This is a genomic window from Sulfitobacter aestuariivivens (assembly GCF_014763045.1).
Classification (GTDB): domain Bacteria; phylum Pseudomonadota; class Alphaproteobacteria; order Rhodobacterales; family Rhodobacteraceae; genus Sulfitobacter; species Sulfitobacter aestuariivivens.
The window spans coordinates 1015667-1128674 of record NZ_JACTAG010000002.1; the positions used below are offsets into that span (position 1 = coordinate 1015667).

General features: G+C 57.5%; 111 protein-coding genes (2 of these 111 cut by a window edge). 72 read left to right on the forward strand and 39 right to left on the reverse strand.

The annotated features are described in order from the left end of the window. Together H9Q16_RS14740 and H9Q16_RS14745 are read left to right on the forward strand one after the other, a co-directional pair. Positions 1–390: the end of a sulfatase family protein gene (locus H9Q16_RS14740; RefSeq protein WP_191076181.1), read on the forward strand. Its footprint begins 1074 nt before the window's first position; only the last 390 of its 1464 coding nucleotides appear in the window; its start codon lies off the left edge, out of view; its stop codon occupies positions 388–390. 48 nt (positions 391–438) lie between these two features. Continuing rightward, positions 439–2151: a phospholipase D-like domain-containing protein gene (locus tag H9Q16_RS14745; RefSeq protein WP_191076182.1), complete on the forward strand. Its 1713-nt coding sequence runs from the start codon at positions 439–441 to the stop codon at positions 2149–2151. A 12-nt stretch (positions 2152–2163) separates the two neighbouring features. Here H9Q16_RS14745 and H9Q16_RS14750 read toward each other — a convergent pair whose 3' ends face one another. Both H9Q16_RS14750 and H9Q16_RS14755 read right to left on the reverse strand, forming a co-directional pair. Beyond that, positions 2164–3678 (reverse strand): heme biosynthesis protein HemY, encoded by a 1515-nt coding sequence (locus tag H9Q16_RS14750; RefSeq protein WP_191076183.1) that lies wholly within the window; start codon positions 3676–3678, stop codon positions 2164–2166. 11 nt (positions 3679–3689) lie between these two features. Continuing rightward, positions 3690–4634, reverse strand: a complete 945-nt coding sequence (locus H9Q16_RS14755) for a COG4223 family protein (RefSeq protein ID WP_191076184.1) — start codon at positions 4632–4634, stop codon at positions 3690–3692. Between H9Q16_RS14755 and H9Q16_RS14760 the strand changes: the two genes are divergently transcribed. Beyond that, positions 4633–5109: a hypothetical protein gene (locus tag H9Q16_RS14760; protein WP_191076185.1), complete on the forward strand. Its 477-nt coding sequence runs from the start codon at positions 4633–4635 to the stop codon at positions 5107–5109. The two genes, H9Q16_RS14755 and H9Q16_RS14760, sit on opposite strands and share 2 nt — an antisense overlap. A 32-nt stretch (positions 5110–5141) precedes the next feature. Here H9Q16_RS14760 and H9Q16_RS14765 read toward each other — a convergent pair whose 3' ends face one another. Next, entirely contained in the window at positions 5142–5846 is a 705-nt protein-coding gene (locus H9Q16_RS14765) for a uroporphyrinogen-III synthase (protein WP_191076186.1), read from the reverse strand. An 87-nt stretch (positions 5847–5933) separates the two neighbouring features. Between H9Q16_RS14765 and tsaD the strand changes: the two genes are divergently transcribed. Genes tsaD through H9Q16_RS14785 form a run of 4 tightly spaced genes read left to right on the forward strand, consistent with a single transcriptional unit; the run spans position 5934 to position 8844 of the window. Continuing rightward, positions 5934–7022: a tRNA (adenosine(37)-N6)-threonylcarbamoyltransferase complex transferase subunit TsaD gene (gene tsaD / locus H9Q16_RS14770; RefSeq protein ID WP_191076187.1), complete on the forward strand. Its 1089-nt coding sequence runs from the start codon at positions 5934–5936 to the stop codon at positions 7020–7022. Continuing rightward, the gene (locus H9Q16_RS14775) at positions 7019–7972 is read left to right on the forward strand and encodes an NAD(P)H-dependent glycerol-3-phosphate dehydrogenase (RefSeq protein ID WP_191076188.1); all 954 of its coding nucleotides are present in this window, start codon (positions 7019–7021) and stop codon (positions 7970–7972) included. The genes tsaD and H9Q16_RS14775 overlap by 4 nt, the downstream gene beginning before the upstream one ends. Next, positions 7973–8392, forward strand: coding sequence for an EVE domain-containing protein (locus H9Q16_RS14780; RefSeq protein ID WP_191076189.1), 420 nt, complete (start codon positions 7973–7975; stop codon positions 8390–8392). Between the two features lie 59 nt (positions 8393–8451). Beyond that, positions 8452–8844, forward strand: a complete 393-nt coding sequence (locus tag H9Q16_RS14785; RefSeq protein WP_191076190.1) for a DUF1761 domain-containing protein — start codon at positions 8452–8454, stop codon at positions 8842–8844. Positions 8845–9073: 229 nt separating this feature from the next. On the opposite strand, the gene H9Q16_RS14790 is transcribed toward H9Q16_RS14785, so the two are convergent. From H9Q16_RS14790 to ahcY, 3 genes are all read right to left on the reverse strand, one after another. Next, the gene (locus tag H9Q16_RS14790; protein ID WP_191076815.1) at positions 9074–9415 is read right to left on the reverse strand and encodes a DUF2853 family protein; all 342 of its coding nucleotides are present in this window, start codon (positions 9413–9415) and stop codon (positions 9074–9076) included. Positions 9416–9535: 120 nt separating this feature from the next. Then, positions 9536–10270: an extensin-like domain-containing protein gene (locus H9Q16_RS14795; RefSeq protein ID WP_191076191.1), complete on the reverse strand. Its 735-nt coding sequence runs from the start codon at positions 10268–10270 to the stop codon at positions 9536–9538. A gap of 23 nt (positions 10271–10293) precedes the next feature. Then, positions 10294–11682 carry an adenosylhomocysteinase gene (gene ahcY / locus H9Q16_RS14800; RefSeq protein ID WP_191076192.1) on the reverse strand — a complete coding sequence of 463 codons (1389 nt, stop codon included), beginning with the start codon at positions 11680–11682 and terminating at the stop codon, positions 10294–10296. A gap of 180 nt (positions 11683–11862) precedes the next feature. Between ahcY and H9Q16_RS14805 the strand changes: the two genes are divergently transcribed. Together H9Q16_RS14805 and H9Q16_RS14810 are read left to right on the forward strand one after the other, a co-directional pair. Next, the gene (locus tag H9Q16_RS14805) at positions 11863–12471 is read left to right on the forward strand and encodes an HD domain-containing protein (RefSeq protein WP_191076193.1); all 609 of its coding nucleotides are present in this window, start codon (positions 11863–11865) and stop codon (positions 12469–12471) included. Beyond that, positions 12468–12953, forward strand: a complete 486-nt coding sequence (locus H9Q16_RS14810) for a GNAT family N-acetyltransferase (RefSeq protein WP_191076194.1) — start codon at positions 12468–12470, stop codon at positions 12951–12953. Before H9Q16_RS14805 ends, H9Q16_RS14810 begins: the two co-directional genes overlap by 4 nt. Before the next feature lie 144 nt (positions 12954–13097). Here the strand turns inward: H9Q16_RS14810 and H9Q16_RS14815 are convergent, their stop codons facing one another. The 3 genes from H9Q16_RS14815 to H9Q16_RS14825 form a co-directional block, all read right to left on the reverse strand. Next, positions 13098–14336 carry a hypothetical protein gene (locus H9Q16_RS14815; RefSeq protein WP_191076195.1) on the reverse strand — a complete coding sequence of 413 codons (1239 nt, stop codon included), beginning with the start codon at positions 14334–14336 and terminating at the stop codon, positions 13098–13100. A 267-nt stretch (positions 14337–14603) separates the two neighbouring features. Beyond that, on the reverse strand, positions 14604–15152 hold the full coding sequence (locus H9Q16_RS14820) for an ActR/PrrA/RegA family redox response regulator transcription factor (RefSeq protein WP_191076196.1): 549 nt from the start codon (positions 15150–15152) through the stop codon (positions 14604–14606). A 71-nt stretch (positions 15153–15223) separates the two neighbouring features. Beyond that, entirely contained in the window at positions 15224–15838 is a 615-nt protein-coding gene (locus H9Q16_RS14825) for an SCO family protein (protein WP_191076197.1), read from the reverse strand. A 100-nt stretch (positions 15839–15938) separates the two neighbouring features. On the opposite strand from H9Q16_RS14825, the gene regB reads away from it, so the two are divergent. The 12 genes from regB (at position 15939) to H9Q16_RS14885 (ending at position 32351) form a co-directional block, all read left to right on the forward strand. Further along, the gene (gene regB, locus H9Q16_RS14830; RefSeq protein ID WP_191076198.1) at positions 15939–17324 is read left to right on the forward strand and encodes a sensor histidine kinase RegB; all 1386 of its coding nucleotides are present in this window, start codon (positions 15939–15941) and stop codon (positions 17322–17324) included. A gap of 100 nt (positions 17325–17424) precedes the next feature. Further along, on the forward strand, positions 17425–18891 hold the full coding sequence (locus H9Q16_RS14835) for a PAS-domain containing protein (RefSeq protein ID WP_343067864.1): 1467 nt from the start codon (positions 17425–17427) through the stop codon (positions 18889–18891). Positions 18892–18930: 39 nt separating this feature from the next. Next, positions 18931–19404: a tRNA (adenosine(37)-N6)-threonylcarbamoyltransferase complex ATPase subunit type 1 TsaE gene (gene tsaE, locus H9Q16_RS14840; RefSeq protein ID WP_191076199.1), complete on the forward strand. Its 474-nt coding sequence runs from the start codon at positions 18931–18933 to the stop codon at positions 19402–19404. After that, positions 19401–20411, forward strand: coding sequence for an aminoglycoside phosphotransferase family protein (locus H9Q16_RS14845; protein ID WP_191076200.1), 1011 nt, complete (start codon positions 19401–19403; stop codon positions 20409–20411). Before tsaE ends, H9Q16_RS14845 begins: the two co-directional genes overlap by 4 nt. After that, positions 20387–21079 carry a nucleotidyltransferase family protein gene (locus tag H9Q16_RS14850; RefSeq protein WP_191076201.1) on the forward strand — a complete coding sequence of 231 codons (693 nt, stop codon included), beginning with the start codon at positions 20387–20389 and terminating at the stop codon, positions 21077–21079. Before H9Q16_RS14845 ends, H9Q16_RS14850 begins: the two co-directional genes overlap by 25 nt. Continuing rightward, positions 21072–24029, forward strand: coding sequence for a double-strand break repair protein AddB (gene addB / locus H9Q16_RS14855; RefSeq protein ID WP_191076202.1), 2958 nt, complete (start codon positions 21072–21074; stop codon positions 24027–24029). The genes H9Q16_RS14850 and addB overlap by 8 nt, the downstream gene beginning before the upstream one ends. Further along, on the forward strand, positions 24026–27406 hold the full coding sequence (addA, locus tag H9Q16_RS14860; RefSeq protein WP_191076203.1) for a double-strand break repair helicase AddA: 3381 nt from the start codon (positions 24026–24028) through the stop codon (positions 27404–27406). Before addB ends, addA begins: the two co-directional genes overlap by 4 nt. Positions 27407–27440: 34 nt before the next feature. After that, a complete protein-coding gene (trxA, locus tag H9Q16_RS14865) occupies positions 27441–27761 on the forward strand; it encodes a thioredoxin (RefSeq protein ID WP_191076204.1) in 321 nt (106 codons plus the stop codon). A gap of 131 nt (positions 27762–27892) precedes the next feature. Next, positions 27893–28450: an ATP-dependent protease subunit HslV gene (gene hslV, locus H9Q16_RS14870; protein WP_191076205.1), complete on the forward strand. Its 558-nt coding sequence runs from the start codon at positions 27893–27895 to the stop codon at positions 28448–28450. Then, positions 28447–29532 carry a hypothetical protein gene (locus tag H9Q16_RS14875; RefSeq protein WP_191076206.1) on the forward strand — a complete coding sequence of 362 codons (1086 nt, stop codon included), beginning with the start codon at positions 28447–28449 and terminating at the stop codon, positions 29530–29532. Before hslV ends, H9Q16_RS14875 begins: the two co-directional genes overlap by 4 nt. Before the next feature lie 123 nt (positions 29533–29655). Then, positions 29656–30963 (forward strand): ATP-dependent protease ATPase subunit HslU, encoded by a 1308-nt coding sequence (gene hslU, locus H9Q16_RS14880; RefSeq protein ID WP_191076207.1) that lies wholly within the window; start codon positions 29656–29658, stop codon positions 30961–30963. A 170-nt stretch (positions 30964–31133) separates the two neighbouring features. Next, the gene (locus H9Q16_RS14885; protein ID WP_191076208.1) at positions 31134–32351 is read left to right on the forward strand and encodes an MFS transporter; all 1218 of its coding nucleotides are present in this window, start codon (positions 31134–31136) and stop codon (positions 32349–32351) included. Here H9Q16_RS14885 and H9Q16_RS14890 read toward each other — a convergent pair. Genes H9Q16_RS14890 through H9Q16_RS14900 form a run of 3 tightly spaced genes read right to left on the reverse strand, consistent with a single transcriptional unit; the run spans position 32348 to position 34634 of the window. Further along, positions 32348–32941: a Smr/MutS family protein gene (locus H9Q16_RS14890; protein WP_191076209.1), complete on the reverse strand. Its 594-nt coding sequence runs from the start codon at positions 32939–32941 to the stop codon at positions 32348–32350. The two genes, H9Q16_RS14885 and H9Q16_RS14890, sit on opposite strands and share 4 nt — an antisense overlap. Further along, positions 32938–33933, reverse strand: a complete 996-nt coding sequence (gene mltA / locus H9Q16_RS14895) for a murein transglycosylase A (RefSeq protein ID WP_191076817.1) — start codon at positions 33931–33933, stop codon at positions 32938–32940. Before mltA ends, H9Q16_RS14890 begins: the two co-directional genes overlap by 4 nt. Before the next feature lie 41 nt (positions 33934–33974). Then, positions 33975–34634, reverse strand: a complete 660-nt coding sequence (locus H9Q16_RS14900) for a Tim44/TimA family putative adaptor protein (RefSeq protein ID WP_191076210.1) — start codon at positions 34632–34634, stop codon at positions 33975–33977. A gap of 104 nt (positions 34635–34738) precedes the next feature. On the opposite strand from H9Q16_RS14900, the gene H9Q16_RS14905 reads away from it, so the two are divergent. Together H9Q16_RS14905 and secB are read left to right on the forward strand one after the other, a co-directional pair. Continuing rightward, positions 34739–35227: an FxsA family protein gene (locus tag H9Q16_RS14905; RefSeq protein WP_191076211.1), complete on the forward strand. Its 489-nt coding sequence runs from the start codon at positions 34739–34741 to the stop codon at positions 35225–35227. A 60-nt stretch (positions 35228–35287) separates the two neighbouring features. Further along, a complete protein-coding gene (gene secB, locus H9Q16_RS14910; RefSeq protein WP_191076212.1) occupies positions 35288–35770 on the forward strand; it encodes a protein-export chaperone SecB in 483 nt (160 codons plus the stop codon). On the opposite strand, the gene dnaQ is transcribed toward secB, so the two are convergent. From dnaQ to H9Q16_RS14930, 4 genes are read right to left on the reverse strand one after another with little or no spacing between them, the layout of a single operon-like run. Further along, positions 35767–36453 carry a DNA polymerase III subunit epsilon gene (gene dnaQ, locus H9Q16_RS14915; RefSeq protein ID WP_191076213.1) on the reverse strand — a complete coding sequence of 229 codons (687 nt, stop codon included), beginning with the start codon at positions 36451–36453 and terminating at the stop codon, positions 35767–35769. The two genes, secB and dnaQ, sit on opposite strands and share 4 nt — an antisense overlap. Next, positions 36446–37036: a dephospho-CoA kinase gene (gene coaE, locus H9Q16_RS14920; RefSeq protein ID WP_191076214.1), complete on the reverse strand. Its 591-nt coding sequence runs from the start codon at positions 37034–37036 to the stop codon at positions 36446–36448. The genes dnaQ and coaE overlap by 8 nt, the downstream gene beginning before the upstream one ends. After that, positions 37036–37869, reverse strand: coding sequence for a shikimate dehydrogenase (locus H9Q16_RS14925; protein ID WP_191076215.1), 834 nt, complete (start codon positions 37867–37869; stop codon positions 37036–37038). Before H9Q16_RS14925 ends, coaE begins: the two co-directional genes overlap by 1 nt. Further along, positions 37866–38465, reverse strand: coding sequence for a Maf family protein (locus H9Q16_RS14930; protein ID WP_191076216.1), 600 nt, complete (start codon positions 38463–38465; stop codon positions 37866–37868). The genes H9Q16_RS14925 and H9Q16_RS14930 overlap by 4 nt, the downstream gene beginning before the upstream one ends. Before the next feature lie 404 nt (positions 38466–38869). Here H9Q16_RS14930 and H9Q16_RS14935 point away from each other — a divergent pair, with 404 nt between their 5' ends. The 7 genes from H9Q16_RS14935 (at position 38870) to H9Q16_RS14965 (ending at position 46217) form a co-directional block, all read left to right on the forward strand. After that, positions 38870–39319 (forward strand): CopD family protein, encoded by a 450-nt coding sequence (locus tag H9Q16_RS14935; RefSeq protein ID WP_191076217.1) that lies wholly within the window; start codon positions 38870–38872, stop codon positions 39317–39319. A 125-nt stretch (positions 39320–39444) separates the two neighbouring features. Then, positions 39445–40716: a transcription termination factor Rho gene (rho, locus tag H9Q16_RS14940; RefSeq protein ID WP_191076218.1), complete on the forward strand. Its 1272-nt coding sequence runs from the start codon at positions 39445–39447 to the stop codon at positions 40714–40716. Positions 40717–40747: 31 nt separating this feature from the next. Next, positions 40748–42034: a tRNA uridine-5-carboxymethylaminomethyl(34) synthesis GTPase MnmE gene (gene mnmE, locus H9Q16_RS14945; protein ID WP_191076219.1), complete on the forward strand. Its 1287-nt coding sequence runs from the start codon at positions 40748–40750 to the stop codon at positions 42032–42034. 5 nt (positions 42035–42039) lie between these two features. Further along, positions 42040–43911, forward strand: a complete 1872-nt coding sequence (gene mnmG / locus H9Q16_RS14950; RefSeq protein WP_191076220.1) for a tRNA uridine-5-carboxymethylaminomethyl(34) synthesis enzyme MnmG — start codon at positions 42040–42042, stop codon at positions 43909–43911. After that, a complete protein-coding gene (rsmG, locus tag H9Q16_RS14955; protein WP_191076221.1) occupies positions 43908–44516 on the forward strand; it encodes a 16S rRNA (guanine(527)-N(7))-methyltransferase RsmG in 609 nt (202 codons plus the stop codon). The genes mnmG and rsmG overlap by 4 nt, the downstream gene beginning before the upstream one ends. Continuing rightward, complete coding sequence (locus tag H9Q16_RS14960; protein WP_191076222.1) at positions 44509–45315, forward strand: AAA family ATPase; 807 nt, start codon at positions 44509–44511, stop codon at positions 45313–45315. Before rsmG ends, H9Q16_RS14960 begins: the two co-directional genes overlap by 8 nt. A 2-nt stretch (positions 45316–45317) precedes the next feature. Continuing rightward, positions 45318–46217: a ParB/RepB/Spo0J family partition protein gene (locus H9Q16_RS14965; protein WP_191076223.1), complete on the forward strand. Its 900-nt coding sequence runs from the start codon at positions 45318–45320 to the stop codon at positions 46215–46217. On the opposite strand, the gene hemW is transcribed toward H9Q16_RS14965, so the two are convergent. Genes hemW through rph form a run of 3 tightly spaced genes read right to left on the reverse strand, consistent with a single transcriptional unit; the run spans position 46200 to position 48671 of the window. Continuing rightward, complete coding sequence (hemW, locus tag H9Q16_RS14970; RefSeq protein WP_191076224.1) at positions 46200–47360, reverse strand: radical SAM family heme chaperone HemW; 1161 nt, start codon at positions 47358–47360, stop codon at positions 46200–46202. The two genes, H9Q16_RS14965 and hemW, sit on opposite strands and share 18 nt — an antisense overlap. Then, positions 47353–47964, reverse strand: coding sequence for an RdgB/HAM1 family non-canonical purine NTP pyrophosphatase (rdgB, locus tag H9Q16_RS14975; RefSeq protein ID WP_191076225.1), 612 nt, complete (start codon positions 47962–47964; stop codon positions 47353–47355). Before rdgB ends, hemW begins: the two co-directional genes overlap by 8 nt. After that, the gene (gene rph / locus H9Q16_RS14980) at positions 47961–48671 is read right to left on the reverse strand and encodes a ribonuclease PH (protein ID WP_191076226.1); all 711 of its coding nucleotides are present in this window, start codon (positions 48669–48671) and stop codon (positions 47961–47963) included. Before rph ends, rdgB begins: the two co-directional genes overlap by 4 nt. A gap of 113 nt (positions 48672–48784) precedes the next feature. Between rph and hrcA the strand changes: the two genes are divergently transcribed. After that, entirely contained in the window at positions 48785–49855 is a 1071-nt protein-coding gene (hrcA, locus tag H9Q16_RS14985; protein ID WP_191076227.1) for a heat-inducible transcriptional repressor HrcA, read from the forward strand. Positions 49856–49858: 3 nt separating this feature from the next. Then, complete coding sequence (locus H9Q16_RS14990) at positions 49859–50422, forward strand: nucleotide exchange factor GrpE (RefSeq protein WP_191076228.1); 564 nt, start codon at positions 49859–49861, stop codon at positions 50420–50422. A 51-nt stretch (positions 50423–50473) separates the two neighbouring features. On the opposite strand, the gene mutS is transcribed toward H9Q16_RS14990, so the two are convergent. Continuing rightward, positions 50474–53095 (reverse strand): DNA mismatch repair protein MutS, encoded by a 2622-nt coding sequence (gene mutS, locus H9Q16_RS14995; protein WP_191076818.1) that lies wholly within the window; start codon positions 53093–53095, stop codon positions 50474–50476. A gap of 147 nt (positions 53096–53242) precedes the next feature. Here mutS and H9Q16_RS15000 point away from each other — a divergent pair, with 147 nt between their 5' ends. Together H9Q16_RS15000 and H9Q16_RS15005 are read left to right on the forward strand one after the other, a co-directional pair. Further along, entirely contained in the window at positions 53243–55501 is a 2259-nt protein-coding gene (locus tag H9Q16_RS15000; RefSeq protein WP_191076229.1) for a phosphate acyltransferase, read from the forward strand. After that, positions 55498–56370, forward strand: coding sequence for a ribokinase (locus H9Q16_RS15005; protein ID WP_191076230.1), 873 nt, complete (start codon positions 55498–55500; stop codon positions 56368–56370). The genes H9Q16_RS15000 and H9Q16_RS15005 overlap by 4 nt, the downstream gene beginning before the upstream one ends. On the opposite strand, the gene msrA is transcribed toward H9Q16_RS15005, so the two are convergent. After that, on the reverse strand, positions 56367–57029 hold the full coding sequence (gene msrA / locus H9Q16_RS15010) for a peptide-methionine (S)-S-oxide reductase MsrA (protein WP_191076231.1): 663 nt from the start codon (positions 57027–57029) through the stop codon (positions 56367–56369). The two genes, H9Q16_RS15005 and msrA, sit on opposite strands and share 4 nt — an antisense overlap. 144 nt (positions 57030–57173) lie before the next feature. Here msrA and H9Q16_RS15015 point away from each other — a divergent pair, with 144 nt between their 5' ends. After that, a complete protein-coding gene (locus tag H9Q16_RS15015) occupies positions 57174–57872 on the forward strand; it encodes a sulfotransferase-like domain-containing protein (protein WP_191076232.1) in 699 nt (232 codons plus the stop codon). On the opposite strand, the gene H9Q16_RS15020 is transcribed toward H9Q16_RS15015, so the two are convergent. Next, the gene (locus tag H9Q16_RS15020; RefSeq protein WP_191076233.1) at positions 57873–59141 is read right to left on the reverse strand and encodes an argininosuccinate synthase; all 1269 of its coding nucleotides are present in this window, start codon (positions 59139–59141) and stop codon (positions 57873–57875) included. A 14-nt stretch (positions 59142–59155) separates the two neighbouring features. Between H9Q16_RS15020 and H9Q16_RS15025 the strand changes: the two genes are divergently transcribed. From H9Q16_RS15025 to H9Q16_RS15035, 3 genes are read left to right on the forward strand one after another with little or no spacing between them, the layout of a single operon-like run. Beyond that, a complete protein-coding gene (locus H9Q16_RS15025; RefSeq protein ID WP_191076234.1) occupies positions 59156–60019 on the forward strand; it encodes a hypothetical protein in 864 nt (287 codons plus the stop codon). Between the two features lie 11 nt (positions 60020–60030). Further along, positions 60031–61260 carry a threonine ammonia-lyase IlvA gene (ilvA, locus tag H9Q16_RS15030; protein WP_191076235.1) on the forward strand — a complete coding sequence of 410 codons (1230 nt, stop codon included), beginning with the start codon at positions 60031–60033 and terminating at the stop codon, positions 61258–61260. A 10-nt stretch (positions 61261–61270) separates the two neighbouring features. Then, entirely contained in the window at positions 61271–62083 is an 813-nt protein-coding gene (locus H9Q16_RS15035) for an SDR family oxidoreductase (RefSeq protein ID WP_191076236.1), read from the forward strand. A gap of 10 nt (positions 62084–62093) precedes the next feature. Here the strand turns inward: H9Q16_RS15035 and H9Q16_RS15040 are convergent, their stop codons facing one another. Further along, positions 62094–62426, reverse strand: coding sequence for an Hpt domain-containing protein (locus tag H9Q16_RS15040; RefSeq protein ID WP_191076237.1), 333 nt, complete (start codon positions 62424–62426; stop codon positions 62094–62096). Positions 62427–62572: 146 nt separating this feature from the next. Between H9Q16_RS15040 and H9Q16_RS15045 the strand changes: the two genes are divergently transcribed. Beyond that, entirely contained in the window at positions 62573–63856 is a 1284-nt protein-coding gene (locus H9Q16_RS15045; protein WP_191076238.1) for a PP2C family protein-serine/threonine phosphatase, read from the forward strand. On the opposite strand, the gene H9Q16_RS15050 is transcribed toward H9Q16_RS15045, so the two are convergent. After that, positions 63829–64281, reverse strand: a complete 453-nt coding sequence (locus H9Q16_RS15050) for an NUDIX domain-containing protein (RefSeq protein ID WP_191076239.1) — start codon at positions 64279–64281, stop codon at positions 63829–63831. The two genes, H9Q16_RS15045 and H9Q16_RS15050, sit on opposite strands and share 28 nt — an antisense overlap. Before the next feature lie 77 nt (positions 64282–64358). On the opposite strand from H9Q16_RS15050, the gene hslO reads away from it, so the two are divergent. The 7 genes from hslO to H9Q16_RS15085 all read left to right on the forward strand — a co-directional run bounded on the left by hslO (position 64359) and on the right by H9Q16_RS15085 (position 72799). Beyond that, the gene (hslO, locus tag H9Q16_RS15055; protein ID WP_191076240.1) at positions 64359–65345 is read left to right on the forward strand and encodes an Hsp33 family molecular chaperone HslO; all 987 of its coding nucleotides are present in this window, start codon (positions 64359–64361) and stop codon (positions 65343–65345) included. After that, complete coding sequence (locus H9Q16_RS15060; protein WP_191076241.1) at positions 65335–65934, forward strand: CoA pyrophosphatase; 600 nt, start codon at positions 65335–65337, stop codon at positions 65932–65934. Before hslO ends, H9Q16_RS15060 begins: the two co-directional genes overlap by 11 nt. Further along, positions 65910–67088: a CCA tRNA nucleotidyltransferase gene (locus tag H9Q16_RS15065; RefSeq protein WP_191076242.1), complete on the forward strand. Its 1179-nt coding sequence runs from the start codon at positions 65910–65912 to the stop codon at positions 67086–67088. The genes H9Q16_RS15060 and H9Q16_RS15065 overlap by 25 nt, the downstream gene beginning before the upstream one ends. 170 nt (positions 67089–67258) lie before the next feature. Then, positions 67259–69097 carry an ABC transporter ATP-binding protein gene (locus H9Q16_RS15070; protein WP_191076243.1) on the forward strand — a complete coding sequence of 613 codons (1839 nt, stop codon included), beginning with the start codon at positions 67259–67261 and terminating at the stop codon, positions 69095–69097. Continuing rightward, a complete protein-coding gene (locus H9Q16_RS15075; RefSeq protein WP_191076244.1) occupies positions 69094–70926 on the forward strand; it encodes an ATP-binding cassette domain-containing protein in 1833 nt (610 codons plus the stop codon). The genes H9Q16_RS15070 and H9Q16_RS15075 overlap by 4 nt, the downstream gene beginning before the upstream one ends. 10 nt (positions 70927–70936) lie before the next feature. Further along, the gene (locus tag H9Q16_RS15080) at positions 70937–72157 is read left to right on the forward strand and encodes a class I SAM-dependent RNA methyltransferase (protein ID WP_191076245.1); all 1221 of its coding nucleotides are present in this window, start codon (positions 70937–70939) and stop codon (positions 72155–72157) included. 144 nt (positions 72158–72301) lie between these two features. After that, positions 72302–72799, forward strand: coding sequence for a L,D-transpeptidase family protein (locus tag H9Q16_RS15085; protein WP_191076246.1), 498 nt, complete (start codon positions 72302–72304; stop codon positions 72797–72799). A gap of 24 nt (positions 72800–72823) precedes the next feature. Here the strand turns inward: H9Q16_RS15085 and dalA are convergent, their stop codons facing one another. Next, complete coding sequence (gene dalA, locus H9Q16_RS15090) at positions 72824–73324, reverse strand: divisome-associated lipoprotein DalA (RefSeq protein ID WP_191076247.1); 501 nt, start codon at positions 73322–73324, stop codon at positions 72824–72826. Positions 73325–73489: 165 nt separating this feature from the next. Here dalA and H9Q16_RS15095 point away from each other — a divergent pair, with 165 nt between their 5' ends. Further along, entirely contained in the window at positions 73490–74101 is a 612-nt protein-coding gene (locus tag H9Q16_RS15095; RefSeq protein ID WP_191076248.1) for a L,D-transpeptidase, read from the forward strand. 140 nt (positions 74102–74241) lie between these two features. Then, positions 74242–74424 (forward strand): hypothetical protein, encoded by a 183-nt coding sequence (locus H9Q16_RS15100; protein WP_191076249.1) that lies wholly within the window; start codon positions 74242–74244, stop codon positions 74422–74424. A gap of 96 nt (positions 74425–74520) precedes the next feature. Here the strand turns inward: H9Q16_RS15100 and hemH are convergent, their stop codons facing one another. Next, complete coding sequence (hemH, locus tag H9Q16_RS15105; RefSeq protein ID WP_191076250.1) at positions 74521–75567, reverse strand: ferrochelatase; 1047 nt, start codon at positions 75565–75567, stop codon at positions 74521–74523. Between the two features lie 53 nt (positions 75568–75620). Further along, positions 75621–76439, reverse strand: coding sequence for a methyltransferase domain-containing protein (locus tag H9Q16_RS15110; protein WP_191076251.1), 819 nt, complete (start codon positions 76437–76439; stop codon positions 75621–75623). A 14-nt stretch (positions 76440–76453) separates the two neighbouring features. On the opposite strand from H9Q16_RS15110, the gene H9Q16_RS15115 reads away from it, so the two are divergent. From H9Q16_RS15115 to H9Q16_RS15130, 4 genes are read left to right on the forward strand one after another with little or no spacing between them, the layout of a single operon-like run. After that, positions 76454–77185, forward strand: a complete 732-nt coding sequence (locus tag H9Q16_RS15115; protein ID WP_191076252.1) for a double zinc ribbon domain-containing protein — start codon at positions 76454–76456, stop codon at positions 77183–77185. A 38-nt stretch (positions 77186–77223) separates the two neighbouring features. Further along, on the forward strand, positions 77224–77481 hold the full coding sequence (gene grxC, locus H9Q16_RS15120; RefSeq protein ID WP_191076253.1) for a glutaredoxin 3: 258 nt from the start codon (positions 77224–77226) through the stop codon (positions 77479–77481). After that, the gene (locus tag H9Q16_RS15125) at positions 77481–78311 is read left to right on the forward strand and encodes a carbon-nitrogen hydrolase family protein (RefSeq protein WP_191076254.1); all 831 of its coding nucleotides are present in this window, start codon (positions 77481–77483) and stop codon (positions 78309–78311) included. The genes grxC and H9Q16_RS15125 overlap by 1 nt, the downstream gene beginning before the upstream one ends. An 11-nt stretch (positions 78312–78322) precedes the next feature. Further along, positions 78323–78763, forward strand: coding sequence for a MarR family winged helix-turn-helix transcriptional regulator (locus H9Q16_RS15130; RefSeq protein WP_191076255.1), 441 nt, complete (start codon positions 78323–78325; stop codon positions 78761–78763). Here H9Q16_RS15130 and idi read toward each other — a convergent pair. The 3 genes from idi to ubiG all read right to left on the reverse strand — a co-directional run bounded on the left by idi (position 78760) and on the right by ubiG (position 81086). Beyond that, a complete protein-coding gene (gene idi, locus H9Q16_RS15135) occupies positions 78760–79269 on the reverse strand; it encodes an isopentenyl-diphosphate Delta-isomerase (RefSeq protein ID WP_191076256.1) in 510 nt (169 codons plus the stop codon). The two genes, H9Q16_RS15130 and idi, sit on opposite strands and share 4 nt — an antisense overlap. Positions 79270–79300: 31 nt before the next feature. Further along, a complete protein-coding gene (gene hemC, locus H9Q16_RS15140) occupies positions 79301–80245 on the reverse strand; it encodes a hydroxymethylbilane synthase (protein ID WP_191076257.1) in 945 nt (314 codons plus the stop codon). 73 nt (positions 80246–80318) lie between these two features. After that, positions 80319–81086: a bifunctional 2-polyprenyl-6-hydroxyphenol methylase/3-demethylubiquinol 3-O-methyltransferase UbiG gene (gene ubiG, locus H9Q16_RS15145; protein WP_191076258.1), complete on the reverse strand. Its 768-nt coding sequence runs from the start codon at positions 81084–81086 to the stop codon at positions 80319–80321. Positions 81087–81134: 48 nt separating this feature from the next. Here ubiG and pip point away from each other — a divergent pair, with 48 nt between their 5' ends. The 6 genes from pip to infB all read left to right on the forward strand — a co-directional run bounded on the left by pip (position 81135) and on the right by infB (position 88413). Beyond that, positions 81135–82106: a prolyl aminopeptidase gene (pip, locus tag H9Q16_RS15150; RefSeq protein WP_191076259.1), complete on the forward strand. Its 972-nt coding sequence runs from the start codon at positions 81135–81137 to the stop codon at positions 82104–82106. Beyond that, on the forward strand, positions 82103–82951 hold the full coding sequence (locus H9Q16_RS15155) for an ABC transporter substrate-binding protein (RefSeq protein WP_191076260.1): 849 nt from the start codon (positions 82103–82105) through the stop codon (positions 82949–82951). Before pip ends, H9Q16_RS15155 begins: the two co-directional genes overlap by 4 nt. A 138-nt stretch (positions 82952–83089) precedes the next feature. Continuing rightward, positions 83090–83665 carry a ribosome maturation factor RimP gene (rimP, locus tag H9Q16_RS15160; RefSeq protein WP_191076819.1) on the forward strand — a complete coding sequence of 192 codons (576 nt, stop codon included), beginning with the start codon at positions 83090–83092 and terminating at the stop codon, positions 83663–83665. A 1-nt stretch (position 83666) separates the two neighbouring features. Beyond that, the gene (nusA, locus tag H9Q16_RS15165; RefSeq protein WP_191076261.1) at positions 83667–85289 is read left to right on the forward strand and encodes a transcription termination factor NusA; all 1623 of its coding nucleotides are present in this window, start codon (positions 83667–83669) and stop codon (positions 85287–85289) included. Between the two features lie 22 nt (positions 85290–85311). Next, a complete protein-coding gene (locus tag H9Q16_RS15170) occupies positions 85312–85932 on the forward strand; it encodes an RNA-binding protein (protein WP_191076262.1) in 621 nt (206 codons plus the stop codon). 9 nt (positions 85933–85941) lie between these two features. Continuing rightward, positions 85942–88413, forward strand: a complete 2472-nt coding sequence (gene infB / locus H9Q16_RS15175; protein ID WP_191076263.1) for a translation initiation factor IF-2 — start codon at positions 85942–85944, stop codon at positions 88411–88413. Between the two features lie 62 nt (positions 88414–88475). Here the strand turns inward: infB and H9Q16_RS20785 are convergent, their stop codons facing one another. From H9Q16_RS20785 to H9Q16_RS15190, 4 genes are all read right to left on the reverse strand, one after another. After that, positions 88476–88610 carry a hypothetical protein gene (locus tag H9Q16_RS20785; protein WP_281403142.1) on the reverse strand — a complete coding sequence of 45 codons (135 nt, stop codon included), beginning with the start codon at positions 88608–88610 and terminating at the stop codon, positions 88476–88478. Positions 88611–88672: 62 nt separating this feature from the next. Beyond that, positions 88673–89071 carry an 8-oxo-dGTP diphosphatase MutT gene (mutT, locus tag H9Q16_RS15180; protein WP_191076264.1) on the reverse strand — a complete coding sequence of 133 codons (399 nt, stop codon included), beginning with the start codon at positions 89069–89071 and terminating at the stop codon, positions 88673–88675. Further along, positions 89068–90294, reverse strand: a complete 1227-nt coding sequence (argJ, locus tag H9Q16_RS15185) for a bifunctional glutamate N-acetyltransferase/amino-acid acetyltransferase ArgJ (protein ID WP_191076265.1) — start codon at positions 90292–90294, stop codon at positions 89068–89070. Before argJ ends, mutT begins: the two co-directional genes overlap by 4 nt. A gap of 3 nt (positions 90295–90297) precedes the next feature. After that, the gene (locus H9Q16_RS15190) at positions 90298–91146 is read right to left on the reverse strand and encodes a peptidylprolyl isomerase (RefSeq protein WP_191076266.1); all 849 of its coding nucleotides are present in this window, start codon (positions 91144–91146) and stop codon (positions 90298–90300) included. A gap of 176 nt (positions 91147–91322) precedes the next feature. Here H9Q16_RS15190 and secA point away from each other — a divergent pair, with 176 nt between their 5' ends. From secA to H9Q16_RS15205, 3 genes are all read left to right on the forward strand, one after another. Beyond that, positions 91323–94022, forward strand: coding sequence for a preprotein translocase subunit SecA (gene secA, locus H9Q16_RS15195; RefSeq protein WP_191076267.1), 2700 nt, complete (start codon positions 91323–91325; stop codon positions 94020–94022). Positions 94023–94127: 105 nt separating this feature from the next. Then, complete coding sequence (locus tag H9Q16_RS15200; protein WP_191076268.1) at positions 94128–95111, forward strand: hypothetical protein; 984 nt, start codon at positions 94128–94130, stop codon at positions 95109–95111. 18 nt (positions 95112–95129) lie between these two features. Beyond that, positions 95130–96689 (forward strand): phosphate ABC transporter substrate-binding/OmpA family protein, encoded by a 1560-nt coding sequence (locus H9Q16_RS15205; protein WP_191076269.1) that lies wholly within the window; start codon positions 95130–95132, stop codon positions 96687–96689. A gap of 48 nt (positions 96690–96737) precedes the next feature. On the opposite strand, the gene radC is transcribed toward H9Q16_RS15205, so the two are convergent. Next, entirely contained in the window at positions 96738–97487 is a 750-nt protein-coding gene (gene radC / locus H9Q16_RS15210; RefSeq protein ID WP_191076270.1) for a RadC family protein, read from the reverse strand. Positions 97488–97559: 72 nt separating this feature from the next. Here radC and H9Q16_RS15215 point away from each other — a divergent pair, with 72 nt between their 5' ends. Then, entirely contained in the window at positions 97560–98039 is a 480-nt protein-coding gene (locus H9Q16_RS15215) for a protein tyrosine phosphatase family protein (protein WP_191076271.1), read from the forward strand. A gap of 42 nt (positions 98040–98081) precedes the next feature. Here the strand turns inward: H9Q16_RS15215 and dnaJ are convergent, their stop codons facing one another. Next, on the reverse strand, positions 98082–99233 hold the full coding sequence (dnaJ, locus tag H9Q16_RS15220) for a molecular chaperone DnaJ (RefSeq protein WP_191076272.1): 1152 nt from the start codon (positions 99231–99233) through the stop codon (positions 98082–98084). An 81-nt stretch (positions 99234–99314) separates the two neighbouring features. Next, positions 99315–101231: a molecular chaperone DnaK gene (gene dnaK, locus H9Q16_RS15225; protein WP_191076273.1), complete on the reverse strand. Its 1917-nt coding sequence runs from the start codon at positions 101229–101231 to the stop codon at positions 99315–99317. 211 nt (positions 101232–101442) lie between these two features. On the opposite strand from dnaK, the gene H9Q16_RS15230 reads away from it, so the two are divergent. Further along, positions 101443–102045, forward strand: coding sequence for an alpha-ketoglutarate-dependent dioxygenase AlkB family protein (locus H9Q16_RS15230; RefSeq protein ID WP_191076274.1), 603 nt, complete (start codon positions 101443–101445; stop codon positions 102043–102045). 56 nt (positions 102046–102101) lie between these two features. On the opposite strand, the gene H9Q16_RS15235 is transcribed toward H9Q16_RS15230, so the two are convergent. Next, on the reverse strand, positions 102102–102731 hold the full coding sequence (locus tag H9Q16_RS15235) for an SH3 domain-containing protein (protein ID WP_191076275.1): 630 nt from the start codon (positions 102729–102731) through the stop codon (positions 102102–102104). Then, positions 102728–103552: an ABC transporter permease gene (locus H9Q16_RS15240; protein WP_191076276.1), complete on the reverse strand. Its 825-nt coding sequence runs from the start codon at positions 103550–103552 to the stop codon at positions 102728–102730. Before H9Q16_RS15240 ends, H9Q16_RS15235 begins: the two co-directional genes overlap by 4 nt. 110 nt (positions 103553–103662) lie before the next feature. On the opposite strand from H9Q16_RS15240, the gene cysQ reads away from it, so the two are divergent. The 9 genes from cysQ to H9Q16_RS15285 form a co-directional block, all read left to right on the forward strand. Further along, positions 103663–104460 (forward strand): 3'(2'),5'-bisphosphate nucleotidase CysQ, encoded by a 798-nt coding sequence (gene cysQ / locus H9Q16_RS15245; protein ID WP_191076277.1) that lies wholly within the window; start codon positions 103663–103665, stop codon positions 104458–104460. Further along, complete coding sequence (locus tag H9Q16_RS15250; protein ID WP_191076278.1) at positions 104460–105260, forward strand: 3-deoxy-manno-octulosonate cytidylyltransferase; 801 nt, start codon at positions 104460–104462, stop codon at positions 105258–105260. Before cysQ ends, H9Q16_RS15250 begins: the two co-directional genes overlap by 1 nt. After that, the gene (locus tag H9Q16_RS15255) at positions 105257–106492 is read left to right on the forward strand and encodes a glycosyltransferase family 2 protein (protein ID WP_191076279.1); all 1236 of its coding nucleotides are present in this window, start codon (positions 105257–105259) and stop codon (positions 106490–106492) included. The genes H9Q16_RS15250 and H9Q16_RS15255 overlap by 4 nt, the downstream gene beginning before the upstream one ends. A gap of 125 nt (positions 106493–106617) precedes the next feature. Continuing rightward, positions 106618–107511 carry a UTP--glucose-1-phosphate uridylyltransferase GalU gene (galU, locus tag H9Q16_RS15260; RefSeq protein WP_191076280.1) on the forward strand — a complete coding sequence of 298 codons (894 nt, stop codon included), beginning with the start codon at positions 106618–106620 and terminating at the stop codon, positions 107509–107511. A gap of 20 nt (positions 107512–107531) precedes the next feature. After that, complete coding sequence (gene galE, locus H9Q16_RS15265) at positions 107532–108515, forward strand: UDP-glucose 4-epimerase GalE (protein WP_191076281.1); 984 nt, start codon at positions 107532–107534, stop codon at positions 108513–108515. Further along, positions 108475–109713, forward strand: a complete 1239-nt coding sequence (locus H9Q16_RS15270) for a glycosyltransferase family 4 protein (protein ID WP_246455766.1) — start codon at positions 108475–108477, stop codon at positions 109711–109713. The genes galE and H9Q16_RS15270 overlap by 41 nt, the downstream gene beginning before the upstream one ends. A gap of 46 nt (positions 109714–109759) precedes the next feature. Next, a complete protein-coding gene (locus H9Q16_RS15275; protein ID WP_191076282.1) occupies positions 109760–110770 on the forward strand; it encodes a glycosyltransferase family 2 protein in 1011 nt (336 codons plus the stop codon). Further along, a complete protein-coding gene (locus H9Q16_RS15280) occupies positions 110767–112467 on the forward strand; it encodes a beta-1,6-N-acetylglucosaminyltransferase (protein WP_246455767.1) in 1701 nt (566 codons plus the stop codon). The genes H9Q16_RS15275 and H9Q16_RS15280 overlap by 4 nt, the downstream gene beginning before the upstream one ends. Before the next feature lie 3 nt (positions 112468–112470). Then, a protein-coding gene (locus H9Q16_RS15285) for a nodulation protein NodH (protein ID WP_191076283.1) crosses the window boundary here: on the forward strand, positions 112471–113008 show its 5' portion. It continues 890 nt past the right edge of the window; the window shows 538 of its 1428 coding nt (coding positions 1–538); the start codon lies at positions 112471–112473; the stop codon falls past the right edge of the window.

The window sequence follows — 113008 nt, forward strand, 5'->3', positions numbered from 1 at the left end:
GTAAAGGGCGCCGCCTTGCCGCCGTCCCATGTCGATGAGGTTTTTGCCGAGCAAGAGGAAACGCGGGTGCTCCGCACCGGCGACTGGGCGTTCTTCAAAAGGTTCCGTACGGACAGATCCGCAGATTTGCCAGACGCGCTCTATCATGTGCGAAACGATCCGTCAGAGACGCAAAACCTCGCCAATAACCCCGACTACGCTGCGGTCACCCAAGAGTTATCAAACCGAATTGATGCGTACTTTACCCGCCATGCCCGACCCGAAGCTGACCTTTGGCGCGGCGGCAGGCCCAAACAGAACTCGACAGTTGCCCACTTCTGGCGCGATGTCTGGGGTCCGGATTGGGCGCCTGTTTATGCCTATGACCAGGGACATTTGACTCAAGTCTAACATCTTCTGCTAGTTTGGTTTCATGGTATTCTAGCAAAGGTTATTCCAATGTTCCCATATCACCCTGTTGTTCGTGCGCGATCCGGCCCCTATTTTGGTGCAGCTTTGGTCGGCACCTATTCCACCATCATCGGCTGGGACGTCGACGACGACACCCTGCGAGACGGCTTGCGCGGATTTGCCATCAGGCGCACGGAATGGGACGTGGCCACCCAAGATGTGATCGAAGTGCGGTGGCTTGAAGGCTACAAACGGTTCGAAGTAACCGACACGGGCACAACAGCCGATGTGACCTCGCTGACTGCGCCATTTCAAAGATTTCGCTGGAATGATTACACCCTTAGCCCGGACCGCGCCTACCGTTTCGAAGTCTTCCCGATGCGCGGTGATCCGGCTGCCATGACTCGCACCGAGGCACCGCTGGTTTTCGAATTCGAACCAACCGACGAAGACGACGGCGACCTTGGCGTTTATGTCAACCGTGGTGTGTCTGCCGCCAAAGCATATTACCGGCGTTTCGGCGATACGGCTCCGGACGACGTTGCGCCGGCGGGCGCTGCCTATACCTGGCTCTCCAGAGGATTGCGTGAATCCCTGGTCGACTTCATTGCCAGCGCGCAGTCCGGCGATACCCTGCATTTTGCGGTTTACGAGTTTTTCGATCTGGAAATTGCCCAACTTATAAAAGCCGCGCATGACCGCGGCGTGATCGTTCAACTCGTCCATGACGCAAAGAAAGGAAAGCATTCAACAGATGAAAGCCGACACATCGTGCATGAGGCGCATCTGCAAGACCAGGTCATCGAACGCACCACGGTGAACATCAGTCACAACAAATTGGGCATACATTTACGAAACGGCACACCCATCAAGGCCTGGGCCGGGTCGGCAAACCTGTCCGAGAACGGCTTTAACTTTCAGACCAACATCGCAATTGTCGTCCGAGACCCGGAAGCGGTGGCCCACTACGAGGCATACTTCCAAAACCTGACAGGCAATCCCACAAAGGCAAAGAGCAAGGACTTCAACACGGCGCTGATGGAAAAGACTGTCGTCAACACACCGCGGTTTGCCACAAGAACCTTTTTCTCACCAATCAGAACGGAAGATATTCTTCAAACCGCGATTGATCTGATCAATGGCGCGCAAAGCATGCTGCTGATCTCAGCCCCGTTCGGGGTAGATAAGGACATGGCTGATGCCATCCGAAACAAGGCTGGTGCAGTTGTGCTTTATGGGTTGGTAAATGCAACGGCGCAGTCAAAGGTTGCTGATCTGCGTAAAGGACCGACCCGCATCTTCCCGCCCCGCAAGCTGACCATCCACCGAAACGAACGGTGGGATGCCAAGGCGTTTGGGGCCCACAAAATCCACGCCAAGACGATTGTGATCGACCCCTATGGCGATAACCCCAAAGTGTTTACCGGATCAGCAAATTTTTCCCGGGCATCCTGTGTAGATAATGATGAAAACGCGCTGCTGGTGGAAGGGAACAATCGGCTTGCCGCGATCTTTGCGACGGAATTCATGCGCATGTTTGATCATTACAAGTCGCGTTTCTACATCTCGGAAACAGAAAAGGAGAACAAGGAAATCCGCAAGCAGAACAGAATTAGGGTAAGCGCGGGTCAGGAACCTTTGGCCGAAATATCGATCCCCATTCACCTGGACGCGTCCAACAGATGGAGCCGCACAGCCTTTAGCGCGACCGCAAACAGTCACAAGTTTGCAGATCGACTAGCCTTTGCCGGGCGAAAATAGCCCGGCTCGCGCCTACTTCGTTTGCTCGACGTTGTCTTTGGGCTTTTCAGCAGCGTCATCCCCGGCCGCGTCATCGTCGACCAGTTCCGCATCCTCAATCTCGTCGGGAGTGATTACCGGTTCGACCCCATCTGCGCCCGAGTTGTCCTCAATTGCGCCGACAATCAAAGGCAGCATCTGAACACCGCCGGGCATGGCAACCTCTGAATCAGGTGGCGTTTTCCACGCCAACGTATCGAGGCCCTTGCAATTGGTGCAGATCGGTTGCCATTCAGCGTGGATGTGCTGACAGTTATCACAGATCCACTGTGGACCCCGCGAAACGGTCAGCGCCCGCGCCAACCAGCCCTTGACCACCGTGTCAGATGCGCCCTCACCACGCTCAATCGCCGCCATCAGCGTGACGGCGCGCGCGGTTGGGTCTGTCTCAACCAAGTCACCCAAAGCGCGACGGGCTTCTGGAAAATCCTCATTGGCGATATGCAGTTCTGCCAACAGCATCTTCGTTTCGGCGTGATCCGGCTGCTGTTTGGTAAGCGCGCGGAAACGCTTGATCCGCTCTGCTGGCTTCTCATCGGGTGCAATCGCGGCAAAGGCGGCGGCAAGGTCAGGATGGGGATGAACGCCCCAGGTCTTCTGCAAAACTCTGGCGGCGTAACGTGGCTTTTCCTGTTCAATGTAACCGTGCGCTGCCATGACCGATGCCGGGATCAGATCAGGCGATAGCCGATTGGCTTCAATCGCGGCCTCCCGAGCCTCAATAGAGTTCCCATCTGCAATGATTTCCTTGGCCTCTGACAAAGCCAGAACCGCATCACGTCGCCGATGGACGTCGCGCGGCAACTGGCCGTTCTTCAACTTGGCGCTCAGGGTTTGCCGTGCGCCAGACCAGTCCTCTTTTTCTGCCTGAAGCTGCAACAACACATCACCGGTTTCAGCATGTTTGGGTTTGATCGCAAATGCCTTCTCGGCCAGCTTGAGCGCAGTTTCCGTGTCACCGTCCGCCAGCTTTTGCTTCATGATGCCACGCACCCCGACAAAGCGGGTCTGTTCATGCTCCACCAGCTTGCGATAGGTTTCTTCAGCCTTGCGTCGGTCGCCTGCCAGTTCGGCAGCCTGGGCTGTCAAAAGATTGGTCAGCGCAGGCTTGTTCAGGTATTTGTCCGCCTTCTGCGCCTTGGCCAGTGCCACCCGCCCCTCTCCGCTTGCCAATGCCATCAACCCTTCGGACAGCGCGTCAAACCCTTTGCGTTCCCGGTTCCGGTCAAAATAACGCGACAATGCGGTTTCATCACCGTTCAGGAACTTCCACGTGGCAATCAAAAGCGACAAAAGCTTGAGGAAAATCCAGACAGCAATCACCAAAAGGATTACCGCAATGACAGATTGCAATGGACCGAAACTGTATTCAGTGCCCATCACCTGCAGCTGAATGCCGCCTTCGCTTTCCAACAGGAACCCCGCGCCCCAGGCCAGCGCGGCGATAATGCCGACAAACAAAACAATCTTGATCAGTGACCACAACATGAGCGTGTTCCTTAGTTGGCCGTCAGGCTTTGTGACAGGTCCTTGGTTGCGGTCACGGCGGCGTGCCGTGTCTGCGCATCTGCCAGCCAGTTCTGCATTGCGTCTTTTGCGGCGGGTGTCAGAGCCTCGAGTTCCTCAAGCGCTTGCGCCAATTGACCATCCCGCACCGCAGCTTCGGCGCGCGACAGGACCGCATCGGGATCGTCCCCGTCTCGTGGTGCCACGGAGCGCGCACCCAACTGACGGCGCAGGAAACTGCCAACCCCAGCCTCTTCGCCATCTTCACCGCTGGCGCGCGCGGCGGTCAGCGATATGCGCGCATCATCTGGGAATCGCGCCTGCAGACTGTTGAGGGTCGCAACCCCACTATCGGCCACGGCGGTCAGCGCGTCGGGTACATCATCCATTCCATTCTCGGTCAGGGTGGCAACAGCATCCGAAAAAGGCTGGCCTGCATTGATCGCCGTCGTGATATCGGTAAGCGCGCCTTGCAACGTTGCCATACGCGCCGCGTCTGCAGTTGCTTCTTCAACGCTCAGCGCATTGTCCAAAAGGCCTTCGATCTCGGCGCGTTGTTCTTCAACCGACGCCTGCAATTTCGCAAGTTCGCGTTCATAGGCTGCCACTGCCGCTTCAGAACCGCCGCCAGAGATGGGCTGTTTTTCCACAGCCGTCAGTCGGGCGTCGATATCTTCAAGCTGAGTCGTCAGTGTCTCTGCTGTTGTCGAAAGCGCCTCGACCACGGACATATCAAGCTCAAGCACATTCTTTTCCAGCGCGACGAGACTTTCCTCGCGGGATTTGATCCAGGCATCCTGCGCTGCGATCTGTTCTTGTTGCGCCGCAAGGGCGCGGCGAAGGTCTTCGGTCTGCGGCTTGGTGCCGAACGTGTCCAGTTCTGCGGCAAGGAAACCCAGAACTGCGGCAATCACGCCGCCAATAACAAGCGGCCACATGACGCTGTTTTTCTGTGGCGGGGCTGGTCGTGCGAATTCGGCGACGCGCACAGGTTCAGCGCTCGCTGGCGGGGGGGGCGCATCCTTTGAACCCTCGGTCTCTTTCGGGGCCACTGTCGTGGTCGTGGATGCCGGCTTTTTCGTGTCACCTGCCGGTTTCTCGGCAGCGTCAGCTTTGGTGGCTGTGGTTGTGTCGCTGGTCTTTGCAGCTGTTGCAGTTGCGGACGACGCTGCGGCACCAGTCTTGGGGCTGCCAGACTTGGTAGCTCTCGCTTTGGTGCGCGGCGTACCCTTTGCTGCAGACTTGGCCGCGTCCACCTTTACATCTGGTTTGTCAGCGCTGTCTTTTTGCGCTGTCGCATCCTTTGAGGCACCCGAAGCCTCAGACGTGGTCGATGTACTGTTTTTTGCGACTGGTTTTTTCGCTTTCGCCACAACGTATGCCTTTCCGATTCTGGCGCTACAGCCAGCATGATCGATCAACCTTACCCGGCCCGCGCGGACCTCTCAAGGTAACCTGATGCTGCGCACAAGGTTTTCAACGCCTTTGACCATTTCATCCGCAGTCGGTGCCATAGCGATATCTACCGTGCCGTAGGTCGCAGCGTTCAGCATATCGGCAATCGCCTTGCTCATCGCCAGAACACGAGCGGCCTTGGCAGAATCAATCTGGTTATTGAAATGTGCCGCTGTGCGCGGTGAAAAAAGCGGCACGATCACGGGTGATCTTCCTTTAAGCGCTGAAACAGCATCAGCTGACAGCGGCAACATTTCCTGATCGTAAAGCGTGATCACATCCACATCTGTCCCAATGGCGCTAAGCCGCTCGGCTATGTCGCCGCGCCGGTGTCGCCCCGCAAGGTGCACAAGGGACAGGGTAGGGCGCGATTCAGAAAGGCGATCAACCAGTCCATCAGCGTTTTGCGCGGCCAGGCGCACATCCCACCCTTTTTCGTCTGCCCGCTTTGCTGTGCCCGTCCCCACACAAAACGCCGGCCGCCCGGCACCATCAGGACCCAGACGCACGCCGTGACTCGATGTGAATATGGCACCCTGGTCGGCCTGTATCTGAGCTTCAGTGCCGAGCGAAACAATCTTGATCAGGGGCGCATGGATCACGTCGACGCCTTGCATGACATCTGAGTGCAGCCGGGCAACAAACCGGTCTGCCGACGGGCGCGGGCGTGTCATCAATAGCGTGAGGCGGGCCATCAAGTTCCTGATCATGAGGTGCGCACATTGTTTGCGGCATGTGTCGGTGTTACCTGCGGGGGGCACCCCTTGCAACGGAAAGCCCAGATGCCCCCCGCACGAACGATCCTTGGACTGGAAAGCAGCTGCGACGATACCGCCGCAGCCATCGTGCGCGTGACTGACACGGACGCGACAATCCTGTCATCCGTGGTGGCCGGTCAAACGGACCTGCACGCTTCCTATGGCGGCGTTGTGCCCGAAATTGCCGCACGTGCGCATGCGGAAAAGCTGGATATTTGTGTAGAACAGGCTCTAACCCAGGCCAAATTGCCCCTTCGTGCGGTGGATGCCATTGCTGTAACCTCGGGCCCCGGATTGATCGGTGGCGTCGTATCCGGGGTTATGTGTGCAAAGGGATTGGCCGCCGCAACGGGCAAACCACTTTATGGGGTCAATCACTTGGCGGGCCATGCATTGACACCGCGACTGACAGATCAGACCCCTTATCCCTACCTGATGCTTTTGGTATCGGGCGGGCATTGCCAGTTTCTGCTGGTGTCCGGGCCAGATAGCTTTTCCCGGCTCGGGGGTACAATTGACGACGCCCCCGGGGAAGCTTTCGACAAGATCGCCCGCCTGATCGGCCTGCCACAGCCCGGCGGCCCCGCCATCGAAACCGCCGCATTAAAAGGTGATACGACGCGATTTGCCTTCCCAAGGCCACTGCTGGACCGACCCGGGTGCGACATGTCCTTTTCCGGTCTGAAGACGGCCGTTCTGCGCACACGTGACGCTTTGATTTCGACGCAACAAGGATTGACACGTCAGGATCAATCGGACCTTGCAGCAGGGTTTCAAGCGGCAGTGGTCGACGTGCTGATTGAAAAAACCCGCAGAGCGTTTGCAGCCTATCCAATAGCGCCGAACAGGACACTCTGCGTCGCCGGTGGCGTTGCGGCAAACATGGCTATTCGCGCCGGATTAGAGACTATTGCAAAACAGAATGAGGGAACTTTCGTCGCCCCTCCATTAGCACTTTGCACCGACAACGCTGCGATGATCGCCTATGCTGCAGCAGAGCAGATGCAGAAACGGGACCCTGACGATATGACCCTCTCGGCCCGCCCGCGATGGCCGCTGGACACCAATCAGCCAGCCATGCTTGGGAGCGGCAAAAAGGGGGCCAAGGCGTGACCGTTGCAGTATTGGGCGCCGGGGCCTTTGGCACTGCGCTGGCCATTTCGCTTGCACAAAATTGTCCCGTCACACTCTGGGCGCGCGACCTGGGTGATATGGCGCGCAGTCGCGAAAATGCGAAGCGTCTGCCGGGGTTTGGATTCCCGGACACCCTTTCAGTGACAGCCGATATGAGCATAGCCTCGCGTGCTGACATTCTGTTGCTGTCCGTCCCAATGCAAAAACTACGCGCGCTTTTACAAGACAACGCACTCCTGCTGGCCGACAAACGGCTGGTGGCCTGCTGCAAGGGAATTGAACTGTCGACCGGGCTTGGGCCTGTGACGGTCATCCAGGAATGCGTGCCGTCTGCAACAGCTGCAGTGCTGACAGGCCCCAGCTTTGCTGCCGATATTGCACGCGGTCTACCGACCGCTTTGACCTTGGCGTGCAAAAACGATGCCGCGGGCGAAAAGTTGCAACAGCTGCTAACCACCCCCAACCTGCGCCTTTATCGCACAACCGACACCATCGGCGCCGAACTGGGCGGGGCCTTGAAAAATGTTATCGCTATTGCCTGCGGCACCGCGATGGGGGCCGGTCTTGGTGAAAGCGCGCGCGCCGCCCTGATGACGCGGGGCTACGCTGAAATGCAGCGACTTGCGGCGCATCTGGGGGCAAAGCCCGGGACGCTCTCAGGCTTGTCCGGGTTTGGTGATCTGACGCTGACCTGCACGTCGACCCAGTCCCGCAACTACCAACTCGGGCTGTCTCTTGGAAAAGAGACAGCTTTTGATCCCGACACCACAGTCGAAGGGGCCGCGACGGCAATTGCAGTGCAAGATGTCGCACAACGGGCTGGGTTGGACATGCCCATTACAGCCGCTGTCGCAGGTTTGCTGGAAAAGCGCCTCGATGTACAAACAGCGATGAACGCTTTGCTAACCCGACCGCTCAAGGAGGAATGAATGGCGTATTGGCTTCTTAAATCGGAACCCAGCACCTGGAGCTGGGATGATCAGGTTGCCAAAGGAGACGCCGGTGAAGAATGGGACGGCGTGCGCAACTATCAGGCGCGCAACTTCATGAGAGAGATGAAGCTGGGCGACAAAGGCTTTTTCTATCACTCGCAAAAGGAAAAGGCCGTGGTCGGCATTGTCGAGGTTGTGGCAGAGGCCCATCCCGACAGCACGACCGATGATGATCGATGGGAATGTGTCGACATCAAAGCAGTGCGCCCCTTCAAAGAACCCGTCACGTTGGATGACATCAAGGCAGATGAACGCCTGTCAGATATGGTGCTTGTCAGAAATTCGCGTCTCTCTGTGCAGCCGGTCAGCCGGGATGAATGGAAGATCGTGTGCAACATGGGCGGCACGAAACCGTAGATCACCGGCGAATTTCAGCCCATACTGCGCCCATGATCCCATGAACACGGAGGGACGAAATGGGTTTTCTAGCAGTTATCGTCGCGGCAGCGGCAGGTTTTGCAGTCGGGGCCGTTTGGTACGGAGTCTTTGCCAAACCATGGATGGAAGATACGGGCATTAAGGTCGGGCCAGATGGCAAACCCGCCAATACCTCACCTTTGCCCTATGTGATGGCCGCACTTGCAATGATCATCGTGGCCGGAATGATGCGTCACACATTCGCCCTTTCTGGCATTGATTCCGTTGGAAAGGGCCTGATTTCAGGATTGGGCATCGGGCTGTTCTTCATCAGCCCCTGGATCATGATCAATAACGGTTACGGAGATCGGCCTTTTCGGCTGACCATGATTGACGGCGGTTATGCGACAGTCGGCTGCGCCGTGATCGGATTGGTACTGGCGCTTTTCTAGAACGACGTCAGCATACGAAAAAGGGTTCTGGCACCGGTGCCAGAACCCTCCTCACCCCGTGTGTTCCCATCGTCCCACACACGTATCAATATCGTTCTGACCATTCTGACCGTGCGAATTTTATAGCGTTTTCCGTCGCTTACCGCAACGTTGGACTATCTCAAAGACCTTCTAAAAATGAAACGCCCACTTAACCAAGTGGGCGTTTTTTCGGGAACCTTTTCCAGTTTTAGCCGTACACGGATTCCTTACCGAAGTGTTTGGTCAGCATGTAATAGATAACCGCCCGGTATTTATTGCGCTCGGAACGTCCATAGGTTTCGATCGCTTTCTGAATGCCGCCCATCAAATGCTCATCGTCCGGCAGGCCAAGCTTCTTGATCAGAAAGTTGTTTTTGACGGTTTCCAGCTCGCTCGTGTCGCCACCCGCAACGGTCTGCGCATCGGCATTGTAGATCGCAGGTCCGCAGCCAATCGTGACCTTGGTCAGCAGGTCCATGTCCGGTTCCATGCCGCATTTGTTGCGCAGGTCATCCGCATATTTCTGAATCCACTCGTCGCGCTTACCCATGTTGGTCATCTCCCACCGTTGAAATTATTCAGCCGTTGTTGGCTTGTCCGGAGACTAAAGGCGTTTTTTGTAATGCAAAAGGAATTTTTCCCGGCGAAATTCCCCCTCAGTTGACAGCCGTCAACGGCAAAGTCCAAAGCCGGTATGTTGAAGATGAAAATGATCGGCGTGCAACGCATTATACTCTGGTCCCAGCGTGACACGAAACCAGACACAAGCTGCATCTCGTACATCACGCAGGAAAGCTGCACGGGCGGATTCGCCAACCCAATCATTTAGTAACGTGACGCGCCCACCGCCCTCCAGAATAAAGCCCCTGATATCAATCGCGTTTGCGGTCGCATGGGTGCTCATGCGGGTTGATCCGCCGCTGGTGGTTCGCATCTGGCGACAACTATAGCTTGAGGCATGGATAATCTGCACAACAGGCGAACCAAGATGGGTCTTAGCGGCTGGCTGAACCCCATGGTGCGCCCACATCGCAGTGCGCAGGGCTGTCTGGCACCGTGTTCTGACAGCGTTCATTTTTGCCTGCCCGACTTGGGTCAGTTCGACCTGTGGGCGGATCGAACACACCGCACTTTCCTTGAAATCAGGAAGTACTCTGGCGTCAGCACCGGTAGCAAGTGCCGCGATGCAACGTTGTGGGTCTGACAGCGCGCGCTCAAGTTTCCAGCGCGTCAGCAGGTTCTCCGGGTCCATCACATTAAGCGGCATCACCGGATTGAACGCGCGAGGCAAGGGTGTGTTCGGGGATGACAGCAAAAACCATCCACCGCACCCCAACCCAATCAGCACCACAAAAAACGCCGCCCAGCGCAATGCGGGGCGGCGTCTTCCTGATTTATCTGCCATCGCGAAAAGCCAGCGACGTCAGATCAATACCGGTAGTGCTCTGGCTTGAATGGGCCCTCAGGCTTTACACCGATATAGGCTGCCTGCTCGGGATCAAGCGTCGAGAGCTTCACACCGATCCGGTCAAGGTGCAGACGCGCGACCTTTTCATCCAGATGCTTGGGCAGGATATAAACGTCGTTCTTGTAGGCGTCGGTGTTGTTCCAAAGCTCCATCTGCGCCAGTACCTGATTGGTGAAAGAGGCAGACATCACGAAAGACGGGTGACCGGTGGCATTACCAAGGTTCAGCAGACGCCCCTCGGACAGCAGGATCAGACGATTGCCATTCGGCATCTCGATCATATCCACCTGTTCCTTGATGTTGGTCCACTTGTGGTTCTTCAGTGCAGCGACCTGAATCTCGTTGTCGAAGTGGCCGATGTTGCCGACGATGGCCATGTCCTTCATCTCGCGCATGTGCTCGATGCGGATCACGTCCTTGTTGCCGGTGGTCGTGATGAAGATATCGGCGGTGTCGACAACGTCTTCAAGACGTACAACTTCAAACCCGTCCATTGCGGCCTGCAGGGCGCAAATGGGGTCGATCTCTGTCACTTTGACACGGGCACCGGCACCACGCAGTGACGCGGCAGAGCCTTTGCCAACGTCGCCGTACCCCATAACGACGGCAACTTTACCGGCCATCATCGTGTCCGTCGCACGGCGAATGCCGTCAACCAGCGATTCCTTGCAGCCGTATTTGTTGTCGAACTTGGATTTGGTCACCGAGTCGTTCACGTTGATCGCAGGGAACGGCAGCTGGCCATTGCGCTGCAGTTCATACAGACGGTGAACGCCGGTGGTAGTTTCTTCGGAAACACCCTTGATCGCATCGCGTGTCTTGGTGAACCAGCCGGGGCTTTCTTTCATCCGCTTGGCGATCTGCTTTTTGATCACCTCTTCCTCTTCGGAGGTGGGAACGGGAATGATGTCTTCGCCCGCCTCGGCGCGTGCACCCAGCAGAACGTACAGGGTCGCGTCGCCACCGTCGTCGAGGATCATGTTGCAGCCTTCTGGGAACATGAAGGATTTATCAAGATAATCCCAATGCTCTTCCAGCGTCTGACCCTTGATGGCAAAGACCGGCACGCCAGCTTCGGCAATGGCTGCCGCCGCGTGATCCTGCGTGGAAAAGATGTTGCACGACGCCCAGCGCACGTCCGCACCTAGGTCGACCAGTGTTTCGATCAGCACAGCCGTCTGGATCGTCATGTGCAAAGAGCCAACAATGCGCGCGCCCTTCAGTGGCTTTTCGGTCCCGTACTCTTCACGCAGGGACATCAGGCCCGGCATTTCGGTTTCGGCAATATTCAGTTCCTTACGGCCATATGCCGCCAGGTTAATGTCTTTGACTGTATAGTCGTTGGCCATTTTCATATCCGTTGTTGCAAGATTTGCGCTGCGCGTATCACGACGAACGTCGCGCTACAATGCGTCAGCAGGCGATGTTTTCCCGGCAGATCACAAAGGCAGACATCAGCGCATGCCACAGCTATTAAGGCACAATATCTGCCTTGCGGTTCTTCACAAAGCGCGCATAGGTTGCCCCGCATGGCAGCAACCCGCTCATCACAACCCCGCGCTTGGCAGCGCATGCTTTCTGGGCGACGTCTGGATCTGCTGGATCCAACCCCAGTAGACATTGAAATCGAGGATATCGCACATGGCCTCGCTTTTGTTGCGCGCTGGAATGGTCAAACGAAGGGCGATTACGCCTATTCTGTCGCCGAGCATTCCCTTTTGGTAGAAACGCTTTTTGATCGGATAGACCCCAAAGCCGCCCCAAAATGGCGGCTGGCCGCCTTGCTGCATGACGCCCCTGAGTATGTAATCGGTGACATGATCTCTCCTGTCAAAGCCGCCGTCGGCCCGGATTACGGCGCCCTGGATGATCGGCTGACGGCTGCCATCCACATCCGCTTTGGCCTGCCTGCGATGATCCCCTCCAAGATCAAGAAACAGATCAAGAAAGCGGATAAGATCAGCGCCTGGATGGAAGCCACCCAGATAGCGGGGTTTTCTGAACGAGAGGCTAGCAAGTTTTTTGGCAAACCAGATCCCGCGCTGATCGCCGATTTGACCATTGTCCTGCGTCCGCCCACGGACACACGCGCTGCGTTCACCCTACGTCATGGCGAACTGCTCGCAGCCTGCACATGATCATCGTCAGGCAACCCATGCCCATCGACACGCCCGAAATGGCGAGCCTTTTGAACGACATCATCAAAGAGGGCGGCACAACTGCCCGCACCAATCCGGTGACCGCCAAAGATATGACCACAGAGATTGCCCGAAAGAGCGATCTCAGCGTTTGGCATGTCGCGTTCGATGCCCGTGGCGCTTTAGTGGGCTTCCAATCGGTTACGCCAGAGGACTATCTGCCGCCCGATGCCGTCGATATCTCAACATTCGTGCGGGTTGGAAGAACAGGGCTCGGTATTGGGTCGGCGTTGTTTGAAGCGACCCGCAAGGCCGCCAAAGCGTTGGGATACAGCTGGATCAACGCCAATATCCGCGCCGACAATGAAGGCGGGTTGATCTACTATCAAAGCCGCGGTTTTGAGGACTACGATGTGATCCGTGGGTACAAGATGGAAAATGGTCAGATCGTGGACAAGCGTCTGAAGCGGTTTGACCTCTAGATCGTGCGCTGAACGGGCGATTGGCCTTGCGGCGCGAAGTAGCCCCCCGTCGGTCACCCGAACGTGCCACGACACTCAGCAGTTGAAATGCCAAGGCCTGAACCGCCACGCCAAGCGGGACGGTTCCCTTTCAGTCACAGCGCGCTAGTCACCGCTTGCATCCCGCTTGAATATCGACTTCAGGCGGTCGAATGTTCCGGGCACTTCTTCTTCAAGAACCTCCTCGACCGCGGTCTGAGCCTCGTCTTCGTCGACACCGCCCTTGACGACGCCCGACAGGATCTTTTGCCAGAATGCGTCAAGATTTCCTTCCCTCAGCTCCTTCATACCTTCGGAATCAAGCTCAAAACGATATCGGAAATCAGCATCGCCGCCAAACTTTTCTAGATACTTGCCGAGACTTGCAGCCAGAACCCGTTCGGCGGCCCCTGCCTCTTTGGGTGCAGACGTCCGCATGTCTTTGGTCGCGATCCGCCAATCCATATCGATATAATCCTCGGACAGGCTCCATCTGTCAGAAACCGCAACGGTGATCCGCCCGTCGTCGACCCAGGTCAAAGGTGCCTTGGGCAGAAGTCTCTTGAGTTGTGACGCATCGACATTTTCAAACGCCCAGCGCGTCTCACGACCGTTTTCAGTGATTACGCGGGTCTCTACGATCAGGGATTGTCCTGCAATCCTGGCATTCATCGTCGAACGGAACAGCAAGTCGAATACCGCCAATCCGCTGCGGAACGGTGCCACCTGTGCACTTTCAATCTCAACCGGATATGCGACTTCCCCACGGGGCGTAATCTGCAGCTCTACATTCTTGACCGCAAACATGTCGGCCCGGAACGGGCGGCGCTGTTTCGGCAGACCCTTCTTTTCTTCGCTGGGCAAAGGCGGGGTTATCGCTCCGCTCATTCCGTTCACCTGACCCAAGGTCAGTGTGGGTGTCCCGCCAAGCAAACTTATCAGCGACACATCCGCTTCGGCCCGATCAATACGCAAATCAAAGGCGAGCCCGGTTTCGTGTTCCCGCGTAAGCGCCAACCCTTCAAGCACAACATATCCGCCCAGCAAGGACCCGGAGGCCTGAGCATAATCCACCGACATCCCTGCTTTCTCGCTGGCCAAATCCATTGCGTAACGCAGGATCGGCTGGAAGAGCACATAGGAGGCAGTGATGCCGAGTACCCCCACCAGCGCACATGCGCCCGCAATCCAATGAACAATCTTGCGGGAGATCAGTGGTTTGCGCAAAACCGATGGCCGGTCCGCTTCCTTGGCCTCTTGCTTTCGCCGGTTCTCGACATACCCCGCAAACACGCCACCAAATAGTAAAAGAACGGCCTCAAATGTCACGCCGATTAGGGCACCAATCACACCGATAACGGGCATTAAGCAGGCAAGAATAATCTTTGCGAAAATAACAACCAGTGCTTCCATAAGCCCGCTTTTCCAATAGCTTACTGCCCGAGCATCCTTAAAGCGCCAGCGCTCCCTAAAATCTTAGCAGACGTACCCAAACGCGCAACGGACACAGGATTGGTGCACAACGCGATGTCGGCACTCGGCCTTTTCCTAGGGTCAGGACCCTAGCGAATAAAGATCAACAGAACTTAATGGAGGGTCCACCAGCGACCCGGGACACCAAGCAGTAATACCCTACCGCGGAGACCGCTTTGCCAGAATGCGCTGCAAAGTGCGGCGGTGCATGTTGAGACGACGTGCAGTCTCGCTCACGTTTCGGTCGCACAACTCATAGACCCGCTGGATATGTTCCCACCGCACGCGGTCTGCGCTCATCGGGTTTTCAGGCGGCGGCGGCAGGTCACCGGCATTGGCCAGCAGCGCCTGAATGATGTCATTGGCATCGGCAGGCTTGGACAGATAATCTGTCGCACCGATCTTTACGGCCGCAACAGCGGTGGCAATCGCGCCATATCCAGTCAGCACAACGATGCGCGCATCCCCGCGCCGCTCGCGCAACACTTCGACGACATCCAGCCCATTGCCATCCTCAAGCCGCAGGTCAATCACCGCATAGGCCGGTGGTCGCGCGGTTGCGATCGCTTTGCCTGCCACGACGGTACCTGCGGTCTCAACCGCAAAGCCACGTTTCTCCATTGCTTTGGCCAGACGACGCAGAAAAGGCTCGTCATCATCGACCAAAAGCAAGCTGGTGTCGGATCCAAGATCATATTCATCGTGCATGGTGCGACGCCTCTGCGCGGGGTTCATCTGTGACTAGACAATATGTTGCGCGACACAAATGCGTCAAACGGTCATACAGCATCCACAAAGCAGCCAACTTTGTCGGCAAGGTCCTCTGGCGGCAATTCACGCCGGAAAAACTCAACGAAACCGTGTTCTGGCATCACCAGATAGCTAAAAGTCGAATGATCGACCAGATATTCACCATCCACCGGGTCATGAGCCTTGTAGTACGTGCGATACGCCTGGCTTGCCGCCTTGACCTGAGCCGCTGACCCGGTCAGGCCAATCATGCGCGGGTGCATCACTTCTGCAAACTCCCCCACCACTTCCGGCGTATCACGCGCGGGATCCACTGTGATGAAAACAGGCGTCACAATCTTGCCGCGGGTTTCAAGAATTTCGATTGCTTGCGCATTGCGGTCCACATCCAGTGGGCAAACGTCCGGGCAATAGGTATAGCCAAAGTAGATCAGCGTGGGCTCCGTGATGACCTCTTTGTCGGTCACCGTATCCCCCCTGCCATTGATCAACTCGAATGGGCCGCCCAGGTCACCGGCAACACTTGAGGCGCGGCACTGCGCGAATTGATCATCCGGTGCGGCCCCCCCCAGTGTCAGCCAGCCAATTACCCCCAGAAATATGACAACAACAGCCGAGGCAGCGATTGCGAGTGTTCTGGTCATGATCCTTCTCCTGCGCCAATTGGTAACCTTGATCGCGCCGTGGCGCAGACCTAGGGTATTGGCTGGCTGATGCAACACTGAAAAACCCAAAGGTGCGGTCATGACGCAGGCGACAATACGGCCCTTCGGCGGACGCACGCGTGCGAACTGGATCCGGCTGCGCACCATGATCCTGCTGCGCTGGGTGGCGTTGATCGGCCAGTTGACCGCCATCACAGTAGCCCCGCTGGTTTATGGACTGCAGCTTGAGCTTGGTCTGTGTTATGTGGCAATCGGTGCCTCAGTGATCGCCAACCTGGCCGCGACTTTCCTCTTTCCTGAAAACAAGCGTCTGACGGAAAAAGAGAATCTTGCGATGGTCATGTTTGACCTTTTGCAGCTCGGTTTTCTCCTCTACCTGACGGGCGGGCTGCATAATCCCTTTGCAATCCTGTTGTTGGGACCGGTGACAATTTCGGCCACCGCGCTCAGCCTGCGCTCAACCATTGTGATATGTGGGGTCGCGATTGTCTTGATTTCGGCACTCGCCAATTTTCATCTGCCCCTGATAACACAATCTGGTGAAGTGCTGCGTATCCCGCAGCTTTTTGTTTTTGGCCACTGGATCGCTTTGATGATCGCGGTGGTGTTCACCAGCGCCTATTCGCGCCGCGTAACGACCGAAGTGCATTCGATGTCCGATGCCCTCGCCGCCACCCAGCTTGCCTTGGCACGCGAACAAAAACTCACCGATCTGGGTGGTGTGGTCGCAGCCGCCGCGCATGAGCTGGGCACACCACTGGCAACAATCAAACTGGCGAGTTCCGAACTGCTGAACGATCTCAAAGACTCCCCCGACCTGGCCGAGGATGCGGCGCTGATCCGCGATCAGGCTGACAGATGCCGCGATATCCTGCGCGACATGGGCCGTACCGGAAAAGCAGATCTGCACATCCGCAGCGCCCCTTTGCAGGCCATCATCGAAGAATCCGCCGAACCGCATATTGAGCGGGGAAAAGACGTGCAGTTCATTTTGGGCACTAACGATAGCCCGGCTAGACTTCAGCCGGATATCTGGCGCCAACCCGAAATTATCCATGGGCTGCGCAATCTGATTCAGAATGCCGTGGATTTTGCCCAGGATACCGTCTGGATCGAAAGCCGATGGAGCGATGAAGACGTATCCATACGGGTAATCGACGACGGCCCCGGCTTTCCGCCACACCTTTTGGGCCGCATTGGTGATCCTTTCATGCGCCCCAGCAATCGTCCGCGCGCTTCGTCCCAACGTCCAGCGTATGAGGGCATGGGTCTTGGGCTCTTCATTGCCAAGACACTGCTCGAGCGGACGGGCGCTTCGCTGCAGTTTGCCAACGGGCCGGAACGTGCAGGCGACACAGGCAAGACCGGGGCAATCGTGCAGGTGACATGGCCGCGGGCAAAGGTGGATGTCGTGGACACCGGCAGCCGCGCGCCTCTCGGGGAAAACCGACCGGTTATCGGGTAACCGTGCACCCATCCAGATGTATGGATCAGAAATTAACCTGCAATTAACCAAAATGAAAAAAAACTGCACTCTGAGCGATCGGACAAGGGTGCCGCCCACAGTGAATTGGCCTGAAATCTTCATCATCGGAATTGCCGTTTGTCTGACAGCCATGATTGTGTATTCGTTTTTGAATGCCGGTGCCCCGCAGGGTGTCACACTCCCGCCCTCGGATCAGGTCTCACTCCTGTTTCACGACGGCATTCTGCAGCACTCCAGCCAATCCGCATCTGCCCTGATCCCCCAAGATCACGAGGTACATTATTGGGCCGACCTGCGCGCCACGCTACTGCCCCGGTTTCCTGAATTCCCAGATTTGCCCGACGCCTGCGAAACCGGCACGCTTGAAGTCCGTGCTGTCGATGACATCGGGCCGCGTCAGGCGCAGATTGAATGGCAGCGCAACCTTTGCTGGGTAACTCTGACGGACGAGGCACCCAAGACCGCGCCTTCTGAGCGGGCCGAACTTGATGCGCTTAGATTTGCGGCGGAAACATCACCTCATCCAACCTGGATTGAAGATGCGTCAAACCAACTGATCTGGTGCAATCAAGCATATCGCGGGATTGCGGATCGCCTAAGCCACCCGCCTTCCTTCAGCGCAGCCGACGCCGGAAAGACCCAGCGCTTTGTTCTCTCCGGGACCTCACAGGACTGGTACCGTGTCGACAGCATCAACGCGGACGCCAGATCAATCCATCACGCCCAGTGTATCAACGCACTGGTCGCGGCCGAAGAAGCCCAGCGCAATTTTGTGCAAACACTGACCAAGACCTTTGCGCATCTGTCCACCGGGTTGGCGATCTTTGACCGAAACGGGCAGTTGGCGCTTTTCAATCCGGCCTTGGTGGATCTTACCGGCCTTCGCGTCGAGTTTCTGTCGGCGAAACCGACCATGCTGTCTTTCTTTGACCAGTTGCGAGAAAACCGCCATATGCCCGAACCCAAGAACTATCGCACGTGGCGCGACGAGATTTCCGAGGTCATCGCAGCCGCCACTGACGGTCGGTACCATGAAACATGGTCCCTTGAATCAGGGCAGACATTCTCGGTCTCTGGTCGGCCACACCCGGATGGCGCAACCGCTTTTTTAATTGAGGATATCAGCGCCGAAGTCACTGTCACCCGCAATTTCCGTGCCGAACTGGAACAAGCGCATAGCCTGATCGACGGCATGGAAGATGCGATGGCCGTATTTTCATCCTCTGGTGTTCTTTCCCTCAGCAACAGCGCGTATCGACGCCTGTGGCAAGTGGATCCGGACGCGACTTTCGTCGATATGACCATCAGCGATTGTATCAAATACTGGCGATCGAATGATCCGGGACGTGAGTGGCAGCGCATCGAAGCCTTCGTGCTTGACCATACCAATGCACCACCCTTCGCCTTCACCTTCTCAAGCTCCGGCAAATACCCCTGCCAATGCAATGTGGCTTCGTTGACGTCAGGCAGCACGCTTGTCCGGTTTTCTGTGCCTGCCTCGAATACTCCGCAGACCGGGAAAGAGGGCGCACGCAGCGACCGTTAGACCTTGCAGCCCGCAGTAGGGAAAGTAAGCATAGGGGTCATGTCGCACCCCGCCCTGACCATTCACCTGCAAGACGCCGAAGCGACCGATCAAATCGCGCGGGCACTCGGTCAGCGCCTGCAGGTCGGCGACGTTGTCCTGTTGCAAGGTCCGGTCGGCGCGGGGAAATCCCATTTTGCGCGCAGCCTGATAAGATCCTTGCTGAAAGAACCCGAAGACGTCCCCTCCCCCACATTCACGCTGGTTCAGACATACGAAACGGTATCTGGCGCGATCTGGCATGCAGATCTCTATCGCTTGAGTGATATTCAAGAAGTAGAAGAGCTTGGTCTGGTTGACGCGTTCGAAACAGCCATCTGCCTGATCGAATGGCCGGACCGTCTGGGCACGTTGACCCCTGAATCCGCGCTGCGTATCGATCTGGTAAATACGGATGATCCAGACGAAAGGGTTCTTAGCGCCGAATGGTCGGACAAAAAGTGGGAAGAACGGCTTGAAGGATGGTCAGCATGACCGACCGCCCGGCAAGACTGCAGGCTTTCATCGCGCAAAGTGGCTGGTCCGACAGCACCCGAACCCTGGTTGCAGGCGACGCATCAAACCGGCGATATGATCGATTGCAAAAGCCAGACGGGTCTTCGGCAATCCTGATGGATGCGCCACCGGATAAAGGTGAGAACACCCAAACCTTTGTTCGTGTTGCTCAGTACCTGACATCAATCGGTCTGAGCGCACCAAAAATTTACCATGAAGACCCGGTAAAGGGTTTTCTATTGATCGAAGATCTCGGGACTGATCGTTTTGCCGAACGGATCGCCGACAACCCATCTCAGGAACACCCGCTTTATACCGCCGCGATTGATGCCCTCATCACGCTGCAAAGGGCGGAGCCCATATCGCTAGAAATTTGCGGCGCAGCTTGGCTGGCAGATGCAGTGATGTTGGCATTCGATTGGTATGCCGACAGCGCAGATGCCAAGACCAAAGATACCTTTTACAAAGCCTTTTGTTCGCTCGCCCGCACGTTGGAGGATGACCGCACTGTCGTCATCTTGCGGGACTTTCATGCAGAGAACCTGCTTTGGCTTCCGGCGCGCGAAGAAGCCGCACGTGTGGGCCTTCTCGATTTTCAGGATGCGCTGCTGGGCCACCCGGCCTATGATCTTGTTTCCATTCTTCAGGACGCGCGGCGCGACGTAAGTCCCGAAACCGAAGCTGCGATGATCACCTGCTATCTTGACCAGACCGGGCTTCACCCCGACCGGTTTCGCGCTGCCTACGCGTTGCTTGGCTTTCAGCGAAACTTGCGCATCCTTGGTATCTTCGCGCGCCTTTGCCTGCGCGATGGCAAGGCGCGTTATGTTGCAATGATCCCGCGGGTGCATGGCTATGTCATGCGAAACCTGGAGCATCCAAAATTGTCCGAGCTGCGCAGTATCTTGAGCCCCCACTTACCTGCGCCGACCGAAGCTTTTCTTGATGGAATGAGACGCCGATGTCCCGATCAAACCGCGCCCTGATGATGTTCGCGGCCGGGTTCGGCACGCGCATGAAACATCTCACGACGGACCGCCCGAAACCGCTGATCCCGGTTGCTGGTAGGCCGCTGGTAGATCACGCATTGGCACTGGCGCTGGATATGGGCTGCGCCCCGATTGTGGCAAACCTGCATTACAAACCAGATCCCCTGCGAACCCATCTTGAGCAGCAAGGTGTCAAAACGGTCACCGAAAAGCCGGATATTCTGGAGACAGGAGGCGGCCTGCGCAACGCACTCTCGCATCTCGGCACCCAGCCCGTCTTTACCATGAATACAGACGCGATCTGGTCCGGGCCGAACCCGCTTAAGCTGTTAGACGCTGCCTGGAATCCAGACGTAATGGACGCGCTTTTGATCCTTCTGCCGCCAGGGCAAGCTTTGGGTCACACTGGAAAAGGCGACTTTGCGGCTGACACTCAGGGGCAGTTAACTCGGGGGGGCAAGATGATCTATGGCGGCGTGCAGATCATCAAGACTGATGGATTGTTCGGCATTCAGGATACCAAGTTTTCGCTCAACCTGCTGTGGGATCAGATGCTTCAAAAGGGTCGACTTTATGGCCTGTCCTATCCCGGCAAGTGGTGCGACGTAGGCAATCCTGAGGGGATTACACTGGCGGAAAATCTGGTGGCGATGCCGGATGTTTGAACCGTCTGATCATCCGCGTGTATTCGGACTGGCACCGGGCGTGGATTTCCCTGCCGCATTGGTCGCGGGCCTGCGTGACAAATTGCAAGGTCACCCGCCAGATGCCATGGCCCGCGTTGATCTGATTGTGAACACCCGCCGTATGCAGCGCCGTCTACGCGAGATTTTTGATGCAGGCCCTGCCGGGTTCCTGCCACGTATCCGTTTGTTGACGGAACTGGATGGGCTGGTGAAAGAGGTGAACGTGCCGCCTGCTGTTTCCCCCCTGCGTCGGCGGCTTGAGTTGGTGCAACTTGTCTCAATGCTACTGGAGGCTGACCCAAGTCTTGCGCCACGCACCTCTCTTTATGCACTCGCCGACAGCCTTGCGGCCCTTTTGGATGAAATGCAGGGCGAAGGCGTCGAGGCCCAAGCGATCAAAGCGCTGGATGTCACTGATCAATCCGGTCATTGGGAGCGCGCCAAGAAGTTCCTGACAATCGCGCAGGATTATCTTGACCAATCATCCACACAGCTGGACAGCGAAACACGGCAACGCAAGCTGATTACGACCATCACCGGCCATTGGCAGAGGAACCCCCCGAAAAACCCGGTCATCCTGGCCGGTTCGACCGGATCTCGCGGCACCACAATGATGCTGATGCAGGCGATCGCGACTTTGCCGCAAGGGGCGGTTGTTCTGCCTGGCTTCGATTGGCACATGTCCAGTGCGATCTGGCAGGATCTGGATCCACAGAACCTGCCGCAGGATCACCCGCAGTATCGCTTTTTTCACCTGATGCAGGCCCTGTCGTTGCCAGCCAGCAAAGTGGAAAACTGGGCACGCGCAGAACCTCCCTCAGCTGACCGAAACGCGTTGATTTCTCTTTCGCTGCGCCCTGCTCCTGTGACCCATGCGTGGCTTAAAGAGGGGCCTCACCTTGGCAATCTGCCAGAAGCGACCCAAGACGTGACCCTTGTCGAGGCGCCGACCCCTCGCATTGAGGCGCTGTGCATCGCGATGCGGCTGCGAAAAGCCGCAGAAGAAGGCCAGACTGCGGCACTGATCACTCCGGACCGCATGCTGACACGGCAGGTAACCTCGGCCCTTGACCGATGGAATATCCTGCCAGATGACAGCGCCGGGATGCCTTTGCAATTGTCACCGCCTGGGCGGTTCTTGCGCCATGTGGCAGGTCTGATGCGGCGCAAACTAGATGCCGAGGCATTGTTGACCTTGCTGAAACACCCCCTGACCCATAGCGGGGCCGATCGTAATCTTCACCAATTGCACACCCAACAGCTGGAAATGGCCATCCGCGACACAGGCCTGCCCTATCCTGACAAGGTGGGCCTCATCCGGACCGGACAAAAAGCCGCGAAACGAATGGAACAACCGCAGCTGTTTTTAACTTGGCTCGATTGGGTTGCTGACGTTTTCACGGACAATGACATCGCTTCAGAGCACCCACTTGCCGATCTGGTTTCAACACATCTGACCCTCGCCAACGCCATCGCGGGCGGGCAAGGCACGGATGCAGAGAACGAACTGTGGAAAATGAATGCCGGTGAAAAAGCGCAAAGCGTGATGGACAATCTCGCGACACACGCCCCCGCAGGCGGCGCCATGGCTGCTGCCGATTACGCCGATCTGATCGGCGCGCTGCTCTCGGGTGAAGAGGTGCGCGACCGCGATGCACCGCATCCAAATGTGATGATCTGGGGCACATTAGAAGCACGGGTGCAAGGTGCCGATCTGGTGATCCTTGGCGGGTTGAATGACGGCACATGGCCCGAAGCCCCCCCGCCCGATCCATGGCTGAACAGAAAGATGCGAAAAGATGCAGGTCTCTTGCTGCCCGAACGGCGCATCGGTCTTTCGGCGCATGATTATCAGCAGGCCATCTCCGCTCGCGAGGTCTGGGTCACCCGCGCCATCCGCTCTGACGAGGCGGAAACCGTACCGTCACGCTGGATCAACCGGCTGAGCAACCTGATGAATGGACTGCCGGAAAATGGTGGGTCGGAAGCTTGGGCGCAAATGCGGGCACGTGGCACCTGGTGGCTGGATCAGGCCCGCGCACTTGAGGCTGTGACCCGCACGCCCCCTGCCCCGCGACCTTCGCCCAGGCCGCCGATTGCGGCCCGCCCACGCAAGCTGTCGGTCACGGCAATCAGCCAGCTGATTCGAGACCCCTATGCGATCTATGCAAAGAACACGCTGCGCCTGCGTCCGATGAACGATTTGGTTCAGTCACCCGATGCACAACTGCGGGGCATTGTGCTGCACCAAATCATGGAAAGATTCGTGAAAGCCGCAACAGATGACCAGACACTTTTGACGGCCGAGCACCTCATGGCAACAGCCCAAGATGTACTGGAAACCGCGATCCCCTGGCCTGCCGCCCGTATGATGTGGTTGGCGCGCATTGGGCGTGTTGCGGATTGGTTCGTGACACGCGAAGCAGCGCGGCAAACGTACGCCTCTCCCGTAGCAGCTGAAAAATCGGCGCACGGTATGCATGAATTCACCGACATCGGTTTTACCTTGCACGGCTATGCAGACCGTATTGATCTGACAGAAGACGGTGATGCGCTGATCTATGACTACAAGACAGGCAATCCGCCCACCAAGAAACAGCAGAAACTATTCGACAAACAGCTGCTGATCGAAGCGGCAATGGTCGAGAACGGTGCCTTTGCCGAGGTTGGCGTGGCCCATGTGGCACAGGCGATCTTTATCGGATTGGGTGCCAAGCCAGTCGAAATCCCGGCTCCATTGGATGAGGAATCGCCGGCCGAAGTGCTCAAGGGTCTGCACAGGCTGATCAGTGCGTATTTGAAGCCCGACCAAGGCTTCACGGCGCGACGCTTTGCCCTCTCTGACGTCTTTGGCGGCGACTACGATCAGCTTGCGCGGTTCGGTGAATGGGACGGCACGATGGATCCGGTGCCGGAGGATCTGAAATGAGCGCACGCATGGATGACGCAACGCGCGCGCAAGTAGACGCTGCCCAGCCAGAAGTTTCGACCTGGCTGACGGCCAACGCGGGCTCGGGCAAAACCCGTGTGCTGACTGATCGGGTCGCCCGGCTGTTGCTGGCGCAGGTCGATCCACAGCAGATCTTGTGTTTGACCTATACCAAGGCGGCCGCCTCAGAGATGCAGAACCGCCTGTTCAAGCGGTTGGGCGAATGGGCGATGCTCGGCGATGACGCCCTGCGGTTGGCGCTGACCGAATTGGGAATTGGGACGACCTTTGAGCCAAGCGAACTGCGCTGGGCACGCACACTTTTTTCCCGCGCGATCGAAACCCCCGGCGGGCTGAAGATCCAGACAATCCATTCCTTTTGCGCCGCGATCCTGCGCCGCTTTCCGTTAGAGGCCGGGGTCAATCCTCAGTTCACAGAAATCGAGGATCGCGCCGCTGATCTGCTTCGTGCAGATATCGTCGATGAAATGGCGGAAAGCGACGAGGCACCGCTCGTCGCAGCCTTGGCTGCGCGCTATACCGGAGAGGATTTTTCGTCTCTAACAAGGATAATTGTGAACAAAAGAGACGGGTTTGGCAGGGATGTTTCATCTGCAGATGTCCTCTCTCTTTTTGGTATAAACGCCGATTTGACCTCTCAAAGCCTGGAACAGTCGGTCTTTGACGGCACTGAAATGCCCCTCATTAAAGAACTGGTGCCCGCCCTGCTTGCCAAAGGCGGCAACGATGGCAAGGCCGGCGTGGCATTGCAGGACATCACCGAGTTATCCGTGAACACGCTTCCTTTGCTAGAGCGCGTCTTCCTGACCGGGGAAAAGGCAAATTCGCCCTTCTCTGCCAAGATCGGCAGTTTCCCAACCAAAGCAACCCAGGCCACGCTTGCCCACCTGATGCCTGCGATAGATGCTTTCATGCTGCGGGTCGAAAGCGCGCGTGACGCTCGGTTGGCCTTGTTGGCGACGGAAAGGACATTGGTTCTGCATGAATTCGCGCGCGCCTTTCTTGCGCGTTACGAGGCAGCCAAACAGCAGCGCGGATGGCTTGATTTTGACGATCTGATCCTGCGCACCCGCGCGTTACTAAGCGATGAAAAGGTCGCGGCGTGGGTGCTTTACCGCATCGACGGCGGCATCGATCACATTTTGGTCGACGAAGCTCAGGATACCTCCCCACACCAATGGGATATCATCGAAAAGCTGACAGATGAGTTCTACAGCGGTCAGGGCGCGCGTCCGGATGTGGATCGGACGATCTTTGTCGTCGGCGACAAGAAACAGTCGATCTATTCGTTTCAGGGCGCCGATCCGGAAGGGCTCAATGACAAAGGTCAAAGCTTTGAGCGGAAAATCAGAGAGGCGGGAAAGGTTTTTCAGCACCGCAGTCTTGAGTACTCCTTTCGGTCCTCATCGGCGATATTGCGGCTGGTTGATCAGGTGTTTGACCCACGCGTCCAGCACGATCTGGACAAAGAAACACAGCATTTCGCCTTCAAGTCAGACCTGCCCGGACGGGTCGACCTTTGGCCGTTGATCGAAAAAACAGACGAAGAGGAAGAGCGCGACTGGACAGACCCCGTAGACAGGCGCAGTGCGCAGCATCATTCGGTCATTTTGGCCGAAAAAATTGCTGCGCGCATCAAAGAGCTCGTGACGGGTGAACATTACATTCCCACTGACACTAAATCGCCCAACATTTTCGAAAAGCGCCGTATTAGAGCCGGAGATTTCCTGATCCTTGTCCAAAGTCGCGGGGCCCTATTCAGCGAAATCATTCGCGCCTGCAAAGCCGCTGAACTGCCCATTGCGGGCGCGGACCGATTAAAGGTCGGCGCAGAACTTGCGGTCAAAGATCTGGCCGCGCTGCTGTCATTTCTTGCAACACCTGATGACAGCCTTTCATTGGCCTCTGCGTTAAGGTCACCGCTTTTCGGCTGGTCCGAACAGGACCTTTTTTCGCTGGCCCATGACCGCGCCCAGGATCACCTCTGGCAGGCATTGCGCATTCAGGGCGAAACACATCCCGATACGATCAATATGCTGCGAGATCTGCGTGGGCAGGTGGATTTTCTGCGTCCCTTTGACCTGATTGAGCGGATTTTGAACCGACATAACGGTCGAACCAACCTGCTGGCCAGACTTGGCCCAGAAGCAGAAGACGGTCTCAATGCCATGTTGGCGCAGGCGCTTGCATATGAACGCACAGAAGTTCCCAGTTTGACAGGGTTCCTGCAGTGGATGCAGACCGATGAATTGGAGATCAAACGCCAGATCGATAACTCATCTGACCAGATCAGGGTGATGTCCGTTCATGGCGCAAAGGGCCTTGAGGCGCCCATTGTCATTCTGCCTGACACCGTCGCCCGGACGATCAGCATCAAGGACGAGTTGATCGACGTGGGTAATAGTCCTATCTGGAAATCGCCCAGCGCTGACATGCCTGACCGCATGCGCAAACGTGTCGATGAACTGCGCAGTGCACAACGGCGCGAACGCATGCGGCTCCTTTACGTTGCGATGACACGTGCCGAGAAGTGGTTGATCGTTGCCGCCGCAGGTAAGTTGGCGAACGATAACTCCGACTGGTACAGTATGATCGCCAACGCCATGGGGCATATCAACGCCAACGCAATAGGTCAGAGTGACATATTGCGATACGAGGAGGGAGATTGGGATCGTCCGCCTCAGGCTGGTTCCATTCAAGAACCTGCAGAAAAGACTTTTTTAGAGCCTGTTTTTAGCGCCCCTGTCGACCCTCCGGGCCCGCAACTCGGCACGCTCTCTCCCTCAGATCTTGGTGGCGCGAAAGCCTTGGCCGGTGAGCTTGGCAAGGATCAGGACACAGCTTTGCATTTCGGGTCACTTGTCCATCTGCTGCTTGAGAAGCTTGCCGATCTGAGCCCCGACCAGCGAGAACACACCGCAGCGGACTTGGCAAATCCAGATGAAAGCCCCGGCTTCGCCCACGCATTGAAAGAGGCAAAATCAGTTTTGGATGCTCCTGCGCTGCAATCGATCTTTGATGCAGGTGCACTTGCCGAAGTGCCTGTTACAGCCTCGATTGGCGGCCAACGCCTGCATGGAACAATCGACAGATTGCTGGCTGGGGAAAAGAAGATCATCGCGGTGGATTACAAAACAAACCGGATGGTGCCCAAAATGCCGGAAACCTGCCCAGAAGGTATTTTGCGCCAGATGGGTGCCTATGCCCATATGCTTGCCCAGATCTATCCAACCCATGAAATTGAAACCGCCATCCTGTGGACCGCGACACAGGATCTGATGGTATTGCCCCACGATATCGTGACAGCTGCGCTTTGGCGTTCACCACATCTTGACGGGACGGACCGGCATTCATAGGTTCAAATCTCAATCAGCCTTGCAGGAGAGCACCATGGCCACGGTCGCAGTCACCGACGATACATTCGACGCCGAAGTCAAGAATTCCGAAATCCCCGTCGTGGTGGATTTCTGGGCAGAATGGTGCGGCCCCTGCAAGCAGATTGGACCAGCATTGGAAGAAATCTCCGGTGAGATGGAAGGCAAGGTCAAGGTCGTGAAGGTCGATGTGGATGCGAACCCCAATTCTCCCGCTGCTATGGGCGTGCGCGGCATCCCGGCGCTGTTCCTGTTCAAGGATGGCCAGGTGGTATCCAACATGATGGGCGCCAAACCCAAGGCGGCTCTAATCGACTGGATCAACGATTCAATCTGACTCAAGATGCATGGCTTCATTCAAAGGCGTCCTCTGTGGGCGCCTTTTTTCATGAAGACCCGCAGTTGCCTGCGCCCTTGTGTATAGCACACGCAGGGCCATATAGAACCGCAAGCAAGATGGAGACGCCCATGACACATCAGGATTTCCCCGGCTGGCACGGTACCACCATCATTGGCGTCAAAAAGGGTGGCAAGGTCGTTATCGCGGGTGACGGGCAAGTCAGTCTTGGTCAGACCGTCATCAAGGGCACCGCACGGAAGGTCCGCAAACTTAGCCCTGGCGGTTTTGACGTTATTGCAGGGTTCGCCGGCTCCACGGCCGACGCATTCACGCTTCTTGAGCGGTTGGAAACCAAGTTGGAAGCAACACCCGGGCAACTGGCCCGCGCCTCGGTCGAATTGGCCAAGGACTGGCGCACCGACAAATATCTGCAAAAGTTGGAAGCAATGCTGATCGTGACCGATGGCCGCGACCTTTTGGTGATCACCGGGGCAGGGGACGTGCTGGAACCCGAAAACGACGTGGCAGCGATAGGATCGGGCGGTAACTATGCGCTGGCCGCAGCACGCGGTATGATGGACAGCGACCGTGACGCAGAGGCCGTAGCACGCGACGCCATGCAGATCGCGGCAGATATCTGTGTCTATACCAACGGAAATCTGACGGTAGAAACCATATCTGAATGAGCCTCGACCTCGACGATATCCGCGCGGCCGTCACGGCAGGCACCATCACTGAGGCACAAGCCGCCGGCGTCGTCGCACTGGCAGACGCCCGCGCCAAAGGGCGCGCGGTCATCGGCGATATGGACGAACCATTTGAGCTTTTCCATGGCTTCAACGAGGTGTTCATCGTGTTGGGTCTGGGCGTGCTCTTTGCCGGTTGGACCGGAATCCTTGCCTTTGTCCTGACACTGCAAATGAAGGCGCTTGCTTTTGCAGTCCTTGGGTTCGTTGGAATGGCTGCAGTTGCTCTGCTGGCGCGATACTTTACATTGAAGCGCCGGATGAACGGCCCCTCAAGTGCGCTGGCCGCGATATTTGCATTTTGCTCGGCGCAGATAGGGTTTGGTATTGGGCTGGGGCTTTCGGGCGAGGTGTTCCTGACCTCCGGCCTCGCTGCGGCCAGTGGTTCTTTGGGAATGCTCATTTACTGGATCGCATTCCGGGTGCCCTTTGCACTGGCGGTTGTTGCCTTGGGTGCACTCGGGTCCAGTTTTTGCTTCATCGCGTGGTCTGGCGATATCCTGAGCTCACCACGTGAGTTCTTCTTGCTCAGTTCCAGCGGCCTTTATGGGTGGGCCACCATTGGTGTTGGAATACTGGCGTTGATCACAGCCATGTATTTTGATCTGTCAGATCCGCATCGGGTCACCCGTCGTGCTACGAATGCCTTCTGGCTTCACATCGTGGCAGCGCCCACCATCGTGAACACAATCGCCGCTTCGCTTGTGTTTAATGTCAACTGGTTCTCGCTGTCCTTGCTGGTTTTGTTCATGGTTCTGCTGACTCTGTTTGCAATTGTGATTGACCGACGGTCTTTCCTGATCGCCGCCAGCGGATACATCGCCGCCCTATGCTACTCCATTGCGCCGGGCGTATTCTTTGTCGGATCTTTCGTGCTTGGATCTTGCCTGATCTTGTTGGGTGCCCAATGGGAAGTCATCCGCGGCGGCCTGATGCATCGTCTCCCGGACTTCCGCGGTAAGGATCGGCTACCGCCATGGCGCGCCGCTGAAAACCTTTGGCAGACAACAGCGAATGGCTGAGATTAGGCCAAAACGGAAAATGTATGTTTCACTACCGCGCAAAGACGGATCGGCATCGAACACTTCAGCCCCTTCAAATTCGCCATCAACATGCGTATCTGCCCCTCATGAAAAGGGACCAACATGACTGACCTGACCCCCCGCGAAATCGTCTCTGAACTGGATCGGTTCATCATCGGCCAAAAGGACGCCAAACGCGCGGTGGCGGTCGCCTTGCGCAATCGCTGGCGGCGCAAGCAGTTGTCTGACGATCTGCGGGACGAGGTTTACCCCAAGAACATACTGATGATCGGCCCCACCGGCGTCGGCAAGACCGAGATCAGCCGCCGTCTGGCCAAATTGGCACGCGCGCCATTTCTCAAGGTCGAAGCGACCAAATTTACCGAAGTGGGCTATGTCGGCCGCGATGTTGAACAGATCATCCGCGATCTGGTGGACGCTGCCATTGTCATGACACGCGAGCACATGCGCGAAGACGTGAAAGCCTCAGCCCACAACGCCGCCGAAGAGCGTGTGATCGACGCCATCGCCGGCACCGACGCCCGCGAAGGCACCCGCGATATGTTCCGCAAAAAGCTGAAAAGCGGCGAACTGGACAATACAATGATCGACCTTGAGGTGACCGATTCCACAAACCCCTTCCAGATGATGGATATTCCCGGCCAGCCCGGCAGCGGGGCGGGGATGATGAACCTGGGCGACATCTTCGGTAAGGCAATGGGTGGTCGCACCACCAAGAAACGACTGTCGGTCGCCGACAGCTACGAAATCCTGATCGGGGAAGAAGCGGACAAACTGCTGGATGACGAGACTGTCACCAAGGCCGCCATCGAAACGGTCGAACAGAACGGGATCGTCTTTCTGGATGAGATCGACAAGGTCTGCGCGCGCTCGGACGCACGCGGTGGCGACGTCAGCCGGGAAGGGGTCCAGCGCGACCTGTTGCCGCTGATCGAAGGGACAACGGTCAGCACCAAACACGGTCCGGTCAAAACCGACCATGTGCTCTTCATAGCATCCGGTGCCTTCCACATCGCCAAACCGTCTGACCTGCTGCCAGAGCTGCAGGGGCGTCTACCGATCCGGGTTGAACTGCGCGCCCTGACCGAAGAAGACTTCGTGCGTATCCTGACCGAAACGGATAACGCATTGACCCTGCAATACACCGCGCTGATGGGCACCGAAGAGGTCAAAGTCAGCTTTACCGAAGACGGAATTGCCGCCTTGGCCAAGATCGCCGCGGATGTGAACCAGTCGGTTGAAAATATCGGTGCGCGCAGGCTCTACACCGTGATGGAGCGGGTCTTTGAAGAGCTTTCATTCACCGCTCCGGACCGTGGCGGCGAAGAGATCGAGGTCAACGCCGCATTTGTCGACACCAATCTAGGCGAACTGAGCAGATCCACCGATCTAAGCCGGTACGTCCTCTAACGACCGCCACGCACACATCAAACTTCCTTTCTCTGGCCGGAATATTCCTCGGGAGTATGAGGGTCCGAGGACCTTCATCCGCCAAGCCCCGTCTTGGCGGCACCACGCGCGAAAAACGCACCATCGTTTGGGGGGTTTCCACGCCCGAACCCCCATGACACCAATACCCTATGGGATATGTGACGTTCATCAAAGCCAACTGGCTTTTCCTGCTGGCTGGTTTTCTGCTTACCTTTACGTCGTCTTACGGGCAGACCTATTTCATTTCGCTCTTCGCGGGTGCGATCAAGGCAGACTTTGATCTTACAGACGGCCAATGGGGGGGTATCTACACAATCGGTACCACTCTCTCTGCCATCGCCATGGTCTGGGCTGGGGTGCTCACAGATAATTTCCGTGTCCGCGTGGTCGCCCTTGGGGTCATGCTGGCTTTGGCGGCGGCCTGCGTCGCAATGTCACTGGTTCAAAGCTGGGTCCTCCTGATTGTCGTGATATTTGCACTTCGGCTTACGGGGCAGGGGATGATGTCGCAATTGGGTGTTGTCGCGATGGTCCGCTGGTTTGAAGCGACCCGTGGCAAGGCGCTTTCCCTGGCCTCGATGGGGTTTGCAACCGGGCAGGCAATACTGCCAATCATCTTTGTCGCGCTCTTTGCCATCGCGCCCTGGCGCAGCTTGTGGATACTCGCGGCAGTCCTCGTCTTGCTGACCATTCCGTTTCTCCTTTTGCTGCTACGACAGGAACGCACTCCGCAAAGCATGGCGGACGAGGCACAGGTTGCCGGTATGGACGGGCAGCACTGGACACGCCGCGCAGCACTGCGCACAGGCTTCTTTTTCCTGATGATCCCGATGGTGGTCGGGCCATCGGCTTGGGGCACTGCGCTCTTTTTTCAGCAAGTACATCTGACCGAAGTCAAAGGCTGGGCACTGGTCAGTTACGTGGCGCTGATGCCGGTCTATACCGTGTCATCGGTGCTTGCGACTTTTGCCTCTGGCTGGGCGATTGATCGTTTCGGTGTCAGCCGGATCATCCCGTTCCAGATGCTACCGTTTGCGGCATCCTTTGCGGTGCTGGCCTACGCTGACACCCTCTTTATGGCTGGCGTTGGGCTTGTCATCTTTGGCGTGGGGCAGGGGTTGCAATCTACTGGTTCCAGCGCGCTGTGGCCGGAATACTTCGGCACCCGGCACATTGGTGCAATCAAGGCAGTTGCGGCAGCGCTGATGGTTTTCGGATCCGCGATTGGCCCCGGCATCACCGGTTGGCTGATTGATCTTGGCATCACGTTTCCCGAACAAATGCTGCCGATCGCTGTCTATTACCTGCTCGCGGCTACACTTGCGACGATAGCGGTTCTGCGAAACCAGCCCCGGCTTGGCCGCTAACGCTGTCTGCGCAGATAGACGTAATAGGCGCCACCACCGCCGTGGCTCACGTGGGCCTGACTGACTTGCAGTACCACCTGAGATAAAGGTGCCATCGACAACCACTGCGGCACCTGATGGCGCAGTACCCCGTGCCTAACCGGGATCGGCCCACCATCATCGCGCATCTTGCCTTTGCCGGTGATGACCAGCACCAGACGTTTGCCAGACTTATGCGCGGACAAGATGAAACGCGTGAGTGCGGGATGCGCGCGGTCCAGCGTCATGCCATGCAAATCAATCCGACCTTCTGGCACCAATTTCCCCCGCTTGAGTTTGGTGAACGCTTTTTTATCCATCTGCACCGGCGCGGCGCCGACCTGATCTGTGATGGACGGCACAAGGCTATGCGGTTTGGCCTTGGGACTACCAAGCGGTTTGCCAACAAGAACCGACTTCATCTTTTTCAGGGCAGGGGCCGTTGGCGGGGCAACCTCCACATCAGGAGTGAACAGGGATTTGAGATCAAGCTTTTCCGTCCGATCTGCAACCTTGCGCCATAGTGCCAGGTCATCATCGCTCAACCGGTTGCCGGACTTTCCCCGTTTCATATCGCACTTTCGGGCAACAACGCATAGGCGCGCTGGATCGGCATCAATACCACCATCCGCCCGGGATCGCGCAGCTTACCGGCTGCACGGCCTGCCGCATCACCGGTGCCAAAGAACACATCAGCCCGCTGTGCCCCTTTGATGGCAGATCCGGTATCCTGCGCAATCATCAGCTTTCGCAGCGGGTTTTCCCCGTCCTTCTCGACCCAAACGGGCGAGCCGAGCTTCACAAATGACGGATCCACCGCAACGGTCCGCATCGGTGTCACCGACCGGTTCATCGCACCCAGCGGGCCCTTATCTGCAGGTACCTTGCTGACCTCTCGAAAAAAGACATACGAGGGATTGTGAAACAGCAACTCGCGCCCTTCAGCCGGATTGCGTCGCACCCAGTTCTTGATCACCTCTGCGCTGACCTGATGGGCGTCATAGACACCCCGCCTGACCAATTCGACACCAATGGACCGATAGGGATGCCCGTTTGCACCGCGATACCCAACGCGTATGGACGCACCATTGGGCAGACGAATGCGTCCTGACCCCTGTATCTGCAAAAAGAACAATTCGACCGGATCATCCACATAGGCAATCTCAAGCCCGCGGCCTGACATGACATCGCTTTCCAGAATCTCGCGGCGTGTCAGCCACGGATTGCTTTCAAGGGCCTCGGGCGGCAGCTTGTAGACCGGATAGCGATATCGGGCTGATGGATAAAGATCACCCTCAAGCTCGGGCTCGAAATACCCAGTAAAAAGCGCATCGTTTTCGTCCTCAATAAGGACCGGGCGGAAAAACAGCTCGAAGAATTGCTTTGGTTCCGGGTCGGTTGAGGCATAGCTGCAGACCGCACGCCAGTCAGGATCTTTCATATCCCGGCAGGTGTTCAGGAAAACCGAAAGCGCTTTGCCATGATTGTCGTTATCCCAGCCGTCAAGCTGATCAAACGACAACACCTGAAAGGACACATCGTTGGCTTGCGCGGGCCCGGTCATCCAGACCGACCCCGCGACAGCCATAGCCCCAAGTGCATGACTTAACCGTCTGTGGAAACCAGCAGCCAATTTGGATCATCCGAACCCATGATACGGGCAAAGACCCAGGTATCTTTCTGCTTTTTGATATCCGTCGTGCTGCCCTCGATGATGTCACCGCCCTTGTCACGGACAGCTGACGTCAATTCAGAGACGAAGCGCATCGTCATTTCCGCCTCGTTGGTTTCACGGTCCAGCGTCGCATCGACAAGCTCAAGCTCCCGCACACCAATAAAATTCGCCTCGATTGTCAGACCCTGATCTTCGCGCGCAGCCACGCCATCGACAAAGCTTTCGTAGATTTCTTCGGACAGAAACGGCTGAATTTCAGCCAGATCGCCCTTTTCGTACCCCATTACGATCATCTCGTATGCACCTCGCGCACCGCCCAGAAAATCGCTCACGTTGAAAGAGGGCTCAAGCCGTTTCATTTCGGCCAGCGCTTTCGCCGCTTCGCTGTCTTCAGGCACATGATCGGTGATGTCCAGATCAGGACCACCCTCAATCACTTCAAGCGCAGGACCGGTGCGGCGCGCGGGGCCGGGTTCAATAACCGGTGGCTTTTCAAACCCTTCGCGGGTTCCAAGTACATTCTTCAGGCGAAGGATCAGGAATACGGCAATACCGGCCAGCACCAGAAGCTGTATCATCGGTGAGTTCATCGAAACCTCATAAGGCAAAACATGGAAACATGTGTGTTGAGGCCTTATGTAGGTGCTGACACGGGCCGAGTCCACTCTGCCCCTCATCATAAGGACGTCAGCCTATGTGGCTATTGATCGCATTCATCGCTGTACCGTTGATCGAGATCACGCTGTTCATCCAGATCGGCGGTGCGATCGGTCTCGGCTGGACGCTGGCGATTGTCATATTAACCGCCATTTTGGGCACTGTTCTGGTCAGATCGCAGGGTGCTGCGGCCTTGGGGCAGCTGCAATCATCGTTCAACGAATTGCGCGATCCGACAGAGCCGCTGGTGCATGGCGCGATGATCCTTTTTTCCGGCGCATTGTTGCTGACACCCGGTTTTTTCACCGATGCGGTCGGTTTTGCACTATTGGTCCCGCAAATCAGACAGGCGGTTTACCAGGCGATCCGCGCACGGGTGAAGGTGCAGGGCTTCAACACGACGGGACATCGACAGCACCCTCATCAACCTCCCAATGCCAATGGGGATGTCATTGATGGGGAGTTTCATGAAATTTCTGATGAAGACCGCGTAAACAAGGGCCCATCTGGCTGGACAAAGCATTGAGGGCCATCAGCCAACCTGCTAAGCCCGCGTGGATTTGATTTTCTGACAGGGAGCCAAGCAATGGCCGACGAACAACCCGCCCAAGTGCAACCGCCTTCGATGCGCGTGCTGGGGCAGTACATCCGCGATATGTCTTTTGAGAACATCATGGCCCAGCAAGGTGCGCCTTCCGATGTGCAACCAGACGTACAGGTGCAGGTGAACCTGGACGCCAAAAAGCGGCAGGGTGATCACCAGTACGAAACATCCATCACTCTCAAGGTCACGTCCAAGAACAAGGGCGATGACAAGATGCTGTTCCTGCTAGAGCTGGACTATGTCGGCATTTTCAACATCGAAAATGTACCGGATGACCAACTGCATCCCTTCCTGATGATCGAATGCCCGCGCATGATCTTCCCGTTCCTGCGCCGGATCGTCAGCGACGTGACCCGCGACGGTGGTTTCCCACCGCTTAACCTTGAAAACATTGATTTCCTGTCGATGTACCGCAACGAAGTTGCCAAACGCGCGCAGGAAAATCCGCCAAAGGCAGACGCCTAAGTCTTAAGCCACAACGGATCGTCGCCCAGCTTGCCGATAAACTCGGCATGGGCGGCGGCCTCTTTCTGTGTCAGGCGGGCAGGCAGGGGCGTTGGACGCGCCGGTGGGGTCCACTCCTGAGATGACTCACCGGAAGTGACCTGCGCCTGTTGCGACAGGGCAAAGTCAGGCTGACGGCCCCCGATTAGTTCCAGATAAACCTCGGCCAGAATTTCGCTATCCAGTAACGCGCCGTGCAGGGTGCGTGACGAATTGTCGATGCCAAATCGCCGGCACAAGGCGTCCAAAGACGCAGGCGATCCGGGAAATCGGCGCCGAGCGATAGCAAGCGTATCAATCGCCTGTTCCCAGGGTATTTGCGGCAGTTTCATCCACTTCAATTCAGCGTTCAAAAACTTGATATCAAATGCGGCATTGTGAATGACCAGCTTAGCGTCCCCGATGAAGTCGAGAAACGCGCGCCCTACCTGTGCAAACTTGGGCTTGTCGCGCAAGAAATCATCACCAAGCCCATGCACCTGAAATGCCTCATCAGGCATGGCGCGTTCTGGGTTGATGTATTGATGGTATGTCTGGCCTGTCGGCACATGGCCGACCAGTTCGACCGCGCCGATTTCAACAATCCGATCGCCCGTTTCCGGGTCAAATCCTGTGGTTTCTGTATCCAATACGATCTCACGCATCGCGCAGCTTTTCCCTGATATCCGCAACGACACTCTGCACCTGCGCGCGGGCATGCTCAACCGTGTCGGTGGTGATAACATAGTCCGATTTGGCGGCCTTTTCTTCGGCAGGCATTTGTTTTGCCCGGATCGTTTCGAATTGGGCCAATGTCATCGTGCCTCGCTCCATTACCCGTGTTTGCTGCACATCAGGGGGAACAATGACACAGGCAACCGCATCCATTTTGGCGTCCCCGCCAGTTTCAAACAGCAAGGGGATATCCAACACTGCGATATCAGACTGCGCGGTCTTCAGAAACGCAGCGCGATCTTCACCAACCAGCGGATGCACGATCGCCTCTATCCTTTTCAAAGCGTCAGGGTCTTTTTCAATGATGGTCTTCAAGGCTGTACGAGACACCGCTCCATCGCGGACAGCGCTAGGAAAGACGTCTTTCATCGCCTCTGCCGCCTTGCCACCCTTGTCATAAAGCCGGTGAACCGCCGCATCCGCATCCCAGACGGCACATCCTTCGTCGGCAAACATCAACGCAGTGGTTGATTTGCCCATACCGATGGATCCAGTGAGGCCAAGAAGGAACATCAGCGCAACGCAGCCGCACGGGTGGCGCGATCAACAACAGGGCGCTGCCCGAACCAACGTTCAAATCCGGGCACAGCCTGATGCAGCAACATGCCAAGACCATCAACGGTGACACAGCCAAGCTGCTCTGCCGTCTCAAGCAGACGGGTCTTGAGCGGGGCATAGACCAGATCTGTCACCACAGTTCCGGGCCGTAACCCGTCCAGTGGCACCCGCATTTCACCTTTGCCGATCATTCCAAGTGATGTGGTATTCACCAGAAGTTTCGCATCATCCATCATGTTTCCGGCCTGTACCCAATCAAAGATGCGCAGCCGGCTTCCAAAATCCGACTTCAAATTCTCTGCGCGCACTCGGGTTCGATTAGAGATCATGATTTCCGGTACGCCCGCATCCAATAGTGCGGTGATAACAGCACGCGCTGACCCTCCCGCGCCCAGTACAGCAGCCGGTCCCGATCTTGGTTTCCAGCCGGGCGCGCCAGTCTTGAGGTTTTCCAGAAAACCGTACCCGTCAGTGTTATCGGCATGAATTTTACCGTCCGGCCGGAATATCAACGTATTGGCTGCCCCGATCAAAATCGCGCGGTCCGTGACAAGATCCGCAAGCTCCATGACCGCCACTTTATGGGGGATCGTCACGTTGAGACCCACAAAGCCCATTTTTGGAAGCGCTCTGAGCACCTCTGCTAGATCATCCCGCGACACGTCCATCGGGATGTAATGCCCCGCAATGCCATAGGTCGACAGCCAGTGCCCGTGCACCTGAGGGGATTTGGAGTGCGCAATGGGGGATCCAATGACACCAGCCAAGGGAATTTTGGGCAAACTCATGTGGGCAGATCTCCCCGCAGGTTGAGATAGTTCAGCAGTTCCAGAAGCGGCATACCCAGAACATGAAAGTAATCCCCCTGGATAGAGGAAAAAAGCCGCACCCCTTCTTCTTCCAGCTTATAACACCCAACCGCGTGTCTGATACCGTCCCAATTCCGATCAACGTAATCAGAGATGTAATCATCACTGACCTCCCGCATCCGGAGCCGCACCTGACCTACGTGACGCCAAATCGGCGTGCCATCCTCGCATATGACAGCCGCGGAAAGCAGGCTGTGACGATCCCCCCGCAACTTGGTGAGCTGTGCAACTGCGTCCTGCCGTGATTCCGGTTTGGACAAAAGCGCGCCGCGATGGTCCAAGACCTGATCGCACCCCAAAACCAAGCTGCCGGGATGTTTCTCACTCACCTTGCGCGCCTTGAGTTCGGCAAGCGTATCCGCAATGTCCCGTGGCGGGGCGTTTTCCGCGTGCAGGGCGTGTTTGACCATTTCTTCATCTACGCGGGGCAGGATGATCTCATGTGGGACACAGGCCTGCTCCAACATTTTTTTTCTGATCTGGGAACCAGAGGCAAGGATCAAGCGTTTTGACATGTTGAAAAGCCTGTGTGCAAACGTGAGGGTTTCTTAAGGGTTTGTTCTGCAAAATGCAGGCTCGGGGTACAAGGCCTTGCCGCTTGACAGCCTGCGGGCGGTTTTTCAGCGATTCCATCACACGCGGATAAGAATAACTCTGTAGCGTGGATACGCTTTGTTATACGAAGACAGTCCAAGAGTTATACAGAGTCTTCAGCGCTTAATTCAATGTTATCTATTTGATAAAACTAAATAAAAAATGGTTAAATGAAAGTTGTCAGATCTCTGTTGGTATCCCTTTCAGACTGTGGAGAAGTGGTGGAACAACGCCATAATCCACAGATTTCACCGTCCCTACTAACAACATCATCTTTCTTCTTTATTTATTTATTATAAGAAGAGCCCAGAGATCGGAGCAGGACATGTCTGACCTTCTGGCACTCGCTTACCCTTGGACCAAGTCCTTGCATATCATTTCGGTCATCTCATGGATGGCCGCCTTGTTCTATCTTCCCAGATTGATGGTGCACCATACTGAGAAAGTCGGTGTCACCGGTGAGACGCACGAACTTTTTGCGATGATGGAGTTCAAACTGGCGCGGGTGATCATGCGCCCGGCGATGCACGCGACCTGGATCTTTGGGCTTGTCTTGGTTTTCACACCCGGGATCGTGGACTGGTCGATGATATGGCCTTGGACCAAAGGGATTTGCGTCATTGCAATGACGGTTTTTCACACTTGGCTGATGATCCGCATGAAGGCATTTCAACGTGGCGAGAATCAATTCTCTGGACGCCAGTACCGCATCGCAAACGAAGTACCGACGGTTTTGATGATCATCATCGTCATCTCCGTAGTCGTGAAATTCTGAGTGATTGACTCAAAACGCGCGCTTACCTATATCTGCGCCACCGCCCCGTCCGGGGATGGCGCAGTCCTGTATATCACCAAAGAACGTCAGCCCGTGAAAACGCATGGCTGCAAAAGGCATTTCCTATGACCGCAGAAACACTGAACCTGGCCGATCTTAAGGCACAAACGCCGAAAAACCTTCTGGCGATGGCCGAAGAACTTGAGATCGAAAACGCCTCGACCATGCGTAAGGGAGAGATGATGTTCCAGATTCTCCGCGAACGTGCGGACGAAGGCTGGGAGATCTCCGGCGATGGTGTGCTTGAAGTGCTGCAGGACGGTTTCGGCTTTCTGCGCTCTCCCGAGGCGAACTACCTGCCGGGCCCCGATGACATCTACGTGTCGCCGGATATGATCCGCCGCCATTCCCTGCGGACCGGCGATACAATTGAAGGTTTGATCAAGGCACCTGACGACACAGAGCGGTACTTTGCCCTGACGGATGTCACAAAGATCAATTTTGAAGAACCTGAAAAGGCCCGCCATAAAGTCGCGTTTGAGAACCTCACGCCACTTTATCCGGACGAACGCCTGAACATGGAGGTTCAGGATCCGACCATCAAGGACAAGACAGCTCGCGTGATTGATCTTGTCTCACCGATCGGGAAGGGCCAGCGATCGCTGATCACCGCGCCGCCGCGTACCGGTAAAACCGTTATCCTGCAGAACATTGCCAACTCGATCGAGCAGAACCACCCTGAATGCTATCTGATCGTTCTGCTGATCGATGAACGTCCCGAAGAAGTTACCGACATGCAGCGATCCGTGAAGGGCGAGGTTATCTCTTCGACCTTCGATGAACCCGCAACCCGTCACGTGGCCGTATCCGAGATGGTGATCGAAAAAGCCAAGCGGCTTGTGGAACACAAGCGCGACGTTGTTATCCTGCTGGACTCTATCACGCGCCTCGGCCGCGCCTTCAACACTGTTGTGCCGTCCTCGGGCAAGGTTCTGACGGGTGGTGTGGACGCAAATGCACTGCAACGACCCAAGCGTTTCTTTGGTGCCGCGCGTAACATTGAGGAAGGGGGTTCGCTGACGATCATCGCGACGGCCCTGATCGACACAGGAAGCCGGATGGACGAGGTGATCTTTGAAGAATTCAAAGGCACAGGCAACTCTGAAATCATCCTGGATCGTAAGATTGCGGACAAGCGGGTGTTTCCCGCCATCGACATCCTCAAATCTGGCACACGTAAAGAGGACTTGTTGATCGACAAAGTCGATCTGCAGAAAACCTTTGTCCTGCGCCGTATCTTGAACCCGATGGGGACGACCGATGCGATTGAATTCCTCTTGGGCAAGCTTAAGCAGACCAAGTCGAATGCGGACTTCTTTGACTCTATGAACACCTAAGTTATTTAATAATAACAATGGGTTAGAAGTGATGGACACGATTTTTGCCCAAGCAACGGCCCCAGGGCGCGCGGGGGTGTCCGTGGTGCGGATATCTGGGCCGACGGTCAGGGAAATTCTGGTGCAAATTGCGGGGTCTGCACCGAAACCAAGACATGCTAGCCTGCGTGAAATCTGTGACAGCAACGGTGAACTGATCGACAGAAGCCTGGTTCTCTTTTTCGAAGGGCCACACAGCTTTACCGGAGAGGATGTTGCCGAACTACATCTTCACGGAAGCATCGCCGTTGTTCAGTCTGTGCTGGACTTGTTGGGGACCTTCGGAGGTACGCGGCTTGCAGAGGCCGGGGAATTCACGCGCAGAGCGTTGGAAAACGACAAAATTGACCTGACACAGGCTGAGGGCCTGGCAGATCTGATCGAGGCGGAAACAGGTGCGCAGCGCAAACAGGCGCTCAAAGTAGTCTCCGGCAAGTTCAAAGAACGGGTCGAACGGTGGCGGGCACAGTTGATCCGCGCTGCCAGCCTGGTTGAAGCGACGATTGACTTCGCGGACGAAGATATTCCGATTGATGTCACTGATGAGGTTGATGCGCTCTTGAGGTCAGTTTTGGCGGATCTCAAGCTTGAAATTGACGGAACGCTCATTGCCGAGCGAGTGAAAACAGGGTTTGAGGTTGCCATTGTGGGCGCGCCGAACGTTGGCAAATCCACGTTACTGAACGCACTTGCGGGGCGGGATGCTGCGATTACCTCTTCGACGGCAGGCACCACACGCGATATCGTCGAGGTGCGTATGAACCTTTCGGGCCTTCCCGTGACGTTCTTGGATACCGCAGGTCTTCGGGATACAGCCGACGAAGTCGAGCAGTTAGGCATCAAGCGGGCGATCTCCCGAGCAGAGAGCGCAGATATGCGTGTTTTTCTGACGGATGGGTCCGACCATCTGAGTGTTCGGCATCTGGACGATGATATTATCATCAAACCGAAGGCCGATTTGATGCCGGACGATAAGAACGCCGTTTCAGGCCTTACCGGTCAAGGTATCGATGCGCTGGTGGGACGCATTAAGGATGTGCTATCTGCACGGGTTGCGACAATTGGATTGGCTACACATCAACGGCACCGGGTTGCAATGAAATCGGCGGTGTCTTACTTGGACGCCGCAAGGCAGGTCTTGTCGGATGGCCCAGACCTCTATGATATTGCGGCGGCTGAGTTGGGGTTTGCGATCCGCGCCCTTGAAGTGTTGGTCGGACGTGTAGATGTAGAAAGCTTGCTGGATGAGATATTCTCCAGCTTTTGCGTTGGTAAATAGATGGGATGTTTCACGTGAAACATTATGATGTCATCGTAATCGGTGGTGGCCACGCGGGTTCCGAAGCGGCGCACGCAGCAGCCCGCATGGGAGCACAAACTGCATTGGTGACAATGACAGAGGACGGTATCGGCGTCATGTCTTGTAACCCAGCGATCGGCGGGCTGGGCAAGGGCCATCTTGTACGTGAAATCGATGCCATGGACGGCGTCATGGGCCGCATCGCCGATCTAGCGGGCATACAATTCCGACTGCTCAACCGGCGAAAGGGGCCGGCCGTTCAAGGGCCCAGAGCCCAGGCAGACAGAAAGATTTACCGCACCGAGATGCTTTCCGCGACCAAGGCGCAACGAAACCTTTCAATTGTTACAGGGGAAGTTGTCGATTTCCTGATTGTTGATGGCATTGTAAGAGGCGTCATTCTGGCTGACGGCGATCAGATTTCAGCGCGTGCGGTGATCCTGACAACCGGCACCTTTCTGCGGGGCGTCATTCACATAGGTGATGTCAGCCGCTCGGGTGGCCGAATTGGTGACAAGTCCTCGGAAGCTTTGGCAGAGAGAATGGACAGTTTTAACCTCCCGATGGGGCGCCTTAAGACCGGGACGCCCCCACGCTTGGATGGCCGCACGATTGATTGGTCGGTTCTGGCGCGCCAAGAGGGCGATGAAAACCCTGAGCTTTTTTCCTTCCTGTCGAAGGACGTCAGCGCGCCTCAGATCGCGTGTGGTGTTACGCATACGAATGAAAACACCCACAAAATCATCACAGACAACCTTCACCTATCTGCGATGTATGGCGGGCATATTGATGGCATTGGTCCGCGGTACTGCCCCTCTATTGAGGATAAGGTTGTTAGGTTTTCTGATAAAACCTCTCACCAGATATTTCTTGAGCCGGAAGGTGCGGACGATCACAAGATCTATCCCAATGGTATATCAACATCGCTGCCCGAAGATATTCAACGCGCCTATGTACATTCGATAAAGGGCTTGGAGTGTGCTGAAATTCTGCAACCGGGATATGCGATTGAATATGACTACGTAGATCCGCGCGCATTGGATTCCACGCTCGCAGTGCGCAGTGTGCCGGGGCTGTATCTTGCGGGCCAGATCAATGGAACCACCGGATACGAGGAGGCCGCGGCACAGGGTTTGGTGGCTGGACTGAACGCCGCCCATTTTGCAAAAGGCGCACCGCCCATTACATTTTCCAGGGCTGAAAGCTATATCGGCGTGATGATCGATGATTTGACAACACGCGGTGTCTCAGAACCCTACCGCATGTTCACATCGCGTGCCGAGTTCCGGCTGTCGCTGCGTGCGGACAATGCAGACCAGCGCTTAACTCCGTTAGCGATAAAGCTTGGCTGCGTAAGCCAAAATCGGCGCGAAATGTATGAAGAAAAGGCGAAACAACTTGATCACGCACGTTCAGTCTTAAGCGAATCCTTGTACACGCCCAAGGAAATCGCAGCTGCAGGTATTGAGATCAATCACGACGGAAAAAAGCGCACCGCGGCGGATGTGCTCGCATTTCCGAAGGTATCATTCGATGACCTCGTGCATCTCAACCCCCTGTTGGGTGAAATTCCCGAGCTTATCCGTCGTCAATCTGAAAAGGACGCGCTGTATTCAAACTACATCTCGCGTCAACAAAAGGACATCGACCTTCTGAAGAAAGATGAAGCGCACCAAATACCGCCGGACTTTGATTACTCTAAGCTGGAAGGCCTATCGAACGAGCTGAAAGCAAAGCTTGGGTCGGCCAAACCTGCCTCCCTCAGGCAGGCTTCACGGATTGATGGTATGACTCCGGCCGCGCTGACGCTCATTCTGGCGCATCTGCGACGTGCCGCAAGGCGCCATTCTGCATGACCCAGAACGCGCTATCGAATGTTTCACGTGAAACAATCGACCAGCTTGAGGCGTTCGTTGCGCTCATCGAGAAATGGAACTCAACGATAAACTTGATCTCCAAGGCAAGCCTTCCCCATATCTGGCGCAGACATATCGTTGATTCCGCCCAACTTTTTGAATTGGCACCGCGCACAGGTCATTGGGTAGATTTGGGCAGCGGTGGCGGTCTGCCTGCGATCGTGCTTGCTATCCTGTCGAAAGGGACGGGTGGTTCCCATCAGTTCACTTTGGTCGAAAGTGACCACCGAAAAAGCGCTTTTCTCCGAACGTCGATCAGGGAGCTTGATCTTCAAGGCCGCGTCATATCGGAGAGAATTGAAGGCGTCGCTCCTTTGGGTGCAGACGTCCTTTCAGCGCGCGCCCTTGCTGATCTGACCACCCTTTTGGGATTCTGCGCACACCACCTCAAGCCAGAGGGCACCGCGCTTTTTCCGAAGGGTCAAAATTGGAAAAACGAGCATGCCAAAGCCCAAGACAACTGGTCATACACCAGTCATGCGATTAAGAGTGAAACGGATCCCGCCGCTGCTGTGTTAAAGATCCAGGATATAAAACGTGTCTGACCCCTCTCGCCCCCCCGGGCCCAAGATAATCGCAGTGGCCAACCAAAAAGGGGGCGTCGGCAAGACGACGACGACCATAAATCTTGCGTCCGCACTTGTCGAAAGTGGTAAACGCGTCCTTCTGGTTGATCTCGATCCTCAGGGAAACGCCTCAACTGGTTTGGGCATCGAACTGGAAGATCGTGAGCTCACGACCTATGACCTTCTCTTGGAGGAGGTCGATCTGCATGACGTGATCAAACCCACTCAGCAGCAGGGGCTCCTCATTATTCCCGCGACGGTGGATCTTAGCTCTGCCGATATCGATCTGATATCTAACGAAAAACGCAGCTTTTTATTGCATGACGCCTTGCGACAGATCCAAATGGACACGCTGGAGCTGGACTACATCCTAATTGATTGCCCGCCATCCTTGAACCTTCTGACAGTGAACGCCATGATTGCAGCTCACTCCGTTCTGGTCCCGCTGCAAAGCGAATTTTTCGCGCTCGAAGGGTTGTCGCAGTTGATGCTGACCATCCGTGAGGTCCGCCAGATCGGAAACACCAATCTGAGGATCGAAGGTATCGTGATGACGATGTATGACAAACGCAACAACCTGTCCCAATTGGTCGAAAGTGATGCGCGCAGCAATCTTGGTGACCTGGTGTTCAAGACGGTGATCCCACGCAACGTACGGGTAAGCGAGGCGCCAAGCTATGCGATGCCTGTCCTGCAGTATGACACGGCATCGAAAGGGGCCCAGGCCTATCGCGCCTTGGCCCGCGAATTGATTGAGAACAACACCAAGGGAGCCTGAAAATGACAGACAGGAAAGACCGGAAACGCGGCCTTGGCCGAGGCTTGTCGGCGCTCATGGCAGATGTGACCGAAAACGAAAGCCCGTCAAATGCTGCTGTGGCGGTCTCGGATCGTCGGGTGCCAATTGAGCAGATTGCGCCCAATCCCGATCAGCCCCGAAAGCAATTTTCCAAGGAAGACCTCGATGACCTTGCCGCGTCGATCAAGGAGAAAGGCGTTATCCAACCCCTGATCGTCCGCGAAACTGCGGCGAGTCGGTTTGAGATCGTTGCGGGCGAACGTCGCTGGCGCGCGGCACAATTGGCACAACTGCACGAGCTTCCCATCATTGTTCGCGATTTCACCGATGCCGAAGTGCTTGAAGTTGCGATTATTGAAAACATCCAGCGGGCGGATCTTAATGCCGTGGAAGAGGCGGCCGGATATCGGCAGTTGATGGACAAATTTGGCCACACCCAAGAAAAGATGGCCGAAGCATTGGGTAAAAGCCGAAGCCACATCGCAAATCTCCTGCGCCTTTTGAACCTTCCTGAGCCAGTTCTTGAGATGCTGCGAAAAGGAGATCTTAGTGCGGGCCACGCGCGCGCGCTCATTCCTGCAAACGATCCCCTCGGACTTGCCCGGCAAATCGTCAAGGGCGGGCTTTCTGTGCGCGCCACCGAAGCGCTGGTGCGCAAAGCACTGAAACAACAAGATGGCGATGCTGCGCAAAAGGCACCACCCCCGCGACGGACAGAAAAGGATGCCGACACAAGGGCTCTCGAGGGTGATTTGTCAGCGACCCTTGGTATGCGGGTCGCGCTGAACCATAGTGCGGCGGGAGAAGGCGGACAGCTCGTGGTGACCTACAAGGATCTTGATCAACTTGATGCGCTTTGCAGGCTACTCAGCGGGAATTAGCGCCTCAATGACAGAGTTCATAATGATAACCCCTTGATTTGAAACGGTTATTCTGTCTTTTCCCACCTCAAGAAACCCCAAGTTGACCAAATCAGCGATCTGATCAGTATCCAGTGACGTACCGCTCAGCGTCTCAAACCGTTCGCGGTCAACCCCTTCGCGCAACCGCAGACCCATCATCAGAAACTCAGCCGCCTGATCAGCCCGGCTCAGGGCCTCTCTTGGCTGTTCCGTTTGCCCATCCCGCGCGCCAATTAACCACCTGTTGGGATTGCTGAAGCAAACCGTGGCATGCTTCTGCCCGTTCAGAGTAAGTCGACCATGCGCCCCTGGACCGATCCCGATGTAATCGCCATACCGCCAGTAAATCATGTTGTGCCGCGACTGCGCACCATCCCGCGCGTGGTTGGAAACTTCGTAAGCGGGCATTCCAGCGGCACCACAGATGTCCTGTGTCATCTCGAACATATCCGCACCCAAATCGTCATTGGGCAATCCGCGCAGCTTGCCCAGCGCATAGCGGTCGCCAAAGGCTGTACCGCTTTCGATCGTCAACTGATACAGCGATATGTGATCAATCGCGAGCGACAGAGCCTGTTTCAGCTCTGACCGCCAGTCCGCTGCAGACTGTTCCTGTCTGCCATAGATCAAATCAAAACTGACACGGTCAAACGTGTCGCGGGCAATATCAAACGCGATCAACGCCTCGTTCGCAGTGTGGATACGGCCCAGACGTTTAAGATCCGTATCATTCAAGGCCTGAACCCCCATCGAGATACGATTGACGCCGGCAGAGTTGTAGGCGCGAAACCTCCCGGCCTCCACAGAGCCTGGATTGGCCTCCAGCGTAATCTCCAGATCATTTGCATGCGGCCAGTGCGACCGGATTGCAGTGATGATATCGGCAACCGTGTCGGGATCCATAAGGCTGGGCGTTCCGCCGCCAAAATACACCGCATTCAAAACGCGGCCGGGTGTTTCAGCCGCTGCACGCGCCAGTTCTGACAAATAGGCATCCCGCCAAGCACGTTGGTCTATTGTACGGCTGACATGCGAATTGAAGTCGCAATAGGGGCACTTGGCCTCGCAAAAGGGCCAATGGATATACAGCCCGAAACCGCCGTTTTGCCAATCTTCAGTCAAAACAGCCCGACATCAGTTTTTCAAATGCATCGGCACGGTGGCTGATCCGGTTCTTTTTATCTGCATCCATCTCAGCAAACGTGATCTCGTAGCCATCAGGCTGAAACATCGGATCATATCCGTGGCCCAACTTCCCCCGGATCGGCCAGACAAGCGTCCCGTTCACCCTGCCTTCAAAGACTTCGTCGTGTCCGTCTGGCCAGGCTAACACCATGGTAGCCCGAAACCTCGCGCGCCGGGGGTGGGCGACGCTTTTCTCTTCCAGCAGCGTATGTGTTTTGGTCATCGCCATCAGGAAGTCGCGCCCAGACGGCGTTTCAGCCCAATCGGCGGTAAAAACACCGGGCGCATTGTCCAGCCCCTCAACCTCGATCCCTGAATCATCCGACAACGCAGGAAGACCGGTTGCCTTGGCAGCGGCGTGTGCCTTGATCCGCGCATTGCCGACAAATGTATCTTCTGTTTCTTCCGGCTCTGGCAAATTTAGTTCCGCCGCACCCACAACTGTCACGCCACGGGGGCCGAAAAGCTGCTCCATTTCTTCCAATTTGCCGGCATTATGAGTCGCAACCAGAATGCGCTTTTCCGTGAACTTGCGCGTCATGCAGTTGCCGTATTTTGCACTGCAACAAGCTCTCCAACACCCTTTTCTGCCAGATCCATCAACTGATCCATCTGGGCGCGTGAATAGGTCGATCCCTCAGCACTCATTTGCACTTCGATCAACTGCCCCGTCCCTGTCATGATGAAATTACCGTCAACACCGGCTTCACTGTCTTCGGGGTAATCCAGATCAAGGACCGGCTGCCCCGCATAGATGCCGCAGCTTACCGCAGCTACAGGCACCAGCGGATCAGAGATCACGTCGCCTGCTTTCATCAGCTTGTTCACCGCCAGCCGCAATGCAATCCATCCACCGGTGATAGACGCGCAGCGCGTCCCGCCGTCAGCCTGCAGCACATCACAATCCACGGTGATCTGTCGCTCCCCCAACGCCACGCGATCAACACCCGCGCGCAGTGACCTGCCGATCAGCCGCTGAATCTCAACTGTGCGCCCGCCTTGCTTGCCGGCTGCGGCCTCACGCCGCATCCGTGTGTTCGTGGCCCGCGGCAACATGCCGTATTCCGCTGTCACCCAGCCAAGGCCGGATCCCTTGATGAACGGCGGCACCCGGTCCTCAATGGTTGCAGTGCACAGCACGTGGGTATCGCCCACCTTGATCAGCGCGGATCCTTCGGCATGTTTGGTGAACCCGACATCAACCGAGACAGGGCGCATTTCATCGAGTTTCCGACCAGAGGGACGCATGGCATTTCCTTTATTGAGGGCTATCCGGGGATACCGCCCCCTGCGACACGGATGCAACCCCGATTGACCTTTGCCCGTGCGATACCTTTATAGTCCCCCAAAGGGGTCCCTTGATGACAGAGACATCTGATCTGCTGCAGGAAATGAACGACCGGTCCCGCGAAGTGTTTCGGCGGGTGGTCGAAGGCTATCTTGAAAACGGTGATCCGGTCGGATCGCGCACGCTGACCCGTGATTTCAGCGAAAAGGTAAGCGCGGCGACCATCCGCAACGTCATGCAGGATCTGGAGTATCTGGGTCTGCTCGGCTCGCCTCACGTCAGCGCTGGCCGAATCCCCACGCAACTGGGGCTGCGGATGTTTGTTGATGGCATGATTGAGGTGGGGGACCCCGCTGAAATCGATCGCGAAATGATCGACGCCACCCTTGGCGACAATGCTGGCGATGTGGGTGGCTTGCTCGACCGCGTCGGCTCTGCCTTGTCGGGTGTGACACATGGGGCGTCCCTTGTTTTGACGCCAAAGTATGAAGCACCGATCAAGCACATCGAATTTGTCTCGCTATCGCACGACCGCGCGCTTGTAGTGCTCGTGTTTTCTGATGGTCACGTAGAGAACCGCTTGTTCACGCCACCTGCGGGCCAGACTCCAAGCTCTATGCGCGAAGCGGCGAATTTCCTCAATGCCGTGGCGGAGGGCCGCACAATCTCGGAACTGCAAGCCGTCGTGGCACGGGAGATCACGCAGCGCCGTCAGGAAATCGACAACCTCTCGCGGGAATTGGTGGAAAGTGGGCTGGCCCTTTGGGAGGGCGGGACAGAAGAACCCGAACGCCTGATCGTTCGGGGGCGGTCGAATCTCCTGGGGACAGAAGCCGAAGTCGAGGACCTGGAACGCATCAGATCGCTGTTTGATGACCTTGAACGCAAGCGCGACATCGCGGATTTCCTTGAACTGGCCGATACAGGCGAAGGCGTGCGCATTTTTATTGGCTCAGAGAACAAACTTTTCTCACTTTCGGGTTCCTCTCTGGTGGTTTCCCCTTATATGAACGCTGATCGAAAGGTGATCGGTGCGGTTGGTGTCATCGGACCCACGCGCCTGAATTATGGACGTATTGTGCCGATAGTGAGCTATACGGCACAGCTGGTCGGAAAATTGGTTTCTGACCGGAGCGAGAGGTAAAAAATGGCAGAGCCGAAAGAAGACGATTTTCTCGATGATATTGATGCCGCCGAAGCGGATGAATACGCCGAGGAAATGGCCGAGATCGATGAAGAAGAGCTGGAGCTTGATCAGCTTCGCGCCGAGCGGGATCAATACAAGGACCGATTCATGCGCGCGCTCGCGGACGCTGAAAATGCGCGCAAGCGGTCGGACAAGGATCGTCGCGAAGCAGAGAATTACGGCGGCTCCAAGCTCGCGCGTGATATGCTCCCGGTCTATGACAATCTCAAACGCGCACTTGAAGCCGCGACCGATGAGCAGCGCGAGGTGTCCGGACCCTTGTTGGAAGGTGTCGAGCTGACGATGCGCGAGTTGCTGAACGTTTTCAAAAAGCACGGCATTGAAGTGATCGCCCCCGAAGTGGGTGACAGGTTCGACCCACAACACCATCAGGCGATGTTCGAGGCCCCGGTGCCTGGTACCAAAGCAGGTGATATCATTCAGGTCGCCGCTGAAGGCTTCATGCTGCACGACCGTTTGCTGCGCCCCGCGCAGGTCGGTGTTTCGTCGACACCGGCCGGATAAGAGATTTCGACCCTCCGGGGGGGATACTTTCAGCCAGAAGACAAGGGGCGGTCAGGACTTGGCCGCCTCTTTCAATTTATAGAGCAGATTGAGGGCTTCTTTCGGTGTCAGCTCGTCCGGTATGATCTGAGCCAGTTCTGCTTCGACCTTGGACGGCTTTGACGGGGCTGGTGCTGGCGTGGCGCTGACAGAGAAAAGCGGGAGATCATCTATCAAGGTTTTTTGGGTCGCACCGCCCTCCCGTTCGCCCCTTTCCAACGCATCCAGAACCACCCGTGCACGGGCAATCACCGCGTCCGGCAGACCTGCCAATTGCGCAACTTGCACGCCATAAGAACGATCTGCCGCGCCCTTTCGGACTTCATGCAGAAACACCACTTCACCTTCCCACTCCTTCACAGCCACGGTGGCGTTGTCCACACCATCAAGCTTGCCGGAAAGGGCAGTCATCTCGTGATAATGTGTGGCAAACAACGCGCGGCTGCGGTTCACGTCGTGCAGATGTTCAAGCGTGGCCCAGGCAATTGAAAGACCGTCATAGGTCGCCGTACCACGACCGATTTCATCCAAAATCACCAGCGCCCGGTCATCAGCCTGATTGAGGATTGCGGCAGTTTCGACCATTTCAACCATAAAAGTGGATCGGCCGCGCGCCAGATCGTCCGATGCGCCCACACGACTGAAAAGTTGGCTCACCATCCCGATATGCGCTGAAGTGGCAGGCACATAGCTGCCCATCTGCGCCATCAGGGCGATCAATGCATTCTGACGCAGGAACGTCGATTTTCCCGCCATGTTCGGCCCGGTCAAAAGCCAGATGTTGGCGGTTTCGCCATCCGCGCTCAGATCACAGTCATTGGCGATGAACGGCTCGCCTGCGCCCTGCGCAAGCGCGCGTTCGACAACCGGATGCCTGCCGCCTTCGATAGCAAAGGCGCGGCTTTCATCGACCTTTGGTTTCGTCCAGTTTTCAATCTCTGCCAGTTCAGCCAATGCCGTAGCCAGATCAATCTCCGCGAGCCCGGCAGAGGCCACGCCAATCTCGCCTGCACTCTGCAACACGTCCCCGCGCAGCGCTTCATACAATCGCTTTTCGATCTCCAGCGCATGATTGCCCGCATTGAGGATTTTCGTCTCTAACTCGGAGAGTTCGACGGTCGTGAAACGAACTTGGTTTGCTGTGGTCTGTCGGTGAATGAATGTTTCGTTCAGCGGCGGCGACAACATCTTTTCCGCATGGGTCGCGGTGGTCTCAATGAAATACCCCAGCACATTGTTATGCTTTATCTTGAGCGATGAAATGCCCGTGTCAGAGACGAATTGCTGCTGCATTTGCGCAATCACACTGCGTCCTTCGTCGCGCAGCTTGCGGGCTTCATCCAGCTCTGCGTCATAGCCGGTAGCGATGAAACCGCCGTCGCGCGCCAAAAGCGGTGGTTCGGCGATCAGCGCGTCATCAAGCAAATGAATAAGCGCATCGTGTCCTTTCAGGCCCGCGCTGGAGTCCTTGATAAGGGCGGGCGCGTCGGTTGATGTAAGCAGCGTATTCAGAATTTTGGCCTGTTCCAGCCCATTGCGAATGGCCGCCAGGTCGCGCGGACCGCCACGATCCAGCGCCAGCCGCGATAACGCGCGATCCAGATCCGCAACCTTTCTCAGATGGTCGCGGATATCAGTGCGCAGATTGGTATGATCAAAAGCAAACCCAACGGCATCCAGACGCGCATTGATCACTTCCAACACACGGGACGGGCTGGAAATGCGTCGCTCCAACAGTCGTGCGCCGACCGCCGTTACGGTTTTGTCCATGATCGCCAATAAAGATCCGGCACGCCCGCCGCCCAGCGCATGTGTCAGTTCCAGATTTCGGCGGGTGGCGGCGTCAATCTGGATGGTGCGAGACTGTCTTTCTTTGACTGGTGGCCGCAGCAAGGGCAGTTTGCCCTTTTGCGTAATCTCCAGGTATTCAATCAATGCGCCCATCGCGGAAACTTCGGCGCGGGTATAGGTGCCAAAAGCATCTAAAGTGGCGATACTAAAAAGGTCACAGATCCTCTTTTCGGCCGCCGTACTGTCAAACGCGGCACGGGACAGGCCGGTCAGTGCCAATCCGAAATCAGAGACTAATTCATGCAAATCAGGCTCTTTTGCTTCCGAAACGATCAACTCTGACGGGCTGAGGCGCGCAAGTTCAGGCCCAAGCCTGACGGCGGTCAAAGGCATCACATGAAACGCGCCGGTCGAGATATCGACCCAGGCCAACGCGCCAGCCTCACGCACCTCTGCAAAGGCGGCAAGATAATTGTGTCGACGCGGTTCCAGCAGGGATTCTTCGGTCAAGGTGCCGGGTGTGACCAACCGCACCACGTCGCGTTTCACGACCGCCTTGTAACCACGCTTTTTCGCCTCTGCCGGGCTTTCCATCTGTTCGCAGACCGCAACACGAAACCCCTTGCGGATGAGGGTCAGCAGATATCCTTCGGCCGCATGAACCGGGACACCGCACATCGGAATGTCTTCACCCCCGTGCTTGCCACGCTTGGTCAGCGCAATGTCCAGCGCCTCTGCCGCGGCGACCGCATCATCAAAGAACATCTCATAGAAATCGCCCATCCGGTAGAACAGCAGCGCCTCGGCGTAATCCGCCTTCAGCTCCAGATACTGCGCCATCATTGGCGTGATTTTTTCGGTACTCACCTGAAGTCCCCCCGGCACACCCCAGTCTGTACAAAACCGCTTGGGCAAGGGAAAGGGGCAGCCTGATTGTGCCGCCCTTTGATGATGGCTATGAACGTCACCGAACAAGGAAGGCCTGCAGACGTGAAAAAGAATCGCATAACCGACGAAGAGGCGCTGGCCTTTCATCTGGAACCCACCCCCGGCAAGTTCGAGATCAGCGCGACCGTTCCGATGACCACCCAGCGCGACCTCAGTCTGGCGTATTCGCCCGGCGTGGCTGTTCCATGCGAGGCCATCGCGGCCCAGCCCGAAACCGCCTATGATTACACCAACAAGGGCAACCTTGTGGCGGTGATCTCGAACGGAACGGCGGTCTTGGGTCTTGGCAATCTTGGCGCGCTGGCGTCAAAGCCCGTGATGGAAGGCAAGGCGGTGCTTTTCAAGCGGTTCGCGGACGTGAATTCCATCGATATCGAGCTTGATACCGAAGACACCGACGCTTTCATCAATGCCTGCAAGCTGATGGGACCAACCTTTGGCGGCATCAACCTTGAAGATATCAAGGCGCCCGAATGCTTTATCATCGAACAGCGTCTCAAGGAAGAAATGGACATCCCTGTCTTTCATGACGATCAGCATGGGACGGCGGTGATCTGTGCTGCGGGGTTGATCAACGCGCTGCAAATTTCAGGCAAAAAGATCGAAGACGTGCGGATCGTACTGAACGGCGCAGGCGCGGCTGGGATTGCCTGCCTTGAGCTTCTCAAGTCCATGGGTGCGCGGCACGACAACTGCATCATGTGTGACACAAAGGGCGTGATCTATCAGGGTCGCAAGGAAGGCATGAACCAATGGAAATCGGCGCATGCGGCGTCCACCGAATTGCGCACTCTGGAAGAGGCGATGAATGGTGCGGATGTCTTCCTTGGTGTGTCAGTGAAAGGTGCTGTGACACAAGACATGGTTGCCAGCATGGCTGAGGATCCGGTGATCTTTGCGATGGCCAATCCCGATCCAGAAATCACTCCCGAAGAAGCCAAGGAAGTTCGCGCTGATGCGATCGTCGCCACTGGGCGCAGCGATTATCCAAACCAGGTCAACAATGTGCTGGGCTTTCCCTATCTCTTCCGGGGCGCGCTGGATATCCATGCACGGGCTATCAATGATGAGATGAAGATCGCCTGCGCTCATGCTTTGGCCAACCTCGCCCGCGAGGATGTACCGGATGAGGTCGCAATGGCGTATGGCCGCACGCTCAGCTTTGGGCGCGACTACATTATTCCCACGCCGTTTGATCCTCGCCTGATCCACCGTATTCCGCCTGCTGTAGCACGGGCTGGCATGGATACTGGCGCTGCACGACGCCCCATCATCGATATGGAGGCTTACGAGGTCGGTCTCAAATCGCGGATGGATCCAACTGCAAACATCCTGCGTGGTATCAATGCCCGCGCTCGTGCCAATCAGTCCCGGATGATCTTTGCCGAAGGTGACGACCCCAAGGTGCTGCGCGCTGCCGTGACTTATCAACGTTCCGGTCTGGGCAAGGCGCTGGTGGTCGGGCGCCCAGATGATGTGAAGGCCAAGCTTGAGGCCGCTGGCATGGCCGACGGCGTGCGCGAACTGGAGATCGTGAATGCGGCCAATACCCAGCATCTCGATACCTACAAGGATTTTCTCTACAGCCGCCTGCAGCGCAAGGGCTTTGATCGCAAGGATATCCATCGCCTTGCTGCCCGTGATCGCCACGTCTTTGGGGCGCTGATGCTGCAACACGGCCATGGCGATGGACTGGTCACCGGCGCCACGCGCAAGTCAGCGCATGTGCTGGAACGGATCAACCATGTTTTCGAGGCAAACGCCGAACATGGTGCGGCGGGTTTTACCGCATTGCTGCACCGCGGGCGGATCGTGTTCATTGCCGACACGCTGGTGCACGAATGGCCGGATGAGAATGATCTGGCCAATATCGCGGAAAGCGGCGCGCGTGTCGCACGACACCTGGGGTTAGAGCCGCGTGTCGCCTTTGTCAGTTTTTCGACTTTTGGCTACCCCGTCTCAGAGCGGGCCGAAAAGATGCATCTCGCCCCGACCGTACTGGACGGCCGCGGTGTCGATTTCGAATACGAGGGCGAGATGACGGTCGATGTGGCCCTGAATGCCGCATCGCAGGAAAACTATCCCTTTTCGCGCCTGACCGGGCCTGCAAACATCCTGATCGTGCCTGCCAGACATTCGGCCAGCATTTCGGTCAAGCTGATGCAGGAAATGGCGGGTGCAACGGTGATTGGCCCTATTCTGACAGGACTCGATCAGTCCATCCAGATCTGTTCGACCACGTCCACCGCCAATGACATCCTCAACATGGCCATTCTTGCCGCCTGTAAGGTCGGCGGATGATCTGGAACCTCGGCTCGATCAATGCGGATAATTTCTATCGCGTGCCGCATCTGCCCGGACCGGGGGAAACACTGGCTGCCACGGATTTTCAGCAGGGGTTGGGCGGCAAGGGCGCGAATATGTCTGTTGCGGCGGCCCGTGCCGGTGCGCGGGTAACGCACATCGGCGCGGTTGGGCCAGATGGCGACTGGGCGCGTCAGCGGTTGCTCGAATATGGTGTGGACACGCCGCATATCGCGACGACTGAAACTGCGACAGGCCACGCCAACATCACGGTCGATATCTCTGGCGAGAACAACATCGTCCTCTTTGGTGGTGCAAATCAGGCCCTGACCAATCAGATGATCGGTGCCGCTCTGGCCGAAGCATCACCGGGCGACACTCTCTTGCTGCAAAATGAGACCAACGGACAGCCATTCGCCGTGCAAACCGCACGCACGCTGGGTCTTAAAGTGGTCTATGCCGCCGCCCCCTTTCAGGCTGAGGCGGTGCAGGCCTTGATGGGTCAGATCGATTTGCTGGTCCTGAACGCGGTCGAAGCGGAGCAGTTGGAAAGCGCCGCAGGACGTGGCCTGCGACAGCTGGATATCGCGGATATTGTCGTGACGCTGGGCGGTGACGGCTGCCGCTGGCATTCATCATCTCATGCGCAGGCTGAAACATTTGGCGCCTATCCGGTCAAATCGATCGATACGACCGGGGCAGGGGACACTTTCACAGGCTATCTGGCCGCAGGTCTTGACCGGGGTCTGCCAATGAAAGACGCGATTGATCTGGCGATGAAAGCCGCGGCCTTGATGGTCACGCGTCAAGGCACGGCAGATGTGATCCCGGATCTCAAGGACATCCAGGATCACGATTTTTCCTAGCCGACAAAAGGTGCGGCAGAGCCCCAAAGCTCCTTCACCCGCCGATCCCTGCCACAGCCATTGCGATACCGCTTGTAGGCCTTTGATTTCTTGATCCCAACGCCCACACTGGTAATCGCCAGCCGCTCGTTGCTTTTGTAATAGTCCTGATGATACGCATCCGCAGGATAGAAGGTTGACGCACCCAGAATCGGGGTCACAATTTGCTGGCCCAGTGCAGCCTGCGCATTTGCCTTGGCTTTTTCAGCCGCAGCCCTTTGCGCCTCATCAGCCGGGAAAATAGCTGTGCGGTAGGTCGGGCCACGGTCGCAGAATTGCCCGCCTGCGTCTGTCGGATCAACAGAGCGAAAGAACATCGCCAAAATCTGATCGCGTGTCACGACACTGTTGTCAAAAACGATCTGGACAGCCTCGTAGTGACCGGTCCCGCCCGAAACGACTTGCTTGTATGTCGGGTTTGCAACCGAACCGCCGGTAAATCCCGATACCGCTTCTTTGACACCGCGCACCGATTCAAAGTCAGCCTCGACGCACCAGAAACAGCCCCCTGCAACGGTAAGCGTCTCTGTTCCCGCCTTGGCGCTGCCGGCGTGCACGATCAGGCCAACGCCAATCAGCGCGGCCAATGCATAGGCCTTGATCGTTGTGAAACCTGACATGGATAGCCTCCTCTTTCGATCCTAGCTGCCCTTCAAAGTGTACGGGCGCAACGGTCTGGCGGATCATCTCACGCGCTGGTGAAGGTATTTTACCGCTTGGCAGGGTTCGGTAACATTTCTAGCGTCGCAAAAAAGGAGATCGGTATGCGGATCGCAATGTGGTCAGGACCGCGCAATCTGAGTACGGCAATGATGTACAGCTTTGGTGCACGCGCCGATTTCGCGGTGATGGATGAACCGTTCTATGCGCCCTACCTGACGGACTCCGGCGCTGATCATCCGATGCGGGACCAGATCATCGCGACCCACGAAACTGACCCCTCAAAAGTCGCGTTGATGTGCCGGTCCGCAGGCAAACCACACCTCTATATGAAGCATATGCCCCATCACATGCGGGACGGGTTTCCAATGGACTGGGCGCAGGAATGCATCAACATCCACCTGATCCGGCATCCCGCGCGGGTTATCGCAAGTTATGCAGCTAAACGCGCCATGCCCACGCTTGAGGACATCGGGTTTCGCCAGCAACACGCTCTCTACCGTCAGCTTGGGGGGCATGTGATTGACAGCACGGACATTCGCGCCAACCCCGAAGCCATGATGCGGGCGCTTTGTGCCGCGATTGGTCTGGCCTTCGATCCCGCAATGTTACAGTGGCCCGCCGGCCCAAGGCCTGAGGATGGCGTCTGGGCCAGGCATTGGTACGGTGCGGTGCACAAAAGCACAGGTTTTGCAGGCGCCGAAGGGCCGCTGCCCGAAATCGACGGGCCGGCAGCGGCGGTTCTTGCCGACGCGCTTCCCTACTACCGCGATCTTCGCAACGCGCGGCTTAGGCCGATGTAATCAGTCGAACCGGGGCAGCCCGCCATCCGGTACTTCATCCTTTTCCACGTCCTGCACGCGCCGCTGATCGCGGGCGGCCAGCAAGCGCAAGCGCAAGGCGTTGATGCGAATGAACCCTTCCGCGTCCTTCTGATCATAGGCACCACGATCGTCTTCAAAGGTCACGTGCTGCTCTGAATAAAGGCTCTCATCTGACCAGCGGCCAACCGTCTGCGCGGACCCTTTGTAGAGCTTCAGGCGCACGGTACCTTCCACATGTTCCTGGCTCTTGTCGATGGCTGCCTGCAGCATCTCGCGCTCGGGACTGAACCAGAAACCGTTGTAGATCAGTTCCGCATAACGCGGCATCAGCTCGTCCTTCAGGTGCGCGGCACCCCGATCGAGCGTGATCGATTCTATCCCGCGATGCGCTTCCAGCAACAACGTGCCGCCGGGGGTCTCGTAGATCCCTCGCGATTTCATCCCGACAAAGCGGCCTTCAACCAGATCAAGACGACCACACCCGTGGTTGCCGCCCAACTCATTTAGCTTGGTCAGGATCGCCGCTGGCGACATCGCTTCTCCGTTGATGGAAACGGCGTCACCCTTCTTGAAACCGATCTCAATGAACTCAGGCGTATCCGGCGCGTCCTCAGGATTCACCGTGCGCTGATACACATAATCGGGCGCAGCCTCTGCGGGGTCTTCCAGCACCTTGCCTTCAGACGACGTGTGCAAAAGATTCGCATCCACACTGAACGGCGCTTCACCACGTTTGTCCTTGGCAATCGGGATCTGGTTCTTCTCGGCAAAATCAATCAGCTTTGTCCGGCTCGTCAGATCCCACTCGCGCCACGGTGCAATCACCTTGATTTCGGGATTCAGCGCATAGGCGGCCAGTTCAAACCGCACCTGATCGTTGCCTTTGCCGGTGGCACCATGCGCAACAGCGTCGGCACCGGTTTCGGCGGCGATCTCGACCAGACGCTTGGAAATCAGCGGGCGCGCGATGGACGTGCCCAGCAGATAAAGCCCCTCATACACCGCATTGGCGCGGAACATCGGGAACACGAAATCACGCACGAATTCTTCTCGCACGTCTTCGATATAAATGTCGGACGCGCCCATCATCTCGGCCTTCTTACGGGCAGGTTCCAATTCCTCACCCTGACCCAGATCGGCGGTAAAGGTGACAACCTCGCACCCGTATTCCGTTTGCAGCCACTTGAGAATGATCGAGGTGTCCAGACCCCCCGAATAAGCAAGCACAACTTTCTTTGGCGCAGACATCGCATTTTCCTTAGATGAACGAGCGCGGCCTAGCGCCTTTTGCCAAGCCACGCAAGGTTGATGCGGCGCGCACGCTGTGCAACATGGCGCACTGTATCAGCGTCGTTGAAAGGGATGCCGGGATGAAGGGTTGGGAGATTTTCATGCATTCGGTCCGGCTGGTTTTTTCAAATCTTGATGCGGCCTTGAGAATTTCATTGGTCCCCTACGCCATCAGCGGCCTGGCACTTGTCTATCTGGGGTCCGAAGCCCTTCAGTTGATGGAAGGTGTATCCCCCGAAGACATGATGGCCGCAGGGCCGGGCGTGTGGACCGGCTTCATGCTCTACGGTCTGATTTCCATCATTGTAGCCCTCTGGATCGCGGTGTCATGGCACCGATATGTCCTGCTTGAGGAATATCCGACCGGCTGGATCCCACGCTTTCACGGCGGTGCGATTTTCCAATACCTCTTTAAGGGCGTGATCATCGCCTTTGTTGTCCTGGGCATGGTGATCGTCGTGACCATCATCCTTGGCCTGTTGATCGGTTGGACCGGCCCTCTTGGGTCGGCCCTGGTCAGTGTCGCAGGCTTTGCTGCGGCGACCTACGCCTTTTACCGCCTCTGCCCGCTGCTGCCTGCCGCCGCGATGGGGCGCAACATGGTGTCACGCGAAGCATGGCAAGCCACCAGCGGCAATGATGCGACAATCGCGATGCTGGTCTTTCTGGTCCTGGTGTCATCATTCGTGCTGCAAATACCAATATCGATATTCGGGGCAGAGTCGGTTCTGGGTATCGCGTATTCGGTCATTGTCGGCTGGATCATGATGTTGGTCGGTGTCAGTGTCCTGACCACGTTTTACGGTCACTTTGTCGAAGGCCGCCCCATCGACTGAAAGGTCCGCAGATGGATGATTTCAAGACCCGCGCGCAGTCCGCGACACACGCCATGCGCGCGGTGTTTCCGCCAACGCCCTGCATGCGCAATGATCTGCTGTCTGAACGGTTCGCCGCCGACATCTGGCTCAAACGCGAGGATCTGAGCCCGGTGCGTTCGTACAAACTGCGCGGGGCGTTCAATGCCATGCGCAAGGCGATCCCGTCTCAGTCCGTCTTTGTCTGCGCCTCTGCCGGTAACCACGCACAAGGTGTTGCCTTCATGTGCCGCCACTTCGATGTGCGCGGCGTGGTGTTCATGCCCGTGACCACACCCGAACAAAAGATCCTCAAGACCCGCATGTTTGGCGGCGACAATGTCGATGTGCGGCTTGTGGGCGACTATTTTGATGCCAGCCTTGAGGCCGCACAGGCCTATTGCGCGCAAGAAGGTGCGCATTTTCTGTCCCCCTTTGATGATGAGGACGTGATCGAAGGACAGGCCTCTGTCGCTGTCGAGCTTGAGACGCAGCTGGGTCATCTGCCCGATCACGTCATCCTTCCGGTTGGCGGCGGCGGCCTGTCCGCTGGCGTGCGCAGTTACTTTGGCGATGCGTGTGGTTTGACATTCGTTGAACCAGCAGGCGCGCGCAGTCTGGCCGAAGCCGTTGCTGCAGGCGCACCTGTTGATGTTTCGCCGATCAATTCATTCGTCGATGGCGCGGCGGTCGCAAAGATTGGCGCGCGCACGTTCGAACATCTGAAAGGCGTGTCACCGCAATCCGTCATCGACCTAGCCGAAGACCGCATCTGCGGCACAATTGTTGAAATGCTGAATGTTGAAGGAATCGTGCTGGAACCCGCCGGTGCCATGGCGATCGAGGCGCTGGGCGAGGTCGCCGGCCAGATAAAGGGCAAGACGGTGGTTTGTGTGGTTTCAGGCGGCAACTTCGATTTTGAGCGTTTGCCAGAGGTCAAGGAACGCGCTCAGCGCTATGCGGGCCTGAAAAAGTACTTCATCCTGCGTCTGCCGCAGCGCCCCGGCGCGCTTAAGGATTTTCTGCAGATGCTGGGACCGCAGGACAATATCACGCGATTCGAGTACATGAAAAAGTCGGCACGGAATTTCGGTTCGGTCCTGATCGGGATCGAAACCGACAAGCCGCAGAATTTTCCGGCAATGTTTCAGCGCATAGATGACGGGGGGTTCACCTATACTGACATCACCAATGATGAAACGTTGGCGCAATTCGTGATCTGAGGGGGCAAAGATGGATTTTGAAGGCAAGGTAATTGTGATCACTGGCGCAGGCAGCGGGATCGGTGCGGCACTTGCGCGGCGCGCAGCAGGGCTGGGGGCGAAGGTCTGCGTGTCCGACCTTGATGCTGATAAGGCCAGCGGCGTTGCAGAAGAGTTTGGCGGCATCAGCGTGGTCTGCGATGTCAGCGATGAGCAAGCCGTGCAATCGCTGATCGCGCAAACCACAAATGCGTTGGGCGAGATTGATATTTTCGTCTCTAATGCAGGCTTTGGCCGTGGCGACCCGGATCACGCCGCATCAGCCCCAAACGAAGACTGGATGCTGAACTGGCAAGTTCACGTCATGGCGCATGTCTATGCATCGCGCGCGCTTTTGCCGGGCATGATTGCCCGGGGCTCGGGGTATCTTGTCAATGTCGCGTCGGCGGCAGGGTTGCTTAATCAGGTTGGTGATGCGGCCTATTCGGCGACCAAACACGCCGCCGTCAGCTTTGCTGAATCGCTGGCGATAACCCACGGGAACGATGGCATCGGTGTCTCGGTGGTGTGTCCGCAGTATGTGGCAACCCCGCTATTGGGACTGTCGGACAAAGATGCCGAGGGACCGAACTCCTTGCTGACGGCAGATGATGTTGCTTCGGCCATCGTTGCCGGGGTGCAGGCAAACAAGTTCCTGATCCTGTCGCATCCCGAAGTTCAGAAATACACCCTCAACCGCGCACAGGATCATGATCGGTGGATCACTGGTATGCAAATGCTGCGCGCCAAGGTGCAGCAGACCTTTGGTGAGGTCCGCGCCGAAGAGATGTACAAGCTGGTCTGACGGACTTTCCTCAGACGTGGATCGCCGTGGGAAGCCCCTCGTCGAAGCAACGCTTTGAATCAGCAAATGACCCCACAATCTGGTTCACATCGACATCGGCGGCCCGCCCTTGTCCACATAACACCTCTGCGTCCTGGCAGAGGGACGAAAACTGCTCAAACCCAAGGCCCAGCGCACTGCCTTTCAAAAAATGTAGATCCTCTTCCAGCGCGCTACGATCAGGCCCTTGCCCCAGACGCTCAATCACATCCTCTACTTCGTCGATGAAAAGGGCGACCACCTCATCAAAATCTTCCGCACCCACGTCCTCCTTCAATGTTTTGACCCTGTTCCAGTCTATCATCACCATTTTCCCTTTCGGTCGGTCATATCGCACGGCGCTTAACACCGGGTAATCGCCACCTGCAGGATATTTCCAATTCAAAGTTTCATGTGCCGTTAACAGTAAGCTGCGAAAGCAGCAGGAATGCGCAATAATGACTGAGCCTTATGGGACTGCCCGACACCGAATTCACACAGCAGGTCCGCGATGCCGAACCGCAGGATCGTCTGCAGGTTCTGGTGGTGGACGACAGTCGCTTTCAACGGCGCATCTTGTCGGCCTCTCTCAAGGGGCTAGGCTATGACGTGACCGAAGCCGCTTCCGGCAGCGAAGCGATGGCAATTTCCCGTCGGCGCCTACCGGATATCGTCCTTAGCGACTGGATGATGCCCGGCATGTCCGGTCTTGAATTCTGCCGCGCCTTTCGAGACCTCTTCGAAGATCAATATGCCTATTTCATCATCCTCACATCCAAAAGCGATAAAAAGGAAATCGCGCAGGGTCTGGACATTGGCGCAGATGACTTTCTGACCAAACCGGTTAACGGACATGAACTGCGCGCACGGATCAATGCGGGCAAACGCGTTCTTCGGATGCAGCGCCAGTTAACCCGCACAAATGCCCTGATGCGCGACACGGTCGAAGAACTGCAGTATCTCTACGATGCGCTGGACCGCGACCTGCTGGAGGCCAAGAAGCTGCAGCAATCGCTTTTGCGCGACCGCCACAGGATCTTTGATACCGGTGAACTGTCTTTGTTATTACGGTCCAGCGGGCATGTGGGCGGCGATCTGGTCGGTTATTTCCCGGCAGGCGACGGCAAGCTGGGTCTTTTCGCAATAGATGTCTCTGGCCACGGGATCAGTTCTGCCCTCATGACGGCGCGGCTTGCGGGCTACCTGTCGTCCACCGCACCGGACCAGAACGTCGCGCTGCGCCGTCTCGAGAACGGCACTTTCGCACCACGCCCCCCCAAGGACGTCATCGAAGAGCTGAACGATCTGGTCCTGAACGAGATGGAGACAGAGCACTACTTCACCCTGATGTTGCTGGTCCTCGATCTTGAGACAGGCGTTGTGACGGTGTCTCAGGCGGGCCACCCGCATCCGATCGTGCACCGCAGGGACGGCAGTGTCGAACAACAGGGCACCGGTGGGTTTCCTGTCGGCCTGCTGTTGGGCATCGCCTTTGAACAGTTCGAAATCACGCTAGCCCCGGGGGACCGTCTGCTGATTCTGTCAGATGGGGTGACCGAATGCCCGGACCCGAACGGCACCTTTTTGGAAGAGGACGGCATCCGGGCCCTGATGCAGGAATTGCACGAGATTAAAGGCCCCTCATTCTTTTCCGCGCTGACCGAAGCGCTTGAACATTTTGCCGATACGCAGGACTTTCCCGATGACGTCTCGGCGATCCTGTTCGACTACACGGGCCCGGCCAGCCCAGCGTAACGCGCCAGAAACAAGCTGTCGCCGTCATTGCCCAGACTGTGTACCCCTTCTGCCGCGGACATCACGACCGCATGATGATCCGGTTCTATCGGGGCAGTGATCTGACGAATGGGATCGGCAACATAAACATGGCACAATTTCTCTGCCCAAAGATCGTAGTCGGGCATATAGACAAAGCGCCGAAAAGCGCCCAACCGTCGAGGCCGCGCAATCCGCCAACCGGTTTCTTCCAGCACTTCACGATGCAGCGCTCTGATCGGTGATTCACCGGGGTCGATCCCACCGCCGGGCAACATCACCTCCACCTCATCGGTGATTTGCGCCACCAGCAAAAACCGCCGCTGCAATGGCAGAATTGCATAGGCACCGGCCCGCAACTGATAGGTCTGGTCCTTGCGCGGGACTTGCCCGATACGCCTGATCATCCGGTGCCCCTTTATCCTTGGTCGCTTGCGCCTATATAGACGCGGTATGCCAACCGGCCCCCGATAAGGAAACCCCCATGACGGACGGGACACAGATAGCCTGGGATGACAGCGTGCTGCCCTTCCAGCTTGATAACGCAGACATGCGCGGTCGCGTGGCGCGCCTTGATGGCGTGCTCGAAGGGATTCTGCGTCAGCACGATTACCCCGCGCAGGTCGAAGCACTGGTCGCCGAAATGGCCCTGCTCACCGCGCTGATTGGTCAAACGATCAAACTGCGCTGGAAGCTGTCGCTGCAGGTACAGTCAAAAGGCCCGGTCCGGATGATTGCCACCGACTATTACGGCCCTGAAAAGGAAGGCGAGGCTGCGCGCATCCGTGCCTACGCCAGCTATGATGCGGATCGGCTGACAGACGCCACCCCATTCGAACAGATCGGCGACGGCTACTTTGCCATCATGATCGATCAGGGGGAGGGAATGAAACCCTATCAGGGCATCACGCCGCTGGCGGGTGGATCTCTCGCAGCCTGCGCCGAAACCTATTTCGCGCAGTCCGAACAGCTGCCTACACGGTTTGCCATCAGCTTTGGCAGGTCGACCGAGGCCGCAGCGGCAGAGCATTGGCGCGCAGGCGGCATTATGCTGCAACACATGCCCAAGGCGTCGCCCTTTGCCGCCAAAGGCGAAGGCACCGGCGAGGCGCTTGTGGCCTCTGACCTGGTCCACGGTGATGAAGAAGAAAACTGGAACCGCGTGAACATCCTGCTCGACACGGTCGAGGATCTTGAGCTGATCGGGCCCTCGGTGCCGCCAAACGACCTGCTGATCCGCCTCTTCAGCGAAGAATCCCCCCGTGTCTTTGATGCGCAGGCCGTACGTTTCGGCTGCTCCTGTTCCGAAGACCGCGTACGGCAAAGCCTGTCGATCTATTCCGCGCGGGACATCGAAAAGATGACGACAGACGAAGGCCGCGTGACAGCAGACTGCCAGTTCTGTGGCGCGCATTACGACCTTGACCCGGCAACCGTCGGGTTCGAGGCTCAAGGCGCCAATGACAGCTGAGCAGGTCGAGGGGTTCCGCACAGCCCTTGCGCGCACAGGTGTCGGATCATCTGATTTCGACCTGAACCCTGACGTCGTGCTGCCGCCAGAACGCAAACTGCGGCCCGCGGGCGTGCTCGCCCCGATCATCGAACGAAGCGGGACGCTGCATCTTCTGCTGACCAAACGGTCTTCTGCCCTCAAGCACCATCCTGGTCAGATCGCCTTTCCGGGGGGCAAGCAGGATGACGGCGACGCAGATGTAATCGCCGCCGCCCTGCGCGAGGCCCACGAAGAGATCGGTCTGCCGCCCGACATCGTCGATGTGCTGGGTACGTTGCCTGCCCATGAAACCGTGACCAGCTTTCGCGTTACGCCCGTAATCGCCTTTGTCAGAGACACATTTGACATCAAACCCGAACCCGGCGAGGTCGAAGAAGTCTTTGCTGTACCGTTGGCGCATGTGCTGAACCCGGACAACTACATCGTTGAATCCCGTCGGTGGCGCGGCGACCGGCGACACTATTACGTGGTGCCCTACGGCCCCTATTACATCTGGGGCGCAACCGCGCGTATGCTGCGGGCATGGACACAACAGATGACATCGTGATCCCGGCGGATACATCCTGGTTAAAGGATAAAAACGCGCAGGCGGTCTGCCGGGCCCTGACAGCGGGCGGGCATCAGGCCCTGTTTGTTGGCGGTTGCGTGCGCAACGCTTTACTCGGTCTGCCTGATAGTGACGTCGATATCTCGACCGACGCGTTGCCAGACCAGACAACAAACTGCGCACAAGTTGCAGGCCTCAAGGCCGTCCCCACAGGCATCGATCACGGCACGATCACGGTGATCGCAGGCGGCACCCCTTTCGAAGTCACCACCTTTCGCCGAGACGTGCAAACAGACGGTCGGCGGGCCGTGGTGGCCTATTCCACCGACATTGCCGACGACGCGCGGCGGCGAGATTTCACGATGAACGCGCTTTACGCCACCCCCGACGGCAAGGTGCTGGACCCGCTTGGCGGCATGCCAGATCTCATGGCGCGCCGTATCCGGTTTATCGAAGACGCCGATGCGCGCATTCAGGAAGATTACCTGCGCATCCTGCGCTTCTTTCGGTTTTCCGCGTGGTACGCCAACCCGGACGAGGGGTTCGACACTGCCGCCCTCAGCGCAATTGCCCAAAACATCGAAGGCATCCAAACCCTCTCGGCAGAACGGGTCGGTCAGGAGATGCGCAAGCTTCTCGCGGCCCCCGATCCCGCCCGGGCGCTTGCCGGTATGCGAAGCACCGGTGCACAGCAGCACGTCCTGCCAGGCGCGGATGATCGTTGGATAGGGCCCATCGTCCACATGGAACAGACGCTTACCCTCGATCCCGCGTGGCTTTGCCGTCTCGCGGCGCTGGGCGGGGAAGATCCCACAACACGCCTCAGACTGTCCAAGGCAGAGATGCGGCACCTGACACACTTGCGCGATGCGGCTTATGGCGCGCAATCGTTGGCTGAAATCGCCTATCGCCATGGTCCTCAAGTGGCGCGACAGGTTTTGCTTCTGCGGTGCGCGATGGCCGAAAAGATGCCAGAAACTGGCGCTTTAGAGACGATTCATACCGCTGCAGAGCAAAAATTCCCCATCCATTCCTCTGATTTGCGCCCCACTTTTGAGGGCCCCGACTTGGGTGCGCGCCTGGCTGAACTTGAGGCGCGCTGGATCGCCTCGAATTTCACCCTGACCAAGGATGCGCTGCTCGATTTGCCGTGAAGGGTCGACAGGCGGGCGGGTATTGTCTATGCCAATGCCATGAACACGGAGGATTGCAAAATGTATCGCGGGATTTGGTTCAGCTAAGGCTGCCCTAACCTCACCCCCTTGTCTGGCGCGCCGTGCAGGCCGCTGACCGTTTTGCACATTCTTTCCCAAGGCTTCCCGTCATGTTCCGGTTTTTCGAAAATCTTGTCGATCCGTATGCGTCCTATGCCCATACGGATCATCCTCCCACCCGGCTGTGGCCCTTCCTGCGCAGCTTTTGCGGGCCATTCAAAAAGGTGTTCTGGGTCACCGGGCTGTTGTCCATCGTGGTGGCTGCCATCGAGATCTGGCTGATCTACTACATGGGTCGGCTGGTTGACCTGCTGGGCACCGAACCATCGCAAATGTGGGATGACTATGGCACCGAGCTGTTGCTAGTCGGCGTCTTTATCCTGCTCATCCGCCCGCTGGTTCAGGGGATTGATGTCGCGCTGCTTAACAACACGATCCTTCCTAACTTTGGCACGCTCATCCGGTGGCGCGCGCATCGTCAGGTCCTTCGACAGTCCGTCGGCTGGTTCGAAAATGATTTCGCAGGGCGCATCGCCAACCGGATCATGCAGACACCCCCGGCTGCGGGCGAAGTTGTCTTTCAGGTCTTCGACGCGATCTCTTATTCGATGGCCTACCTCATCGGCGCGGCCATTCTTCTGACCACGTCCGACTGGCGGCTGATGCTGCCGTTGCTGATGTGGTTTGCGCTATACGGTTGGCTTGTCGCCTGGACGGTGAAACGTGTCGGCCCTGCGTCCAAAGCGGCGTCGGATGCACGGTCCCAAGTTACGGGCCGGGTGGTGGATGCCTATACGAACATCCACTCAGTCAAGATGTTCGCGCACCACGATCTTGAGGTCGCATTCGCGGGAGAAGCGATTGAACATGCACGCAAGACCTTTCAGGCCGAAATGCGGATTTTCACGGTTATGGATGTCGCGCTGACTGTCCTGAACGGTTTGCTGATCATCGGTGTGGTCGGTTGGGCGCTTGTTCTGTGGACCGCCGGAGAGGCCAGCGTCGGCGTTGTTGCCGCCGCCGCTGCGCTTACCCTGCGGCTAAACGCCATGACCGGATGGATTATGTGGGCCGTCTCTTCGTTTTTCCGCGAACTCGGCGTGGTTGCCGAGGGCATGGAAACGATTGCCCAACCCATCACGCTGGTTGACAAGGCCAACGCCGCACCACTGACCCTGACAGACGGTCGGATCGACGTGCAGAACCTCACGCATCACTACGGCAGAACGTCCGGGGGTCTGCAGCAGGTCAGCCTCACAATCGCGCCGGGCGAGAAAATCGGCCTTGTCGGGCGCTCAGGCGCCGGGAAATCGACACTCGTCAAGCTGCTGCTGCGGTTCTATGACGCTGAATCCGGGCGCATTCTGATCGACGGTCAGGACATAGCGACCATCACGCAGGACAGCTTGCGAAGCAATATTGGTGTCGTGCAACAGGACAGCTCTCTGCTGCACCGTTCAGTACGTGACAACATCCTCTATGGCCGTCCAGATGCCACTGAAGTGGAAATGATTGCGGCTGCAAAGCAGGCGCAGGCGCATGACTTCATCCTTGATCTCGAAGACCCCGAAGGCCGCAGCGGATATGACGCGCGCGTCGGTGAACGCGGTGTCAAGCTTTCCGGTGGGCAACGCCAGCGTATCACTTTGGCTCGCGTGATCCTCAAGAACGCGCCGATCCTGTTGCTGGACGAAGCAACCTCAGCCCTTGATAGCGAGGTTGAGGCGGTCATTCAGGAAACGCTCTATGGCATGATGGCGGGCAAGACCGTGATCGCCATCGCCCACCGCCTTTCGACAATCGCCGAGATGGATCGTATTCTGGTGCTCGACGACGGCCACATTGTCGAACAAGGGACCCATGATGCGCTTTTGGACAAAGGCGGGCTATATGCAGGGTTCTGGAGCCGTCAGTCGGGCGGCTTCCTGAAAACGGAAAGTGACGCGTGAACATCGGGAATTGGATCAACGCCTTCGCAAAGGCCGAAGGACCGCCGCCGCAAACCCTTGGCGCGTTCATGCGCTGGTGCCTGGGCGGGGCGTGGCCAATCCTGTTTCTGGCCGCATTCCTGTCTGCCGCCGCCGGCGCGATGGAGGCAGGCACCGCGTGGATTCTTGGCCGGGTCATCGATGCCACGGTCAGCAGCGGCGCAGAGGCGTTCTTTGACGGTCAGAATATCGCCCTGATGCTGGGCGCGATTGCGTTCTTTCTGATCCTGCGCCCGATCCTCTTTGGCCTTTCGTCTGCGTCGAACTCAATCATGGTTGCGCCAAATGTGAACCCCTTGGTGCTCTCGCGGCTTCATCGATGGACCTTGGGCCAGAACGTCGGATTTTTTGATGACGATTTTGCGGGCCGCATCGCCCAAAAGCAGATGCAGGCCGCGCGCGCCGTGACCGATGTTGCCGTTGAACTGATCAACGTCGTTGCCTTTGCATTGGCGTCCCTGATCGGATCAGTTGTGCTGCTTGTGGCAATCGACTGGCGCGTGGCTGTCGGCTTTTCGGTCTGGCTTGTGCTTTATTTTGCGCTGATCCGATGGTTTCTGCCCCGGGTGCGCCAGCGCTCTGCCGGGCGGGCGGGGGCACGGGCGATGGTGTCCGGTCAAATCGTCGACACGATAACGAACATCAAGACGGTCAAACTTTTTGCCCACGACGAACACGAAGACCGCGCCGCACTGGGCGCGATGCAGACGTTCCGCGAACGCGCGCTGGAATTTGGTTATCTGGCCGCCGCGTTCCGGTTTTCCCTGATGACACTGGCCGGTCTGCTGCCTGTCCTCTTGTTGGGCGGCACATTGCTGCTGTGGCAACGCGGCATGGCGTCAGAGGGGGATATCGTCGCGGCAGGCGCTGTTGCGATCCGCATCGCACAGATGACCGGCTGGGTCAGCTTCACGCTTATGCAGATTTACGCCAACGTGGGCGAGATCGAGGATGGCATGCGCACCCTGACCCCGCGCGCACGGGTCGAGGATGGCCCGGATGCTAAGGTGCTTACCGTCCGTGAAGGCCGGATCGACATGAACGATCTGGGGTTTGCATATGGCCGGGAAACCGGCGGGATCGAAGGGGTCACCCTGACCATAGAGCCAGGTCAAAAACTTGGCATTGTCGGCGCGTCGGGGGCAGGAAAATCGACTCTCGTGGCGCTTCTTTTACGGCTCTATGAAAGGGAAACAGGTCATATTTCCATCGATGGTCTTGATGTGCGGGACGTCACACAGGAAAGCCTGCGGCGCAACATCGGAATGGTCACGCAGGAGACAGCGATGTTCAATCGCTCCGCGCGCGACAACATCCTTTACGGCCGTCCGGATGCGTCCGAAGATGACATGATCGCCGCCGCAAAACGCGCCGAGGCGCATACTTTTATTCTGGATCTGCAAGACCACAAGGGCCGTCGCGGCTATGATGCTCACCTTGGTGAACGGGGTGTCAAACTTTCTGGCGGGCAACGCCAGCGGGTTGCGCTGGCCCGCGCCATTCTCAAAGATGCCCCGATACTCGTGCTGGACGAAGCAACGTCCGCACTCGACAGTGAGGTCGAAGCCGCAATTCAGACCGCCCTGTCCCGCGTGATGGAGGGCAAAACGGTGCTTGCAATTGCGCACCGGTTGTCGACCTTGACCGAGATGGACAAGATCGTGGTGATGGATGAGGGCCGTGTCGTGGAAAGCGGCACACATGCTGAACTGTTGGCCGAAAACGGGCTTTATGCGCGCTATTGGCAGCGACAGTCTGGTGGTTTCCTGAACCTGAAAGCCGCCGAATAGAAAGTACCTGATGTCCGAACACCAGATTTTGCGGATGGGTCATCTTGGCGATGGCATCGCCCATGGGCCCGTTTTTGCGCCAATGACCCTGCCGGGCGAACACGTCAGCGGCACCCTCACTGGTCAGACCCTGTCAGACATCCGTGTTCTCCACCCTTCAGATCAGCGTGTCAGCCCGCCCTGCCGGCATTTTAACTCCTGCGGGGGGTGTCAGTTGCAACATGCCGCGGACGGTTTTGTCGCTGAGTGGAAGGTCGACGTGGTACGGTCCGCGCTTAAATCGCTTGGGTTAGAGACTGAGTTCCGCCCCATCATCACCTCCCCCGCACAATCGCGCCGTCGCGCGACCTTTGCGGCGCGGCGCACAAAAAAGGGCGCGATGGCCGGGTTCCGCGCGCGTGGGTCAGACGTGGTGATTGAGGTGCCAGAGTGTCAGTTGCTGACCACTGAAGTTCGCCATGGGTTGGTTGTAGCCAAGGCGCTTGCCCTTGCCGGTGCCAGCCGAAAGTCCGCGTTGGCGGTCTCTGTCACCGCCAGCGATCACGGGCTTGATGTGGTGGTAGAGGGTGGAAAGCCGATCGATGGACCGCTCCGCCAAACCCTTGCGCATCTGGCGGAAACCCACAGCCTTGCCCGTCTTACCTGGGGCGATGAAAGTGTCACCATGCGCGCGCCACCGGCACAGATGTTTGGCCTGGTTCAGGTCATACCGCCGCCCGGCGCTTTTCTGCAGGCAACCAAAGATGGCGAGGCTGCCTTGCGCGCCGCCGTGCAGGACGCGGTCGGTGAGGCAGACCATATCATCGACCTTTTTGCCGGATGCGGCACCTTCAGCCTGCCATTGGCTGCAACCGCCTCAGTCCACGCCGTCGAAGGCGATGTGGCGATGACCGAGGCGCTGGAACAGGGTTGGCGCATGACCTCGGGCCTCAAGCCACTGACAGTCGAAGCGCGGGATCTTTTTCGTCGTCCGATGCTGATTGATGAAATGACCCGCGCGCAGGCCATCGTCCTTGATCCACCCCGCGCCGGTGCCGAAGCGCAGGTGGCAGAGATTTGCAAATCAGGCGTTCCGCGAATCGCCTATGTATCGTGCAATCCCCCTACCTTTGCGCGGGATGTCCGCGTGCTGGTTGATGCAGGCTATGTGCTTGACTGGGTGCAGGTTGTGGACCAGTTCCGCTGGTCATCCCATATCGAACTCGCAGCCCGCCTTTCCCGCACCGGCTGAACGCCGCCAAAAGGGGGCTGAAGTGTGATCCAAACGCCGCTGTTGTCGGCTGTTCACTAATTATTGAGTGAGATTCGCTAGGCTTTGTGGTATCCGCTTTGGCATAAAACAGGCCGAATTGGCCGATTTGAGGGATAACAGGTCATGAATCGTCGTTCACTCATACTGGGCGGAACTGCACTTGTTGCACTGGCGGGGTGCAGCGGCAGCAAATTCAAGCGCTACGCCGGTCCGCAGGTCACATACGTTGTGGTCAACAAGGAAGAGCGCCGCATGTATTTGATGCACCACGACAAGGTGCTGACACATCACAAGGTCAAACTTGGCTTTACCCCTGTCGGTCACAAGACCTTTGAAGGGGACGGGCGCACGCCCGAGGGGCGCTATGTCATTGACCGGCGTAACCCCAACAGCCGATTCCACCTTTCGCTTGGCATTTCCTATCCCAATCAAAAAGACGTCGAAACAGCCCTTGCCATGGGCAAGCGGCCCGGCGGCGATATCTTTATTCACGGTCAGGAACACCCGCGCCGCAAGGACAAAGGGGATTGGACGTGGGGTTGTATCGCCGTGACCAACCGCCAGATCGAAGACATTTATGCTATGGTCGGTGACGGGACGCCGATCCAGATCAACGCATAAGGTAGGAAAAGCTGACCTTTGGGGTCAGCTGCCCATCACCAGCGTCCACCAAAGCTTACCGTTGTTTTCCTGATGCCAGGCGAAACCCATGTTGCGTGCCTCTGGTGCCATCAGGATCCTGCGCGTGTCGGGCTGTTCCATCCACGCGGCCAGGGTTTCAAGCTCTGTCTCGAAGGTTTCCGAAATCGTTTCACCAACAAGCCCGCCAGCATAGCCAACGCGATTGATCCGGTCGATTGGCGACGAGCCGTCAGAGCCAAAGTGCCAGGGCCGGTTCTGGATCGACATATCCCGTGAATGCGTGGCGGCGGCCGCATTCAAAGCGGCGTTCAGCTCTACAGGCGCACTGCCGGCAGCGCTGCGCAATGCATTCACCGAATCAAGCATGCGGAACTGGATTTTTCCGCGCTCGCCTGCGCTGATCTTGTAGGCGCTGCGAATCGGTTTGCCGTCCGGACCAACGGCAGGCGCACACGCGGCAAGACCGATGGCCAAAGCAAACAGAACAGTCAAAATACGGATCATATCACAGCTCCACGGGTTAACATCAGACTGCCTTACATCGGGATGCAACGCAGTTCAAACGCCCATCGGCATTTCAATGCCGGATGACGCGGGTTTGATTTGAAACTGCGTCATTACAGCCATATATAGACCCGTAGTACAGATTTTCATTGCTGGAGGCATGTTATGTCACAGAATCGATTCCCCACGACCAGCCGCCGCGCCTTTCTGGCCGGTAGTGCAGCCATGCTGGCGGCTCCGGCTGTCGCACAATCCAATTCCTCGGTTAACTCCGCTGCGACCACGCAGGTTGAGCGGGACGTGACTGAAACCGTCAAGCGCAACATTTCCAGCTTCCGCAGCCTGCAATGGCAGCCTTATTTCAGCAACACGCGCAATGGTGCGATCCTTGTCGATATCGACAGCCGCGCTGTGCACTACTGGTCCGAAGACCAAAGCATCTACAAGCTGTATCCTTCCAGCGTGCCGTTGACAGATGACCTGACCCGTCGTGGCCGCACCCGCGTGATCCTCAAGGATCCCGAACCGTCCTGGCGCCCGACTCCATCGATGCTCAAGCGCAACCCGGAATGGCCCCAGTTCATCGGCCCCGGCCCGGACAATCCGCTTGGCACCCGCTCGCTGCACCTCAGCTGGACATATTACCGTATCCACGGCACCCACGATACGCGCAAGATCGGGCGTAAATCATCCAACGGTTGCATCGGGCTCTATAACGAGCACATCGAAGAGCTGTACGAGCTGGCAAAGGTCGGCACCCAAGTGTTGCTTATTTGACGATCTTTCCGTTGTGGTGCTGAAAAAAACGGCGTTTGTGGTTTGCTTTGCCATGGACTTGCTGTTTACACAAAATACGAGGTAAGTCTTGGGTGCGTGCGCGCAAACCGCGTCGTACGTCCTTTTCTGGAGGTATTACTATGAAGAAACTCGTTCTCGCCGCTGCTCTGACAGCTGCCGCTTCGACTGCAATGGCCGGCTCTGTTGCCGATCCCATCATCGAAGCACCTGTGATCATCGAAGAAGCCGCTGGCTCCTCTTCGGGCATCCTGCTGCCGCTGGTCCTTTTGGTACTGGTTGCTGCTGCTGTTGCTTCCGACTGATCCGAACGACAAATCCTTCAAAAGAGGCGGTGCAGTGCACCGCCTCTTTTGTATTCAGCATATCGTTTTTGACAGAGTATCGGCCGCCCGAAGCGGTCAATCGATCCAGCCCTGCAGGTTTTCGTTGATGACGGCACTCAACGCCGCGATATGCGCGTCATCGTCATTCAGGCACGGAATATAGGTGAACTGCTCTCCGCCCGCCTCTTCAAAGCTTTCCTTGATCTCTTCGTTGATCTCTTCCAGCGTCTCGATGCAGTCGGCAGAAAACGCAGGCGCGCAAACGGCGATATTCTTGTTCCCCGCCTCGGCCTGTCGCGCGACTTCTTCCACCGTATAGGGCTGCAGCCACTCTTCAGGCCCGAACTTGGACTGAAACGTGGTCATGATCTGCGTGTCGTCCCATCCCAGCCGTTCCTTCAGCAGGCGCGTCGTCTTCTGACACTGACAATGATAGGGATCGCCCTCCATCAGATAACGTTGCGGCAAGCCGTGATAGGAACAGATCAGGATATCCGGCTTGGTCACCGCGGCCGCATAGCTGCGTTCAATCGATTGCGCCAGCGCCTCGATATAGTCGGGGCGGTCATAGTAAGGCGCCACCACCCGCGCAATCGGCTGCCATTTTTCGCGGCCCAATGCCTCAAAGAACTTGTCGCAGGCCGTGGCCGATGTGGCCCCTGCGTAATGCGGATACAGCGGAAAGAACAGGATTCTGGTGCATCCCGCCGCTGTCATCGCTTCGACTTTTGACCGTGTCGAGGGGTTCCCGTAGCGCATGCAGTAGTCGACCATCACGTCATCGCCATGCTGCGCCTTCATGGCGTCTTTGATCTTGGCGTGCTGCGCCTTGGTGATCGTCATCAAGGGGCTTTCGCCCGCCTCTTCATTCCAGATCGACTTGTACGCCGCACCGCTGGTGAACGGGCGCTTAGTGAGAATGATCAGCTGCAAAAGCGGCTGCCACAGCCACGGCGAATAGTCGATGACCCGGCGATCTGACAGGAATTCCCCCAGATACCGGCGCATGGACCAGTAGTCATAGTTGTCCGGCGTCCCCAGATTTGCCAGCAGCACGCCCACTTTGGGCTTTGGGACAGCCGGGTGATCTGTCGGGCCGTTTTCTGGGCGTGTCGCCGTCATAGAGGTTCCTTCAAAAGTCGATTCTTGCCCACATAGAGGCTTTCGCCGCCGGATCAAATGGGCAGTTTTGTCTCATCCGTTTTCAACGCATCCGCCAACCGCTGTTTGGCAGAGCCGGGGCGCAGAGGTTTTGGCTGATGATCAGACGGCGCCCAGCCGGTCAGAAAGATCATATCGAAGGTCGCTGTGATGCGGCCTTCCGGCGTGGCAAAGGTCTGTGAATACAGCGATGCTGCGCGGCTCATGACCCCGCGCGCCGTTGGCTTGCGAAGACGCGCGAACAGCGCGTTGTTCTCCCCCATCGCGCGCAGATCGCGCATCAGGTGCCACGCATCCCTGTAGGTGACACGCAGCGTTTGCACATCCGCAACCGGCAGGGCAAAGCCCGCGCGCTGCAACAATGCACCCATATCCCGCAGTTCCGCCATCGGTGCCACGCGCGGCGACAGCCCGCCCATCACATCACTTTCCGCCTGTGCCAGACAGGCACGCAATTCATGCAGGGTCTGACCACCAAACGACACTGCCAGAAACAACCCATCCGCACGCAGCGCGCGACGGCACTGGATCAACTGCCCGATGGGGTCATTCGCCCAATGCAGGGCCATGGCGTGCACCACCAGATCATGCGCCGCAGGCTCTAACGCCAATCTATCGTCGGGCGCGGTCACCACCGCATCCGACAGTGCGGGGACCCAGACCTCGGGAAAACCGGTTACGAGTGCCGGATCTGTAAAGGACTTGTTAACCATTCCGACGCGATCCTGCACTTCATCCCGTGCGGCGTGATGCAGGAACATCGCGTCTTTGTCGGCGCGGGCCCTGTGCATCGCCAAAGCGGCCAGATCGGTCATCAAGGGTGGAGAGGTCATGTGATGTTCCTATGATGTTGGCCAAAGGAATTCAAACCGCACTTTCAGCGGTCTATCCCGCACGTTGCCTGACATGTGGCGCGATGGTGGACAGCGATTTCGGCCTCTGCGGCCCGTGTTGGCGCGATACCGGGTTTATCGGTGGCACCATTTGCGACTGTTGCGGCGTGCCCCTGCCGGGGGAACACCATGGCGATACACCACATTGTGATGCCTGCATGACCGCCCCGCGCTCCTGGGAACAGGGGCGCGCCGCGTTGCTCTACCGTGACACCGGGCGCAAGCTGGTGCTGGCGCTTAAACACGGCGACCGGCAAGAGATCGCGAAACCAGCAGCACTGTGGATGGCCAGCGCGCTGAGGGACTGCCTGCCGCCGCAGACGCTGATCGCCCCGGTGCCCCTGCATTGGACGCGCATGATCAAACGGCGGTACAATCAATCCGCCCTGCTGGCCAAGGCGCTCGCGGCGCATCTTGACCTACCGTGGTGCCCGGATCTGTTGCAACGCACCAAACCGACACGTGCGCTGGACGGGCTGGGCGGCAGGGACCGTCACGAAACCCTGCGTGGTGCCATTCGCGCGCACCCGAAACGGTGGCATCGTCTGGTTGGTCGGCCCCTGCTGCTGGTGGATGATGTAATGACCTCCGGCGCCACGCTCAGCGCGGCAACGCAAGCCGCACAGCAGGCCGGATCGGGGCCCGTTCGGGTCGTAACACTGGCGCGCGTGGCCAAAGAGACCTAAATCACGTTCAACCGAGTTGTTGAAAGGATCATAGGATCATGAAGCCCGTCGAGATTTATACCTCCCCGCTTTGCGGCTACTGCCACATGGCCAAACGCCTCCTGAACCAGAAAGGCATCAGCTTTTCCGAGGTGGATGTGCTGTCCAACCCCGACCGCAAGGCCGAGATGGTCCAGCGCGCCAATGGCGGGCGCACCGTGCCGCAGATTTTCATCGGTGGCGAACATGTGGGCGGGTCTGACGACCTGCATGCGCTGGAACGCGCGGGCAAGCTTGACGCCCTGCTGGCTGCCTGATGCGCGCTGCCCTTCTGCAGCTGAATGTAACCGATGAACCAGCTGTAAATCTGCCTGTGGTGCGTCAGATGCTGCGCGACGCGGCAGCACAAGGGGCGAAATTTGTTCTGACGCCAGAGGTCACCAATTGCATCTCTACCAGCCGCGTGCATCAAAACGATGTGCTGCGTCTCGAGGCAGAAGACCCCACGCTTGCCGCCCTGCGCGATGAGGCGCAGGCGCTGGGCGTCTGGCTGCTGATCGGATCGCTGGCGCTCAAGACCAAGGACGCAGACGGGCGGTTTGCCAACCGGTCCTTTCTGATCGGATCGGACGGCGGCATCGTGGCGCGGTATGACAAGATCCACATGTTCGACGTCCAGATCAACGAAACCGAAACCTGGCGCGAATCCGAAGGCTACCGCCCCGGCGCGGCTGCAGTTGTGGCGCAAACGCCCTTTGCCGCTATCGGCCTGACGATCTGCTATGATCTGCGCTTTCCGATGCTCCACCAAAAGCTCGCCGAGGCCGGCGCGCAGATCCTGACCGTGCCTGCGGCGTTTTCCCCTGTCACCGGTGCCGCGCATTGGCACAGCCTGCTGCGTGCCAGGGCGATTGAAACGGGCTGTTATGTGCTGGCGCCGGCCCAGACCGGCACGCATGCAAGTGCCCGGCACAAGACACGCGACACCTATGGTCACTCGCTGGTGGTCGACCCATGGGGGGCGGTGGTTCTGGATGCAGGCAAGGATCCCGGCATTTACATCTTCGACATGGACATGGAAAACTGCACCGCAGCGCGGTCCAGGGTGCCCAGCCTTGCCAACCGCCGACCCTTTTCAGACCCCTGAGGGGCGCTTGCATGGCCGAAGACCAGAACACGATTGCGATCATGTTGTTCAGCGAACTGCTGGCGGCCGATCAGGCTGTGCGCAGCAGGCTGACGCGGGTCTTGCCCAAGGGCATGGAAATCTCGCATTTCTCCGTGCTCAATTCGCTGATCTGGCACGCGGATGAACGCACGCCCGCCGAACTGGCGCAGACCCTGAACGTCACGCGCGGAGCAATGACAAATACCCTCAGCAAGCTCGAGTGGGCAGGCTATGTTCACATTCGCCCTGATTGGGATGATGCGCGACGCAAAAAAGTGGGGATCAGCCCGGCGGGACGCCATGCACATGTCGCCGCCGTGACGGCAATCACCCCGATGATCAACGATGTTGTGGCCAGCATCGGCGCAGACAAGGTGCGCGAAACCCTTCCGATCATCCGTGAGATCAGGTTGAAACTCGGGCTCGACTAGCTGCCAAAGATCAACCCGGTGTGTTCTTTCAGATAGATCCTAAGCCAGGGTGTAAACCGTGCCGGATCGGCTTCGATCTCAGAGCTTAGCGCGTCATGATCGATCCATCGGGTCGCCATCACTTCATCCGGGTTTGGCGCAAGGGCAAGGTCCTGCGTGCCGCGGGCCAGAAACACTTCGACGACCTCATGTTCAATCATATCGCCGCCCACATCGGCGCGGTATTCCACCTGTCCCCGGTGGTCCAGCGTCAGACCGGTGATGCCCAGCTCTTCCTCCAGCCGCCGATGGGCGCAGGCCTCCGGCGCTTCACCCCAGCCCGGATGCGTGCAGCAGGTATTCGCCCACAGACCTGGGGTATGGTATTTCGAAAGGGCGCGCTGCTGGATCAGGATCGCATCGCCCGCCACCACGAAAACCGACACCGCCAGATGCCGCAGACCGCGTTGATGCGCCGCCAGCTTTTCCACCGGTTGCAGGTCGCCATCGACCCACGCAGGGATCATGATTTGTGTTGCTGTGCTGCCGTCCATCGGTTCAGCGCCAGTCAAAGAAAGCAGGCCCGGCCTGCGCCAGCAGCTTGGTCGCCATTTCCTGCCCCGCCTCTGCGCCATCCTCGACAGCACAGCGCATCTGATCGTCAATCGCCTCTGACCCATCCGGGCGCAGCACTTCCCCACGCAGATAAATCGTCTCACCCTCCAGTTCCGCAAGACCCGCAATCGGCGTCTCGCATGACCCGTCTAGCGTCGCCAGAAACGCCCGCTCTGCCGCAAGTCGCTGCCCTGTCGGCCCGTCATGGATCGCCGCCAGCATATCGGCGGTACGCCGATCATCCATCCGCCGTTCAATGCCAATGGCCCCCTGCGCCACAGCAGGCAGCATCACCCCTGTTTCAATCGGCGTTTTCGGAACTTCATCCAGCGACAGACGGTTCAGACCCGCCATGGCCAAAAACGTCGCCTCTGCCACGCCATTGTCCAGCTTTTGCAGTCGGGTTTGCAGATTTCCGCGAAACTCGACGACCTCCAGATCCGGGCGCCTGAGCTTCAGCTGGGCCTTGCGTCGCAAGCTCGAGGTTCCAACGACCGTACCTGCTGCCAGATCCTCCAGCCCGTTTGCACGCGGCGAGACAAACGCATCCCGCACATCTTCGCGCGGCAGATACGTATCCAGGATCAGCCCCTCGGGCTGAAGCGTCGGCATGTCCTTCATCGAATGCACGGCAATGTCGATACGACCAGCAGTCAGGTCTTCTTCGATCTCGCGGGTAAAAAGCCCCTTGCCGCCAATTTCTTTCAAAGGCCGGTCCAACACTTTGTCGCCCGTCGTCTTGATGACCACGATGGTAAATGCCTCGAACGGCAGGTTGAACGCCTTTGCCAACCGTTCGCGCGTTTCATGCGCCTGTGCCAGCGCAAGGGGCGACCCCCGCGTCCCGATATTGAGCGGCGCGAGGGGTGTTGGAAGATCAATGCTCATGACGTGTCGGAACCCAAAACAAATGTTCCAAGGGCGGTATCGCAAACGGCGGCAAGAGTGAAGCGCTGATGCCTCAGTCGGCGGGCCGCAGGCTGGCGGTCACGTAGTTCACGCTCAGATCGCGGTCCGAAAGGCCCCAAGTCCATTTGACCGGATTAAAGACAAACCCCTTGCGATCCACCGGATCCAGTCCGGCCTGCCGCAGCAGGTCAAACAATTCATCCGGCGTGATGAACTTGGACCACTCATGGGTGCCTTTGGGCAGCCAGCGCATCACATGTTCCGCGCCGATGATGGCCATCATATAGGACTTCGGATTGCGGTTGATAGTTGAGCAGATGTGCAGCCCGCCGGATTTAAGCAGATCATGGCATGCCGTCAGATAGTCGATGGGCGAGGCCACGTGTTCAACCACCTCCATATTCAGCACAACGTCAAACTTTTCGCCATCTTCCGCCATCGCTTCTGCTGTGGTGTGGCGATAATCGATTTCGAGGCCCGACTGTTCCGCATGGATCTGCGCCACCGGTATGTTTCGCTCTGCCGCGTCGGCGCCCACAACCTCTGCCCCAAGCCGGGCCATCGGTTCGGCCAAAAGGCCCCCGCCGCACCCGATATCGAGAATACGCAACCCTGCAAAAGGCGCAGGCACCTTGAGGTCCCGATCAAATTCCCCTGCGATCTGGGTCGTGATGTAATCCAACCGGCAGGGGTTCAGCATATGCAGTGGCTTGAACTTGCCGTTCAGGTCCCACCATTCGGCGGCCATCGCTTCGAACTTGGCGATCTCTGCCGGGTCGACAGTTGATTGTGCGGTCGCGGTGGTTGTTTCCGATTGCATGTCAGCACACCTATGTTTCTCTATTGTTGAAGAGTATATAGGGCGGTGATGGATAAATACCCTGACCAAAAGCGCGCAGTTCAATATCTTTATCCGCCCGTAGATCCCTTTGATCAGCGGATGCTGCCGGTTGGGCAAGGGCATCAGGTCTACGTAGAGCAATGCGGCAACCCCGATGGCATCCCCGTCGTTGTGCTGCACGGCGGTCCCGGTGGCGGATGCAGCCCGTCAATGCGCCGGTATTTCGACCCTGCTGTCTATCGGGTGATTCTGTTCGATCAGCGCGGATGTGGCCGTTCGCGGCCCCATGCGTCGGTCACCGATAACACCACCTGGCATCTGGTCGCGGATATCGAGCTGATTCGCACAACGCTGGGAATCGACCGCTGGATCGTCTTTGGTGGCTCTTGGGGGGCGACACTTTCGCTGATCTACGCCCAAACGCACCCCACCGCGGTCAGTCATCTGATCTTGCGCGGCGTATTTCTGATGACCCAAGGCGAACTTGACTGGTTCTACGGTGGTGGGGCTGGCAAGTTCTGGCCGGAAGTCTGGGCGCGGTTTACCGATCTGATCCCGCAGGATGAACACGATGATCTGATTGCCGCCTATCACCGGCGCCTCTTTTCCGGCGATCTGGCGATGGAACAACGCTATGGCCGCGCCTGGGCGGCATGGGAAAATGCCCTGGCCTCGATCCACTCATCCGGCGGGGCAACCGAAGGGCCGGCTGATTATTCCCGTGCTTTCGCGCGGCTGGAAAACCACTATTTCACCAACGCGGGCTTTCTCGAAACCGATGGCCAGATACTCGCGAACATGAACCGCATTGCCCATATCCCGGGCGTGATCGTGCAGGGGCGCTATGACATGATCTGCCCACCCAGCAGCGCCTATGCCCTGTCGCGCAAATGGCCCAACAGCGAACTCAAGATGGTGCGTAATGCGGGCCACGCCCTGTCAGAGCCGGGGATCAGCGCCGAGCTCGTGCGTGTGATGAATGGGATCGCCGCCCTATGACGCGCCGCAACCCCCTGATGGACAGACGTGCGCTGTTCGCAAGCGCAGCGGCAGCAACGCTGCTGGCGGCAACCGGCGTTTCAGCGGCAGGCTTTCCCAAATCGGGCGGTCGGTTGCGCATGGCGCTTTCCGGCGCGGACCGCAGCGACACTTGGGGCTGTGGCGACGGCCTCTTTATGCAGGTGGCCCGGCAGGGGCTGGTTTTTGACACCCTGACGGAAATCAGCGCAGACGGGACATTGCGCGGTGAATTGGCGACCAGTTGGACCCCTTCCGAAGACGCCCGCGTTTGGCATTTTGATCTGCGCCGCGATGCGACGTTCCACGATGGCACTCTCTTTACCGCAGCCGATGTTGTGGCAAGTGCTGCAGGCTTTGCTGAGGGCAGTGTGCAGGCCATCGGTTCGCATCAGGTCATGTTCACACTGCACACGCCCGACGCCGCTCTCCCCATGCGGTTGGCGGACCCTGCCTTTTACATCTCTGCGGCGCATGCCATGGGGTCCGGTATCGGAACAGGCCTCTACCGCGTCAAACACTTCGCGCCCGGTCAGCAGGTGCTTACCAAACGGGTGGTGGATCACTACAAGGGCGAAACAGCAGGCTGGTTCGACGAGGTCGAGCTGGTGTCCATTCCGGCTGCTTCTGTCCGCGCGCAGGCCCTTGCCGAAGGTCTTATCGATGCTGCAGACCTCAAATCGGTGGAAAATACCGACGTCATACCGACGTTATACCGACACGATACCGACACCGCTTTTTCCACCGATCTGGCCTTGCCCAAGCAGGTCGGAACAGCCCGTCCTCTCGATAACCTGCGTGCCGCAGAACGCTGGTGGTTTGCCTGAGGGGTTGCAGACTCAGGCAACGCTGCGTATATGCCCTTCAACAGCGGCGCGTTCGGGTCCAAACCAAACGCACCACCGACCTTACCAACGGGCCGCGCGCCCGTTTTTTTGTGCCTTATGGAACCCATGACCCACGACCTGCCCAACACCCTGATTGCCAAGGCCGCGATGGACCGTCGACTGGCCGAGATCATCACACCCGTGATCGAGGATCTCGGGTTTGAACTGGTGCGCGTGCGTCTGATGTCAGGCAAATCGACAACCTTGCAGGTCATGGCTGACAAGCCGGATGGCGGCATCGAAGTGGATGATCTTGCCATCATCAACCAATCCATCGGCGCTGTGCTGGACGTAGAAGACCCAATTCTGGACGAATACACGCTTGAGGTCTCAAGCCCCGGCATCGACCGCCCGCTCACGCGGCTCAAGGATTTCGAGATGTTCGAAGGCTACGAGGCCAAGTTGGAAACGGACGAAGCCATCGACAACCGCCGCCGCTTCAAGGGCACGCTTGCAGGGGTCGAGGGCGACGAGGTGCTGATCAACGTGACTGAAGGCACCATCGGATTGCAGTTTGACTGGCTGGCGGATGCCAAGCTGGTGCTGACGGATGATTTGATCAAGGAAATGCTGCGCCAGCGCAAAGCGTCGGGCGCAATCGACGATACCAAATTCGATGACATTATCGAAGAAACGTCTGAGGGAGACGCTTAAGATGGCCATTACATCTGCCAACCAGCTGGAACTGCTGCAAACCGCCGAAGCGGTGGCACGTGAAAAGATGATCGACCCCGGGCTGGTCGTCGAAGCGATGGAAGAATCGCTCGCCCGTGCGGCCAAGTCCCGCTACGGCGCGGAAATGGACATTCGCGTGTCGATCGACCGCAAGACCGGCAAGGCGACATTTACCCGCGTCCGGACCGTGGTCGAGGATGAAGAGCTTGAGAACTATCAGGCTGAATTCACCGTCGAACAGGCCAAGCAGTACATGGAAAACCCCGAAGTGGGTCAGCAGCTGGTCGAAGAGGTTCCGCCCGTCGAGATGGGTCGCATCGCCGCGCAGTCTGCCAAGCAGGTGATCCTGCAAAAGGTGCGCGAAGCCGAGCGGGATCGCCAGTTCGAGGAATTCAAGGACCGCGCCGGAACAATCATCAACGGTCAGGTCAAGCGCGAGGAGTACGGCAACGTCATCGTCGACGTGGGTGCAGGCGAAGCGATCCTGCGCCGGAACGAAAAGATCGGCCGGGAAAGCTATCGCCCCAATGACCGCATCCGGGTCTACATCAAGGATGTGCGCCGTGAACAGCGCGGGCCGCAGATCTTCCTGTCACGCACAGCACCAGAGTTCATGGCAGAGCTTTTCAAGATGGAAGTGCCCGAGATCTACGATGGAATAATCGAGATCAAGGCGGTTGCCCGTGACCCCGGTTCGCGTGCCAAGATTGCTGTGATCAGCTATGATGGCTCTATCGACCCTGTCGGTGCCTGCGTTGGTATGCGGGGCTCCCGTGTGCAGGCGGTTGTCAACGAGCTTCAGGGCGAAAAGATCGACATCATTCCATGGAATGAAGATCAGCCCACGTTCCTTGTGAACGCGCTTCAGCCTGCTGAGGTTAGCAAAGTGGTTCTGGACGAGGAAGCGGGCAAGATCGAAGTTGTGGTGCCTGAGGAACAGCTGAGCCTTGCGATTGGTCGTCGTGGCCAGAACGTGCGTCTGGCTTCGCAGTTGACCAATCTCGATATCGACATCATGACCGAAGAGCAGGAAAGCGCGCGCCGTCAGGCCGAGTTTGAACTGCGCACCAAGCTGTTCATGGACAACCTGGACCTGGACGAATTCTTCGCCCAGTTGTTGGTCTCCGAAGGGTTCACCAACCTTGAGGAAGTCGCCTACGTCGAATTGGACGAACTGCTGGTCATTGACGGTGTGGACGAAGATACCGCCAATGAACTGCAGGCCCGTGCCCGCGACGTGCTCGAAGCACGCAATAAGGCGCATCTGGAAGCGGCCCGTGCGCTGGGCGTCGAAGACAGCCTTATTGATTTCGAGGGACTGACTCCCCAAATGATTGAGGCACTGGCAAAGGATGATGTGAAGACTTTGGAAGACTTCGCCACCTGTGCCGATTGGGAACTGGCCGGGGGCTGGACGACTGTAGACGGCGAGCGCGTCAAAGATGACGGCACGCTGGAGCCCTATGATGTGTCCCTCGAAGAAGCGCAGGACCTGATCATGACCGCTCGCGTGATGCTGGGCTGGGTCGATCCTGCCGATCTGGAGGCCGACGCCGAAGAAGACGGCGAAGAAGCGCTTGCAGAAGAGGAGGCCGAGGCCTGATTTCAGGCCTCGGAGGCACCTGATGGGTCGCGGTGGCGCCTCAAATGACCGCAGCGACGGTCCGGAACGCAAGTGCATTGCCACGGGTGACGTGCAGCCGAAGTATGGGCTGGTACGATTTGTGGCAGGGCCCGAAGGGCAGGTTGTGCCGGATATTCTGGGCAAACTGCCGGGCCGAGGGATTTATGTGGCCGCCGATCGGGGGGCGCTGGATCTAGCAGTGAAAAAGAAGCTTTTTTCCCGTGGCGCCAAACAGCCGGTCGGCGTACCGGATGGCTTGGCCGATGAGGTGGAAAAGCAGCTGTCGCGACGCGTGGTCGATCTGATCTCGCTGCAGCGCAAGTCGGGACGGGCAGTGGCTGGCTATGAGAAAGTCAAAGGCTGGCTGCAAACAGAAGAAGCCGAAGTGCTGATCCAGGCTGTGGACGGATCAGGCCGCGGAAAAAGCAAACTGAGCACGCCGCATTATGGCCACTATATCGGGTGGTTGACGGCAGATGAACTTGGGTTGGCATTCGGACGCCAAACCGTGATACATGCCGCACTCGCCTCTGGTGGACTCACGCAACGTGTTGTAGAGGAAGCCCAAAGACTTAAGGGCGTGCGCCAAAAGGAGACGGGCAAGGGCCCGTCGAAAGGATAGACGATCGTAATGAGCGATACTGACGGCAGAAAAACACTTGGTCTGGGCGGTTCGCGTCCCAGCAATGTGAAGCAAAGCTTCAGCCACGGACGCACCAAGAACGTCGTGGTGGAAACCAAGCGCAAGCGCGTTGTGGTGCCCAAGCCGGGTGCGGCCAAGCCTGGCGGCGCCGCCAAGGCAAAGCCCACTGGTGACCCTTCCAAGCGCCCCGCCGGCATTTCCGACGCAGAGATGGACCGCCGGTTGAAGGCCGTTCAGGCCGCCAAGGCCCGCGAGACCGAAGAAGCCGCTGCCCGTCAGGCAGAGGAAAAGGCGCGTGCCGAAGACCGCGAGCGCCGCCGTGCCGAACAGGAAGCCAAGGAAGCCGCAGAACGCGAGCGCGAGGAAAGCCTCAAGGCGAAAGCCGAAGAGGACGAGCGCAAGGCCCGTGAAGCGGCCGCTGCTGCCCAAGCCGCCGCTGCACCCCCGGCAGAGCCCGCGCCCGCGCGCAGTGCGCCCAACAAATCCGGCGCACCGACGCCCCGCAAGGACGATCGCGACCGCCAGGACACCAACAAGAAGAACCGTCAGGACGACAGCCGTCGTTCCGGCAAGCTGACGCTGAACCAGGCGCTGTCAGGCCGCGAGGGCGGTCGTCAGCTTTCGATGGCGCAGATGAAGCGCAAGCAGGAACGCGCAAGGCAAAAGGCCATGGGTGGCCCGGTCGAACGCGAAAAGGTGGTGCGTGACGTGCAATTGCCTGAGGCGATTGTCGTCTCTGAACTTGCCAACCGTATGTCTGAAAAGGTCGGTGAAGTCGTCAAGTCGTTGATGAACAATGGAATGATGGTCACGCAGAACGAAACCATCGATGCCGATACCGCCGAGCTGATCATCGAAGAGTTCGGCCACAAAGTTGTGCGTGTTTCCGATGCGGACGTCGAAGACGTCATCAAGGAAATCGAAGATGACGAAAAGGACCTCAAGCCGCGTCCGCCCGTCATCACCATCATGGGCCACGTTGACCATGGTAAAACCTCGCTTCTGGATGCCATCCGCAACGCCAAGGTTGTCGCCGGCGAAGCTGGCGGGATCACTCAGCACATCGGTGCCTATCAGGTAACAACCGATAGCGGGCAGGTTCTGTCCTTCCTCGACACGCCCGGCCACGCGGCCTTTACCTCGATGCGCTCACGCGGCGCTCAGGTAACGGACATCGTCGTGCTGGTTGTTGCGGCTGATGACGCGGTCATGCCCCAGACCATCGAGGCGATTAACCACGCCAAGGCCGCCAAGGTGCCGATGATCATTGCCATCAACAAGATTGACCGCCCGGCGGCTGATCCTGACAAGGTGCGCACAGATCTTCTGCAGCACGAGGTCATCGTCGAAAAGATGTCTGGTGAAGTGCAGGACGTCGAAGTGTCGGCTATCACGGGTCAGGGTCTGGACGAACTGCTGGAAGCCATTGCGCTGCAGGCAGAAATTCTTGAACTCAAAGCCAACCCCGACCGCGCGGCCATTGGCGCCGTGATCGAGGCACAGCTCGACGTGGGCCGTGGCCCGGTTGCCACGGTTCTGGTGCAGAACGGCACACTGCGGCAGGGTGATATCTTTGTTGTGGGTGAACAATACGGCAAGGTCCGTGCACTGGTCGATGATCAGGGCAACCGCGTGAAAGAGGCTGGTCCTTCCGTGCCTGTCGAAGTTCTGGGCCTGAATGGCACGCCTGAAGCAGGCGATGTGCTGAACGTGACTGATACAGAAGCCCAGGCGCGCGAGATCGCGGATTACCGCGAGAAAGCCGCCAAGGACAAACGCGCTGCTGCCGGTGCGGCCACCACGCTGGAACAGCTGATGGCCAACGCCAAGGCGGACGAGGATGTCAGTGAACTGCCCATTCTGGTCAAAGCCGATGTGCAGGGTTCTGCCGAAGCCATCGTTCAGGCGATGGAAAAGATCGGCAACGATGAGGTGCGCGTGCGCGTGCTGCACTCTGGTGTGGGCGCGATCACAGAAACAGACGTGGGTCTGGCCGAAGCCTCGGGCGCGCCGATCATCGGTTTCAACGTCCGTGCCAATGCGTCCGCCCGGAACACAGCCAATCAGAAAAGCGTAGAGATCCGGTACTATTCGGTGATTTACGATCTGGTGGATGACGTCAAAGCGGCGGCTTCCGGCTTGCTGTCGAATGAGATCAAAGAGAACTTCATCGGGTACGCGTCTATCAAAGAGGTCTTCAAGGTTACGGGCGTCGGCAAGGTCGCCGGTTGTCTGGTCACCGAAGGCGTCGCGCGCCGCTCTGCCGGCGTGCGCCTGCTGCGGGACAACGTGGTGATCCACGAAGGCACGCTTAAGACGCTCAAGCGTTTCAAAGACGAAGTGCCAGAGGTTCAGTCCGGTCAGGAATGCGGCATGGCGTTTGAAAATTATGATGACATTCGCCCTGACGACGTGATCGAAATCTTTGAGCGTGAAGAAGTCGAACGTCAACTGAGCTGATCAGGCTACAGATGAATTGAAACATGAAGGGCCGCAGTCGTGCGGCCCTTTGTCATTGAATTTCAGTGTTTTCGGATGATCGGCTTACCTGCAAAGACAGCATCGTCAACCTTCACAACAATCCGTCCGTCCGGCATTTCCTTGACGAAAATACCCTGTATCGAAACGCAAGTTCCCAGTGTGATTGTGCGCAGCATCAGATTCTCCCCCCCAGAAGATACCTGAACACTAGCGGGAAATGCTTGTTTGGCCAGAAGATTCAGAGCCAATCCCGCAATACGGGAATCAGGGGGATGTCTGCAGCGGGCATGGGGTAGTCCTTTAGCGCGCTGGCTCGAACCCATTTAAGCGCCTGACCTTCGCGTGATACTGGTGTGCCTTCCCACTTGCGGCAGGCAAAAAGAGGCATCAGCAGGTGGAATTCATCGTAGGAATGGCTGGCGAATGTGAGCGGTGCAAGGCACGACGACCACGTATTGATCCCCAGCTCTTCCTCAAGTTCACGGATCAGCGCGACCTCGGGGGTCTCCCCCGGCTCGACCTTGCCGCCGGGAAACTCCCAAAGCCCGGCCATGGATTTGCCTTCGGGCCGCTGGGCAATCAGCACGCGACCATCAACGTCAATCAAGGCAACGGCAGAGACAAGAACAGTTTTCAAGAACGATAGTCCGCATTGATCGAGATATAGCCATGGGTCAGATCGCAGGTCCAGACCGTGGCCTTTCCTCCGCCCAGACCCAGATCGACACCGATAACAATGTCCTGCCCTTTCATATGCGCGGCGGCGTCAGCCTCGGAATACGCAGCGCTGCGCCAGCCATCCTTGGCAACCTCGACATCGCCAAATCGGATGGAAAGCCGATCTCGGTCCGCCGCAGCACCAGATTTTCCAATGGCCATCACTACACGTCCCCAGTTCGGGTCTTCACCGGCAATCGCGGTCTTTATCAGCGGCGAATTGGCGATCGACATGGCGTGAACATACGCATCCCTGTCACTTTGGGCCCCAGTCACAGCCACCTCGACGAATTTTGTCGCTCCTTCACCGTCTTTGACGACCAGGTGAGCAAGCTCAAGCATCACGTCATGCAGGGCACCGAGAAATTTGGTGCTGTCTGAGGCATCGACGCCTGATGCACCCGTCGCTGCCATGATCAGGGTATCAGAGGTAGATGTATCGCTGTCCACGGTGATGCAGTTGAACGTGGCGTTGGTGTGGGCAGAGACCATCGACTGCAATTGCTCTTGCTCGATCACAGCATCGGTAAAGATGTAGACCAGCATCGTCGCCATATCCGGCGCAATCATACCGGAGCCTTTAGCAATCCCCGCAATTGAGACGGTTTCCCCGCCAATCTTGACCGTGGCAGCCGCGCCTTTTGCGAAAGTGTCTGTTGTCATGATGGCCTTGGCGGCGTCAGCAATGCGACCGGCGTCCAGATTCGCGCGCAAGTCGGCCAGAATGCCAGTGATCCGCTCGTGTGGCAGGGGTTCGCCGATCACCCCCGTCGAAGAGGTAAAAACGCGTGACTGGGGGATGTCGCAAACCGAAGCGACTTTCGCCGTGATTGCCGCAACCGCATCAACACCTGCTTTTCCGGTAAAGGCATTGGCGTTGCCGGAATTGACAAGGATCGCCGCGCCTGCATCCGAGACTGTGCCGATCTTGGCCTCACAATCCAGCACGGGTGCGGCGCGGGTCGATGACCGCGTAAACGTGCCCGCGATGGCTGTCCCCGGGGCCAATTCCGCAAGCATGACGTCCGTGCGGCCCTGATACTTGACCCCGGCGGCCGTTGTGGCAAAGCGCACCCCGCTGATCACCGGCAGGTCCGGAAAACGATCCGGTGCCAGTGGCGACACCGCAGTCACATCAGCCATGAATTACTCCAGCAATTCGAGGTTTTTCAGGATCGCGGGGTCCATGCTTTCGCTGGCCGTGCGGTCGACGGATGCTGCCGCAGTAATCTCGTCAATGGCCGCTGTCGCACGCGCCTGACGGGCGTCCATTTCAAGTTCATCGCGGACAGTGTCCATTTCAGGTGCATTCGTGTCGCGCACGTCGTTCAGCTTGATCACGTGCCAGCCGAACTGGGTTTTGACCGGGGCCGATACCTGCCCAGTCTCCATCGCCACTACGGCTTCTTCAAATGTCGGAACCATCATGCCTTTCCCGAACCAACCCAACGAACCGCCGCCGGGGCCAGACGGACCCGTGGAGTGTTCGCGCGCCAGCGCTGCGAAATCCGCACCCCCGTCCAGCTGTTCCTTGAGCGCGTTTGCCTCTTCTTCGGTTTCCACAAGTATGTGAGAAGCATTGAATTCCTGCGCAGCTTCGAAATCCGAGTACTTGGCCTCGTACGCTTTCTTGATCTCGTCATCGCTGACCGGGGCCGCCATGATCAGCTCAAGGGCTTCACCGGCGATCAGCGAACGCTGCTCGTTTTCGATGGATTTCGTGACACGAGCAGGCAAATCACCCTCAAACGTGTCGGAAATCGCAGCCTGCTGGATCAGCTGGTCCAGAATGCCGCTAAACAACACTTCGTCTGGCAATTGCTGATACTGTTCAGGCAGGCGCGCGCGCGCAGCAATCATATGCCCCAGCGTGATCTCGGTCTCGTTGACCGTGGCCACGACCGTATCTGCGCCGGGGGCATCCTGTGAAGCCACAGGCAGCGCAAGGCCGACGGCCAGCGCAAAAGGTGCCAGAAAAGTGAGTGTTTTTTGCATGGATTGTCCTAACCGTTGGCCCATCCGGGGGCTGCTACATTGACAGTAATTGGTGCGACCCTTACATCGCCCTATGGGCAGTTTCCGGCGCCCTTTCACCCGTCTATCTATGGGCTGACATCGCGCTGGGCAAGCAGATCAAATCACGATCAGATCACAAGACGGCTGGAGAGCACATGCTGGGTATCGGAACAATCGCCAAAAAGGTCTTTGGCACCCCCAATGACCGCAAAATCAAGGCGACACGCCCGCTGGTGGACCAGATCAACGCGCTGGAACCTGAATTTGAAAAGCTGTCCGATGAGGGTCTCAAAGAGAAGACCGAGGAACTGGCAAAGCGTGCAATGCAGGGCGAAAGCCTTGACGATCTTCTGCCCGAAGCTTTTGCCAACTGCCGCGAAGGCGCGCGCCGTGCGCTGGGTCTGCGGGCCTTTGATGTGCAGTTGATGGCGGCAATTTTCCTGCATCAAGGCAATATTTCCGAACAGAAAACGGGCGAAGGCAAGACACTGACCGCGACCCTTGCTGCCTATCTGAACGCACTGACGGGCAAGGGCGTGCATATCGTCACTGTCAACGAATACCTCGTCAAACGAGACGCCGAATGGATGGGCAAGGTGTTCAACGCGCTTGGCCTGACCTGCGGGGCCGTCTGGTCAAACATGCCCGAAGACGAAAAGCGCGCGGCCTATAACTGCGATATCACCTACGCCACCAACAATGAGCTTGGGTTCGACTATCTGCGCGACAACATGAAGGCCAGCCTTGATGAGATCATGCAAAAGCACCACAATTTTGCGATTGTGGATGAGGTTGATTCAATCCTGATCGATGAGGCACGGACACCGCTGGTGATCTCAGGACCCGCGCAAGACCGGTCAGAACTTTACGTGACAATCGACAAGCTGATCCCGTCCCTTTCGGATGAACATTTCGAACTGGATGAGAAGACCCGCAACGTGACCTTCACCGATGAAGGCAACGAGTTTCTCGAAGAACAACTGCGTGCGCGTTCCCTTATGGAAGAGGGCCAGTCGCTTTACGATCCTGAGAGCACCACGATTGTGCATCACGTCAATCAGGGTCTGCGCGCGCACAAGCTGTTCACCAAGGACAAAGATTACATCGTGCGGGACGGCGAGGTCATGCTGATCGACGAATTTACCGGACGCATGATGCAGGGCCGCCGCCTGTCTGATGGTCTGCATCAGGCGATCGAGGCCAAGGAAGAGGTCGAGATCAAGCCAGAGAACGTCACGCTGGCTTCCGTGACTTTCCAGAATTACTTTCGCCTTTATGCCAAACTGGCAGGCATGACCGGTACCGCGTTGACCGAGGCCGATGAATTTGCCGAAATCTACGGTCTGGGCGTTGTCGAAGTGCCGACCAACCTGCCGGTCACCCGCCAAGACAAGGACGATGCCGTTTACCGGTCGGTGGGCGAAAAATACGCCGCGATGATCGAACAGGTCAAAAAGTCGCATGAAAAGGGCCAGCCCTGCCTTGTCGGCACGACCTCTATCGAAAAGTCTGAGTTGCTGAGCCAGATGCTGACCGCTGAGGGTATCGAACACAACGTGCTGAACGCGCGCCAGCACGAGCAGGAAGCCCAGATCATTGCTGAGGCAGGCAAATTGGGTGCGGTGACCATCGCCACCAACATGGCCGGGCGCGGGACGGATATCCAGCTGGGCGGTAACGTCGAGTTGAAGGTGCTGGAGGCGCTGACTGCAGATCCTGAGGCTGATCCCGAAAAGTTGCGCGCGGAAATCGAAGCGCAGCATGCGGATGAAAAGCAGAAGGTTCTTGAGGCTGGCGGGCTCTATGTGCTGGCGTCAGAACGGCATGAAAGCCGCCGGATTGACAACCAGCTGCGAGGCCGTTCCGGCCGTCAGGGCGATCCGGGAAAGACATGGTTCTTTCTGTCGCTCGAAGACGACCTGATGCGCATTTTCGGCTCTGAACGGCTGGAAAAGGTGCTGACAACGCTGGGCCTCAAGGAAGGCGAAGCGATCATTCACCCTTGGGTCAACAAGTCACTTGAACGGGCACAGGCCAAGGTTGAAGGCCGCAACTTTGACATCCGCAAGCAGTTGCTCAAGTTTGACGATGTGATGAATGAACAGCGCAAGGTGATCTTTGGTCAGCGTCGTGACATCATGGAAGCGGAAGATCTGCACGACATCACAGAGGACATGCGCCATCAGGTGATCGACGATCTGATCGATACCTACATGCCGCCTAAATCATATGCCGATCAATGGGATGCCGAAGGGTTCTATGCCGCCGCCATCGAGCAGCTGAACATCGATCTGCCCATCATCGCCTGGTGCGAAGAAGAAGGCGTGGATGACGACGTGATCCGCGAACGCTTGATCGAGGCCACGGACAAGATGATGGCCGAAAAGGCCGAGGCCTTTGGCGAAGAGAACATGCGCACCATCGAAAAACAGTTGCTGCTGCAGACGATCGACGCCAAATGGCGCGAGCACCTGCTGACACTTGAGCATCTTCGTTCTGTCGTGGGCTTTCGTGGCTATGCGCAGCGCGATCCGTTGAATGAATACAAGAACGAAAGCTTTCAGCTTTTTGAAGGCATGCTCGACAGTTTGCGCCAGGATGTGACGCAGAAACTTGGCCAGGTCCAGCCCATGACCAATGAAGAGCGGCAGGCCATGATCCAGCAGATGGCAGCGCAGCAAGCTGAATTCGAGGCGGCCCAGTCCGGTCCAAAGACCGATGCAGATTCCGTGGAGGACGCCGCAATTGGCTTTGATGAGGCTGATCCGGCCACATGGGGCAACCCGGGCCGCAATGACCGTTGCCCCTGCGGGTCAGGCAAGAAGTTCAAGCATTGTCACGGGCGCCTCGCCTGAGAGCGTGCCGTAATTTTGTCTAAATGATCCCCTTTCGGGGCCATAACCCGGCCCTGATTGCACGCCAAACGTGTCTATGAGCGATTCCGTGAAAGGAATAGGGATATGGCACAGAAACGAGAAATCCTGACAGCGGCGGGCACAGTTGCCTGTGCGCTGGCCATCGGCTTTTTCATGCAAAGCTCAGAAGCTGCGGAAAAACGATACGGAACCACGTCGACGGCTGCGGCACAGGCTTCCGGCACGGTCAAGTCGTCAGGATCGCTGCTGGAGATGCACGAAATCTTTCTTACCTCGGCCGAATTCGACACCACAGCGCCAAGCCCATCCAGCGACGCACAGGTCATCAAGGCCTCAGCTCCAAATCCGTTGCCGACCCCGCCTGCGCCGGACACGCCAATCGCCCCGACTTGTGAGATTACGGCAAATGCGCGTCCGATGGCCGCCGCGATGGTCAATCTGACACTTGATGCGTCCTGCTTGCCCGAAGAACGGGTAACCGTGCATCACAACGGCATGATCTTTACTGAAGTCACCTCAAAAATCGGTACGCTCGACATTGCGGTACCTGCACTGACGAAAGAAGCGGTATTCATTCTGGCGTTTTCGAACGGGGAAGGTGCGGTTGCACAGACGACTGTCGAGGACCTCGTGGATTTTGACCGCGTCGTGCTGCAATGGAAAGGCGACACCGGATTCCAGATCCATGCACTTGAATTCGGCGCCGACTATGGTGGCAATGGCCACATCTGGGAAGGCGCACCCGGCGAGATGGCTGACGCTGTCACAGGATCCAACGGTATCATCACGCGCCACGGCGACAGCGCCGCACCGGAGGCACTCGTTGCTGAAGCTTATACGTTCCCCAAGGCTGCGTCTGGCCGTGCAGGAACAGTTGCGTTGAGCGTCGAAACCGAGGTCTCCAGCGTGAACTGCGGTTTGGAGCTTGAAGCGCAAACAATCGAAATTGCCAACGGAAACGACGTCAAAACACGCAATCTCTCCCTGCCTGTACCAGAATGCGATAGCGTAGGTGACTTTCTGGTGTTGAATAATCTTCTCGAAGACCTGAAAGTCGCGGCCAGGTAGAATAACGCTTGGTTTCAAATGTCGGTACTGAAACGTGCGGCGGCTTTCGTCGCACTTTTTCTTTTTGCGGTGCCCTTCGCCGCTGCGCAGGATGTCACCTTGTCCTCGCGGGATGGGAAGGTTGAATTGTCGGGTACCCTTCTGGGGTTCGACGGTGAATTCTATCGGGTAGAGACAGAGTACGGCGAGTTGACAGTCGACGGTTCGGGCGTGCTGTGTGAGGGGCCGGGGTGCCCCAATTTGCAGGATTTTGTGGCAGAAGTTCAGATGTCCGGCTCTGCTACGATGGGTGCTGTGCTGATGCCAGCGCTGGTCGACGCCTTTGCGAGGCGCAATGGCTACACGGTGTCACGCGAGGCATTGGATCCGACACGATTTGATCTACTGCTGACGCGCACTGAAACCGGTAAGCTTGCTGCTCGGTTCGGATTTCGCGCGACAAATACCGACGAAGGCTTTGCCGATCTTCTGGCGGATGAGGCCGATATCGTCATGGCCCTGCGTGAGATACGGGCCGAGGAACGGATCAACGCACGCGAAGCAGGAATGGGTGATCTGACTGGCAACAACCGCAGCCGCGTGCTGGCGCTGGACGCTGTGGTGCCTGTGGTCTCACCAAGTAACCCTATCAAGGGGATATCGCCGCTGAAGCTGGCACAGGTCTTTGCCGGTGACATCACCAACTGGCAGGATCTTGGCGGTCCGGACGCGCCGATTGATCTGCATTTGCCAATCGGCTCCAGCGGATTGAGCCAGGCCATTGAAGATCAAGTTATGACGCCCGCCAAGTTAAGTTTGCGGGACGGCATCACCCGGCACGCCTTGCCCGGTGATCTGGCAGATGCCGTTGCCAAGGATACTTTCGCGCTGGGCATCAGCAGCTTTGCGGAGCGTCGCAACACGCAAGTGCTGACACTGACCGGGACCTGCGGATTTTCATTGGACGCCGCGCGACGCACGATCAAAACTGAGGATTATCCGCTGACCGCGCCGATGTTTTTATACTTTCCCGCCCGTCGGTTACCCCTGATCGCGCGCGAATTTTTGGCCTACACCCGTGGGGCTGGAGCGCAGAATGTAATCCGGCGGGCGGGCTTTGTGGATCAGACGCCGGAGGAGATCGGGATTGACGCGCAAGGCAATCGGTTTGCGAATGCGATTACGGTTGCGGGGCCCGAGACGACCCTGCAGGAAATCCAGCGCATGGCGGCAACGTTGACCCCGATGGCGCGATTGACGACATCCTTCCGATTCGAGGCGGGATCAATCCGACTGGATGCGCAATCCCGCTCGAATGTGCAGCAATTGGCGCGGGCGCTGGAGCAGGGGCAGTACGACGCTCGCAAAATGTTGTTCGTAGGATTTAGTGACGGAAACGGTGCGGCCAAGGCCAACCGCGATATCGCCCTGCGGCGGGCAGAGGCGGTCTTGCGAGCCGTGAGTGCGGCGGCGGTCACAGCCAATCTGGAACGCATTGATCTGGGTGTGGATGCCTTTGGCGAGGCGATGCCGATGGCCTGCGATGACAGCGCCTGGGGACGGCAGGCGAACCGGCGGGTTGAGGTCTGGGTGCGCTAGAAAGTACCGTCGGTATCACGTCGGTATCACGTCGGTATTGGGTCGGTGTCAGAGGTATCCTTCGGCCCGAAAGCTGAGTTCTCGAGATTTGCCGATGATCAGGTGATCGTGCAGCGACAGGCCAAGCGCGTCACAGGCCGCGGCGATCTGATCGGTCATGGCGATGTCCGATTGTGAGGGCGTCGGATCACCTGATGGATGGTTGTGCACAAGGATCAGCGCAGAGGCATTGAGTTCAAGCGCGCGTTTGGCAACTTCGCGCGGATAGACCGGCACGTGATCGACAGTGCCCTTTCCCTGTTCCTCGTCCGCGATCACGACATTCTTGCGATCCAGATAAAGCACGCGAAACTGCTCTGTCTCGCGATGGGCCATGGAGGTGTGGCAATAGTCCACCAGCGCGTCCCAGCTCGAGACCACATGTTGGCGCAAGACCTTGGCGCGGGCCATGCGCTGGGCTGCGGCTTCGACCACCTTGAACTCAATCACAACCGCGTCGCCTACGCCCTTGATGTCGCGCAATCGTGGCTCTGGCGCGGCGATGACGCGGTTGAAGTCGCCAAAGCGATCCATCAGCTTTCGGGCCAAGGGTTTGACATCGCGCCGGGGGATTGCACGAAACAGCACCAGTTCCAGCAATTCGTAGTCAGGCATTGCTGAGGCGCCCCCGGCCATGAAGCGGGCGCGCAGCCTTTGCCGATGGTCCACAATATAGGAGGGTTGCCTGCCCCCAACTGGGTTGGCTGCGGGTGCCTCGTCCAGCAAAAAGGGGAGCGGTTGTTCGGAAAAGTGCGTCATGTCACCAAATTGGCGTGCTCACAGTTAGGAAATGGTTAAGCTGCGTGTGGTGATGGGCAAAATGAGGCTTCGATGACGGAACGACCCGATATTCTGAATTGGCGGCGCTGGAATGATCAGATCACGCTTTCCGGGCAACCGACCGAATCGCAGCTTGCTGCGCTACAGGAGGACGGCGTGCGTGTTGTCATCAATCTGGGGCCCCATACGAACAAAGGGGCGCTTGAGAATGAGGCGGGGACGCTGGACGCTTTGGGTGTGAAATACGTCTACATCCCTGTGGATTTCGAGGCCCCGACACAAGCCAATTATGACTCCTTTTGCGCGGCGCTGGCATGCGAAGGGGATGCGCTGTTACACGTGCATTGCATCTATAACGCGCGGGTATCCGCGTTCATGTACCGATTTGCCAAGGACGGACGCGGCGGACAGATGGACGCGGCTTTCGACCTAATGGATGGCATCTGGCGGCCCGGTGGGGTCTGGGCCGATTTCATCGGCAAGCCGGAAGATGCGGATCTGCCGAACCGTTTTCTGGGGTATGAGTACTAAAAGAAAAGGCGGGCCTGATGCCCGCCTTCAATTGGGTGAATATCACCCTTTCATACTGTCCCAGAAGCTTTTGACGCTGGAAAAGAAGCTGCTGCTTTCTGGATTGTTCTCTGATGACAGTTCGTCGAACTCCTTGAGCAGTTCCTTTTGACGCCCGGTGAGGTTTACCGGTGTCTCGACCGCCAGTTCGATGATCATGTCACCCGACCCGCCACCACGCAGAGGGGGCATGCCCTTGCCGCGCAGGCGCATCTGGCGACCTGATTGGCTGCCTGCCGGGATCTGTACGCGGCCGCGGCCACCGTCGATGGTGGGCACTTCGATACTGCCGCCAAGGGCTGCTTTGCTCATCGCGACGGGAACGCGGCAAAAGAGATTGGGTCCGTCGCGTTCGAAGAGCTCGTGGTCGGCAACCTCGATAAAGATGTAGAGATCACCGGATGGCCCGCCACGCATGCCTGCTTCGCCTTCACCGGCGAGGCGGATGCGTGTGCCCGTTTCAACACCGGCGGGGATGTTCACGCTGAGCGCGCGATCCTTTTCGACGCGGCCATTGCCGTGGCAGGTTTTACAGGGGTTCTTGACGATCTGGCCCATGCCCGCGCAGGTGGGACACGTGCGTTCAACAGTGAAGAAGCCCTGTTGTGCGCGGACTTTACCCATGCCCGAGCACGTCGGACAGGTTGTGGGTTCGGCACCGCCTTCAGCGCCTGAGCCGTCACACGACCCACACTGCACCGATGTGGGCACGTTGATCGACTTTTGCAGGCCGTTAAAGGCGTCTTCGAGCGAGATACGCAGGTTGTACCGCAGGTCAGACCCGCGCGCAGCGCGACGTCCGCCGCTGCCCCCGCGCTGGCCGCCCATGAAATCACCGAAGAGGTCATCGAAGACGTCCGAGAAGGCCGACCCAAAGTCGCCCTGCCCGCCACCAAAGCCGCCTCCGGGACGCCCGCCACCTGTACCACCCTCAAAGGCGGCATGGCCAAATCGGTCGTAGGCGGCTTTCTTTTCCCCGTCCTTAAGGATGTCGTAGGCTTCGCCGACTTCCTTGAACTGGGCCTCGGCATTGGGATTGTCCTTGTTGCGGTCGGGGTGGAGTTCTTTCACCTTGCCGCGGTAGGCTTTCTTGATCGCATCGGCATCCGCACCTTTGGCGACGCCAAGGACTTCGTAATAGTCACGTTTTGCCATCATTCATGTCCTTATTCGGGAACGTGAAGGGCCGGCCCGTCAGTTCGGACCGGCCCTGTCAGCTGTTCCTACGCAGCGGTCTTACGCCCGCTTGTCGTCGTCCAGATCTTCGAACTCGGCATCGACGATATCGTCGTTCGCGCCGGGCGCCTCATCTGCTGCTGCTGCAACATCGTCGGCGTCCCCGTCTTCCTGCGCGGCCTTATAGATGGCTTCGCCCAGTTTCATCGCGGCTTCGGTCACGTTCTGGATGCCTGCCTTGATCTTGCCGGCGTCTTCGGTTTCCAGTTCGTCCTTGAGCGCGGCGATGGCCAGTTCAATGGCTTCGACCGTGGTTGGATCGACCTTATCGGCATGCTCTTCCATCGACTTCTCGGTCGAGTGAATGAGGCTTTCGGCCTGGTTTTTCGCCTCGATCAGTTCGCGGCGTTCCTTGTCCGCCTCGGCATTCTCCTCGGCGTCCTTGACCATCTTTTCAATGTCATCGTCCGACAGACCACCGGATGCCTGGATCGTGATCTTCTGCTCTTTGCCGGTACCCTTATCAAGCGCACCCACAGACACGATGCCGTTGGCGTCGATGTCAAAGGTCACTTCGATCTGCGGCATGCCGCGCGGCGCAGGCGGGATGTTTTCAAGGTTGAAGGCACCGAGGATCTTGTTGTCGGCGGCCATCTCACGCTCACCCTGGAACACGCGGATCGTCACAGCGTTCTGGTTGTCTTCGGCAGTCGAGAAGACCTGAGACTTCTTCGTCGGGATCGTCGTGTTGCGATCAATCAGACGGGTGAACACGCCGCCAAGGGTTTCGATACCCAGGCTAAGCGGGGTCACGTCCAGCAGAACCACGTCTTTCACGTCGCCTTGCAGAACACCGGCCTGAATGGCGGCACCAAGGGCCACGACCTCATCCGGGTTCACGCCCTTGTGGGGCTCTTTGCCGAAGAACTTGGTCACTTCTTCCACGACTTTCGGCATGCGGGTCATACCACCCACAAGCACAACCTCATCGATGTCAGAGGCGGAAAGACCTGCGTCTTTCAGGGCAGCCGCACAAGGCTTCATCGAGGCCTTGATCAGGTCACCTACCAGGCTTTCCAGCTTGGCACGGGTCAGCTTCATGACCATGTGCAACGGCGATCCGTCCTTGCCCATCGAGATGAAGGGCTGGTTGATCTCGGTCTGGGAGGAAGAGGACAGTTCGATCTTTGCTTTCTCTGCCGCTTCCTTGAGACGCTGGAGCGCCATTTTGTCTTTGGTCAGGTCGACGCCGTGTTCTTTCTTAAACTCGTCCGCCAGATAGTTGACGATGCGCATGTCAAAATCTTCACCACCCAGGAACGTGTCACCGTTGGTGGATTTCACTTCGAAAAGGCCGTCGTCGATTTCAAGGATGGTCACGTCGAATGTACCGCCGCCAAGGTCATAGACCGCGATGGTTTGCGTGTTTTCCTTGTCCAGACCGTAGGCCAGCGCGGCCGCTGTGGGCTCGTTGATGATCCGCAGCACTTCCAGACCGGCGATCTTGCCCGCGTCTTTGGTGGCCTGACGCTGGGCGTCGTTGAAGTAGGCAGGGACGGTGATGACCGCCTGCGTGACTTCCTCGCCGAGATACTTCTCGGCGGTGTCTTTCATCTTGCCCAGAATAAAGGCGGAGATTTGCGAAGGCGAATATTTCTCGCCTTTGGCTTCGACCCAGGCGTCGCCGTTGCCGCCATCAATCACATTGAAGGGCAGGTTTTTCTTGTCCTTGGCCAGGTCCGCATCGTCATTGCGGCGGCCAATCAGGCGTTTGACGCCAAAGATCGTGTTGTCGGGGTTTGTCACTGCCTGCCGCTTTGCAGCCTGACCCACCAGACGCTCGTCGTCGGTGAAGGCTACGATGGACGGGGTGGTGCGTGCGCCCTCTGCGTTCTCTACGACGCGGGGCTGGCTGCCGTCCATGATGGCGATGCAGCTGTTGGTGGTTCCAAGGTCGATACCAATTACTTTGGCCATGTTTTTGATCCCTCTTGAGTTTCAAGGCGATTGCACGAAGCGCTGGCCCGTTTCGGCACCGTTGCCCCGCTTGAGATGAAGCCGAAGGCATGTGCCTGCGGCGGTTCGGAGGGTATATAAGGACCGAATATGCCCCTCGCAACCGTTGCAGAGGGGGCAAAACGGGATTCTGTGTGGATTTTTCGACAACTGCGGCGGGACAGGTAAAGATATGACACTTTTGCGTCTGCGCGGCTTTGAAATTCACAAAGGGTGGCTGGATCAGGCTGCGCAACAGAACATTCGCGATTCACTGCGCGAGGTTGTGCAGCAGGCGCCTTTGTTTCAGCCGCAAACGCCTTACGGCAAGCCGATGTCGGTGCGGCTTTCGTCGGCGGGAAAGTATGGGTGGTTTTCGGATCGGTCAGGCTATCGCTACGTGGATCGCCACCCGTCGGGTCGTCCCTGGCCTGCAATTCCGGCTTCTGTCCGTGCAGTCTGGGATGCACTGACAGGGCTTGAGAAACAACCGGAGTGTTGTCTGATCAACTACTATAGCGCCGATGCCCGAATGGGGCTGCATCAGGACAAGGATGAGGCCGATTTCCGGTGGCCGGTTGTGTCAATATCGCTGGGCGACGACGGGCTGTTTCGAATTGGCAATCAGACCCGGGGTGGCAAGACTGAATCGGTCTGGTTGCAGTCTGGGGATGTGGTCGTGATGGGTGGTGACGCGCGGCTGACCTATCACGGGGTGGACCGGATCAGGGGCGGGACGTCTTCGTTGTTGCCCAAGGGCGGACGCATCAATCTGACACTGCGGGTGGTGGAGTAGGCGTTTTCTTTGAAAGAAAACGATCCGGAAACTTTGAAAGTTTCCGTTTCCCTGCATCAGCGTGTCAAAGAACAGCACCCTGATTGCAGGACGAAGCCGTTCATGTTGCCAAGGATCAGATCCAGAGCGAACCCGTATTCGCGATCCGACATGCCATCGCCGCAGACTTCGTTTGCGAGCAAGGCAAGGCTGTCCAGATAGGGGCCATCACCGCTTCTTTCGAAAATGCCCACGATCGCGTGGCGGCCAGTATGGTTGTGGGATTGGGTGGTCGCATCAATACGGCCCATTTGTGTCGCGGTGTCCTGACTTTCATAGGTGATCTTTCCGGCATCGACTTTGAAGGACCAGAAAGGTTCAGTTCCCGCGCACCACAGTGTGTCAGGCGCGGCACCGTACCACTGGCCGGGCTGGCGCTGCAGGAAGGCAAGCGATACCCAGCCACTGCGTTCGCCAATGTTCACAAGTGCCCATGTCTGTCGGTCATTGGGGCGGATCAGTTCGACATCGCGCGTATCTGCCGCAAGGGTGCCGACGATTGGCGCGCCGGCGTTTGGTTCAGAACGGACATTGAGCACATCATCCGCAGCCACACCGCTGACGTTATAAAGCGCCGGCCAACGGTCCTGCGTTGCATTTGCCGGCAGTGCAAAGAGCAACAGACAAACAATCAGCCAGCCTTTCACCGCCGGGCATTCCAGCTGACGGAGGCGTGTTTGCGCGTATAGAATTCACCCATAAGCCCGATCATCACCAGAATAATCCCGACCCACATGGCGTATTCCCAGTTGCTGTAGCGCGGATAGTAGTTGAGAAACACAAATCCCCGCGCCTGATCGATGCAGTGAAACAGCGGGTTCCAGTCAAACATCTTGAGCATATATCCGGGCATCATGTTGGCCACGAACATTTTGCCAGATGCAATCATGTTTGCGCGCTGGTAGATCTGGGTGAATATGCTGACGAAAGTGGGAAACCACGGTTTGATTGCCAAGAGCACCAGACCCAATGCGCAACCAGTGAACCACGCCAGCAGCAGCATGCCGAAAGCCTCGATAGGCTGTTCGATTGAAATCGGTACAAAAGCCACGTGATAGGCAAAGAGGATAACCGCCAGCGACAGCACTTGAATATAGAGCGCGCCCAGCGCCGCAGAGGCGATGGCGATGATCGTGGTCATCGGCGCATGCTGCATCATTGGGCTGGCTGGCCCTTCTGATCCGGCAACCGCGCTTAGCGATTTGACGTGGGTCAGGTACAGAAAAATACCCGACATGATATACAGCAGGAAATCCCCGCGCAGGGCCGCCCCGCGCATGCCGAGGATTGAAAACATGATATAGAATGCCATCACGAAGAGCACGGTCTGCAACATGTTCATCGCAATCGCCATGAAGGCGTTGTTGTGCTGTTTGCGGATGCTGCGCACGATCGAATGGTAGATCAGTTCCAGCATTGCGAGGGCAGAAACAAAACTTCCCGTCGGTTTGCGCGTGGGCTGAAGCATGGTCTGTCCTCAAGATGGGCGATTGTATCGCACGGAATTCTTGCTGTTCCGTTAGCCGCGCAGCATAAGGGGGCCGCAGAGACTAATCAACGCAACCGGGGCTTTCAGGCATGGATTACACGAAACTGATGCAAGTGATGCGCACTTTGGCGCTGCAGGCGGGCGACAAGATCATGGAGATCTACGAGCGCGACGATTTTGATGTGAAATCCAAATCCGACGACAGCCCGGTGACTGCGGCGGATGAGGCGGCGGATGCCATCATTTCCGCCGGACTGCGCGCAGCCTTTCCGGACGTGATGCTAGTCACGGAAGAACAGGCCGCAACTCATTCGGCTAAGGGCGATACCTTTTTGATTGTCGATCCGCTTGATGGGACCAAGGAGTTCATTCATCGACGCGGCGATTTTACCGTCAACATCGCCTTGGTCGAGGGTGGCGTGCCAACCCGTGGTGTTGTTTATGCGCCTGCCAAATCGCGAATGTTTTTCACGCGGGCTGATGGTCAAGCGGTTGAAGAGCAGGGACCGTTCGAGAAAGAGGATGTGGGCCCTATGCGCGAGATATCAGTCTCTAACGCGGATAATTCGGCCCTGATGGTCGTGGCCTCGAAATCACACAGGGATCAGGCGACTGACGATTACATCGGCAAGTACGCGGTCAAGGACATGACCTCTGCGGGGTCGTCGCTCAAGTTCTGTTTGGTGGCGACGGGAGAGGCGGATTTGTATCCGCGGCTGGGGCGCACGATGGAGTGGGATACCGCTGCGGGTCATGCCGTTCTGGCTGGTGCGGGGGGGCAGGTGGTGCGGTTTGATGATCTGACGCCGCTGGTCTACGGCAAGGCGGATTTCGCCAATCCGTTCTTCATCGCGCTCGCGCCCGGCGTTGATCTGAAAGCCGCGTGATGTCCAGTTTGATCGTCATCCCCGCCCGCTATCAATCCTCGCGTTATCCCGGCAAGCCATTGGCGGCACTTAAAGGTGCGGGTGGCGTGTCGCGCAGTCTGATTGAGCGGTCCTGGCGGGCGGCTCAGGATGTGACCGGCGTGGACCGGGTGGTGGTGGCCACCGATGACGACAGGATCAGAGATGCGGCAGAGGCATTTGGCGCAGAAGTTGTCATGACCTCGGTTGAGTGTGCCAATGGGACGGAAAGATGCGCCGAGGCACACGAGAAGCTGGGTGGCAGTTTTGACATTGTCATAAACCTGCAGGGCGACGCCCCGCTGACGCCGCATTGGTTTATCGAAGATCTGGTAGAGGGTTTGCAGGGCGCGCCCAAGGCTGAAATTGCCACGCCGGTTCTGCGGTGCGATGGCGCGACGCTGAATAGTTTTCTGACTGACCGCAAGGCGGGTCGGGTCGGAGGCACGACGGCGGTCTTTGCGGCGGATCATCAGGCAATGTATTTTTCCAAAGAGGTGGTTCCGTTCACGTCCAAGGCCTATGCGGACAAAGATATGACACCTGTTTTCCACCACGTCGGGGTCTATGCCTACCGCCCTGATGCGCTGGCGGCGTACCCGTCCTGGAACGTTGGCCCATTGGAGCAGCTTGAGGGGTTGGAGCAGTTACGGTTCATGGAAAACGGGCGCGCGGTGCTATGTGTTGAGGTTGAAGCGCGCGGCCGCGCGTTCTGGGAGCTGAATAATCCCGAGGATGTGCCGAAAATAGAGACTATGATGGCACAAATGGGCCTTGAATGACCGACCTGACGGTCAGCGTGATCGTGGTCAGCCGGTGCCGCCCGGTCGCCTTGAAACGCTGTCTTACGGGTATTTCGCAACTTCAGTTTGATCCATTTGAGGTCATTGTCGTGGCAGACCCTGAAGGAATTGCGGCGGCAGGGACATTAACGTTTTCTGACCATCTGAAGTTGGTGGCGTTTGATGAGCCCAACATTTCTGCCGCGCGCAATCTTGGGGTGGAACATGCTGCGGGTGATATCGTGGCTTTCATCGATGATGACGCTGTGCCGGAACCCCAATGGCTGCACTATTTGGTGGCCCCTGCGAACCAGAGCGATGTGGCCGCGTTGGGTGGATTTGTGCGGGGCCGCAACGGCATATCCTTTCAATGGCGGGCCCGCAGCCTGGACGCGCAAGGGTTTTCCCACCATATCAATGTCGACGCGCAAAAGGCGACGGTTCTTACGCCGCCCGAGGGCCGTGCCGTGAAGACAGAAGGCACTAACATGGCGTTTCGCCGGGATGTGCTGCTGGACCTTGGCGGGTTTGACACCGCGTTTCACTACTTTCTGGATGAGACCGACGTGAACATGCGTCTTGCGCGTGCCGGCCATGCCACGGCAATCGCCCCTTTGGCCGAGGTGCATCATGGGTTTGATGCAAATTCAACGCGGACCCGCGGGCGTGTCCCACGAGATCTTTTTGATATCGGTGCAAGCTGGGCGGTGTTCCAGCGCAAGCACCTGCCAGAGCCTGCCCATCAGGGCCATTGGGCGGATATCAGGGCGGATCAGCGGCGCAGAGTGCTGGGACACTTTGTTCAGGGCCGACTTGAGCCAGGGGATGTGCGACATCTGATGAGGCGACTGGACGCGGGGTATGAGGAAGGCAGACAACGCGTTCTTGGGCGTGTGGCCCTTGCCGCGCATCCACGTGCGCCCTTCAAACGCTTTCCATCAAAAGAGAGGGCCAGCGTTCTGATTGCAACGCGACCGATCCATGGCGCAGCTGCGCTTGCCGAGGCCAGAGAAAGGGTGAAAAGCGGCGAGATTGTCACCGTGCTTAATCTGTCACCTACAGGTATTTTCCATCAACTTCGTTTTGACGATGAGGGCTTTTGGATGCAAAAGGGCGGCGTGTTTGGCAGATCAGATCGCAAAGATCCGCTTATACGGCTGACAACACGCGCCAAAAGAGTGAAAAGAGAACGCGCGCGGGTGGCAATTCAGCGTGGTTTGGGCGAGGAATAGATTTAGGGAGCGATATTTCCCGATGTTGAGCCGAATTTTAGAAATCCGGGCGAAATAATGGGCGGGCGCGAAACGCACCTGTTCCGCGAACCAAAGCACCTCAGTCAGAGGGTAACGAGAGTAAGATGCGTAAAAAAGTAACCAAGGCGATCTTTCCCGTAGCAGGCATGGGCACCCGGTTTCTGCCTGCGACCAAGTCGGTTCCAAAGGAAATCATGACCCTCGTTGACCGCCCGTTGGTGCAATATGCCATCGATGAGGCGCGTGCCGCCGGAATCAAGGAATTCATCTTTGTCACGTCGCGGGGCAAGGGCGCGTTGGAAGACTACTTTGACCACGCACCGCAGCTTGAGCAGGAATTGCGCAAGAAGGGCAAGACTGAGCTGTTGGAGACCTTGCAGAACACCAACATGGAAAGTGGCGCTATTGCCTATATCCGTCAGCACAAGGCGCTGGGCCTTGGCCATGCCGTTTGGTGCGCGCGACGTCTGATTGCCAACGAACCCTTTGCAGTCATGCTGCCCGATGACGTGATCGCGGCAGACAAGCCCTGCCTTCAGCAGATGGTCGAGGCCTATGCCGAAACCGGGGGCAATATCGTTGCCGCGATGGAAGTCGAGCCTGAGCAGACGTCTTCGTACGGGGTGCTGGATGTGTCTGACGATATGGGCAGCCTTGTGAAGGTCAAAGGGATGGTGGAAAAACCCAAGGCGGAAGATGCGCCATCGAACCTTGCCGTCATTGGCCGCTATATTCTGGAACCCTCCGTTTTGCGTAATCTCAACCAAATCAAATCCGGGTCAGGCGGCGAGATCCAGCTGACTGATGCGATCGCCCGCGACATTGCAGACGGAAATGATGTTTATGGCTATCGGTTCCGGGGGCAACGGTTCGATTGCGGCTCTAAATCAGGGTTTTTGCAGGCGACTGTTGCATTCGGTCTGGCCCGTGAAGACCTTAGGGATGATCTCAGCAGCTATCTGCACAGTATCATGCAGGTCGACAAGGCCGCACAGTAAACCCGATTCGGAGGCATTCGATGAGCAACGTTCTGGTCACTGGCGGAGCGGGCTATATCGGCTCGCATGCCTGCAAAGCGCTGAAGGCCGCAGGATATACGCCTGTAACGTTCGACAATCTGGTGACAGGCTGGCGGGATGCGGTGAAGTTCGGACCGTTCGAAGAGGGCGATCTGCTGGATCGTGCACGTCTTGATGCCGTCTTTGCCAAGTATCAGCCAATCGCCGTCATGCACTTTGCCGCGTTGAGCCAGGTGGGGGAGAGCATGGCTGAGCCGGGCAAGTATTGGCGCAACAACGTTTCGGGGTCATTGAACCTGATTGAGGCTGCTGTGGATGCCGATTGCCTGAATTTCGTCTTTTCGTCCACCTGCGCGACCTATGGGGATCAGGATAATGTGGTGCTGGATGAGACATCGGTGCAGCAGCCGATCAATGCTTACGGTGCCTCCAAGCGTGCCATCGAAGATATCCTGCGGGATTTTGAAGCGTCGCATGGGTTAAGCCATGTCATATTCCGCTATTTCAACGTCGCAGGTGCAGATCCTGAGGCCGAAGTGGGCGAATACCACCAGCCAGAGACACATCTTATTCCTCTGATGCTGGACGCGATTGACGGAAAGCGCGATGCGTTGACGATTTTTGGCACTGATTATGATACACCTGATGGCACCTGCATTCGGGACTACGTTCATGTCTGTGATCTGGTTGATGCACATGTTCTTGGTTTGAAATGGCTGATGGATGGCAAGGAAAGCCGTGTCTTTAATCTTGGTACCGGGGCGGGCTTTTCAGTGCGCGAGGTGATTGATCACAGCCGCGACGTGACCAATCGAGAGGTGCCATTTCAGATCGGGGACCGGCGCGCGGGGGATTGTACCCGATTGGTATCGGGCTCGACACGGGCTGTGCAGGAACTTGGGTGGAAACCGGAAAAATCGAGTTTGAAACAGATGATCACCGATGCATGGAGATGGCACCAGACCGGCCATTACGACGCCTGAGATGGCGCGCGCGCGCCTGATCGACCTGACACGCAGTCTGCGGCGGGCGGGCAGGATTGCAACGGGGATTGATCGGGTCGAACACGCGTATCTCGGCCGCTTTTTGTCCGATACAGAGCCTGTTTTCGGAATAGTGCGCACGCCTTTTGGATATCTGCTGCTGGATCGTGCAGGGCTTGAGGCGGTGCGCGATCGTCTGGATGGTCTTGTCCCTTGGGGAGGCGTTTCGCTGATGTCGCGGTTGGCGCCGGGACGTGATGAGATTGCCTTGCGCGCAGAAAGCGATGCGCGGCAGCTGGCGATTGCGCGGGTGTCTCGCCGTGGATTGCGGCGGATGCTGCGCGCGCATCTGGACGGCGCAGTCGATTATTTTAATGTCGGCCATAGCGACCTGACCGATCGGGTACTGGATGCCGTAGACGGTATTGGCGGGGCCATTCATGTGATGATCCACGACGTGATCCCGCTGGAGCATCCAGAGTACCAGCGAAAGGGCGCAGCGCGCCGTTTTGAAAAGAAGCTTCGCCGCGTCGGGGCGCGGGCGCACCGCATCATCTATAATTCTGCCGATACCAGATCACGTGCGGAACGCCATCTGGAGAGTTGGGGCCGCGTACCGGATGGAATTGTTGCGCATTTGGGAACAATTACGCTGCAGGCCGACGCTACAGCATTGCCCGTGGGGTTGCCGCCGCGCGGTCCATACTTTGTCACGGTGGGAACGATTGAGCCGCGCAAGAACCATGCCTTTCTGCTGGATCTCTGGGACGACTGGGGGCAGGACGCGCCGCCGTTGTTGATCTGTGGCAGCCGGGGTTGGAACAACGAAGAGGTTTTTGCCCGATTGGACGCCTTGCCGCCTGACGGTGCGGTCCGCGAACTACCCGGATTGGATGATGCCGGTCTGGCCGCGTTAATTGAAAAATCTTCTGGTGTACTCTTTCCCAGTGTAGCGGAAGGTTTTGGTCTTCCTCCGGTTGAAGCGCTTTCTCTGGGGGCGCGTGTTTTATGCAACGATTTGAATGTTTTCAGAGAAATTCTGGGCAAAAACCCAGTCTACGTTGATGTTTCTGACCCAAAAATGTGGAAAAATACATTAATGCGTTGGGCAAATGAGCCGCCAGACGCGCCAGAGGAACACCGGTACTCTGGTTCCACTTGGGACGATCACTTCAAGACTGTGTTAAGTTTGATGTGATAGCGCAGAAAACGAGCGGCGAAGTCCAAGAGGGTGAGGGCGGTTTTTGGGCATCATTCAGTCATATCGGCTGAGGCTTCAGCGGAAGCGCTGGCGCATTCGTGCGTTTCGAAAACGTCGAGAGCTGAAGCGCGTTGTAGATCGCACCAGTCAGATCCGAGATGACGACATTCTGCTGTTCAGCACGCAGCGGAATGAACGGATCAGGCTGCCCTATTTCCTGGAATACTATCGCGATATGGGCGTTGGCCATTTTTTCATCGTGGACAATGACAGCGATGATGGATCGCACAGCTATCTGATAGACCAGCCGGATGTGTCTCTCTGGTCTAGCCAGGCAAGTTACCGGCGCTCGCGGTTTGGGGTCGACTGGCTGAACTGGCTGCAGATGAAGTACGCACATGGCCATTGGACGCTGACAGTCGATCCGGACGAATTTCTGGTCTATCCGTTCTGCGATACCCGCCCGCTGCGCGCGCTTACGGACTGGTTGGATGCATCATCGATCAAGTCGTTTTCGGCGATGTTGCTGGACATGTATCCCAAGGGCCGGATTGACGAACAGCCCTACCGCGCGGGCCAGAACCCGATGGAGATCGCATCGTGGTTCGACAGCGGGAATTATACAATTTCGCGCAATCACAAATTTACAAACCTGTGGATACAGGGTGGGCCCCGTGCACGCGTCTTTTTTCCCGATACGCCAGAAAAGGCACCGGCGCTGAACAAGGTGCCGTTGGTGAAATGGGACAAACGATATGCCTATGTCAGTTCGACCCACATGTTGCTGCCACGCGGATTGAACCAGGTCTACGATGAATGGGGGGGTGAAAAGGCCTCGGGCGTGCTGTTGCATGCCAAGTTCCTGGATACCTTCGGGGCCAAGGCCGCCGAAGAGCTTGAGCGCAATCAGCATTATGCGGCGTCGGTTGAATACAAGGCCTATGCAGAGCGACTGAAGGATGATCCACAGCTTTGGTGCAAATGGTCAGAGCGGTACATCAACTGGCGGCAGCTTGAGATTCTGGGCCTGATGTCCAAGGGCAACTGGGCATGAGCGGCGTCGGAATTGTCATGCTGGTGCACACGGCACTGGCCCGCGCAGAGCAGGTTGCCCGCCACTGGTCGGCGGCAGGATGTCCCGTTGTGATCCATGTGGACAAGGGCGTGCCGCGGCGCACGTATGACACGTTCGTCACTTCGCTGGGGGATTTGCCAAAGGTCAAGTTCAGCAACAGATATCGGTGCGAATGGGGGACATGGGGGATCGTGGCCGCCTCGCAATCCGCATCGGAACTGATGCTGGCAAGCTTTCCGGATGTGCGGCATGTTTATCTGGCTTCGGGGTCCTGTCTGCCGCTGCGCCCAGTGGAGGAACTGATTGCATATCTGGCAGCGCGCCCCCAAACGGACTTCATCGAAAGCGCGACAACATCCGATGTGCCCTGGACGGTCGGGGGTCTGGATGAGGAGCGGTTTACCCTGCGTTTTCCGGTTTCCTGGAAGAAGAACCGCTATCTTTTTGACCGATTTGTTGAGGTGCAGCGCCGCTTTGGGCTTCAGCGCAAAATGCCCAACGGGGTTATCCCGCATATGGGGTCGCAGTGGTGGTGCCTGAGCCGGCGCACCCTGTCAGCCATTCTGCAGGACCCTGAGCGGCGAAAATACGACCGGTTCTTCCGGCATGTCTGGATCCCGGATGAATCCTATTTTCAGACGTTGGCGCGGCTCTACTCGTCCAAGATTGAAAGCCGGTCGCTGACATTGAGCAAGTTCGATTTTCAGGGCAAGCCCCATATTTTCTATGACGATCACCTGCAGTTGCTGCGCCGTTCCGATTGTTTTGTCGCACGCAAGATCTGGCCTTACGCGGATCGCCTCTACGAGGCATTTCTAACCGATCCGTCCGGGGCGATGAAACGGACAGAGCCGAACCCCGGCAAGATTGACCGCATCTTTGCCAAGGCGGTGGAGCGGCGGACCCGAGGGCGGTCGGGCCTGTATATGCAAAGCCGCTTTCCGAATGAGGATTGGGAAAATGGCGTGACTGCCGCGCCCTATTCGATGTTTCAGGGGTTTTCGGAATTGTTCGAAAATTTTGAACCGTGGTTGGCGAAGGCGACAGAAGCGCGTGTGCATGGGCATCTCTTTGCCCCGGACAGGGCGCATTATGCCGAGGGTCAAAAGACCCTGAATGGCGCGCAGTCAGATTCCGCTATACTTCGGGACTATAGTGCCAAGGCGTTTTTAACAAATCTGATCTGGAACACCCGTGGCGAACGGCAGTGCTTTCAATTCGGGCCCGCGGACAATCAGGATATCAACTGGTTGGTGGCAAAAGACCCTAATGCGCAGGTTTCGGTGATCACCGGGGCCTGGGCTGTGCCGCTCTTTCGGTCGAACCTCGACTTTGTCGAAATTCGCCGGCTGGCTGCCAGACTACAGCAGATCGAAAGCAAGCACATGGATGTGCTACGGTCACCGTATCGCAAAGCGCGGGTGCGGATCTGGAGCATGGCGGAGTTTATTGAGGCACCGATGGAACCCCTGCAGGGCATTCTGGACGAGATTGGTCGGACCAAGTTGCGCCGCCTGGCAGAGGTGCCCCAGATGGTTGATCTGAACGGGTTCGGGCAGTTTCTGCAGAATCTCAAAAATCAGGGGATGCACCCTTACTTGATGGGTGATTTCCCCGCCGAACGCGGAATTGCAGCCACCGCCAAGCCTGCGCGCAAACCCTATCTGGTGAGGTAGAGCATGGGCCGCGCCTTTGACAGTTTCGTGGTTTTTGCCGAGATGCGTACCGGTAGCAATTTTCTGGAAGCGAACCTCAATGCCTTTGAGGGTATCCAGTGTCATGGTGAGGCCTTCAATCCTCATTTCATCGGATATCCGAACAACAAACCGATCCTTGGTGTCGATCTGGATACCCGCGACAAGGATCCGGCGCGGCTGCTTGATGCGATCCGGGGGACGACGGACGTATTGAGCGGGTTTCGCTTTTTCCATGACCACGACCCCCGCGTTTTTGACAAGATCATCGAGGATACGCGTTGTGCCAAGATCGTGCTGACGCGCAATCCGGTCGAAAGCTATGTCAGTTGGAAGATCGCGCAGGCCACAGGCCAGTGGAAGCTAACGGATATCAAAGCGCACAAGGCGGCGCAGGCGCAGTTTGACAGTGATGAATTTGCCGCCCATCTGGATGCCCTGCAGCAGTTCCAGGTGACCTTGCTGAACCGATTGCAAACATCCGGACAGGTGGCATTTTACCTGGCCTATGAAGACCTGCAAA

What these genes read in the sequence shown, in the direction of transcription:
- H9Q16_RS14745 (WP_191076182.1), top strand. Translation starts at nt 439, where the DNA reads ATGTTCCCATATCACCCTGTTGTTCGTGCGCGATCCGGCCCCTATTTT.
- H9Q16_RS14750 (WP_191076183.1), bottom strand. Translation starts at nt 3,678, where the DNA reads ATGTTGTGGTCACTGATCAAGATTGTTTTGTTTGTCGGCATTATCGCC.
- H9Q16_RS14760 (WP_191076185.1), top strand. Translation starts at nt 4,633, where the DNA reads ATGACGCTGTTTTTCTGTGGCGGGGCTGGTCGTGCGAATTCGGCGACG.
- H9Q16_RS14755 (WP_191076184.1), bottom strand. Translation starts at nt 4,634, where the DNA reads ATGTGGCCGCTTGTTATTGGCGGCGTGATTGCCGCAGTTCTGGGTTTC.
- H9Q16_RS14765 (WP_191076186.1), bottom strand. Translation starts at nt 5,846, where the DNA reads ATGGCCCGCCTCACGCTATTGATGACACGCCCGCGCCCGTCGGCAGAC.
- tsaD (WP_191076187.1), top strand. Translation starts at nt 5,934, where the DNA reads ATGCCCCCCGCACGAACGATCCTTGGACTGGAAAGCAGCTGCGACGAT.
- H9Q16_RS14780 (WP_191076189.1), top strand. Translation starts at nt 7,973, where the DNA reads ATGGCGTATTGGCTTCTTAAATCGGAACCCAGCACCTGGAGCTGGGAT.
- H9Q16_RS14785 (WP_191076190.1), top strand. Translation starts at nt 8,452, where the DNA reads ATGGGTTTTCTAGCAGTTATCGTCGCGGCAGCGGCAGGTTTTGCAGTC.
- H9Q16_RS14790 (WP_191076815.1), bottom strand. Translation starts at nt 9,415, where the DNA reads ATGGGTAAGCGCGACGAGTGGATTCAGAAATATGCGGATGACCTGCGC.
- H9Q16_RS14795 (WP_191076191.1), bottom strand. Translation starts at nt 10,270, where the DNA reads ATGGCAGATAAATCAGGAAGACGCCGCCCCGCATTGCGCTGGGCGGCG.
- ahcY (WP_191076192.1), bottom strand. Translation starts at nt 11,682, where the DNA reads ATGGCCAACGACTATACAGTCAAAGACATTAACCTGGCGGCATATGGC.
- H9Q16_RS14805 (WP_191076193.1), top strand. Translation starts at nt 11,863, where the DNA reads ATGGCAGCAACCCGCTCATCACAACCCCGCGCTTGGCAGCGCATGCTT.
- H9Q16_RS14810 (WP_191076194.1), top strand. Translation starts at nt 12,468, where the DNA reads ATGATCATCGTCAGGCAACCCATGCCCATCGACACGCCCGAAATGGCG.
- H9Q16_RS14815 (WP_191076195.1), bottom strand. Translation starts at nt 14,336, where the DNA reads ATGCCCGTTATCGGTGTGATTGGTGCCCTAATCGGCGTGACATTTGAG.
- H9Q16_RS14820 (WP_191076196.1), bottom strand. Translation starts at nt 15,152, where the DNA reads ATGCACGATGAATATGATCTTGGATCCGACACCAGCTTGCTTTTGGTC.
- H9Q16_RS14825 (WP_191076197.1), bottom strand. Translation starts at nt 15,838, where the DNA reads ATGACCAGAACACTCGCAATCGCTGCCTCGGCTGTTGTTGTCATATTT.
- regB (WP_191076198.1), top strand. Translation starts at nt 15,939, where the DNA reads ATGACGCAGGCGACAATACGGCCCTTCGGCGGACGCACGCGTGCGAAC.
- tsaE (WP_191076199.1), top strand. Translation starts at nt 18,931, where the DNA reads ATGTCGCACCCCGCCCTGACCATTCACCTGCAAGACGCCGAAGCGACC.
- H9Q16_RS14845 (WP_191076200.1), top strand. Translation starts at nt 19,401, where the DNA reads ATGACCGACCGCCCGGCAAGACTGCAGGCTTTCATCGCGCAAAGTGGC.
- H9Q16_RS14850 (WP_191076201.1), top strand. Translation starts at nt 20,387, where the DNA reads ATGTCCCGATCAAACCGCGCCCTGATGATGTTCGCGGCCGGGTTCGGC.
- addB (WP_191076202.1), top strand. Translation starts at nt 21,072, where the DNA reads ATGTTTGAACCGTCTGATCATCCGCGTGTATTCGGACTGGCACCGGGC.
- addA (WP_191076203.1), top strand. Translation starts at nt 24,026, where the DNA reads ATGAGCGCACGCATGGATGACGCAACGCGCGCGCAAGTAGACGCTGCC.
- trxA (WP_191076204.1), top strand. Translation starts at nt 27,441, where the DNA reads ATGGCCACGGTCGCAGTCACCGACGATACATTCGACGCCGAAGTCAAG.
- hslV (WP_191076205.1), top strand. Translation starts at nt 27,893, where the DNA reads ATGACACATCAGGATTTCCCCGGCTGGCACGGTACCACCATCATTGGC.
- H9Q16_RS14875 (WP_191076206.1), top strand. Translation starts at nt 28,447, where the DNA reads ATGAGCCTCGACCTCGACGATATCCGCGCGGCCGTCACGGCAGGCACC.
- hslU (WP_191076207.1), top strand. Translation starts at nt 29,656, where the DNA reads ATGACTGACCTGACCCCCCGCGAAATCGTCTCTGAACTGGATCGGTTC.
- H9Q16_RS14885 (WP_191076208.1), top strand. Translation starts at nt 31,134, where the DNA reads ATGGGATATGTGACGTTCATCAAAGCCAACTGGCTTTTCCTGCTGGCT.
- H9Q16_RS14890 (WP_191076209.1), bottom strand. Translation starts at nt 32,941, where the DNA reads ATGAAACGGGGAAAGTCCGGCAACCGGTTGAGCGATGATGACCTGGCA.
- mltA (WP_191076817.1), bottom strand. Translation starts at nt 33,933, where the DNA reads ATGACCGGGCCCGCGCAAGCCAACGATGTGTCCTTTCAGGTGTTGTCG.
- H9Q16_RS14900 (WP_191076210.1), bottom strand. Translation starts at nt 34,634, where the DNA reads ATGAACTCACCGATGATACAGCTTCTGGTGCTGGCCGGTATTGCCGTA.
- H9Q16_RS14905 (WP_191076211.1), top strand. Translation starts at nt 34,739, where the DNA reads ATGTGGCTATTGATCGCATTCATCGCTGTACCGTTGATCGAGATCACG.
- secB (WP_191076212.1), top strand. Translation starts at nt 35,288, where the DNA reads ATGGCCGACGAACAACCCGCCCAAGTGCAACCGCCTTCGATGCGCGTG.
- dnaQ (WP_191076213.1), bottom strand. Translation starts at nt 36,453, where the DNA reads ATGCGTGAGATCGTATTGGATACAGAAACCACAGGATTTGACCCGGAA.
- coaE (WP_191076214.1), bottom strand. Translation starts at nt 37,036, where the DNA reads ATGTTCCTTCTTGGCCTCACTGGATCCATCGGTATGGGCAAATCAACC.
- H9Q16_RS14925 (WP_191076215.1), bottom strand. Translation starts at nt 37,869, where the DNA reads ATGAGTTTGCCCAAAATTCCCTTGGCTGGTGTCATTGGATCCCCCATT.
- H9Q16_RS14930 (WP_191076216.1), bottom strand. Translation starts at nt 38,465, where the DNA reads ATGTCAAAACGCTTGATCCTTGCCTCTGGTTCCCAGATCAGAAAAAAA.
- H9Q16_RS14935 (WP_191076217.1), top strand. Translation starts at nt 38,870, where the DNA reads ATGTCTGACCTTCTGGCACTCGCTTACCCTTGGACCAAGTCCTTGCAT.
- rho (WP_191076218.1), top strand. Translation starts at nt 39,445, where the DNA reads ATGACCGCAGAAACACTGAACCTGGCCGATCTTAAGGCACAAACGCCG.
- mnmE (WP_191076219.1), top strand. Translation starts at nt 40,748, where the DNA reads ATGGACACGATTTTTGCCCAAGCAACGGCCCCAGGGCGCGCGGGGGTG.
- mnmG (WP_191076220.1), top strand. Translation starts at nt 42,040, where the DNA reads ATGTTTCACGTGAAACATTATGATGTCATCGTAATCGGTGGTGGCCAC.
- rsmG (WP_191076221.1), top strand. Translation starts at nt 43,908, where the DNA reads ATGACCCAGAACGCGCTATCGAATGTTTCACGTGAAACAATCGACCAG.
- H9Q16_RS14965 (WP_191076223.1), top strand. Translation starts at nt 45,318, where the DNA reads ATGACAGACAGGAAAGACCGGAAACGCGGCCTTGGCCGAGGCTTGTCG.
- rdgB (WP_191076225.1), bottom strand. Translation starts at nt 47,964, where the DNA reads ATGACGCGCAAGTTCACGGAAAAGCGCATTCTGGTTGCGACTCATAAT.
- rph (WP_191076226.1), bottom strand. Translation starts at nt 48,671, where the DNA reads ATGCGTCCCTCTGGTCGGAAACTCGATGAAATGCGCCCTGTCTCGGTT.
- hrcA (WP_191076227.1), top strand. Translation starts at nt 48,785, where the DNA reads ATGACAGAGACATCTGATCTGCTGCAGGAAATGAACGACCGGTCCCGC.
- H9Q16_RS14990 (WP_191076228.1), top strand. Translation starts at nt 49,859, where the DNA reads ATGGCAGAGCCGAAAGAAGACGATTTTCTCGATGATATTGATGCCGCC.
- mutS (WP_191076818.1), bottom strand. Translation starts at nt 53,095, where the DNA reads ATGATGGCGCAGTATCTGGAGCTGAAGGCGGATTACGCCGAGGCGCTG.
- H9Q16_RS15005 (WP_191076230.1), top strand. Translation starts at nt 55,498, where the DNA reads ATGATCTGGAACCTCGGCTCGATCAATGCGGATAATTTCTATCGCGTG.
- msrA (WP_191076231.1), bottom strand. Translation starts at nt 57,029, where the DNA reads ATGTCAGGTTTCACAACGATCAAGGCCTATGCATTGGCCGCGCTGATT.
- H9Q16_RS15015 (WP_191076232.1), top strand. Translation starts at nt 57,174, where the DNA reads ATGCGGATCGCAATGTGGTCAGGACCGCGCAATCTGAGTACGGCAATG.
- H9Q16_RS15020 (WP_191076233.1), bottom strand. Translation starts at nt 59,141, where the DNA reads ATGTCTGCGCCAAAGAAAGTTGTGCTTGCTTATTCGGGGGGTCTGGAC.
- H9Q16_RS15025 (WP_191076234.1), top strand. Translation starts at nt 59,156, where the DNA reads ATGAACGAGCGCGGCCTAGCGCCTTTTGCCAAGCCACGCAAGGTTGAT.
- ilvA (WP_191076235.1), top strand. Translation starts at nt 60,031, where the DNA reads ATGGATGATTTCAAGACCCGCGCGCAGTCCGCGACACACGCCATGCGC.
- H9Q16_RS15035 (WP_191076236.1), top strand. Translation starts at nt 61,271, where the DNA reads ATGGATTTTGAAGGCAAGGTAATTGTGATCACTGGCGCAGGCAGCGGG.
- H9Q16_RS15040 (WP_191076237.1), bottom strand. Translation starts at nt 62,426, where the DNA reads ATGATAGACTGGAACAGGGTCAAAACATTGAAGGAGGACGTGGGTGCG.
- H9Q16_RS15045 (WP_191076238.1), top strand. Translation starts at nt 62,573, where the DNA reads ATGGGACTGCCCGACACCGAATTCACACAGCAGGTCCGCGATGCCGAA.
- H9Q16_RS15050 (WP_191076239.1), bottom strand. Translation starts at nt 64,281, where the DNA reads ATGATCAGGCGTATCGGGCAAGTCCCGCGCAAGGACCAGACCTATCAG.
- hslO (WP_191076240.1), top strand. Translation starts at nt 64,359, where the DNA reads ATGACGGACGGGACACAGATAGCCTGGGATGACAGCGTGCTGCCCTTC.
- H9Q16_RS15060 (WP_191076241.1), top strand. Translation starts at nt 65,335, where the DNA reads ATGACAGCTGAGCAGGTCGAGGGGTTCCGCACAGCCCTTGCGCGCACA.
- H9Q16_RS15065 (WP_191076242.1), top strand. Translation starts at nt 65,910, where the DNA reads ATGGACACAACAGATGACATCGTGATCCCGGCGGATACATCCTGGTTA.
- H9Q16_RS15070 (WP_191076243.1), top strand. Translation starts at nt 67,259, where the DNA reads ATGTTCCGGTTTTTCGAAAATCTTGTCGATCCGTATGCGTCCTATGCC.
- H9Q16_RS15080 (WP_191076245.1), top strand. Translation starts at nt 70,937, where the DNA reads ATGTCCGAACACCAGATTTTGCGGATGGGTCATCTTGGCGATGGCATC.
- H9Q16_RS15085 (WP_191076246.1), top strand. Translation starts at nt 72,302, where the DNA reads ATGAATCGTCGTTCACTCATACTGGGCGGAACTGCACTTGTTGCACTG.
- dalA (WP_191076247.1), bottom strand. Translation starts at nt 73,324, where the DNA reads ATGATCCGTATTTTGACTGTTCTGTTTGCTTTGGCCATCGGTCTTGCC.
- H9Q16_RS15095 (WP_191076248.1), top strand. Translation starts at nt 73,490, where the DNA reads ATGTCACAGAATCGATTCCCCACGACCAGCCGCCGCGCCTTTCTGGCC.
- H9Q16_RS15100 (WP_191076249.1), top strand. Translation starts at nt 74,242, where the DNA reads ATGAAGAAACTCGTTCTCGCCGCTGCTCTGACAGCTGCCGCTTCGACT.
- hemH (WP_191076250.1), bottom strand. Translation starts at nt 75,567, where the DNA reads ATGACGGCGACACGCCCAGAAAACGGCCCGACAGATCACCCGGCTGTC.
- H9Q16_RS15110 (WP_191076251.1), bottom strand. Translation starts at nt 76,439, where the DNA reads ATGACCTCTCCACCCTTGATGACCGATCTGGCCGCTTTGGCGATGCAC.
- H9Q16_RS15115 (WP_191076252.1), top strand. Translation starts at nt 76,454, where the DNA reads ATGTTGGCCAAAGGAATTCAAACCGCACTTTCAGCGGTCTATCCCGCA.
- grxC (WP_191076253.1), top strand. Translation starts at nt 77,224, where the DNA reads ATGAAGCCCGTCGAGATTTATACCTCCCCGCTTTGCGGCTACTGCCAC.
- H9Q16_RS15125 (WP_191076254.1), top strand. Translation starts at nt 77,481, where the DNA reads ATGCGCGCTGCCCTTCTGCAGCTGAATGTAACCGATGAACCAGCTGTA.
- H9Q16_RS15130 (WP_191076255.1), top strand. Translation starts at nt 78,323, where the DNA reads ATGGCCGAAGACCAGAACACGATTGCGATCATGTTGTTCAGCGAACTG.
- idi (WP_191076256.1), bottom strand. Translation starts at nt 79,269, where the DNA reads ATGATCCCTGCGTGGGTCGATGGCGACCTGCAACCGGTGGAAAAGCTG.
- hemC (WP_191076257.1), bottom strand. Translation starts at nt 80,245, where the DNA reads ATGAGCATTGATCTTCCAACACCCCTCGCGCCGCTCAATATCGGGACG.
- ubiG (WP_191076258.1), bottom strand. Translation starts at nt 81,086, where the DNA reads ATGCAATCGGAAACAACCACCGCGACCGCACAATCAACTGTCGACCCG.
- pip (WP_191076259.1), top strand. Translation starts at nt 81,135, where the DNA reads ATGGATAAATACCCTGACCAAAAGCGCGCAGTTCAATATCTTTATCCG.
- H9Q16_RS15155 (WP_191076260.1), top strand. Translation starts at nt 82,103, where the DNA reads ATGACGCGCCGCAACCCCCTGATGGACAGACGTGCGCTGTTCGCAAGC.
- nusA (WP_191076261.1), top strand. Translation starts at nt 83,667, where the DNA reads ATGGCCATTACATCTGCCAACCAGCTGGAACTGCTGCAAACCGCCGAA.
- H9Q16_RS15170 (WP_191076262.1), top strand. Translation starts at nt 85,312, where the DNA reads ATGGGTCGCGGTGGCGCCTCAAATGACCGCAGCGACGGTCCGGAACGC.
- infB (WP_191076263.1), top strand. Translation starts at nt 85,942, where the DNA reads ATGAGCGATACTGACGGCAGAAAAACACTTGGTCTGGGCGGTTCGCGT.
- H9Q16_RS20785 (WP_281403142.1), bottom strand. Translation starts at nt 88,610, where the DNA reads ATGCTGCGCACAATCACACTGGGAACTTGCGTTTCGATACAGGGTATT.
- argJ (WP_191076265.1), bottom strand. Translation starts at nt 90,294, where the DNA reads ATGGCTGATGTGACTGCGGTGTCGCCACTGGCACCGGATCGTTTTCCG.
- H9Q16_RS15190 (WP_191076266.1), bottom strand. Translation starts at nt 91,146, where the DNA reads ATGCAAAAAACACTCACTTTTCTGGCACCTTTTGCGCTGGCCGTCGGC.
- secA (WP_191076267.1), top strand. Translation starts at nt 91,323, where the DNA reads ATGCTGGGTATCGGAACAATCGCCAAAAAGGTCTTTGGCACCCCCAAT.
- H9Q16_RS15200 (WP_191076268.1), top strand. Translation starts at nt 94,128, where the DNA reads ATGGCACAGAAACGAGAAATCCTGACAGCGGCGGGCACAGTTGCCTGT.
- H9Q16_RS15205 (WP_191076269.1), top strand. Translation starts at nt 95,130, where the DNA reads ATGTCGGTACTGAAACGTGCGGCGGCTTTCGTCGCACTTTTTCTTTTT.
- radC (WP_191076270.1), bottom strand. Translation starts at nt 97,487, where the DNA reads ATGACGCACTTTTCCGAACAACCGCTCCCCTTTTTGCTGGACGAGGCA.
- H9Q16_RS15215 (WP_191076271.1), top strand. Translation starts at nt 97,560, where the DNA reads ATGACGGAACGACCCGATATTCTGAATTGGCGGCGCTGGAATGATCAG.
- dnaJ (WP_191076272.1), bottom strand. Translation starts at nt 99,233, where the DNA reads ATGGCAAAACGTGACTATTACGAAGTCCTTGGCGTCGCCAAAGGTGCG.
- dnaK (WP_191076273.1), bottom strand. Translation starts at nt 101,231, where the DNA reads ATGGCCAAAGTAATTGGTATCGACCTTGGAACCACCAACAGCTGCATC.
- H9Q16_RS15230 (WP_191076274.1), top strand. Translation starts at nt 101,443, where the DNA reads ATGACACTTTTGCGTCTGCGCGGCTTTGAAATTCACAAAGGGTGGCTG.
- H9Q16_RS15240 (WP_191076276.1), bottom strand. Translation starts at nt 103,552, where the DNA reads ATGCTTCAGCCCACGCGCAAACCGACGGGAAGTTTTGTTTCTGCCCTC.
- cysQ (WP_191076277.1), top strand. Translation starts at nt 103,663, where the DNA reads ATGGATTACACGAAACTGATGCAAGTGATGCGCACTTTGGCGCTGCAG.
- H9Q16_RS15250 (WP_191076278.1), top strand. Translation starts at nt 104,460, where the DNA reads ATGTCCAGTTTGATCGTCATCCCCGCCCGCTATCAATCCTCGCGTTAT.
- H9Q16_RS15255 (WP_191076279.1), top strand. Translation starts at nt 105,257, where the DNA reads ATGACCGACCTGACGGTCAGCGTGATCGTGGTCAGCCGGTGCCGCCCG.
- galU (WP_191076280.1), top strand. Translation starts at nt 106,618, where the DNA reads ATGCGTAAAAAAGTAACCAAGGCGATCTTTCCCGTAGCAGGCATGGGC.
- galE (WP_191076281.1), top strand. Translation starts at nt 107,532, where the DNA reads ATGAGCAACGTTCTGGTCACTGGCGGAGCGGGCTATATCGGCTCGCAT.
- H9Q16_RS15270 (WP_246455766.1), top strand. Translation starts at nt 108,475, where the DNA reads ATGCATGGAGATGGCACCAGACCGGCCATTACGACGCCTGAGATGGCG.
- H9Q16_RS15280 (WP_246455767.1), top strand. Translation starts at nt 110,767, where the DNA reads ATGAGCGGCGTCGGAATTGTCATGCTGGTGCACACGGCACTGGCCCGC.